This is a genomic window from Aquilutibacter rugosus (assembly GCF_036541335.1).
Lineage (GTDB): Bacteria > Pseudomonadota > Gammaproteobacteria > Xanthomonadales > Xanthomonadaceae > Aquilutibacter > Aquilutibacter rugosus.
In genome coordinates this window covers 113,445-205,000 of sequence record NZ_JAZHBO010000001.1, presented here as the reverse complement: position 1 = coordinate 205,000, position 91,556 = coordinate 113,445, and the positions used below count along the sequence as shown (strand labels likewise).

Sequence of the window (91,556 nt, the reverse complement as noted above, 5' to 3'; positions counted from 1 at the left end):
AACCCCGGAGAGGGGAGTGAAATAGATCCTGAAACCGTGTGCGTACAAGCAGTAGGAGCCGACTTGTTCGGTGACTGCGTACCTTTTGTATAATGGGTCAGCGACTTACAGTTCGTGGCAAGCTTAACCGTATAGGGGAGGCGAAGGGAAACCGAGTCTGAATAGGGCGCATAGTCGCGGGCTGTAGACCCGAAACCGGGTGATCTAGTCATGCCCAGGGTGAAGGTACCGTAACAGGTACTGGAGGCCCGAACCCACGCCCGTTGCAAAGGTCGGGGATGAGGTGTGATTAGGAGTGAAAAGCTAATCGAACCCGGAGATAGCTGGTTCTCCTCGAAAGCTATTTAGGTAGCGCCTCGTATGTATCCTCTTGGGGGTAGAGCACTGTTATGGCTAGGGGGTCATTGCGACTTACCAAACCATTGCAAACTCCGAATACCAAGACGGACTGTACGGGAGACACACGGCGGGTGCTAACGTCCGTCGTGAAAAGGGAAACAACCCAGACCCACAGCTAAGGTCCCAAATTCAGTGCTAAGTGGAAAACCATGTGGAAAGGCACAGACAGCCAGGAGGTTGGCTTAGAAGCAGCCACCCTTTAAAGAAAGCGTAATAGCTCACTGGTCGAGTCGGTCTGCGGGGAAGATTTAACGGGGCTAAGCATTGAACCGAAGCTTGGGGTGCATACTTTTAGTATGCGCGGTAGAGGAGCGTTCCGTAAGCCGATGAAGGTGAGTTGAGAAGCTTGCTGGAGGTATCGGAAGTGCGAATGCTGACATGAGTAACGATAATGCGGGTGAAAAGCCCGCACGCCGAAAGCCCAAGGTTTCCTTGCGCAACGTTAATCGACGCAGGGTGAGTCGGCCCCTAAGGCGAGGCAGAAATGCGTAGTCGATGGGAAGCTGGTTAATATTCCAGCACCTCGCGTAAGTGCGATGGAGGGACGGAGAAGGTTAGGTCTACCGGGCGTTGGTTGTCCCGGGGAAAGGCGGTAGGAGTGGAACTTAGGCAAATCCGGGTTCCTTTAACTCCGAGCACCGAGACGAGCTCTTATGAGCGAAGTGACTAATACCACGCTTCCAGGAAAAGCTCCTAAGCTTCAGCTTACGCAGACCGTACCGTAAACCGACACAGGTGGGCAGGATGAGAATTCTCAGGCGCTTGAGAGAACTCGGGTGAAGGAACTAGGCAAATTGGTACCGTAACTTCGGGAGAAGGTACACCCCTGAGCGTGGCCCATGCGGGTCATAGCGTTCGGGGGTCGCAGAAACTAGGCCGCTGCGACTGTTTATCAAAAACACAGCACTCTGCAAACACGAAAGTGGACGTATAGGGTGTGACGCCTGCCCGGTGCTGGAAGGTTAATTGATGGGGTTAGCGTAAGCGAAGCTCTTGATCGAAGCCCCAGTAAACGGCGGCCGTAACTATAACGGTCCTAAGGTAGCGAAATTCCTTGTCGGGTAAGTTCCGACCTGCACGAATGGCGTAACGACAGCGGCGCTGTCTCCACCCGAGACTCAGTGAAATTGAAATCGCTGTGAAGATGCAGCGTTCCCGTGGCAAGACGGAAAGACCCCGTGAACCTTTACTATAGCTTTACACTGAACGTTGAGTTCGTCTGTGTAGGATAGGTGGGAGGCTTTGAAGCATCGGCGCCAGCCGGTGTGGAGCCATCCTTGAAATACCACCCTGTCGTGCTTGACGTTCTAACCTAGGTCCGTAATCCGGATCAGGGACCGTGTATGGTGGGTAGTTTGACTGGGGCGGTCTCCTCCCAAAGAGTAACGGAGGAGCTCGAAGGTACGCTCAGCGCGGTCGGACATCGCGCACTGTGTGCAAAGGCATAAGCGTGCTTGACTGCAAGATCGACGGATCAAGCAGGTAGGAAACTAGGACTTAGTGATCCGGTGGTTCTGTATGGAAGGGCCATCGCTCAACGGATAAAAGGTACTCCGGGGATAACAGGCTGATACCGCCCAAGAGTTCATATCGACGGCGGTGTTTGGCACCTCGATGTCGGCTCATCACATCCTGGGGCTGAAGACGCTCCCAAGGGTATGGCTGTTCGCCATTTAAAGTGGTACGCGAGCTGGGTTCAGAACGTCGTGAGACAGTTCGGTCCCTATCTGCCATGGGCGTTGGAGATTTGAGAGGGGCTGCTCCTAGTACGAGAGGACCGGAGTGGACGAACCTCTGGTGTTCCGGTTGTCACGCCAGTGGCACTGCCGGGTAGCTATGTTCGGAAGCGATAACCGCTGAAAGCATCTAAGCGGGAAGCGCGCCTCAAGATGAGATCTCCCGGGAGCTTGACTCCCCTTAAGGAACCATCAAGACCAGGTGGTTGATAGGTCAGGTGTGTAAGTGCAGCAATGTATTGAGCTAACTGATACTAATGATCCGTGTGGCTTGACCATATAACCTCAAGTGGCCTTGGCTCGCGACGCGTGCGCAGCAAGGTCCAAAACGAACGCTACATTCCAACCCCTTTTGACGGGACGCAACACGGCACCGTGGGTGCGCAAGAGCGCAACCGGCTGCTCGCGTCCGTCAATCAAGCTTTGTCCAGTGACAATAGCAGAGTGGAACCACCCGATCCCATCCCGAACTCGGAAGTGAAACGCTCTTGCGCCGATGGTAGTGTGGCTTTGCCATGTGAGAGTAGGTCATCGCTGGACATTTATTCGGAAACCCCCGATCGCTAGTGCGATCGGGGGCTTTTTCGTTTTTAGCCCTGTAATCAGGCTCGGTTTACGTTATCCTCTTGGCATACAAATGGAACGTACGGAACGCAACACGGCAGTGAAAAGTGACAATCTCAGTACGTCCGTCGTGCTTGCTACATATAACGGCTCCCGTTTTCTGCGCGCGCAGCTCGACAGTCTGCTGAGTCAGACGCGTTTGCCGGATCAGTTGCTGGTGCGCGATGATGCCTCGACCGATGACGAAGCCACGTGGCGACTGCTTGAAGTGTACGAGTCCAGGTTCATATCGCGCGGCGTGCAGGTTGAAATGGAACGCGGTTTCGACAATGTCGGTTACCGTACCAACTTTGAGCGCCTGTTGCGTAAAGTCACCACCGATGTCGTCTTTCTCTGTGATCAGGACGATGTGTGGCAGCCCCATAAGATCGAGCGGATGATGCAGGAGTTCTCGGCACGTTCGCGTCTGGGACTGCTGTTTACCAATGCACGCTTAGTGGATGCGGCCGGTACCGAGCTCGGGTTTACGCTGTTCGATGGCGTCGGGGTCTCAGGCCAGGAGTTGAGGCGGATTCATCGCGGTGAGACGGCCGACCTGTTATTGCAGCGAACTTTGGTGACCGGCGCCACTATGGCGGTGCGACGTGAAGTATTGGCCGACGTGTTGCCGATCCCTTCGGGCTGGGTGCACGATGAGTGGCTGGCGTTTGTACTGGCCCTGGGTAATCGGTTTGAGATTGATGCCCTCGACGAAAAACTGATCGATTACCGGCAGCACGGCGAGAATGCGATCGGAATGGCGGCGCCTACGGCCGGTAATTTCTGGACAGCCAATGGCCTGCGTCGTGATTCTCAACGAAGCTTGGCATTGCGGCTGCAACGTCTGCTGCACAACAGCAATTTACTGCAGGGCGTGGAGCCGCGTTGGCGTCATGAACTGGAGCAACGTCGGATTCATGCGCATCATCGCGGCCATCTGTCGCGCAATCCGATTAAACGGATTGGTGCGGTCGCGCGTGAGGCCATGTCCGGCCGCTACTCGCGTTATGCGCTTGGACTGCGCTCGATTGTGTCCGACATTGCGCTACTGAAGTGAAGTAGCAAAACGCGGATCGGCCCGGGCGCTACCTACTTTTACTTACTTGCCGACGATCAGAATATCGGCAGGACGCAATGCAAACAGACCGACAGTGACGACACCCGGAATCTGATTGAGCTTGGTTTCCAACGCAGCGGGGTCGGCAATGCGCAGGCCATGCAAATCCAGAATGTGATTGCCGTTATCGGTCACCACCGCAGTGGCCTCATCTTTCATGCGCCAGACGGGTTGGCCGCCGGTGAGGCGAACCAGTTCGCGAGCCACGAGTGAGCGAGCCATGGGGATCACTTCGACAGGCAAGGGGAATGCGCCCAGGTGCTCAACTTGCTTGGAGGGGTCGACGATGCAGACAAATTTCTCGCTGGCTTGCGCAATGACTTTCTCGCGCGTCAGTGCGGCGCCACCACCCTTGATCAGATTGCGCTGCGGATCGCATTCGTCGGCGCCATCGACATATAGCGAGAGTTGACCGACGCTGTTCAAGTCGAACACTTCGATGCCGTGGGCCCGCAGTTTCTCAGTGCTCTGTTCCGATGAGGAGACCGTGCCCTTGATGCGGTCCTTGATACGTGCCAGTCCGTCAATGAAATAGGCAACAGTCGAGCCGGTGCCGACGCCAACGATCATTCCATCTTCGACATACTGCAGCGCGGATTCGGCGGCGAGACGTTTTGCTTCGGTCATGATCAGTTACCTTTTGGATTTGGCGAGTTGGACGGCGGTGCGGAAATCTTCGGCGCTGACCGGTGCCACCGACAGGCGGCTGCCTTTACGTACCGGTACGAAATCTGCGGAAAACAGGTGGGCGTGCGATTTGATTTCAGCAAGGCTTAGAATCTTTGAGAACTTGCTGACAAACTGCACATCGACCATGAACCAGCGCGGTGTCTCGCGTGTGGCCTTGGGGTCGTAATAATCAGACTCCGGATCAAACTGAGTCTCATCGGGATACGCAGTGCGCGCAATTCGGGCCAAGCCTGCGATGCCGGCCGGCTTGGCATTGGAGTGATAGAACAGGACCTCATCGCCGACACGCATATCGTCGCGCATCGAATTGCGCGCCTGATAATTACGCACGCCGCTCCAGGGCTCCTGCGCTACGGCCGCAAGATCATCAATGGAGAATGCATCGGGCTCGGATTTCATGAGCCAATATTGTTTCGGCATGGCAGCGTAGTGTCAGTGACTAAAAGAGTTGGCGGTGGACCGGACCAGCAGTTGGCGCGTGGGAGTGCAAATGGCGTCCGGGCGCACATCCCACGGTTCCACATTGAATGTGCCGACCGATACAGCTTGCACATCATAGCCGACGCCCACCAGCCATGGCGGGGGCGGGGCATTATCCGGTGCGGTGCGGAAGGCAAAGGTGCGGTCGTAGAATCCGCCACCCATGCCGAGGCGATTGCCTTCGTCATCAAAACCGACGAGCGGCATCACGACCAGTTGCATGTCCTGCGCGGTGAGCAGTGACGACTCGCTGTACACGGGCTCGGGAATGCCAAAGCGATTGTGCTGCAAGGGATCGCCCGCAAAATAGGGTGCAAAACGCAAGGTCTTGCCGGGGGCCAGCACCGGCAAGCAGGGGATCACGTTCGAAGGCAGCCCCAGCAGCCATGCATGCAGAGCCAGCTCACCATCGGTGGACCAATATCCCGCGACGTAACCGCTCTGCGGCGCAAACGGCAGCGACAGCAAAGACGCTGCCACATCGTTGGCGGCACGGATGCGCTCGGTAGGGGATAGCGAACGGCGGCGTTCGCGCAACTCGGCTCGTAGTTCCTGTCGCATGCGTGAGATCGGGACGTATGCCTTGGCTCAGGGCCGGAGCCGGTGAGAGAGAAAGAGTCCACCGCCACAGGCGATGTGAATGAAACGACCTTGAACCCAGGGTCCAAGTGGAAGCGCGCGGTGATCGTTGGGCTTCCCGCTCGAGGGCAGGCATGCACGCCGGATCACGTTGACAATTCCGGTGTCGTTTTTAAGGGACAAGGCATTTGTTTACATGCACTGTCGCTTAGGGCAGAGGACCAGTGGAGATTATACCGCCGGATCGGGCTGCAGCGTATCCAGTTTGTCGGCCAATGTGCGCACGACATCGGACAGTTCAGTTTCGCGGCGGCTTTGGGCCTTTTGCAGGGCGTGGAACTCCGACACGAAATTCAGCGCCGCCAGCAGCATCACGCGATCCATGGCAGCCATGCGGTTAACGCCGCGGATTGCGCGCATTTTGCTGTCGAGTGCTTCGGCGGCCTCCAGCAGAGCGGCTTTTTCGTCCGGCTCGCAGCCGACGGTGAATTCCTTGTCGAGAATGCGAATCTTGACGGGGATTGGGGCAGATTCTGCAGCCGCGGTCACGTATTTTGCTCCAGGGATTTCAGGCGGACGATCATCGCTTCGACACGTTGGCGGGCCTGCTCGTTCTTGGCCATTAGTGCCGAACGCTCGGCGTGCAACTGCTCCTGCTGCTGGCGCAGGCTGCGGTTTTCGTCAGTCAGTCGGCGCACACGGTCATGCATGCCATCGACACGGGTCAATAAAGCCTGCAGCTGGTCGTAAACGTTATCGGTGCTCATGAGACTAATGATAGTGACTTACGGGGCCGGGGGGGGAATTGTTAACTGCAATTAATTCCCTCCGTCCCCTTTTATAATGGGGGAAAGTTGCCGGAAGGGTTTGATGGGAAAGTTGCCCGAAGAGTTTCAAGTCGCGGCTGAAGTGGCCGAGATGGGTGCCGACGTCAGCGCGTCGGAGTTGCATGGCTTGCTGTCAGGATGGCTGGCGGCCGGTGGAGCGCTGAGCGCCGATTGGCCCGCGCAGCTGCTGGTGGATCCGGCTCTGCCGAAGCCGGCCGAGGATTCCGAGCTGCACAAACTGGCGCAGACCACCGCGCAGCAGTTCAAGGACACGGAGTTCGGGTTCCAGTTGCTGCTTCCGGACGATGACGATGACGCGACCGATGTCGCGCTGCGGGCCGCTCGCTTGCTCGAGTGGTGCGGTGGCTTTGTCGCCGGCTTTGGGCTGGGCGGTGCCAAGTCAGACAGTCTGTCCGAGGATGGCCAGGAGGCATTGCACGATCTGGTGGCAATGTCGCGCTCGGATCTCGAGGCCGAGGCGGACTCCGACGAAGACGCCCTGACCGAGATCGAAGAGTACGTCAAAGTCGCCGCGCTGCTGTTGCATAGCGAAGTGGCCATGGCGCGCGATTACCGTCGGCAGTTCAACTGAATATGAAACCGATTGCCAAGGTCGGCAAGGCCCGCTACCAATCGCGTCGTAAACGTCTGCTCGAATCCGTTGGCGAAGGCGGCATCGTCATCGTCGCTGCGGCAACCGAGAAAGTGCGCAGTCGCGATACGTATTACGCGTTCCGGCAGGATTCGGATCTGCTGTATCTGACGGGTTTTGAAGAGCCCGAAGCCATCTTGGTGCTGGTGCCCGGACGCAAGCATGGCGAGTGCATTCTGTTCTGCCGTGACCGCGATCCGCACCGTGAGGCTTGGGATGGCGCACGACTCGGACCCGATGGTGCCCCCGACGCACTCGGCATCGACGATGCGTATCCGATCACGGACATTGACGACATCCTGCCGGGCCTGATCGAAGGCCGTGGTCGCATCTTTGCGCATTTCGGCCGTGACAGCGAGTTCGATTCGCGGCTGATGTCCTGGCTCAACCGCACGCGCGCGATGATGCACATGGGCAATCCGCCACCGCGTGAGCTGCTGGACTTGAGCGTGTTGATCAACGAGCAGCGCCTGATCAAGGACAAGGACGAACTGTTGCTGATGCGTCGGGCGGCAGACATTGCCGTGCTCGGGCATGAGGCCGCGATGCGCGCGGTGCAGCCGGGGATGTACGAATACCAATTGCAGGCGGAACTGGAACGCGTATTCAAATGGCACGATGCCACGCCGGCCTATACCAGCATCGTCGGCGCCGGCAGCAATAGCTGCGTGCTGCATTACGTCACCAATCGCGATCGCATCGGCAAGAACGATCTGGTGCTGATTGACGCGGGTGCAGAGTATCGAGGATACGCATCGGACATTACGCGTACGTTCCCTGCAGGTGGACGTTTCAGCAAGGCGCAACGGCAACTGCACGATATCGTGGTGAAGGCCAACCGCGCTGCACTGGCGCAAGTGGAGCCGGGCGCTGTATACGAGCTGCAACATCTGGCCGCCGTCACAACCTTGACCGAAGGCCTGCTCGAGCTCGGACTGCTCAAGGGCAAACTCGAAACGCTGGTTCGGAACGGCGCATATAAGCGGTTTTACCCACATAAAACAGGCCATTGGCTGGGCTTGGACACCCACGATGTCGGCGACTATCGGATCGACGGCGAGTCGCGGATTCTGGAGCAGGGTATGGTGTTTACCATCGAGCCCGGGCTGTACATTCCGCACGATGCGACCGAGGTTGATGCCAAATGGCGCGGCATCGGGATTCGTATCGAGGATGACGTCCTGGTCACCGAGACCGGTTACGAAGTGCTGACCGATGCACTGGTCCGCGATGCGGACTCCATCGAACAGTTCATGGCTGCAAACAACGTCAATAACTGAACGGCCGATTACTTGCCTAGTCAACTTTTGTCGAGTTGATGCGTTTCCATGACAGATTGCACATGCCGCCGGCGAACGCGGGCCGTACGCTTTGCCACTACTGTTAAGGAACCCCCTCGAATGTCTGCTATTTCTGCGCCTGTACGCGCCCAACTGACTCTGGCGATTGCCATGGCTTTGGTCTCTCCGACCGCCATCGCTCAGGCGCAAAACACGACCACTGCAGACTCCGCAGCCACAGCCACAGCAACGGCCGATGCCGACAAGGCCGCCGCCGAAAAGACCACCAAGGTCGGCACCGTCAAGGTGCAGGGCGCCAGCGATACCGATGAGCGTCGCAACGAGTCCGTCTCTAAAATCATCTACAAGCGCGATGACCTGCTCAAGCAAGGCGACACCAGTATCTTTGACGTGCTCAAGCGTCTGCCGGGTGTGAGCCAGGGCGGTCGCGGTGGTGGCCCGCGTATGCGCGGCTTAGGTGGTGGCTACACGCAGATTCTGGTCGATGGCCAAGCGCAGGGTAGTGGCTTCAATCTTTCGCAGATTGCACCGGAGATGATTGAGCGCATCGAAGTGATCCCCAGCGCAACTGCCGAGAACAGCACGCGTGCCGTGGCGGGTACGATCAACGTCGTACTGCGCAAGAACCTGTCACGATCGCAACGCAAACTGAGTGCCTTTGGTGGCACCGGCGGCGGACGCGATATGGGCGGCGCCAACATTACGTTCTCCAATTCCACGCCGACGTTCGGTTACAACGTCATGCTCGGCACCATGGCAATGGATTCCGAGACGCAGTCGAGCAGCGAGGAACGTCGCTTCGATGACAACGGCAACCTGATTGCCCAGCGCCTCAACGCCAGCGATGTGGACTCCAGCAACCGCGGGCTGATGAGCATGACGCGGTTGAACTGGACGTTTCCGAGCGGTGACTCGATGGCGTTCCAGATGATGGCTAATGTCGGCAAGTCCGAAAGCGTCGCCGATGTGTCTTACCTCTCGCCGGTCGGTGCGCAGGCTGCAATTCCGTATTCCGTCACTGAAACCGAATCCAAGTCGCGCGGGGCACGGCCTTCGCTCGAATATACGCATCCCTTTGGCGATGCCGGTACGTTCTCCACGCGCGTGGGCCTGGAGTACGACAAGAGCAAGTCAACCTCGCCGCTGACCGGTTATGACGTCAATCACAACCTGCTGATCGACCGCTACTGGGTGTCCGAGAACACCTCGCGCGGCATCAAGAACAACGGCAAGATCGAGAACACGATCGCCAAGAAGCACAAGGTCAGTACGGGCTGGGAATTCGGCACCGATGACACTGAGCAGGTCCGTAACCAATGGGATACGCCGGTCGGTCAGGCCACCTCGTATTTCACCGACAAGGTCAATGTCAAAATCAACCGCGCCGCTGTGTTTGCGCAAGATGAGTTCCCGGTCAGCAAAGATGTGTCGGCCTACCTGGGTCTGCGCTGGGAGGGCTCCAAGACCTACGTCAATGGCCTGCAGTTCGGTTCGTTCACCAACAGCACCAGCGTCCTGAGCCCGATTGCCAACCTGCTGTGGCGCCTGCCCGGCAAGGAGCGCGATCAGATTCGTGTGGGCCTGGCACGCACTTATAACCAGCCGGGTTCGAGCCAACTGATCCCGCGGGCCACGCCTTCGATTGACGGTCAGAACTCGGTCAACTCGCCGTTGAGCACCGGTAATCCGCAACTGCGTCCGGAGCTGTCGATGGGTCTTGATGTCGCCTACGAACATTACTTCGGCAAGACCGGTTTTATGGGCCTGAGTGCTTATTACCGCGACATTGACGATGCGATCACCAACATTATCCAGTTCGACAACAGCATGAACCTGTGGGTCAGCCGTCCGGAAAATGCCGGCACCGCTAAAGCCTGGGGTGCAACCGCCGAAGCCAAGTTCCCGTTGCGCGCGTTGCTGCCAACCGGCCCCGACATGGACATTCGTTCCAATCTGTCCTGGAATCGTTCGCGCGTGAGCTACTGGTCCGCACCGTACAACGCACTGGCATCGCAAACGCCGCTGACGGGTAACTTCGGTTTCGACTGGCGTCCCAGCTCCAAGATGACGCTGGGTTCGGACCTGAGCTACAACCAAGGTCGCACCTCGCGCACCTCCGACAACTCGATCGCCCGAACCTGGTCGATCTGGAACCTGGATGCCTTCGTCACGTATAAGTTCACGCCCAAGCTGCTGCTGCGTGCCTCGGCCAACAACCTGTTGCCTAAGGATGAGCACAACTACGCGTACTCGGATCTGCCGGTCGGTTACAGCGAGCGCGATTCGTGGTCCAATAACTATCGCTCCTACCGCCTGATGTTTGAGTACAAATTCTAATGTCGCAATTGCTCGAAACCCACGTCGTCACCACCGGTCCCGCACCGCGCTATGTCGTCATCTGGCTGCATGGCCTGGGTGCCGACGGCTTTGATTTCGCACCGCTGGTTCCCGAACTGGTGGCGCCGGATTGGCCCGATCTGAAATTCGTGTTCCCGCATGCACCCGTGCGACCGATTACGATCAATAACGGCTATTCGATGCGGGCCTGGTACGACATCCGCGAAATGGACCTCGAGCAGCGCGCCGATCTCGAAGGCGTTTACGCGTCGGTGGCGCAGATTGATGCCCTGATCGATGCAGAGATCGCCGCCGGATTTGCACCCGAGAACGTGTTGCTGGCGGGCTTCTCGCAAGGTGGCGCCATTGCCCTGACGATGGCGCTGCAGTCCCGTCATGCAGTTCCGCACGTGATTGCCTTATCCACTTATCTGCCGGCACCGACGGCGACGACCGAGCAGTACCGCAACAGCGGTCGCAGTCCGGCCACCAAGATCTTCATGGCCCATGGCATGCAGGATCCGGTGGTGCCGGTGCAGGCAGGCATGCAGTCTTACCAACTGCTCGAGTCGGTCGGGTTCAATGTGCAGTGGCATGCCTACCCGGGTTTGCAGCACCAGTTAGCCCAGCAAGAGGTTACGGATCTTCAGCGCTGGTTAGGCGCGATTCTGACGGCGAGCTAATCCGATCGCCGATAGGCCCGCCCGCGCATCGGGCGCACCTTGGATTCCTCATCCATGACCAAAGGGGAATCCAAAATGAAAGTGCTGATTATCGAGTCCGATTTGCGGCTGTGCCGTCACTGGGTGTCGCGCCTGCGTTCAGAACGGGTGGATGCGGAGATTCACCAGACCTCGGAGTTACGGGGTGCCTTTGGTGCCTTCCAGCAGTTAAAGCCCGAGGTGGTGCTGCTCGATCTGCAGATCGGTCACGGCCGTGGTCTGGAGCTGTGCCGGCGCATTGGCGACTGGAGCGAACGTACGGCGGTGGTGGTGATCGGCAGTAAAGCGTCCGATGCCTGCGCCGCGCTTGATGCCGGTGCCGTCGATTTTCTGGTCCGCCCCTTGGAATACGAGCGCCTCGAGCAGGCCCTCGACAAGGCGGCACATCTGTCAGCGGGTCTGCGCACGGAGCGTCTGCGGGTCGCTGAAACCGAGAGTCCCTTCGAATTTGTCGCCTCGCGTCTGCATGGCGAGCTCAAGATCATTCCGATTCGGGAGATTCGCTGTTTCCGCGCCGAGGACAAGTACGTCACCGCAGTGCATCGGCACGGCGAGGATCTGATTGACGAACCCCTGTGGCGGCTCGAGGAGCGCTTTGGGGCGCATCATTTCGTCCGGGTGCATCGCAACGGTCTGGTCGCGCGGCAGGCGATTCGCTCCCTACGTTCCAGCGGAAGGCATCGCCACACCGTTATCTTGCACGACGGGCAGGAGATGCCGGTCAGCCGACGCCACGTGGCGCCGCTGCGTCGCCTTCTGCTCGACCGCCTAAATGGCGGATAATAAACGCATGACCGTGCTGAAAATTGCTACCCGAAAGAGTCCTCTGGCCCTCTGGCAAACCGAATACGTGGCCGCCCAACTTAAGGCGGCCCATCCCGGTGTCGAAATTGAACTGGTGCCGCTGAGCACCCGTGGCGATGAGGTTCTGGACCGCTCCCTGGCAGCAATCGGTGGCAAGGGTCTGTTCCTAAAAGAGCTGGAGCTGGCCATGGAGCGCGGTGAGGCCAATTTGGCTGTCCATTCGCTCAAAGATGTGCCGATGGAGCTGGAACCGGGCTTTACCCTGGCGGCCGTCCTGCCACGCGAGGACGAGTCCGATGCCCTGGTCAGCAATGTCGCGGCAGACCTGGAGTCACTGCCAACCGGTGCAATCGTCGGGACTTCGTCGCTGCGCCGGCAAGCGCAGTTACGTGCATTGCGCCCCGATCTCGAGATTCGCGATCTGCGCGGCAACGTCAATACGCGTCTGGCCAAGTTGGATGCGGGTGAGTACGACGCCATTATTCTGGCCGCGGCCGGCTTGAAGCGTCTGGGCTTTGACGCCCGAATCCGCACGCGCTTGCAGGCACCGCACTGGTTGCCCGCGCCGGCCCAGGGTGCCATCGCCATTGAATGCTTTGCTGCCGATGCCGAGAGCCTGCGACTGTGCCGCGCCTTGAACGATGCGGCAACCTGGACCCGCGTGAGCGCCGAGCGTGCCATGAACCGCGCATTGCACGGTAGCTGTCACGTCCCGGTCTCCGCCTTGGCCACACTCCATGGCGACCGTCTGCATCTGCAAGGCGCCGTGGGCGATGTGGTGACCGGCCGTCTGGTCCGCGCCGAGGCCGAAATGCTTCTGACTGACGATCACTCACCCGAGGATTTGGGCCGGTTTGTGGCCAATCAACTGCTCGAAGGCGGTGCGGCCGAGTTGCTCGGTGCCGCTTTGCTAGACTAGGCGAGGCGGCCAGTTCACGGCCGAGCGGAGGCCGATTTGGACAAGACAGAACGCGTCATCAAACTGCACAAGATCCTGGCGGGTCGTCGCACGCCGATTGGTGTGCAGGAACTGATGGATCGACTCGAGACCTCGCGCGCAACTGTCTATCGCGATATCAACTATCTGCGCGATTACCTGCAAGCCCCGGTCGAGACGGGTGATGATGGCGTCTGGTACGACCATCAGCAGGATGATCGGTTTGAATTGCCCGGCATGTGGCTGACGCCCGACGAGCTCAATGCGTTGCTGGCCGTGCAGGCCATGGCGGCCCGCACGCAAGGCGGTCTGCGCGATCTGCTGGCCCCGTTAGAAAAGCGCGTCAACACCATGTTCGAGAAAACGGTCGGCGGTAAACGGCGTCCCGCGCTCGAGCGCCTACGCATGTTGCCGCACCAGATCCGCAATATCCCTGACGAAGTCTTTCGCGTGATCGCCACGGCAGTGCTGCAGCGGACGCGCATCGAGTTCGATTACCGGGCACGCACCACCGGCGAACGGACCCATCGCGTGGTGTCACCGCAACTGCTGACCTATTACCGCGACACCTGGTATCTCGATGCAATCGACGAGACCAAGCGCCAGTTCCGTCGCTTCTCGCTCGATTGCATCAGCAAGCCCACGCTACGTGACGAACGCGCTGCCGACATGAGTGACGAGGAGCTCGCCCGCGAAACTGAGGGCGGCTACGGCATCTTCAGTGGCGATGGCCGCAACATTGCCACCATTGTCTTCTCGCAAAAGATGGCGCGCTGGGTTGCCGACCAGGTCTGGCACCCCGATCAGCAGGCCCGCTTTTTGCCCGACGGCCGTTTTGAACTGCGCGTTCCCTACAGCAACAGCAGCGAATTGCTGATGGACGTGCTGCAGTTCGGCGAGGGTGCCGAGGTCATCGCGCCCATCAAACTGCGCGAGCAGGCCCGTGCCACCTTGATGCTGGCGCTAAACAAGTACGAATCCTGACTGCTGCGTGCGGTCTCATCTTATTGACATTGAACAGAGTGAATCTACCGAATGACCGTATCGCGCTGGCAGACCCTAGGTACCTTGGCTCTCGCATCGTCGTTGCTGACTGCAACGGCCTTTGCCGCCAATCCTAAATCCGCATCCAAAGTGAAGACTTCTTCGACAAAATCCATGAACAGCAACGTACCCGCCGATCCGTATCTCTGGCTCGAAGATGTCGAAGGCGAACGCCAGCTGGCGTGGGTCCGTGAGCGCAACAAGTCGGTTGAGTCGCTGACATCCACCGCCGAATTCAAAAAGCTCGAGGCCGACATTCTGGCCCAGCTCGATTCCAAGGCCAAGATTCCGGGTGTCGGCAAGATCGGCGAGTTCTACTACAACCTGTGGAAGGATGAGACCAATCCGCGCGGTCTGTGGCGGCGAACCACGCTAGAGGAGTTCCGCAAGTCCGAACCCAAGTGGGAAACGGTGCTCGATCTCGATGCGCTGGGTAAGGCAGAAAACGTCAATTGGGTCTATAAGGGTGCCGATTGTCCGCCGCCTTATAACCGCTGCCTGGTGGAACTCTCGCGCGGCGGTGCCGATGCCGTCGAAATCCGTGAGTTCGATCTGAACACGCGCACCTTTATCAAGGATGGTTTCCGCTTGCCCGAGGCCAAGGGCAGCATGACCTATATGGACGCCGACACGGTCTTCGTCAGTACGGACTTTGGTCCGGGTTCGATGAGTCCGTCGGGTTATCCGCGCATCGTCAAAATCTGGAAGCGCGGCACGCCCCTGAACGCGGCCAAGACGGTGTACGAAGCCGGTGCCAAAGACATGACCGCAGGCGCCACGCACGATTTCACGCCGGGATATGAGCGTAATTTTGTGTACCGCGTGCCGGATTTCTACAGCATCGAACTGTTTGAGCTGACCAAGGCCGGCAAGTTGGTCAAGGTCGAGGCCCCCGACAGCGCTGAAAAATCAGTGGTGCGGGACTGGTTGCTGATCAAACCGCGCGAGGATTACAAGGTTGGCACGACGGTATATCCCGCCGGCTCGCTGATCGCTGCGAACTACGATCAGTTCAAGGCCGGCAAGCGCGAGTTCAAGGTGCTGTTCACGCCCGACGCGCAGACGGCGCTGCAGAGCTTTACGGCAACGCGCAACTATCTGGTGCTGGGTACGCTGCAAGATGTGAAATCGCGCCTGACGGTGCTGAAGATCCCGCCGGCAGGTCAAAGCGACTGGCAGCAAGTCGATCAGCCGGGTATCCCGGCCATCGGTGATGTCTCCGTCAGTGCTGTTGATGCATTGGAGTCCGATGCCCTGTGGATGACGAGCACCGATTTCCTGAGCCCGACCACCTTGTCGTGGCTGGATGTCGGCAGCTTGCCTATCGCACTGAAATCCAATCCGATGTTCTGGGATGGCAGCAACTACCAGGTCAAGCAGGAATTTGCCACCAGCAACGATGGCACCAAGATTCCGTACTTCATTGTGATGCACAAGGACACCAAGCTCGACAGCAAGAATCCGACGCTGCTGTACGGCTACGGCGGTTTCGAAGTGCCGATGCTGCCGGCATATTCCGGTACGCGCGGCATGGCCTGGCTGGATAAGGGCGGCGTGTTTGTGCTGGCCAATATCCGCGGCGGCGGCGAATACGGTCCGAACTGGCACCAGTCGGTCATCAAGCAAAATCGCCATAAGGTCTACGAGGATTTCTCCTCGGTCGCCAAGCATCTGGTGTTGACCGGTGTGACCTCGTCGGAGCACCTGGGTGCGATGGGCGGCTCCAATGGGGGCCTGCTGACCGGCAACATGCTGACGCAGTATCCGGAGCTGTTCGGCGCCATCGTGATTCAAGTGCCGCTGCTGGACATGTACCGCTACAGCCAACTGCTGGCAGGTAACAGCTGGATGGCCGAGTACGGCGATCCGCAGACCAAGGACTGGGAATTCATCAGGACCTTCTCGCCGTATCACCTGTTCGATGCCAAGCGCCAATACCCGCCGACTTTGTTCACGACCTCGACGCGTGACGACCGCGTGCATCCCGCACACGCACGTAAGATGATGGCCAAGATGCTGGAGGCAGGTAAGACAGCGTACTACTACGAGAACATCGAAGGCGGCCACGGCGGCGCAGCCAACAATGCGCAGGCCGCGCACATGTGGGCGTTGTCGTACACCTTCCTGTGGAACGAGTTGTCTAAGTAAGCCGCGCTTACTGTCCGATCAGTACGAAGGGTGCCCAGGCGGCTGGATTCGCGCCGCCGGGTACCGATGGGTCTGAAATCAGCTTGAGCTGCGATGCGCGCAGGGCTTGCGCTCGGTTCGTGCCACGGCGAGCGGCCTGCACGGTCTGCAGACTCAATCGTGATGCGATGTCATCGCGCACCGGCCATTGCGATAACAGCAGACTGCGCGCACCCGCATAAATAAAGGCACGCGCCAGTCCCGAATACATAGGTGCTCCGGTGGAATCACCAGCAGCGGTATTACAAGCCGACAGAATGACCCAATCGGCGTTGAGCCGCAGAGTGGCAACATCCGATGCTGTCAGCACGCCGCTATCAGCCTGACTGCTGACCGGCGTCATGACGAGGCCAGGTTCCGTCAAACCACGCAATTCACCGCTGACTAGACCATGCGTGGCAAACGCAAGGACATCGTAGGGACGCAGGTCGATTTGCAGCAGGCGCGAGCGGGTCGCATCCGCGCCCGTCAGCAGCAAGGAATGTTCGCTACCGAACGCTGCAGACAGGTTCTGCAGCTCCTGCTGTGCACCCGGCAAGGGCGGCAGGTCGGCTACTTCGATATCCGCCGCACCGCCTTGACCGACGCCACGTAGCGCCAAAGCGAAAGGCGTCTTGCCCTGCAGCGCGGGTGCGCCGATGCCGGCAAAGCGCATGCCGTCGCGAGCAGGCCGCTCATTGCCGATCAGGGCCAAGGAGGCCGGCGTCAGCACGGCCTGCCGCTTGATCAGCCAGGGGGCCTTCCGCAGCGCCACGGCACCTAGAGTATCGGTTGCGGGTTTGCGGGTCAGCAGGGCTGCAAACGGAATGGATGCCAGCGAACCGCCGGCTTGCACATGCAACGTGTCGGCGCGAGCGGCGATCTTGTCCAGCGCTGGCGGAAGCACCGCCTGAAAGATGCCATTCGCAGCGGCGGCATCAAACGGCGCCGTAAAGTCATCGCGCTCCAGTGCCGACTGGATGCTGCCGCGCATCCGCGCAACCCACTGATCGACGGTGCTGCGACCAATGGTGCCGATGGCATGATCCACGCGTTTTTTGCCGACCAGCATGGAGATATTGGAGGCGGTGCCGGCGTGTACGATCAGCAGCGATTCGCTGGCGTGCAGACGCGACTGCAGCTCGCGCAAGGACATGGGCGCCGGCCGAATCAGCTGTCCGTATTGCGGAAACTCGGCATTGATGGCCGCACTTGCACCGGCAATCTCGCGCTCCATGCGTTCGGCTTGCGTGTCGAGCGCTGCAACCTCGGTGAGTTTGGATGCAGCGAGGAGGGCTGAGCGCTCGCTACGCAGCTTGCCCAATGCCGCATTCTGATCCTGCAGCGAACGCAGGCGCGCCGCCAGCGACTCGTTGCCGGCCGTGGTGCGTGCCATCAGCGCCGCACCGGCATGATCCAGGTCGCTCAACTGAGCCAGCTGCAAGGCCTCAAATGCATCGTCATCGTGGCCGCTCAGGAGCGCAAGCTTGGCAAACTCCGTGAATGCACCGGCAAACTGTGCGGCATTGCGCAGCGTCTGGGTGGGCGTCGTCAGATCTTCGAGCACGGCATCGCGTGCAGTCTGCATCGCAGCTTTGGCGATGGCATAGCCGGTGGCATCACCGGTCTGCACGCGAGCGGCACCTTCGAGCACTTGCGTCTGAATGCGCAGTTTGGCCCGTGGTTTTTGCACCTTTTCGTTGATGGCGCTCGCCGTCTGCAACAGTGGCAGTGCAGCCTCGGCATCACCGGCGGCCAATAGCGAAGCGCCCAGATCACTACTGGCCCGTGCGTAGGTTGCATGCTGTTCGCCAAGCGATTTTCGCACCGAGTCGAGCACTTCACGACGTAGTGCCATCGTATCCGAAGTGCGGCCCATGCCTTCGTAGGCCATGGCCAGATTCAGTGCGACCTCGCCGTACAGATGCGGCGCAGCCGTGTACGGATAGTTCTTTACGTGCTGCACCGCCATTTCATAGAATGGCACGGCGGCGGCCGGGCCCTTGCTACCCAGTGCGGCGGCACCAAGACTGTTCAAGGTAAAGGTTAACGAAGGACTCTTCTCGCCCTCGGTTTTACGGGTGATTTCGAGCGTGCGCTGCAGAATGCCCTGCGCCTCGGTAAAGCGGCCGGCGTTGTTGAGTTCGGTGGCCAGGTTGCGCAGAGCGCCTACGGTAAACGGATGCTCGGTGCCCAGTTTTTCCTCGGAGTACCTGGAAACGGACTGTAATTCGCGAATACCGTCGGCGGTGCGACCACTGCCGGTCAGCAGCGTGGCCCAGTTGATCCACAGTCGCGTCACGGTGGTGTCGGCGAGTTTATTGCTGCGCGCCAGTGCAACGGCCTCAGCGGCAGCCGACTCGGCAGCGACCGGATCACCGGTGGCGTTCAGCAAAGCGGCGACCTCGGCGGTGGAGGTGATGTATTCCTCGCTTTGCTTGCCCTTATGTTCGGCAAACCAGGCACGGTTGGATTGCAGTTCGCTCAGTGCCTCGGCGGTGCGACCCATCTGACCGAGTAGGGCGGCACGGTTGGCCCGCATCTCCTGCATCAAGGCCGAATCGCGCTCCGACGTCTTGCCCAGATCGCTGATGATCGCATTCATCAGTTCCAGCGCCTTGGCCGCATTGCCGGCAAAGAACCAGGTGCTCGCCTCAATCCGTCGAATCGTATACAGGTCCGCCAGCGGCAGAGTACGGTCTTTACGCGCCAGAGCCATCAGTGCCTCGGTCTTGGCCAGTACCTGATCCTTGGGCGTGGCGCGCAGGTCAATGCCCTCGAGCGCTTTGATCTGCTGCTGCAGTGTCGAAGGCCCTGCGGCGGCCGTACCAGCAACAAGAAGTGCTGCAACGGCACACTGAATGGCAAAACGCTTCATCCACGACTCCCCAAATCCGGTTGATGGCGCGCAGATGACAAGCATTGTCATGCCCGCTCGGTCAGTCTGCACCCGATAATGGGTAGGATAATCTCATTGACCCCGTGTATGCCAATGGACGAGCTGAACATATTGCATGTGGATGACGATCCACAAACACTGACGGCGATCCGCGAGATTTTGCAGGGTCGGGGTATGCGTGTGAGCTCGGTTGAGTCCAGCGCCAAGGGCCTGGCAACGGCGGCGGCCCAATCATTCGATGTCATCGTGCTCGATCGCACCATGCCCCAGATGGATGGCATCACGGCCATTCAGCGCCTGCGCGAGGTCGGAGTCACCACGCCCGTGCTGATGCTCTCAGCCCTGGGGCTAAGCTCCAACCGCACCCAAGGCCTCGATGCCGGCGCCGATGACTATTTGGCCAAACCCTTCGAGCCCGAGGAATTGGTTGCGCGGATCAACGCCCTGTATCGTCGCAGCCGTGCGGCAGGTCATTCACCCACGCTCATTGCCGGCGCACTCGAGTGTCACCTCAAGGCACGGACTGCCTGGCGTCGCGGCAAACACATCGCGCTGAGTCCGCGGGAGTTTGATCTGTTCCGTTATTTTATGGAAAACGCGGGTGCCATCGTCACGCGCGAAATGCTGCTGCGAAATGTCTGGAAGCTCAATTTCGATCCGCAGACCAATGTGATCGATGTCAGCGTGGCGCGTTTGCGTCGCAAGCTGGAGGAAGATTTTCCGACACCCGTGCTCGAAACGGTGCGTGGTGCCGGCTACCGCCTCATGAGCGACGATATCTAAGCGCTCAATGACCACGGTCTCGCAACGCTCGGTCCCGTTCTTTCGCTCCATCGCCTGGCGATTGGCATTGGCCGCAATGGCGCTGGTCATGCTGTCGACGCTATCTTTATATGCACTGACCGCGTCGAGCGTGCGGAGGCAGGCCCTGCAGTCGGTCGAGTCGAACGTCAATACCGATATGGCCGGCCTGGCGGATCTGTATGCGGCGGGCGGCAAAGACGAGCTGGTTCGTCGCATCGCCGAGCGGCTGCAGTATGCCAACCCCAATGACCGTGCGGTCTATCGGCTGGATGAAAAAGGCAGGCAACTGGTCGGCAATCTGGAGCAATGGCCGCCGCTCGATGCCCGGCGTTCCGAGTTCGGCACCCTCGATGGCCGTCACGGACACGAAATCAGCGGGCGCGTTACTCAGCTTAGCCCGGAGCTTCGTCTATTTGTCGGCCGACAGATGCAGGATCTTCAGTCCACGCTCGGCGCTTTGCGCAGGACCTTTTTACTGGCCGGGATAGGCGTCGCGTGGATGGCACTGCTGCTCGGCTATTGGCGCAGCCGCCGTCTAGCCGACCGTCTGGATCGCATCGAGGAGCTGCACCTTCGCGCTGCACGCGGTGAGCCCGCAATTGCCAACGCCACGTCGGAACACGGTGACGAGTTGGATGTGCTTGGCCATCGCACGCAAACCATGCTGCAGAGGCAGGTGGATCTCGTGAATCGCTACCGCGAGTCGTCAGAACATGCGGCCCATGAAATCCGCTCCCCGCTTCTGCATCTAGACACCAAGCTGCACCGCGTGCTGGAACAGTCCGCCGATCCGCGCGTGCAGGAAACCTTGGCGCAGGGCCGCGCAGACATTCGATCGATTGTGCGCCTGCTCGAGTCCCTGCTGGATATTTCAGCGGCGCAGGCCCATCTGGGGGACATCAGTGACTTTGAGGCGGTGGATCTCTCGGCACTGGTCCTGCGCATGGTTGAAATCTACGCTGACAGCGCCGAGGATCAGGGCTACTCACTGCAGGCGCAGATTCAGCCGGATCTGGTTATCCAGGGCAATGTACTGCAGCTGGAGCGCATCGTGTCCAACTTGCTGGATAACGCCCTGAAATTCAGTCCCGCCGGCAGCCGCATCGAGATCAATCTGAGCCAGGGTCCGCGTTTGCTCGTTGCCGATGACGGTCCGGGCGTCCCCAAGGAGATGCGTCGTCGCATTTTCGAGCGCTTTGGCCGGTCCGACGATGTGGTAGCCAAAGGACACGGTCTGGGCTTGCCGCTGGCGCAGGCCTTTGCCGCGCGGCATGGTCTGCAAATTCGCCTGCTCGACACCGAGCATGGCGCCAGTTTTGAAATGGCCCCCGTAACGGAGTTGGCATGATGCGAAACAGGAATCTAATCGGCAGTACAGTGGTGCTGCTATCGGCAATCAGTTCGGCCTGTGCGCAGGCCCCGTCGACCGCGGAAAGCGCCCAGTGGCCACCTGGTCCCGAGGCCAAGATTGCAGCTGCCTTGGTGCAGGGTGAGCTGGCCAGTCAGGGTCATAGCAAACAGGATGCCGAGGCGCTTGCCGGGGCAGCACGTACGCTGGCTCGACTGGGAGCGCATCCTATCGACGGCCAGGAGGATCTTGTGACCACATGGGCGCGCCAGGCCATTGCGATGGGCGCCCCTCCCGGTGGCGCTGCGGTGTTCCGCGGTCGCGTATTGGGCCCCGCCTATCGCCGCGTGCAGCTCTCGCCGGCCCAGAAGGACGTCAGCAGCGCCAGCTTTCTTGCCGGCCAGCAGGCGTCAGTGACTGTGACACCGGTTGGCAATGGTCACGTGGATCTGCGCGTGCATGGCGCTAATCAGTCCGTAGCCTGTACGGTGCAACGGCGCCGCGATGGCCATCTTTGTGAGTGGCTGCCTTTGTACACGGAGCGTTACACGATCACGGTGAGTGCAGGTGCCCGCGCACCGGTCACCGCCTTCGTCGTACTCAACTAATAAAAATCCCGACGGGCATTAAAAAACCCACGACCCGAAGGTCGTGGGTTTTCCCCTAGCACTGAGGGGAGCCGTGCAGCGCACAGCGCCTTAGTGATTGAAGCGGATATCCAAGCCGAGCGTATCGAGCATGCGACGTTGAGCGTGTGCCGTGAGTGCGCCCGACGGTGCGCCTTGATTCACGAATTCCGCGCCCGGCATTGCATTGGCGCCGTTTGGCACCGGCACCGGGACCGGAATCGAACCGGGTGTCGGCGTGGGAAGAACCGGGCCGGTCCAGCGTCCCCAGCCGGCGGTTTCCGGCGAAGGCATCGCCGACGACGATGGGGCCGTAGCCTTGTCGAACACCACGATGCCGCCAAAGTTATTTCTGACATCGGTGTGATTATTCGCGACATAGGAGACGGCCAACTGATCCGCACTGGTGCCACCCAAGAGCACGGATCCGGTGGCCAGGCACTGGCTGCCTGAGCACAGCCCGCCGGCATTATCCGTGGCACGCATGGCATACGTGGCGGTATAGCCCCGATTGTCGCCGACATAGATTTGCTGCAATGTCACCGACGGTTTGGCAATGCCGCCGCTTGTGCTAAACGCATAGTTGGCGGAGTTCATCGCCAGATTGAGCTCCATGCCGAACAGCGCGCTGAAAGAGTTGGCGAACGAAACCGCGGCCTTGCCGGATGTCACACTTCCGTTCACGACGTTGCCGTTGGAGTCCTTGCGAGTTGGAGCCAGACCGGCTCCCGGTAACAGGTTGTAATTAACGGTAGTGCCTACCGCAGGAATCCGCGACGGGTCAATCGAACGCAACACGGTGAAGGAGGAGAAGTCGCCGGCTCCCCAAATACCGTCGCGCCAGGTGATCCAAGCGGCCTTGTCGCCATCGTGTCCCGCATTCGTTTCGGTTGATGCGCCTTGGACCCAGCCCGAGAGCGTGTTGGTCTGTGCGACCTCAAGCAGTTTGGAGCTGCCGTCAAAGCGGGTCCAATAGCCCGTCGAATTCACAGATGATGTGAAGCTGGTGCTCTTCTTAACCAGTTGCAGACCAACCAGGCCCTCGACCTTATTGCCTGCGAACTTGGTCAGTTCCACGGTCGGCAACGGTGGTGGCGTGTAGATGCCATCTTGCGTAAAGATCGCTGCGCCGACAATGCCATCTCCTGTTGCGCTGCTGCGTGTGCGATACGAAGTCGCAAGGAAATTGGCGGTGGAGCCGCCCAATTTCCACCACATGTCAATGGAGCACCTTTCTTTGGCGGGGCAACTCCGGCCCGTCCCGAACATAAACATGGAGAACATGCCGGAGCTGCTGCCATCGGAGTCGTATCCGTTGATTTCAACCGCTTTGAGTCCGCCGTCCGTCTGAAAGGTGTAGGTAGCATCTCCCGGCATCACCAACGAGCCCTCCATCCCAATTCGGTATTTGGCCTGAGTGAATGCGATCGCGGCCGTTGCGTCGAACGTGCCCGCTGGGTTGCTACCGCTATTGGTGGTCGGTTTGGTCGCGCCGGCAAGTTTGTACTTGAGAATGAGAGGTTGCGGCATCGAGGTCAGCTCGGGCACGTAGGCGTAGTGCAGCCCATGATTGGCGGTATAGGCGTAGTCCTTACCGTCAAATGAGAAGCGGCCCTGAGAGTCGCCGCTAACCAGGCGGCCATACCCCACGCCAGTGGTCAATTCGCCGTGTTCCAGCAACTTGGCATCAGTCGGAATCTTGATGACGCTCACCGCGCTTTGGTTGGGGATCTCGCCCGTGATTGCCTTGGTCGTCTCATTGGCAGTCAGGGTGGTTGCCGTTGCCGAACTGCCTGCCATGCCATTAAAAGCCCCCGGCATATTGGCGGCACTCACGACTTGGACCGAAGCAACGCTAAAGGCGCCGCCACCCGGCGTCGGCGTCTTCGGCAGATTGGGATAATCGTTTGCGATGCCACCCTTGGAGAGATAAGCATAGAAATCCGCCATGAACACGGACGGATCGCCAAAGGAGTTGATCCGGCCCGCTTCGGACAGCATCTGCATCATTTTATACAGGGATTCCTGGCTTGCTGCCGTGTACTCGGATGGCTTGCCACCTTTGATCAGATAGGTGTAGTACGCCTTCAGAGAATCAATGGACTGCTCGTACATCGGCAAGAAGTAAAACAGATCCGCAGGCTTATCCGTATTCGTCAGATAGGCAACATACAAGCGCCAGAATTCGCCCTTTGGATCCGGCATCGTGTTCAGTCGGCCGTTGCTTTCGAGCGCGACGAGGTACTCTTCCATCTGGGCCAGGCTTAGCTCGCCATAGGCACTTGGTGCGTGTCCCGCAGCGATCCACGCATACATGCGGTCGAGCGCTGTCTGATAACGGTCGAGCTTTTGGGTGAGGGATTCTGGCAGGCCGGGGAACGCGTCCGGGTTATTACTGCCGTTGACCCAGCTCAGGTATTGCCCCCAGAACGCGCCATTGGCATTAAAGAAGCTCGAGAACGATCCCGTCTGCTGCAGCATGGCCAGCATCGCTTTGATCTGGTCTGCAGTCAGAGCGCCGTATTGGCTGGGCACGCCACCGTTCATCAGATACTGACGCAGTGCGTCGAGCGCAGCGGTGTAGTTCTGATACAGCGGTAATTCGGGATAGGCATCAATGCTCTTGCCGCTCGCAAAATACGAGGCCAGTTGTTTCAGGAAATTGTCCAGGGCAACCGGAATGCCGCTGGCGCCGGTGCGTTTCGCCCAGTCACTGTAGGCAGCAAGAATGGCCTTGATGTCACCACCCTTCCAGTCGGAGGGAGTACCGCCCTTGGCCACAAAGGCCTGAAATTGCAGGAGCTTTTCGACAGCTGTTGCATCCATGGCCTGACCGAGTGCACCCGTACTGGCGGTCATTAGATACAGCGCCAGCCAGTTCGAATGATCGACGGAGGAAGGAACCGCCACACCGGAATTACCCAGCGTCTTGGCGGGTGTACCGCCGGCCAGTCCACTCCAGAATTCGCCGCTCTTAACTGTCAGTGAGCCTTTGTTGCCGCTGATGGTGACCTGACCGTTCAAGACGCCGCCGGTGACTCCAACGCCATTGACGGTGACATTGCCGGAATTCCCGCCTGCGCCCAGCTGCATGCTGCCACCTAGCGGCAAATGAATTCGAGTCGAGCTACTGCCGGCTACAGCCGTAACCGACCCCGTGATGAGTTCGAACGAGCCATCGGCGCGTATTTGGAAGGCGGCAGGGCCGACCACCGATACTATAGAACCGTCTGCAAGTCGGAGTTGGGTCACGCCCGTTTTCTGAGTGTGGACCTGACCCGGAGTGACGGCTTTGACGCCACCGGTCGAAGAAAACACGACAAGAGACTGCGCACTGGCACCCGAAGCCAAGCATGCCGCAATACCGAGCGTGAGAACACGCAGTCGAAGAGTCTTTGAAGGTTGCATGTCGATAGCTCCTTAAAATTCGTAACGGATGCCGGCGCTGATCATCGTGCGGCGGAAGTCATAGAGGTCGATGTTGCTGCTGTTGCGAGCCCAGCTCGCACGAGCCGTGAGTAACCAACGCGGAGTGAACTGATGCTTGTAGCCGACGCCCAGATCCACGCGTGAGTCTTTGCGTTCTTTAAGGAACATGAAGTTGTCGTCCAGATGGCGTCGGTTCTCCCATGCCGCGTCGGCATACAGCAGATCGCGTGCACCCAGCGGTACCTGCCAACCGGCGTTCAGGCCGTAAAACGTAAACGAATCGGCATCGGCGGAGCGATCTTTGGTGCGCTCGCGACCCAGTTGTCCGCCCAGATTCCATGTCGCGGTGCTGATGCCGCTGGCCAGTGCGTAACGCCTTGCATCGGGTACACCGGGGGTGATGTAGTTTAGATCCATATACTGCAGCGAAGTGCTCCAGGCCGACGTAGCCGACAGGACTTGCGTGAACTGACCGATTGCCCCGATTACGTTACGAACACTGTGTCCACCTAAGCCGAAATTCTGTCCTTGCAATGAAATCGAAACGACGTTGCGAGAGGGCAGGGTATGGGCATAGCCCCCCGTCAGCGTTAGGCTTTGCTGATCGAAGGCACGACTGTCCCGGTTGTCGCGCCAACTGGCCAACGCACTGCCATAAATTCGATTGCCGCGTGAAATACCATGCGATCCGCTAATGCCCGCCGTGAAATCAATCGTGGTGTCGCTGATGGCACGCGACTGCGGGCCCAGCTGCCCGGGGCCCAGCCAGCCGAACAACGGAATGGTGATGGAGTTCAGAGCCGTGGCCGAGTTGATGTTGCTGTCATGGCCTAGTTGCAGATCGACATAGCCGTTGACCGAATCGCCGCCGCCCCTAGTGGCATTGTCATACGCCTTGATTAGATTGTTAAAGCGCTGCCGCACCGGATCCGGAATTGTCGGATCACCGACGACAGTTTCGAATTGCTGCTTGGCCGTGTCCAGATCGCCGGTCATAGCGTACGCGCGTGCCAACTCTGCTCGCGCCGGTGCGTTATCGGGTTGCAGCGCCAGCACACGTTGCAGCGCAATGATCGCGTCAGAAGGTTTGCCTGCGTCAAGCGCCGCGGACGCATAAGCAAAATCAAATTGCGGGTCGCCAATCCGGCTATCGAGCTCTGCCTGCATCTGTTCGAATTTTTCAGCTTCCGGGGTTGGCGGTGCGGCGGCAACAGCTGGCGCTGACATCGCCAACAGGCACAGCAGTGCCAACGGGCGACGACGCAATTTGGTGTTCATTTCCCATCTCCGATTAATAGTGAAATCACGACGCCCAAGTACCCTAGGCTAGTCGTTCAGTCAATCTACTGCAGCAATGATTCGGATAGAGATGCATGACAGTGATCGTCATCATGACAATCATTGTCATGCTGGGCACGCGCGGATTGGTCTATATATCCTGTAGGTAGTTTAATTCAAGGGATTTTCATCATGCGTCGTTCTTTGCAATTGGCTGCAATAACTCTCGCTCTTTGTGCAGTGGTCAGCGCGCCTGCTCATGCGGGTCTGTTTGGTTCGTCCGGCCCGGCCACGATCAACGTGCAAGCCGGCACGCCGCAAAGTGCGTTGGCTACGGCGTGGAAGGTGGCGGGTTCGCGTGCCACAGTCGCACCGGGCAGCCGCGTGGTGGTCAGCGGTTACCGTGTGGTGATCATCAATGAGGCGTCGGGGCGAGGCAGTTCCCGACCGGGTCTTGGAAATCAAAATCAGAGCACCGCAGCGGTAAACGCGTATTACACACTGCATGGACTCGACAATGATGCCTTGTCGGCAATGGCCGAGCAGGCGCTGACACAACTCGAGAGCGAACTGCGCGCACGTGGCTATCAGGTACTGGACCGTAATCAGTTGCGTAGTGCCGGTGACGTGTCGCGCTTGACTGATCCCGGCATCGGTAATGTCCAACTGCTGACCGTGCAAAACGGCGATTCGGCGGGCTATATGTACACGCCGCGCGACATGCTGATCAAACTTCCTATGGGTGGTAAAGGCAAAGATCCCAACGGCAAGGACATTGCAGGCGCCATTGCCACCGGCGGACAGGTAACACAGGTTGCGGCAATGACTGGCAAGCTGGGACGCTTTGGCGGTTCATTGGGTCGGCTAGGTGGTCTGGCAGGACAAGCCAGCGGTCTGGCAAAACTAGCAAGCGGTATCACAAGCACCATGGATGCCGCCGGTGACAGCCAAGCGCAGACCGCACTGGCCAAGGCGCTCAATGCCACCTTGCTCGATGTGACTTTCACGCTGACCTTTGCCGAGATCGAAGGCAGTGGCGGAGGCTTCCTGAATAAGATCGCCGGTAGCGATACCGCCAAGGTGTCCGCTACGTTTGCGCCGGTCTTTGTGCCGACCGATACGCGCATCGAGGTACGGCGCCCCGATTCCGGCAACGCTATTTTGCTCAATAATCCGGTTGAGGCACAGGGCCCGGCCATTGCCGGCGTCCGGAATGTCACCACCGGTGGTGATATTGCAGCCAACGTGACCGGCGCCGTGGTCAGCGGCCTGATCGCATTGGGCACCGGCGGTGGCATGCATACCAGCATGACAGTGCGACGCGCGGTCGATACTGCGCCGCAGTACCCGCAGGTCGTCGGCGATGCAATTTCGGTCATGAACAAGTCCGTTGTGGACCAAATAGCACGCTAAAGAGCTGACGGGCTGGCGTCCTGCCGCGTGGCGAGCGGTGGGGCGCCGCATGCTTGTATCATGGAGACTCCCTGATTAAGCGGAGTTCTGCGTGAAACGATATGCATTCATTGCCATCGGAATGGTGAGCGTGTTGACGGCGTTTGGTGCACGAGCTGCGCAACCGGACTCAATGCCACCTATGAATACCGCAAAGCCGCCTGTAGTCGCATCCAAACCTTATGTCGTCAAGGCGCCGTTTGGCGCTGAACGCAACGATGAGTTCTACTGGCTGCGCGATGACACCCGCAAGAATCCCGAGATGCTGGCGTATCTGCAGGCCGAAAATGCCTACGCCGATCAGGTGCTGGAGCCGCTCAAACCGCTGCAGGACAAACTCTATAAAGAGATCGTCGATCGCATCAAGCAGGACGACTCCAGCGTGCCGTACCGTGAGCGCGGCTACTGGTATTACACGCGGTATGCGCAAGGCCAGGATTATCCGATTCATGCCCGCCGTGCCGGCACCATGGACGCCCCCGAAGAAATCCTGCTCGATGTCAACGAGTTGGCCAAAGACAAGGGCTATTACAACGTTGGCGATCTGCAAGTCTCACCGAACAATGAGATTCTGGCCTACGCCGATGACGAAGTCGGTCGCCGCCAGTACATCATTCGTTTTAAGAATCTTAAGACTGGCGAAATCTATCCCGATGTGATCAAGGGCGTCTCGCCGAATCTGGTATGGGCCGATGACAGCAAAACATTGGTCTATGTCGAGAACGACCCCAAGACACTGCTGACTACCCGCATTCGCAAACACCTGCTGGGTACCGACCCGGCGGCCGATCCGGTGCTGTATACCGAGACCGACGATAGCTTCTACATGGGCGTTGAGCGCACTCGCGATGACCGTTTCATCTGCATTGGCGTGTCGAGCACCGTGTCGAGCGAGTACCGCTGCGCTCCGGCCAATGACCCGAGCACCTTTACCGTGCTGGCCCAGCGCGAGCGCGATGTCGAATACGATGCCGACCATCTCGATGGCCGTTGGGTCATTCGCACCAATGCACCCGGTGCCGACGGCAAAAAGGCCACGAACTTTAAGATAGTGACGGCGCCATCGAACGCGACATCACGCAAAGAGTGGAAGGATTTGGTGCCCGAACGCGATGATGTATTCATTGAGGGCTTTGAGCTGTTCAATGACTCGGTAGCGATTGCCGAGCGCAGCAATGGGCTGGAGCGCCTGCGCCTGCTGTATAACGATGGTCGCGAACAGTATGTGCAGGCCGACGAAGATGCCTACAGCATGGGCCTGGCCACCAACTCGGAACCCGAGAGCGAATGGCTGCGTTACAGCTATACCTCGCTGACGACGCCGGCGACTACGTATGAACTCAACCGTCGCACAGGCGAGCGCAAGCTGCTCAAGCAACAGCCGGTGATCGGTTACGACAGCAGCAAGTACGAGACCCGTCGCCTGTGGGCCACCGCACGCGATGGCGTCAAAGTCCCCGTGACTGTGGTGTACCGCAAGGGCTTTAAGCCCGATGGCACCGCGGCCCTGCTGCAGTATGCCTACGGATCGTACGGTTCCTCGACCGATCCGAACTTTAACCTGACCGCCGTGAGCCTAGTAGATCGCGGCATGGTGTACGCACTCGCGCACATCCGCGGTGGCGAAGAGATGGGCCGCAGCTGGTACGAAACCGGCAAGCTGCTGCAGAAAAAGAACACCTTTACCGATTTCATTGATGTCACGGACATGCTGGTGAAAGAGGGCTATGCGGCCAAGGATCGCGTCGCGGCTTACGGCGGCAGTGCCGGCGGCCTGCTGATGGGCGCCGTGGCCAACATGGCGCCGGAAAAATACAACGTCATTCTGTCGCAGGTGCCGTTTGTCGATGTGGTCACCACCATGCTCGATCCCTCGATTCCGTTGACCACGAACGAATACGACGAGTGGGGCAATCCCGAGCAAAAGAAGTACTACGACTACATGCTCAGCTACTCGCCGTACGACAATCTGAAAAAGCAGGCTTATCCTTCGATGTTTGTGGGTACTGGACTGTGGGACTCGCAAGTGCAGTACTGGGAGCCTGCCAAATATGTGGCGCGCCTGCGCGGCGTGAATACCTCGGGCAAGCCGGTCGTGTTCCGCACCAATATGGAAGCCGGTCACGGCGGTAAATCCGGCCGCTTCCGTCGCTATCGCGAGCAGGCCGAAATGTACAGCTTTATGCTGAATCAACTGGGCATTTCGCAATGAGTTCGGACCTGGATCACGGGCACGGCCACGCTAAGACGGTTACACTTTGGCGCATGACTCGCAAAACGCCATTTTTGATCGTGATCGCCGCCGCACTGCTGACGGCCGGTCTGTCGGCCTGCGGTAACAAAGGCCCGCTGTTTCTGCCGGATCATCCGCCGGTATCGCAACTGCCGCCGGGTCCGCCGGAGTTCACCGGTGATGAGCCCCTGGTGACACCGCCCGCACCGGCCGATGCGCCGACCGAGACCAATGACACGCCGCCGGCCGAGGCCAGCGCGCCCAAGCCGCCTGCGGCGCGCTAAGGGTTATCGCCGTGGGTCTGCGCTTTGACAAGATGCATGGCGCGGGCAATGACTTTGTCATGCTCGATCTGCGTGGCGGTGCCGAACCGCCATCGCGCGCCGTAACGCAAAAGCTGGGCGACCGGCATTTTGGCGTTGGCTGCGATCAGATCATCAGCATCGAGGATCCGGTCGAGCCGGGTACTGTGGCCTCGTACCGCATCTGGAATAGCGATGGCAGCATTGCCGGCCAATGCGGCAACGGCGCCCGTTGTGTCGCGGCCTGGGTCGAGCGCGAGTTGCAGCTGCCTGCCGGGGAACCCTTCGTACTGTCCAGTCCCGCCGGCCTGCACGAGGTCCTGCCGCTGGGTAAGGGCTATTACCAAGTGGCGATGGGCGTGCCTTCGTTTGATCCGCGGCAGGTGCCGTTGGGCGCGCAGATTGAGCACGAGGCGCTGACGTACCCGTTCAGGGATTTTGAGTTTTCTGCGGTGTCTATGGGCAATCCGCACGCCGTGATTGTCGTGCCCGAAGCGTTTATGGCCGATGTGATGGAAGTGGGCGATGCGATGCAGATCTCGCCGCTGTTTCCGCAATCGGTCAATGTCGGTTTTGCCCAGGTGGTGAGCCGTAATGAACTGTATCTGCGCGTGTATGAGCGCGGCGCCGGTGAAACGTTGGCCTGCGGCAGTGGCGCTTGCGCTGCGGTGGCGGCCCTGGTGCGACGTGACATGCTGGATCGTAAGGTTTCGGTGGCGTTGCCCGGTGGCCGACTGCAGATTGAATGGCCCGCCGATGATCAGCCGATACGGATGAGCGGACCGACCGCATTTGTTTTTCAAGGTGAATTGATCGTATGAGTGACGTGCAGGAATTAGCCGGCCACGAAGTGGCTGCATGGATCCGACAACATCCGGAGTTCCTGCAGCAGTATCCCGATCTGGTGCAGTCCATAGTGATTCCGCGTAGCACCGGCACCACTTCGTCATTGGCGAGCTATCAGCTCGAAATCCTGCGCGAAAAGAACCGTGATCTGTCGCGTCGTCTGCAGGACCTCTACGGCGTGGCGCAGCAGAACGAACAGCTCACGCGCTTCATGCATCGCCTGACCCTGGCGCTGGTGCGAGCCGACTCGGCGGCGGATGTGTGGCGCACCTTGGCCGCTTCGCTGACTGAGGATTTCAATGCATCCGTTGTGCGTACGATCTCGTTCGAAGCGGTTGCCGGCCTCGAACAGGAACCCTGGCATCGGCATATTGCCCGTGACTCCGCGGCCTTGGCCTCGTTCCGCGATCTCATTGCGGGCGGCGACCCGATTTGCGGCCGCCTGAATCCCGACAAGCAGGAGCTGCTGTACGGGCCGGAATTGGCTTCGCAAGTGCAATCGTCGGCGCTGCTGTCGCTAGGCTCTGCGGGCCTGCTCGCCATTGGTAGCCATGATGCCAATCGCTTCTATCCGGGCATGGGAACGCTGTTCCTGGATCTGCTGGCCGAAGCGATTCCGGTCATTCTGTCGCGGCATGACACTTGATCCGACCGTTGCACGCTTTTTAGAGTTCCTGCGCGTGGAACGGCAGCTCTCTGCCCACACGCTCGATGCATACAGCCGTGATCTGCTGACCCTGACGCGATTTGTCGCCGGTGAGGATGCCGGTGACGATTCCGTTGAAGCGACTGCGGTCACGCCGGTCGATTGGCAACAAGTGGATGCCGCCGTGGTGCGCGCGTATCTAGCGCACGAAAATCGCCGCGGTTTATCGGCCAAGAGTATTCAACGCCATTTAAGCGCCAGTCGCAGTTTCTTTGATTGGCTACTGCGTCGCGGCGAGTTAAAGATCAATCCGGCCGCCGCCGTGCGTGCACCCAAAGCGGCGCGCAAGTTGCCGCAAGTACTCGATCCTGACGAGGCCAAAGCGCTAGTCGAAATCCCGGTCGAAGGCACCCTTGGCGTCCGCGACCGCGCCTTGCTCGAGTTGCTGTATTCATCGGGCTTGCGCGTTAGTGAGCTGTGCAACCTGACCTGGCCGCAGCTGGATCTCGAAGACCGTCTCGTCTCCGTCACCGGTAAAGGATCCAAGCAGCGCGTGGTGCCCTTGGGCTCGCACGCAACGGCCGCGTTGCTGGAATGGCGCAGCGAATTGCTGGCGACCCGCGGTGCCGATACGCAAGCGGCGACCGGGGCAGGGTATGTGTTTCCCGGGCGTGACCTGACACGCCCGATTACCTCGCGAGCGGTGCAGATTCGCCTGGCGCAGCTGGCACGCCGGCAGGGGCTGTTTAAGCGCGTGCATCCGCATTTGCTGCGGCATAGCTTTGCCAGTCACATTCTGGAATCATCCGGCGATCTGCGCGGCGTGCAGGAGCTGCTTGGCCATGCCGATATCGCCACCACGCAGATCTATACGCATCTCGACTTCCAGCATTTGGCCAAAGTCTATGACGAGGCCCATCCGCGCGCGCGTCGCAAACCGGACAAATCCTAAACGGAACGCAAGCGGTTGATAGCCGCCTGAACAGCGACGCTTGATTTGTTTCACGGCGAGCCCCAGTACTAGGGTTCAATCAATGCGAAAGTCATAGCGCCGTTATGGACCCTACTGTTTTTCACGCCACCACCATTGTCAGTGTTCGTCGCAACGGTCAAGTCGCCATTGCCGGCGACGGTCAGGTCACGCTTGGCCACACCGTGATGAAGGGCAATGCCCGCAAGATTCGCCGACTGGGCCGTGATGGCCAGGTGCTGGCCGGATTTGCCGGTGCAGCCGCCGATGCCTTCACCCTGTTCGAACTGTTCGAGGCCAAGCTCGAAAAGCACGGTCAGCTGACCCGCGCTGCTGTGGAGATGGCCAAAGACTGGCGCACCGAACGGCGCTTCGGCAAGTTAGAGGCGCTGCTGGCAGTGGCCGATCGCGAGACCTCGCTGGTGATCAGTGGCAACGGCGATGTGATTGAACCCGAGGACGGCATCATCGCCATCGGTTCGGGCGGCATGTATGCCCTGAGCGCAGCCCGTGCACTGATGAAGCATACCGATCTCGATGCCCGCGCCATGGCCGAGGAATCGATTCGTATTGCAGGCGAAGTCTGCATTTACACCAATACCAACGTGGTCATTGAAACGCTGTGAATTCTCTAACTCAAACCAACGCCATCATGACTCCGCGCGAAATCGTCGAGGAGCTCGATCGTCACATCATTGGCCAGAAGTCGGCCAAGCGTGCGGTAGCCATTGCCCTGCGTAATCGCTGGCGCCGTGCGCAGCTCGATGATGATCTGCGCAACGAAGTGATGCCCAAGAACATTCTGATGATCGGTCCGACCGGCGTCGGCAAGACCGAGATTGCGCGTCGCTTGGCTACCTTGGCCAATGCGCCCTTCGTCAAGGTTGAGGCCACACGCTTTACCGAGGTCGGTTATGTCGGCAAGGACGTGGAGCAGATCGTGCGGGATCTGGTGGATACGGCCGTCAAGCTGTATCGCGACCAGGCCAAGGTGCATGTGCGCACCAAGGCCGAAGACCGAGCCGAGGATCGCATCCTCGACGCGCTGTTGCCGCAGCCCAAATACGTGCAGCCCGGTGCGTTCGATGCGAATGCCGTCGACGTGGCGCCAGATGCCGACTCCAACCCCGACAGCACACGCAACAAACTGCGTCGTCAGCTGCGCACCGGTGCGCTGGACGAACGCGAGATCGAGATTGAGACCGCGATGGGTACGGGTGGCATGGACATCCTGACGCCGCCGGGCATGGAAGAGATGGGCCAGCAGCTGCGTCAGATGTTCTCGCAAATGGGCCAGAATCAGCAACGCAAGCGCAAGATGACCATCAAGGCCGCGCGCGCTCAACTGATCGAAGACGAAGCCGCCCGCCTGATCAACGAGGACGACATTCGCGCCGCTGCCATTGAGGCGACGGAGCAGCATGGCATTGTCTTTATTGACGAAATTGATAAGGTCGCCAAACGCGGCGAAAACGTCGGCGGTGGCGATGTCTCGCGCGAGGGTGTGCAACGGGATCTGCTGCCGCTGGTCGAGGGCTCGACCGTTTCGACCAAATACGGCCCGGTGAAAACCGACCACATCCTGTTCATTGCCAGCGGCGCCTTCCATTTGGCCAAGCCCAGCGATCTGATCCCCGAACTGCAAGGGCGATTCCCGATTCGTGTGGAGCTGGGTGCGCTGAGCAAGGATGACTTTGTGCGGATCCTGACCGAGCCCAAGGCCGCTCTGACCACGCAATATCAGGCACTCCTGCAGACCGAAGGCGTGACCTTGACGTTTACGACCGATGCCATTGACCGCATCGCCGAAATTGCGGCGCTGGTGAACGAACGCCAGGAGAATATCGGTGCGCGTCGTCTGCACACCGTACTGGAGCGGCTGCTCGATACCTTGAGCTTTGAGGCCTCGGATCGCGGGGGCTCGCAAGTCGAGTTTGACCGCGCCTATGTGGACCGCTATCTGGGTGAGCTGGTGCAGGATCCGGACCTGTCGAGATACATCCTGTAAGGCCCATGGTCACTCAGTCCGGCAGTTTATACGGCATAATTCACGCATGAGCGAGAATCCGTACGAACAGGGCAAGACCCACTTTGGCTTTAAAGATGTAGACGCCAAGGAAAAGCAAAAGTTAGTCGCCGGCGTGTTTTCCAGCGTTGCCGGCAACTATGACCTGATGAATGACCTGATGTCCCTGGGCATCCATCGCGTCTGGAAACGGTATTTCACCGCCACCGCGCAGGTCAAACCCGGCGACAAAGTTCTCGATCTGGCCGGCGGTACCGGTGATATTGCCTTGCTGCTGCGCGACCGCGTCGGTGATACCGGCACCATCGTGTTGGGCGATATCAACGGCGACATGCTCAAGGTCGGTCGTGATCGCATGATCAACAAGGGCAAAGTCGCCGGTTTTGAATACACGCAAGTCAATGCCGAGCATCTGCCGTTCCCGGATAACAGCTTTGAACTGGTGACCATCGCCTTCGGCCTGCGTAACGTGACGGATAAAGATCAGGCGCTGCGCGAGATGTTTCGCGTGCTCAAGCCCGGTGGTCAAGCCCGCGTGCTCGAATTTTCCGAGGTCACGCAAGAGTGGTTCAAGCCCATCTATGATTTCCATTCGTTCCAGGTGCTGCCGCGCCTTGGCGAACTGTTTGCCAAAGACTCGGACAGCTATCGTTATCTGGCCGAATCGATTCGCAAGCATCCGCCGCAAAAGGAACTGATGCAGATGATGGAACAGGCCGGCTTTGAGCGCTGCCATTACAAGAATCTGTCGGCCGGCATTGTAGCCATCCACTCGGGTTACAAACTCTAAATCGGATACGCGGCGGAGCAGTGCTCTGCCGCATTGCGGTGCAACAAAACGGTTAAACTGGAAAAATCAGTTTTTTCAGGTCCGCCGTAAATGAATCGCACCAACAAACGTCTTCTGATTGCATCGGCTGTGGTTGCCACCGCCTTGTTCACCGTGGCCTGCAAGCCGCAGCCCGCTACCAATGCCGACTCGCAAACGGCCGCAAGCGCCGACAAGTCCCAAGCCGGTCAGCAAGTGGTCGATGAGCACTCGTACTCGCAACCCAATGTGGTGCGCACCAAGCACATTGATCTGGATCTGGCCGTCAAGCCTGACCAAAAGATCATTAGCGGTACCGCCACACTGACGCTCGAATGGCTCAAGCAGGATGCGACGCAGCTGCTGCTCGACACCCGCGCTATCAAGATTGAAAAGATCGAGGGTGAGAATGTCCATGGTGCATGGACGCCGCTCAAGTTCGAAGTCGCCGCCGAGGACAAAATCCTTGGCAGCAAGCTGACGATTGAAACGCCGGACCGTCCTTCGAAGGTGCGGATTGTGTACAGCACAGTGCCCGAAGCCAGTGGTCTGCAATGGCTGACCAAGGAGATGACCGAAGGCAAGAAGTCGCCGTTTATGTTCTCGCAATCGCAGCAGATTCATGCCCGGTCGTGGGTGCCGCTGCAGGATACGCCGAGCGTTCGTTTCACCTATAACGCCCACGTGACCGCGCCGAAGGATCTGATGGTGCTGATGAGCGCCGACAACGATCCGAAGGCTGCGCGCGATGGCGACTACACCTTCAAGATGGAGCAGGCGATTCCTTCGTACCTGTTGGCGATTGCAGCAGGTGACCTGGTGTTCCAAACCACCGGTAACCGCAGCGGCGTCTGGGCGGAGCCGACCATGGTCGCTAAGGCCGCCAAGGAATTTGAAGACACCGAAAAGATGATGCAGACCGCTGAGCGTCTGTACGGTCCGTATCGCTGGGACCGTTACGACATTCTGGTGCTGCCGCCATCGTTCCCGTACGGCGGTATGGAAAACCCGCGCCTGACCTTTGCGACGCCGACCGTGATTACGGGCGACAAATCGCTGGTCTCGCTGGTGGCGCATGAACTGGCACACAGCTGGTCGGGCAATCTGGTAACGTTCTCGTCGCCTAAGGATGCCTGGTTAAACGAGGGCTTCACCACTTACGTCCAGTCGCGCATCACCGAAGATCTGTACGGCAAAGAGATGAAGGACATGGAAAACCTCATCGATCGCCAGGAGCTGGCTACGGAGTTCAAGGCCATCTCGCCGGGTATGCAGCGTCTGGCCATGAAGCCGCAGGATCTGCCCGATCCCGACGGCTCGTCCAGCTCCACTGTTTATGCCAAGGGTGCCTGGTTCCTGCAGTTCCTGGAAAACCGCTACGGTCGCGAAACGTTTGATGCCTATTTAAAGGCCTATTTCGATCATTTTGCGTTCCAGTCCATTTCGACGGCGCAAATGGTGGATTACCTCAAGACCAACCTGATCGATAAGTATCCGGGCAAGGTCACCATGGAAGAGGTCAATGAGTGGGTTTACGAGCCGGGCATTCCTAAAGATGCACCGACTACCGACTCGCCGCGTTTCGCCGGCGTCGATAAGGCACGCACCGACTTCATCAGCAACGGCACCGTGCCGGCTGCAGACGCGACCAAGACCTGGATCACTCAGGAATGGACGCACTTCCTGTCCGGTATGCCGCAAAAGCTGTCGCCCGAACAAATGACCAAGCTCGATCAGGCCTTCCATTTCACCGGCACCACCAATGGTGAAATTGCACGCATCTGGTATCCGCTGGCGGTGCGTTCCGGTTACACCGCAGCCAACGCCGAACTGCAGAAGTTCATTGAGCGCGTCGGTCGTCGCAAGCTGATCATGCCGATCTACTCGGAACTGGTGAAATCGCCCGAAGGCCTGGCTCTGGCCAAGCAAGCGTACGAGAAGTCCAAGGCCAGCATGCACCCGATCACCGCGGGTTCGGTCGCTGAGACGATTGACGGCGCTGCTAAGTAATCTGCCTTAAATCAAGCTGTAAAAACAGAACGGCCGGGTTGGATCACCAACCCGGCCGTTTTCTTATACCGCGTACTGCGCTTAGAGCGAGTAGCCGAACTGCTTGGTGAACTCGGCGTTGAACTCATCGTACGTAAACGACTGATTCTGCGTGCCGTGATAGGAAACCTTGATGGCGCCCATCAGGTTGCCGATACGGCCAATGGTTTCCCAATCGTAGCCCTTGGATAGACCGAACAGCAGACCCGCGCGGAACGCATCGCCGCAACCGGTCGGGTCTTTAATGGCTTTTTCCTGCGCCTGCGGAATCTGATAGCTGTTGCCATCGGCAAAGATCGTGACGCCCTGCGGGCCGCGCGTACAGATCAGTGCTTTGACGCGCTCGGCAATTTCCTGCTCGGTCCAGCCGGTTTGCTTTTGCAGCATGCTGGATTCGTAGTCGTTGACCGTGACGTAGTCGGCCAGCTCAATGAAATTGCGCAGATCATCGGGTGAGAACAGCGGCATCGCCTGACCCGGATCGAAGATAAACGGAATGCCCATCTCGTGGAACTCACGGGCATTCTGGATCATGCCCTCGCGGCTGTCGGGCGAGACCATGCCAATGGTGACGCCGGGGACATCCTTGACGTGGTTCTCATACGAACGCGACATTGCACCCGGGTGGAAGGCCGTGATCTGATTGTTGTCGTGATCGGTGGTGATAAAGGCCTGCGGGGTAAAGGTGCCCGGCAGCGTCTTGACGTAGTCGAGTGCGATATTCTGCTGCTCGAACCAGTTGCGGTAGGGGCCAAAGTCATCGCCCACGGTGGCCATGGGGATTGGCGAACCGCCCAGCAGCTTGAGGTTGTAGGCGATGTTGCCGGCACAGCCGCCGAACTCGCGGCGCATGTGGGGGACAAAGAAGGACACATTCAGAATGTGGACTTTATCCGGCAGGATGTGATTTTTGAATTGGTCTTCGAACACCATGATGGTGTCGTACGCCATGGAACCGCAGATGAGTGCTGACATTTCGGGCTCGAAAATGAACAGGAAAAGGGGGCAGGCGCTCGCGGGACCGACCTGGCCGTAGGGCGGTTGGGTGTGGACCAGCAAACTTGTTAAGTATAGCGGATATTGTGCTTGCCCCTGTGGAAATGCGGGCGCTAAAATAATGGGTTCACTGCCCCAACTCTCCCCGCCAGGTGGATCCCCAATGTTTAAGAATTTCCGTGGCATGTTCTCCAGCGATCTCTCGATCGATCTGGGAACCGCCAACACTCTGATTTATGTCCGCGGCCAAGGCATCGTGCTGAACGAGCCATCAGTGGTCGCCGTGCGACAAGATCGCCGTGGCGGGGGCACGCGGTCGGTCGCAGCAGTGGGCGCCGAGGCCAAGCAAATGCTGGGTCGTACGCCGGGTCACATCACCACCATCCGCCCCATGAAAGATGGCGTGATCGCCGACTTTACCTACACCGAGGAAATGCTCAAGTACTTCATCCGTAAAGTGCACAAGAGCCGCTTCCTGCGTCCGTCGCCGCGCGTGCTGGTGTGCGTGCCCTGCGGTTCGACCCAAGTGGAACGTCGCGCCATTAAAGAATCCGCGCTCGAGGCCGGTGCCCGCGATGTGTTCCTGATCGAAGAGCCCATGGCGGCTGCAATCGGTGCCGGCATGCCGGTGACTGAAGCGCGCGGTTCGATGGTGGTGGATATCGGCGGTGGTACTACTGAAGTGGCAGTGATTGCGTTGAACGGTATCGTGTATGCCGCTTCGGTGCGTATCGGCGGTGACCGCTTCGACGAGTCCATCATCAACTTCGTGCGCCGTCATTACGGCACTCTGATCGGCGAAGCCACGGCCGAACGCATCAAGATGCAACTGGGTTGCGCCTGGCCGCAAACCGAGAACCGCTCAATCGAAGTGACCGGCCGCAATCTGTCCGAAGGCGTACCTAAGGTCATCACCATCCACGAGAACGAAGTGCTCGAAGCACTGAAGGAACCGTTGGCCGGTATCGTGACAGCCATCAAGCTGGCGCTCGAACAGACCCCGCCGGAACTGGGCGCTGACGTCGCGGAGCGCGGCATCGTGCTGACTGGTGGTGGCGCCTTGCTGCGCGATCTCGACCGACTGATCTCCAACGAAACCGGCTTGCATGTTCAAGTCGCAGAGGATCCGTTGACCTGCGTGGCCCGCGGTGGCGGTCGTGCGCTCGAGCTGGTGGACATGCACGGCAACGAGTTCTTTGCCTACGAATAACGTGTCGTTGACGTGCCCGATCTGGCCGGCCCTAATGCAGTACCCCGTGACGGTGAGTTTTCAGACACGCTGAAATTGCTGGCGTTTGTCGCGCTGGCCGTCATGATGATGGCTGTCGACAAACAGACCCATTGGCTCGATAAAGTCCGTGAGCAACTGTCGACTGTCGTGCAGCCGGTGTGGGCAGTGGCCGGCTTGCCGTCGGCGGCGGCGCGCAAGATCTCGACCGATGCGGGCAGCTTTAGCTCACTGACGGCAGAGAACCAACGCCTGCGTCGCGAACTCATGCTCAATCGTGCACGACTTGATCGTGCCGAAGCCATTCTCGCTTCGACGACTGAAACCGCGAACTTGCAGCGTGCTGTGGCCGTGCGCCCCGGCATGTCGGTGATCATCGCCTCGGTGCTCGATGTGGACTTGGATCCCTCGCGTCAGCGCCTGGTGATCCGTGCCGGTGCGGGTGATGGCGTTCGCGTCGGTCAAACCGTAATGGACGAAGGCGGCTTGCTCGGCCAAGTCATCTCAGTGCAGCCGAACATCTCGACGGTGTTGCTGGTGACCGATCCCGAACACGCCGTGCCCGTCATGCTCAAACGCAATGGCGTGCGCATGATTGCCTCTGGCATGGGGCGCAACGATTTGCTCGATGTGATTAACGTACCGCTTTCGACCGACATCAAGCCCGGCGACGTGGTCGTGACCTCCGGTCTGGGTGGACGCTTTGCACCGGGCCTGCCGGTTGGTGTGGTGACGCGCGTGCGTGCCGATGATTCGCGTGCATTCTTGCTCGGCGATATTCGTCCGGCGGCGCGCCTGGATCGCGGCTCGCAGGTGATGATCGTGACCTCGACGTATCGCGCCACGGCGCCGGTGGCAGTGACGGCTGCAAGCGGCTCGGGCGCTGCTGCTACCGCGACGGCGCCGGCTGCAACCACCACGCCCGCCGCGACTACGCCAACCGACGCGAGCACCACACAACCGACTTTGCTGCGCGATCCGAGCGTACCGCCCGCGCCCAAGCCGCAACTCAAGGCGCCGGAAACTGAAAAGCCGGCGGTGCCTTCGCCATGAGTCGTGAACGTCAACCGTGGCTGATGCCGATCACCTTGCTGGTGGCGTTCCTGCTGAGCGTGGTTCCGGTGGCGCCGGAATTGCAGCCCTTACGTCCGGCGTGGGTCGCGCTGGTGCTGGCCTACTGGATTATTGAATCGCCCGGTCGCGTTGGCATGGCCTTGGCGTTTGCGCTCGGCATTTTGCAGGACCTGATCGTCGGCGGCATGCTCGGCGAAAATGCGCTGCGACTGGTGGTGGTGACCTTTATCCTGCTGCGCTTTCGTGCGCGGATTCGGTTTTTCCCGCTGACGCAACAGGCGGCCATCATTGCGCTGATTCTGCTCAACGACCGCATTATTTCCGTGGCGCTGCATGCGTTCTGGCGTTTGCCCGCCGCACCGTGGACCGCATGGCTGACACCGATGATCGGCTTTGCCCTGTGGCCCATTCTGTTTATCGCGATCGACTCGCTGCGTTTACGCGGCTGGGGCCGATGACGTGGCCGACCTCAAACGGCTACTGACCGGCAACGGTCGCCGTCACGTCAAAAGTACGACACGCGAAGGCGAACTGTTCCGCGAACGCGCCCTCATCGCGATGGGCGTCGTGGTGCTGCTCACCGTGTTTCTGGCGTTGTGGTATTTCCGCCTGCAGGTGCTCAATTACAGCCACTATCAGACGCAATCCACGCAGAACAGCATTCGACCCAAGCCGGTCGTGCCGGGTCGCGGCCTGATCCTGGATCGCAACGGCGTGATCCTGGCGCAGAACGTGCCGGCTTTCAGGCTCGATGTGACGCCGTTTCGTGCCGGCCCGCCGGACCAATGGTTGCCCGCCTTGCGTGCACGCGTCGCACTGACCGACGAAGAGGTTGAGAACTACCGCAAAGCCATCAAAGGCAGCCGCGGCTTCAAGATCGTCACGCTGAAAGAGCGCCTGACCGAAGATGAAATCGCGCGCATGTCGTCGGACCGTTGGCGCTTTCCGGGCATGGAACTGACGCCGTACATGCAGCGCTATTACCCCTACGGCAATTTGTTTGCGCATGTCATCGGCTATGTGGGTCGCATTGACGAAAAGGATAAAGAGAAACTCGGCAGCGAGAATTCCGCGCTGAGTCATATCGGCAAAGCAGGACTCGAGCGCTATTACGAGGATCTGCTGCGCGGCAAGATCGGCTTCGACAAGATCGAAACCAATGTCGATGGCCGACCGATCCGCAGCCTCGGCCGCGTGCCTGCACAACCCGGTGTCGACTTGCGCCTGAGCATTGATATCAATCTGCAGCAGGCCATGGTCAACGCGTTCGGTGATCACGATGGCTCGGCCGTCGCCATGGATCCGCGTACCGGTGAAATTCTGGCAATGGTCTCGCTGCCGGCCTACAACCCGAACCTGTTCGTCAATGGCATTCCCGGCTTGCTGTATCGCGAGCTGATGGACAATCCTTCGCGCCCGATGTTTAACCGCAACGTGCTGGGCGGTGGTCCGCCGGGTTCGACCATCAAACCGCTGGTGGCACTGGCCGGACTCGAAAGCGGCCAAATTGACCTGAATTACCGCGTGTTTTCGACGGGTGAGTTTTTTATCCCCGGCCAACGACGTGGCTATCGCGATGCGCATCGTGGCTCGGGTTGGACGGATATCAAGAAATCGATCTGGGATTCGGTCAATTTCTTCTATTACAAACTCGCCTATGACATGGGCATTGAAAAGCTCGATCGCTACATGCAGGAGTATGGCTTCGGTCAGGCTACGGGCGTGGACTTGAGCGGCGAGAACAAGGGTGTCGTGCCATCGCCTGCGTACAAGATGAAGCGCAGCAAAGAGCGCTGGTATCCCGGTGAAACCGTGATTTCCGGTATCGGTCAAGGTTACTGGGTGGCCACGATGCTGCAGTTGGTGCAGGGCATTGGTGCCATCGCCAACGACGGCGAGATGCATCGTCCGCATCTGGTGTGGCAAGTGCGCGCCGGCTATCAGAAGCCATGGGTCAGCGTTGCATCGCCGGCAAAGAAGCGGATCAGTTCCAACAAGGCATTCCTTGATGTGATTAAGGACGGTATGCATCTGACGATGGTGGTCGGCACCGGTGCCAGCTTGGCGCGTGGCGCGCCGTACAGCATGGCGGGCAAGACCGGTACCGCGCAAAAGGTGTCGCGTAAGGGTTCGGCTTCGATGAATCCGCATTCGCTGCCACTGCACTTGCGCCATCAGGCATTGTTTGTCGGCTTTGCGCCCGTCGAAGACCCGCAGATCGTGATTGCAGTGAATGTTGAACATGGTGGCTACGGCGCAAGTACGGCCGGCCCGATTGCGCGCAAGGTGTTTGATGCGTGGCTACTGCAGCGTCCGGCCGATCCGGCGCCGCGCCTGGAGCCCGCTCCCGATGAAATCATGGCGGCGGAGCTGGAACGCCTGGCACAATCCAAGCAACCCGCGCCTGTTACTACGGAGCCGGCTAAATCGACCGAGCCAACCAAGTCAACCAAGCAAGCCGCCGCCGCGGCGGCTAAACCGGAGGAACCGAAGCAATGAGCCTGTTTCGCTGGTTCTTGGGGCTGACGCGACACCTGCTGCGTAGCCTCGATCCGATTCTGCTCGGTGCCTTGGTGTGTCTGATGGGTGTCGGCCTGGTAACGCAATACGGTGCAGGCGACGGCACCATGCGACCGGTTGTGGCACAAGGTGCACGCTACGTGATCGGCTTTGCGGTGATGTGGCTACTGTCGCGCGCGCAACCCGCGCAACTGCGCAACGCCTCGCCGTATGTGTATCTGTTCTCGCTGCTGCCACTGATGCTGGTGCTGCTGATCGGGCAGGGCAGGCACGGCAACTTGTGGATCAACTTGGGCGTGTTTTATTTCCAACCATCGGAGCTGCTGAAAATCACCTTGCCGATGGCCGTGGCGTGGTACGTCAACGAACAGTCGCTGCCGCCGCGCTTGCGGACGATTCTGACCAGCGGCGTGATCATCGGCATTCCGGTGCTGCTGATTCTGAAACAGCCGGACTTCGGTACCGCGATGCTGGTGGGCATTAGTGGTGCCTTCGTGCTGTATTTGGCGGGATTGAGCTGGTGGTGGTTTGTCGGTGCGGCGGGAGCGGTGGCCTCGATTGCGCCGCTTGCGTGGTTCTTTTTACTGCGGCCGTATCAAAAGGATCGCGTGCTGACCTTCCTCAATCCGGAGAACGATCCGCAGGGCGCAGGCTGGAACATCATTCAATCCAAGATTGCGATCGGCTCCGGTGGGTTCTTCGGCAAGGGTTTGGGGCAGGGTACGCAATCGCATCTCAACTACATCCCTGAGCACACCACGGACTTTGCGTTCTCGGTGTTCTCCGAGGAGTGGGGATGGATCGGCGTGGTCGTCGTGTTCGCGCTGTATGCGGTGGTCGTGTTGCGTTGCCTATGGATTGCAATGCAGTCCAAGGATGGCTGGGGGCGATTAGTGGCCGGCGCATTGGGGTTGGCGTTTGGCGTGTACGTCATCGTCAACGGCGGCATGATCTCGAACCTGCTACCGGTGGTCGGCGTGCCGATGCCGCTGCTCAGCTACGGCGGCACCTCGGCGGTGTCGCTGCTGACCGGTATGGGTCTGGTGATGGCGGTGCGCTCCGGCGCCAAGCGGTAAATCTGACGACGCGCCGTGTCTACGCGCCTTAACAGTTTCCTTACATAATCCGCCACGAAAAGGGCGGAAATTCAATGGCTTACATGATATTCTCAATGTCATGACGAAGAAGACCCTGCTCCAGATCTCCGCCGTCGGTGGTGCCGCGCTCCTGTTGAGCGCCTGCGCCTCGATCTATTCCAACGAACTGGAGGGCGAAAAAGCCCCCGATGCAGCGGCGACCACCCCGCCGACGAACGCGGCCACCGCGCCGACGGCTGACAACGGTCTGCCCAAGCCCAAGACCAATCCGCTGCCCGATCCGCTGCCGCCGATGGCACTGGCCGAAGCCAAAGAGGACTTCGTCAAACGCACGAGTGCCAAGTTCGGCATTGATCCCAATTCGATTCGCACGGTACTGAATCAGGCCACCAAACTCGACAGCGTGATCGCGCTGATGTCCAAGCCGGCCGAAACCAGCAAGACCTGGGCGCAATACCGTCCGATCTTTATCACCGATGCGCGCATTAGCGGCGGCCGTAAATTCATCGCCGAGAATCGGGCCGATCTGGAAAAGGTCGAATCCGTTTACGGTGTGCCCAAAGAAATCATCGTGGCGATCATGGGCGTCGAGACGGGTTGGGGCGCCAACATGGGTAAGACCAATGTCGTCAATGCCCTTTACACGCTGGGCTTTTTTTATCCGCGCAGTGGCGATCCGACCAAGGCCGATCGTGAAGCACGCCGCGAGGCCTTCTTTCGCAATGAGCTGATGGAACTGTTTGCCATGGGCAAGCGCGAGCGCTTGGACATCACCACGCTGCAAGGTTCGTATGCCGGTGCGATGGGCTACGGTCAGTTCATGCCGTCGAGCTACATGGAACTCGCAGTGGATGGCGATGGTGACGGTCGAGCCGATCTCTTCCGCAGTAAGAAAGATGCGTTTGCATCCATCGCAAATTATTTTGTGCGACGTGGCGGATGGGTGCGTGGCGGCACCGTGACCTTAAAGGCAACCAAAGATGCAGCGGCTGCCGATCTCACGCCCGAATCGCTCGATCCGATCTATACCGTGCAGCAGCTGGCGGACAAGGGTTTTCGTCCGATGATTCCGGTGACTGCAAGTGCCAAGGCCAACGTGTTCCGTCTCGATGGCGTAAGTGGTCCTGAGTACTGGTACAGCTTCCAGAATTTCTATGCGATCACGCGTTACAACATCTCCAAGCATTACGGCATGGCGGTGTATGACTTGGCTCGTGAACTTTCCAAGTAGTAATTGGAAAACCGAATGGGACATAGATATATGCGCACACTCAAACTTGGTTCCCTTTCGTTGTTGGCGATGGCGCTGGCAGCGTGCCAGACCACCACGCCACTGCAGACTGCAACGAGCACGTCGCCGGATCCTTCTGCGATTCTTAGCGGTGAGCAGGTGGCGATGCCTTCGACAATGAACTCGGCACCGAAACCGGTCTCGCCGTATGCACCCGCGCAGGAAGATCTGAGCACGCGCGGTGATTATGTTGCGGGCGGTTTGTACAAGCCGGGTGTGAATGACAGCATCAAGGGCGTCACGGTCAATGCGGATCTGATTCCTGAACCCGATGTGATTGCATTGCCGCTGTCGCGTTACGGCAACAAGCCGGTTTATAGCGTGCTGGGCAAGAACTACAACGTGCTCGCCGACACGCGCGGCTATCGCGAGGAGGGCACGGCCTCGTACTACGGCAAAAAATTCCATGGTCGCAGAACGTCGGCGCAGGAGGTGTACGACATGTACGCGTTCAGCGCGGCGCACAAGACCTTGCCGATCCCGAGCTTTGCGCGCGTCACCAATCTCGACAACGGCAAGTCGGTCGTCGTTCGCGTCAACGATCGGGGTCCCTTTCACGAAGGCCGGGTCATCGATTTGAGTTTGGCCGCCGCCACCAAGATCGGCATTGTCGCCAGGGGCACGGGTCGCGTTCGCGTCGAGGCCTTGCAGCCCGATGGCTCGCCTGCGACGCAAGCTGTCGCAATGCCGGCCGACACCCGGCCCACATTCCGACCGGATGCCGCGCGCTTTGCGATGCGTCAGGACGGCCGCAACATGACGGCCGCCGAATTCGAGACTTGGTTGAAGTCGCGCAACATCACGATTGCCACCGGCGCTCCGCGTCCGGTGACGGCACCGCCGATCCCGGCTACCGCCGCTTCGGTGGTCGCACAGGCCGTGACGGCCGAGACCACAGTTGCCGCGACCGCCGCGGACCTCAAACCCGGCCCGGGCGAGATCGTGCTGCAAGTGGCCAGTTTCGCGAGCCCGAACAACGCCAACGACGCCATGACCCGCCTGCTGACGGCAGGGATCAACGGGGCCCGCGTGATCGAAGGCACCTCGGCCGCCGGCGCCCGCATCTGGCGCCTGCGGGTGGGGCCCGTGGCCCAGAACGAATCGCCGCGCGTGATCGAACGCATTGCTGCGCTGGGGCTCGGTCGTCCGGTGCGGGTGCTGTAAAAGCCGCAGATCAGGGCCGCGTCAATGCGTCCGCAACGCGTGCCATACGCAGGTCCTGACTTGAACGCGCCATTTCCTCTAAACTAGAGGATTCACCCCGCAAAACAGCCTGTTTCTCCGATGATCAAGAACCGCTTTACCTCGCGTCCCTGGCAAGTCACCCTTGCTGCCGCCGCGACTGTAGTCGTTGGTGCCGCCGTAGCCCAAAACGCCGCCCCGACCCAAGCCGCATCCGCTGCCCAACCGGCCGCTCAGGAAATCCCGGTTCCCGACACGCTGAAACCGCAAAACGCCACGCCGGGCGCCACGTCGCCGCAAGCCGGTGGTGCTGCAACGACCGCCGCCACTTCGACAGTGGCACCTGCTACTGCCGCCGCGCAGACGCAAGCCACGGCCCCCACCGCCCCCACGGCAATTGCCGCGCCGCCGGTTGTGACCGGTAAGGCATGGGTGATCCTGGATGCCGGCAGCGGTCGGATCCTGGCGGGTCAGAACTACAACGCGAAACTCGAACCGGCCAGCATCACCAAGGTCATGACCAGCTATGTGATCGCCGCCGAAATGGCAGCCGGTCGCGTTAAGGCCAACGACCAAGTGACCATGACCGAGGAAGCATGGCGCGAGGGCGGTGCCGGTACCGATGGCAGCTACAGCGGCTTCCCGGTGAACCAGAGCGCGCCGCTGGTCGAGATGGAGAAGGGCATGGTGGTGCAGTCGGGTAACGACGCGGCCATCGCGCTGGCGCAACATGTGGCGGGGACTACCGCTGCCTTCGCCGATCTGATGAATCACTATGCCGGCAAGATCGGCATGAAGAACTCGCATTTCGCCAACCCGACCGGCTTGCCCGATCCGAACCATTACTCCACGGCCTATGATCTGGCGCTGCTGGGGCGTGCGCTGGCTAAGGATTTCCCGACGGCGTATTCGTACAACTCCATCAAGGAGTTCACGGTCGGTCCGATCACGCAGCAAAACCGCAATCTGCTGCTGTGGCGTGACAGCACCGTTGACGGCATCAAGACCGGCCACACGGGCAGCGCGGGTTACTGCCTGATGGCATCGGCCAAGCGTGCTGACATGCGTCTGGTCTCGGTGATCCTAGGCTCCGACTCGATGGAACATCGTGCCTCGGATTCGCTGGCGCTGCTGAACTGGGGCTTCCGCTTCTTTGAAAGCAAGACGCTGTTCCCGGCCAACAAGCCGCTGCAAACCACGCGCGTCTGGAAGGGTTCGATCACCGATCTGCCGGTCGGCACGCTGCAACCGGTGAGCGTGGTCGTTCCGCGCGGTCAGGGCGCCGATCTCAAGGCCGTGATTGATGTCCAGAAGGCCATCGTCGCGCCGCTCAAGAAGGGTCAGGTCGTTGGTGCGGTCAAGGTGATGCAAGGCGACAAGCTGGTCTCCACCGAGCCGCTCGTCGCTCTGGCCGATGTCGCCGAGGGTGGTTTCTTCCGCCGCCTCTGGGACAGCCTCCTCATGCTGTTTAAGTAAGAAATGGGGACGGAGGCAATTAAATTTTCTTAACAAATTGATGGCCCGCTTGCCCAGCGCAGTGGCGCGCAGGGCAACACGTGGCCAAATGTTAAGAAATATTAATTGCCTCCGTCCCCATTAACTAGGACTGAAACGATGACAGACCAGAAAGAACACGGCTTCCAGTTTCCGGGTGAGTTTGAGCTCAGCGCGATGGGCCCGGCGGACAAGGATTTGCAGACCGTACTGCCCATGCTGCTCAAAGAGGCAAACGTCGATTTGATCAGTGAGTCGGTGCAGTGGAAAGCATCGTCGAACGGCAAGTACGTCTCGGTGCGGATCACGTTCCGCGCCGATACCCGCGAAGAATACGATCGCGCCCACGAACTGTTGCGTGGCCATCCAGAGGTCGTGTGGACGCTGTAGTCCGCGACTGGGGCCGCGCGGCGTATGAGCCGATCTGGAAGGCCATGTCGCAGTTCACCACCGACCGCACCGAGAACACTCCCGACGAACTGTGGCTGGTGGAGCACGACCCCGTGTTCACCCTCGGTCAGGCCGGCAAACCCGAACACGTCCTCGCACCCGGCGATATCCCGGTAATCCAAGTGGACCGCGGCGGCCAGGTCACTTACCACGGCCCCGGCCAGATCGTCCTGTACCCGCTGCTCGACCTCAAACGCCTGAAAATCGGCGTCAAAGAGTACGTCCACCGCGTCGAACAGGCCATGATCGACACCTGCGCCGACTGGAACATCGAGGCCACCCGCAAGGAAGGCGCCCCCGGCGTCTACGTCAACGGTGCCAAGATCGGCGCCCTCGGGATCCGCGTCCGCAACGGCCGCACCTTCCATGGGCTCGCGTTCAATATCGCCATGGATCTCGAGCCGTTCCAACGCATCAACCCCTGCGGCTACGAGGGGCTGGCCGTGACCTCCATGTTAGACTTGGGAGGTCCCTCGGGCATCGAAGGCGTCAAACCCGCTTTGCTTGAGCATGTGGCCCGACTGTTCGGGCTGAACCTGCAATTGGCCGCCTTACTGCCACAGCAAACGCAGCCAGCGGCCGCCCAAGGTTAATCCAAAATAGTGTCCACCACCGAACCGCGCAAAGTCATCCCGCTGGACCTGACGCCAGGCAATAAACAACTGGCAGGCGACAAGATCGCCCGCAGCCCCGTGCAGTTCCAGCACGTCGAGACCCTGCGCAAACCGAGCTGGATCCGCGTCAGAATCCCGACCGGCAACGCCGTCCAGAAACTCAAGGAAAAACTCCGCGAGAACGCCCTGGTCACCGTGTGCGAAGAGGCCAGCTGCCCGAACATCCACGAATGCTTCGGCCATGGCACCGCCACGTTCATGATCCTAGGCGAGGTCTGCACCCGCCGCTGCTCCTTCTGCGATGTGGCCCACGGCCGCCCCAAGCCCCCCGATGCCGCCGAGCCCCTGAAACTGGCGCTCACCATCAAGGACATGGGCCTGAAATACGTCGTGGTCACCAGCGTCGACCGCGATGACCTGCGCGATGGCGGTGCCGGCCACTTTGCCACCTGCATCCACGAGATCCGCACCCACGCCCCGAACACCAAGATCGAGATCCTGACCCCCGACTTCCGCGGCAAAGGACGCATGGAGCGCGCCCTGGAGATCTTCCGCGACGCCCCGCCCGACGTGTTCAACCACAACATCGAGACCGTGCCCGAGCTGTACCGCAACGTCCGCCCCGGCGCCGACTACCAGTGGTCCCTGACCCTGCTGCAGCAGTTCAAGGCCCAGCACCCTGATGTCACCACCAAATCCGGCATCATGCTCGGCCTGGGCGAGACCATGGAACAGGTCGAAGGCACTCTCCGCGACCTCCGCGCCCACGACGTGGACATGATCACCATCGGCCAGTACCTCCAGCCGTCGGCCCATCACCACCCCGTGTTGCGCTACTGGACCCCCGAAGAGTTCAAACAACTCGAGGAGTTCGGCTACGCACTGGGCTTTACCCACGTGGCCTCGGGTCCGCTGGTCCGCAGCTCGTATCACGCCGACCGCTCCGCCGCCGAAGCCGGCGTTAACGGCTAAACCGGCACCTCGGCGTTGACCTTGTTCGCCACCGCGCCCGGCGATTTCAGCGACGTGGTCATCGTGACCATCCAGTACTAAACTAGTGGACTTTGTCCCGGCGCCCTGAATTCATGAGTTTTATCGGCAGTTTTGCATTGCGCGACCCGCGCTGGTGGGCCGGGCTCGGCCTGGCCGCCGGGATTGCGGCGTTGGCGGTGTGGCTGGGCGCGATGCCGTGGTTCGCCGAGCATGGTTTCTCGGCCCTCACGGTGGCCATCGTACTCGGGCTGCTGCTGGGCAATACCATGTTTCCTTTCGTGGCCACGCGTACCGCGCCGGGCGTGGACTTTGCCAAGGGCTCGCTACTGCGCATCGGCATTGTGCTGTATGGCCTGCGCCTGAGCTTTCAGGACATTGCCCAGGTCGGCTGGAGCGGCGTGCTGATCGCCGGCGTGATGCTGACGGCTACCTACCTGTTGGCGGTGCGGCTGGGCACGCGGGTGTTCGGTCTGGACCGCGAGACCTCGGTGCTGATCGGCGCGGGCGCCTCGATCTGCGGCGCCGCGGCGGTGCTGGCCACCGAGCCGGTGGTGAAGGCGCAGGCGCACAAGGTGTCGGTGGCCGTGGCCACGGTGGTGGTGTTCGGCACGCTGGCGATGTTCGTCTATCCGCTGCTGCAGTCGTGGCTGCAGCTAAGCGAACACGCCTACGGCATCTATGTCGGCTCGTCGGTGCACGAGGTGGCGCAAGTGGTTGCCGCCGGGCGTGCCGTGAGCGAGCAGGCGGCATCGACCGCGGTGATCGAAAAAATGCTGCGGGTGATGATGCTCGCGCCGTTCCTGTTGCTGCTGTCGCGCTCCGAAGGGCAGGGCAGCGGCCGGTTGATGATTCCGTGGTTTGCCGTGCTGTTCCTGGTGGTGTGCGGCATCAACTCGCTCGGCGTGTTGCCGCCGGCCCTGATGTCGTCACTGGTGTGGTTGGACACCCTAATTCTGGCCACGGCGATGGCGGCGCTGGGCCTGCGAACCCACGTCGGCGCCGTCAAGCAGGCGGGTATCAAGCCCCTGCTGCTGGCCGCGAGTCTGTTCGTGTTCCTGGTGCTGGGCGGCTACGGCTTGAACCGGTTGGTGCTGGGGTAAGCGAGTTATGCCGCTTGCATGACCTTGTGAGCGTTCCACGATTCATCGGATTCGATCGTTAAGCACAAGGTGGCATCGACGTCCTCATCCATGCTGTCGAGAAACTCGATCAACGATTCCATTTTTTGCGCCTCGTTCTCGCGCTGAATAAACAGCATCCGCAGCACATGGGTTCCCGCGTCATTTTCCACGATGTCGGACTTCTCGCGCCGCGCGATGGTCTGGGAATCGACCCCCAGCAGGCGACCGAGCGCCGATTGCGTCAAATCGAGATTCTTGCGGATGAACCGGAACTCCTTGCCGGTCAAGGTTTTCTTGGTGTGAACGAGATGCCTGGCGATTTCCTTGTGCAATTCATCGACGTGCAACACGGCCACAGCCGATCCGAACTTGGTGTCACGAATCTTGTAGCCGTTCGTCAGGTAGATATTGTCCAGGCCGCAGCGGGTGTAGTGGTACTGTCCACTGCATTCACTTTCATCTACTTGATGCTTGAAACATACGGTATTTTCAGAGTTCATGGTTTTCACGTTTTTGGCAGTTCGCCATCTCAAATTTGAACAACTGACATCACAGTCACTACCACAACGTCCGTCGGCAGTGGTTCCATGGCGACAACCACGCCAAGAGTAATGCCGCTTTTCAGGCGAAGCTCCATGACGTAGGTCCAATCTTGGTGCTCTTTGCTAAATTTGGGACGTTTCGGAATGGAACCGTATCTGAGTACTCGAAAGACGTCGGTATCAAATAATCCACGCTCTTTCATTCGCTGCTCAGCATGGCCGGTAAAGTACACGTTGGCAGAGTCTTTGGATGCGGTTTGAATTATCTGTTCAACTTCCTCCTCCGGTCTCGCAAGGGGAATCGGGACATCCGATGTCATCGTTTTCTCCGATGTCCGTATCTATCAAAATGATAGATACAGTGCTAACAATCCGCAAGTGCCATTCGTCGGAAAATTTGTTCATGTTTGGACTTCTTTCAGAGAGTGCCGAACTTCTGTTACATTCCGCTCATAGTCCTATTGCTCTGATTGCCACGATGACTACTCAATCTGCTTCTTTGTTGCACCGCAACGCCGCGTTCGGCTGGTCTGCCTGGGCGCGTTCCTGCTGGTGTGGGCCGAACTGGCGGTCGGGGTGTTTACGAATCTCGGTAGCTGACCGCTCGGGTAGTCCGCCGGAGGTACAAACCGCTTTAGTTTTTCCCCGGACCCAGGCGCGCTAAAGCCAAATCATAGATCGCATTTTTGTTGCGCTTTCCGATGGCAACAACGCACACGGTGACGGTTTCATCGTTTACCTGATAAACCAGGCGATAGCCGGCGGCGCGAAGTTTGGTCTTGTAGACATCTTTGGTGCCCCGCAATGCGGCGGAAGGTACTCTTGGCGCCTGCAGTCGTTCCGCCAACTTCGCCTTAAGTTGCAATCGGACCGTTTCGCCGAGTTTTCGCCATTCCTTTAGCGCCGACTCCTTGAACTCCAGCTTATAGGTCATCGATCGAGACCGCGATCGACTTTTCCTTCTGGCGTGCTTTTACGATCTTGGCCAGATCGAGATCATCGAGCATCTCGATTAAGGCCTCATATGCATCTGCCGGGACGCAATAGAAAGCCGGCGCATTGCGATTCAAGACTGCAACCGGCATGCCGCCACCACTGGCAACGACTTTCATCGGATTTGTTTTCAGTTCCGAAATACTAGCGGCAATTTCAGAAAGAACAGGGTGAGGCATGATGATGCTCTAGCTTTAAGTGACCTTATTATCGACCTATTAACAGGTCCTTTCAATACCCGGGTAACTTCCGTTTATGTCTGAGAAATGCCGCGGTAAGAGACCTGCTAGGTATATGACAGACGCCAAGCTAGAAGCTAGAGTCTCGACGCTAGACGCTAAGATGTCCCTATGGACTCCTTCATCAACGAATTCTGGGCCGGATGGCCCGACGCGGCTGAGATCGGCCGAGTGCTGTTCCGCCTGCTGGCGGCCATGGTGCTGGGTGGCGCTATCGGGCTGCAGCGCGAGCACACGGGCAAGCCGGCGGGATTGCGGACCCACATGCTGGTATCCATGGGCGCCTGCCTGTTCGTGCTGGCCTGCATCACCCACGACTTTGACAATGCCGACCTCTCGCGCGTGATTCAGGGCCTGGCCACCGGCTTCGGCTTTATCGGTGGAGGCGCAATCCTTAAGCTGGCAGCCGACCACGAGATCAAGGGCCTGACCACAGCGGCCGGCATCTGGACCACGGCCGCCATCGGCGTGGTGGTGGGGCTAGGGCATTGGGGCTTGGCCGCCATGGCGGTGGTGATGACGCTGTTTACGCTGGCGGTGTTGGCGAGGTTTGAGGTGCGGCGCAACGGCTGAGACCCAGTCACAAATCACTGTATGCATGAGAATTGTTAGGTGCCAGTATTGAAATATCGAATTGAACTAAAGGAAATCACCGAGCGGGATATCGGTCCGTCATGTCTGTTTGTGCCCGATCACGATGCCTTTGAGATGCACGTGTCGGCGTTCTTTGAGGACATCTCGGAATTGGATGGGGTGGCAGACGCGCAGCGTGAGGGGTTAACCGCATTGGCGTTTGAGTCAACACTGACGCTGGCGGAACTGCGTGATCAAATAAAGGTGTTCGTGATAAGAGACTGGAACTATTTGCGTATTCACTCGTTCGTTAAGCAATAAAATTCGGCCCGCGCACTCGCCACGAGCCACACTGTCCAAAGGTCCTCTTCGGCTGTAGGGAGACATGGGCGTTACGCGACACTTTCTCAGCTCAAGACTTATGGAAGTCTCGCACAAACCCCGATAATGGTGGGTTATTCAGCTGTCAAACCAGGGACTGAGTGATTAATCGATGAAAGTACTTGTAACGGGCGGGGCCGGTTTCATCGGCAGCCATACATGCGTCCTGCTACTTGAGGCCGGGCACCAGGTCACCGTGATCGATAACTTCTGCAACAGTTCTCGGGACGTGTTGGACCGGGTGAAGCAGCTTGCTGGGCGCGATTTGACCGTTGTCGAGGGCGATATCCGCAACCCAGCCGATCTAGATCGGGCCCTTGAGGGTGTCGCCGACGCGGTGGTTCACTTTGCGGCGCTAAAGGCGGTGGGGGAGAGCTGCGAGCAGCCCCTAATGTACTTTGACAACAATATTGGCGGCACCATTGCCCTGATGCAGGCGATGGAGCGTCACGGGGTGCAAAGACTGGTGTTCTCCTCGTCGGCCACCGTCTATGGCGATGCTAAACAGGTGCCGGTGGCTGAAGATGCGCCGCTGCAGGCGACCAATCCATACGGGCAGACCAAATTGGTCATGGAGCAGCTGATTCGAGATTGGACGGCGTCAAAGGCGGAGCTCTCTGCGGTGTTGCTGCGCTATTTCAACCCGGTCGGCGCCCACCCCAGCGGCCTGATTGGCGAGGCACCGCGTGGCGAGCCCAATAATCTGATGCCTTATGTGGCCCAAGTGGCTAAGGGTCAGCGGGAATTCCTGCGAGTATTTGGTGATGACTATCCGACGCCGGATGGCACGGGCGTCCGCGACTACTTGCATGTGATGGACCTGGCGCGCGCCCACCTCAAGGCGCTTGAGTACTCCGTAGAACATCAGGGTTGCGAGGTGTTTAACCTCGGCACCGGCAGGGGCTACTCCGTGCTGGAGATGGTGACCTCCTTTGAGACGGCCTCCGGCAAGTCCATACCCTATCGGATCCTGCCTAGGCGGGCTGGTGATGTCGCTGAAATGACCGCCAATACGGCGAAGGCGAATGCGGTGCTGGGCTGGGAGACAGAGCTCGGGCTATCTGAGATGTGTGCGGATACGTGGCGCTGGCAGCAGTCGATCAGGTATTAACGGCAGCGCCAGGCCGTGACCGGTGGGTCGGGACTTTTTCTCTGGTGAAGTCCGCGTGAAAGTCGGATAATGAACCCTTGTTCAGCTACGGCTATATCCGCGGGGCGGATGGCTGTGGCTTTCCGTTTGATTTGTGGGGCGTCATTTAGTGGATTTGCAGCAAACCAAGATCGCCATCATCGGCCAGGGCTATGTCGGCCTGCCGCTGGCGGTGGAATTCGGCAAGAAATACCCCACGGTCGGTTTTGACATCAATCAAGCCCGAATTGCTGAGCTGCGTGAGGGCAAGGACAGCACGCTGGAGGTGGAGCCGGAGCTGCTGGCAAGGGCCACGCAACTGAGCTTCACCCACGAACTGCAGGACATTGCCGATAGCACGGTCTATATCGTCACCGTGCCGACGCCGATCGACTCGGCCAAGCGCCCGGACCTAACCCCGCTGGAGAAGGCCAGCGCCGCCATTGGTAGCGTGCTTAAGAAAGGCGACACCGTGGTGTACGAAAGCACCGTGTACCCGGGCTGCACCGAGGAAGTCTGCATCCCGATTCTGGAAAAGACCTCGGGCCTGACGTTCAACCAGGATTTCTACGCCGGTTACAGCCCCGAGCGGATCAACCCGGGCGACAAGGAACACCGACTGCCCAGCATTCTCAAAGTGACGAGCGGCAGTACGCCGGAAGTTGCCGACTACGTGGACGCACTATACAGCAGCATCATCACCGCCGGCACGCACAAGGCGCCGAGCATCAAGGTGGCGGAAGCGTCGAAGGTCATCGAGAATACCCAGCGCGACGCAAACATTGCACTGGTCAATGAATTTGCAATGATTTTTCACCGGCTTGGGATTGATACCAACGACGTGTTGGAAGCTGCAGGCACCAAGTGGAATTTCCTGAAATTCAAACCGGGTTTGGTCGGCGGTCACTGCATCGGGGTTGATCCATATTACCTGATTCAGAAGGCACAAAGTGTTGGGTATTACCCTGACGTTTTGATGGCGGCGCGGCGAATTAATGATTCGATGGACTCCTATGTGGCCGATCAGGTCATCAAGCTCATGGTGCGAAAGGGTATCAATCCAGTTCAGGCGCATGTCCTAATCCTGGGTCTTACGTTCAAGGAAAATTGCCGGGATCTGCGCAATACCCGAGTGGTAAATATCGTCCATGCGTTGCAGTCCTACAATGCGAATGTAGACGTGTTCGATCCATGGGTGGACGTCGCCGAAGTACAGCACGAATACGGTCTGACGCCAATCGAAGCGCCGGAACAGGGCGCCTATGACGCCATCATTCTGGCCGTCGGCCACGATGAGTTTAAACAGCTGGGTAGCCGCGGAGTGCGTGCGTATGGTAAACCTGCAGCCAACATCGTCTACGACGTGAAACAAGTCCTGCCGCGCGCCGCCATCGACGGTCGCCTGTAACCCGGTATGTATTTCACCCTCGCCACTGTAGTAGCGGACTCTGTTCGCGAACACTCTTTTCCCACTTCCGCAACGGCCATATGCGCGGATGAGTGGAGTTGGCGGAGCATGAAACACCAAGGCCGCGGCACCGACGCAGCGGCAGAAGTCTCGGCTCGGGGTTCAATATGGACCTAAGCAAGTTGTTACCCGCGCTCGTGCAGCACAAGATTGCCGCCCGCCCGGGGCTCGCTCGCATTATCGACAACCTCGGCTGGCTGTTGCTGGACAAGTTACTGCGCATGGTGGGTGGCCTGTTGGTAGGGGTGTGGGTGGCGCGCTATCTGGGGCCGGAGCAGTTCGGCCTGTTCAACTACGCCAGTGCCTTCGTCGTCCTGTTCACCGCGATCGCGGTGCTGGGACTGAACCCGATCATCGTGCGCGAGCTGGTTCAGCACCCGGAACACGAAGGTGCCGTGCTCGGAACGGGGTTCGTACTGCAGTTGATTGGCAGTTTGGTGGCTCTCACGTTGATGACGGTGCTCATCTGGCTGTTGCGCGAGAATGATGAGGTCGTGCGCTACATCGTGGTGATCATGGGCATCGGCATGGTGATCAAGTCGGCCGACGTCATCCGCTACTGGTTTGAGGCACATGTCATTTCGCGGTATACGGTGTGGACGGACAACGCGGCTTTCGTCCTTGCATCGGTTGCCAAGGTTTACCTGATATTGAATGGAGGGCGCCTTGTCGATTTCGCTTGGGTGGCCTTGGGCGAGATCGTTGTGGCGACCGTCCTGCTCGTATTCGTGTTCTTGAAGATAAACCGCCAGCGCGCCGGCTGGCGGGTAGTGAAGACACACGCGAGTGCGCTACTTGGGCGCAGTTGGCCGCTCTTGTTGTCCGGCTTGACCATCACGATCTACATGAAGATCGACCAGATCATGCTGGGACAGCTTGCCGATGATCGTGAGGTTGGAATCTTCAGTGCAGCCTTGCGCATCAGCGAGATCTGGTACTTCTTGCCGATGATCGTGGTCACCTCGGTTTATCCGTCGCTGCTGCGTTCAGATCAAGCGGACGGCGCCCGGTTCGATCGGGACATGCTGCGCTTGCTGCGTGCCCTTGTAGTCATGGCCTTGATGGTTGCGCTGCCAATCTGGCTGCTGGCCGATCAAATCATCGAATTACTCTACGGTGAATCATTCCGGGGGGCGGCTCCTGTGCTGGCCATCCATATCTGGACCAGTGTTTTTGTGTTCCTCGGGGTTGCAGGTGGACGCTGGTACGTCGTGAAAGGCCTGGAGCGACTCACGTTCGCGCGCACCCTGCTGGCTGCGTGCCTCAATGTCGCGCTCAACCTGAAGCTGATTCCATTGTGGGGTGCGGTGGGTGCTGCTGTTGCTTCGCTGGTCGCGCAGGCTATGTCCGGTGTTCTGTTCAATGCCTTCACTGCAAGGACAAGGCCGTTATTTTTTCTGCAATGCAGGTCACTTATTTCTCGCCTAAATTAATGATGCATTCCAAACATCTCACTCGCGGAGCCGATGACCCTGATTTTGCCCCGGTCGTTCTTTTTGCGTTCAATCGGCCAGCCCATACTAAGCAAACATTGGACGCTCTCGCTGAGAACAGCCTAGCAGCCCGTACGAGGCTAATTGTCTACTGTGACGGTCCTAGGGATCAACGTGATTCGAGTGCTATTGCAGCGGTTTGCGAAATCGTCCGCGAAGCGAGGGGCTTTCTCTCGGTAGAGCTCCGGGTGTCGCCGCAGAACAAGGGGCTTGCTGGTTCGATCATCGAGGGCGTGTCCAACGTTTGCGAAGAATATGGTCGCGTCATCGTGATGGAAGATGACTTGGTGACCAGTCGCGAGTTCCTGTCATTCATGAATAAGGCTTTGGACCGATATGAAACCGAGCCTGGCGTGTGGCATATCAGCGGATGGAACTATCCGATTCCGGACGATGGCTTGGGCGACGCATTCTTTTTGCGCGTAATGAACTGCTGGGGATGGGCGACTTGGCAGGACCGTTGGCACCATTACCGAAAAGACACTGACGCATTGATCAATACATTCACGCCAAGTGACATCAAGAGATTTTCCTTGAACGGCGCTGGCGATTTCTGGAAACAGGTCCAATTGAATGAGTCGGGTCAGATCAATACATGGGCAATCTACTGGTACGCGACGATCTTCAAAAACAACGGTCTGTGTCTGAATCCAGCAGTCAGTTATGTCTTGAATATTGGCCATGATGGGTCGGGAACCCACGGCAGTAAGAGCAAGGGGACCTACGATAGTCGATTGTGTGAGAAGCCTGAAGTAATACTGCCCAACTCGATCATCGAAAGTACAATGGCGATTCAGCGGATTGCAACATTTCTAAATGGACTCAAGCCGACATTTATACAACGTTTGCGTGGAAAGATCGTGCGTACGTTAAAGGGCATGATTGTGCTATGAGAGTGCTTTGGGTCTCGAACACGCTCTTCCCTGATATTGCGAAGCGGCACGGTTTGCCTGAGCCAGTCTTCGGCGGCTGGATGTACGGCGCCGCGAAGGCGCTATCCGCGGTTCCTGGTGTCGAACTTTCGGTTGCGGCGCTGCACGATGGCCCGACGATGATTGGAGAGACAATCGATGGCATCGAGTATCACCTGATCTCCAGGCGGGTGGGACTCGACCAGCAATGGCGACGCATTGTGGACGCTTCTCGGCCCGATCTGGTCCACGTCCACGGAACGGAGTTCGTTCATGGTTTGGCGTTGATAAAGCTGTTCCCCGAAATTCCGAGTGTCGTCTCGATTCAGGGATTGGTTTCCGTCTGCGCACGTTATTACTTGGCGGGCATGTCATTCTGGGAAGTGGTACGCAACATCACGCTTCGGGATCTTCTGCGGATGGATACGTTATTCCAGCAGCAGCAAAAGATGGCTAAACGCGGAAAGGCCGAACGTGAGTATATTGCGCGGGCAACTGCGATCATGGGCAGGACCGATTGGGACAGGGCACATGTCGAAGCCCTTCGGCCCAATGCGCCGTATGTGCACTGCGATGAAATGCTTCGCGACGAGTTCTACGGCGATAGGCGTTGGTCTTACAAGGACTGCAATCCACGTTCGATTTTTGTGAGTCAGGCAGGCTATCCCATCAAAGGGCTACACCTGCTTATCAAGGCTGCGGTGATTGCCAGGCGAACTTACCCGGATCTCGAGATCCGGGTGGCTGGGCCTGACATTACTTCCGTGTCGTCGCTGAGGTTACGGATTCGCCGCGGCGGTTACGGGAAGTACCTGAGCAGATTGATTAAACGGTCGGGCATGCAGGACGCCGTGAAGTTCTTGGGGGCCCTCGATGCCACCCAAATGAGGAATGAATTCCTACGCTGCAATGTTTCCGTTTCTCCATCAGCCATCGAGAACAGTTCTAACTCGATTGCAGAAGCGCAGATGCTTGGCGTTCCGGTGATTGCCAGCCAGGTGGGCGGCATTCGCACCATGACATTGAATGGAGCGCTAGCCGAAACCTATCGGTTCGATGAAATGGAAGTACTCGCGAGTCGCATTGTAGAAAGTTTCGCACGAGTAGATGTTGAGCGCGTTGAAGCTGCACGTCAGGAAGCCATGAGGCGGCATGAAAGGGGGGCAATTGTTAGAGTTATGACGTCGACGTATCTGGAATTGGTCGGTCGAGATAATGCTTGAATATTTTTTTGTATGTCTGCTTGTTTTGGCTTGCTCGGTTGCTCAATCCGCGTCTCGTCGGGGATCTGTGCGTGTGTTTTGCGTGGCGTCATCGTTTCTCGTATTGCTCCTCTTTTTGGGGCCTAGATACTCATACGGAAATGATTATTGGTCATATTTCGACGTATACCATGATTCCTATCGCTTACTCAGCTCCCCTTACAATCAAATTGAAAAAGGATGGTTGTGGCTAAACATTTTAATGCAGCCATTTGGGTATCGTGGACTCATCATTGGAACCTCCGTAGTCTATTTGGCAGCAATCTTTTTCTTTATTCTTCGCGAGGCTCCACAGCGTTACGTGTGGCTTTCATTTTTTCTCTTGCTGGTGGAGCCATCAAACTTTTTGGTTCATTTGTCAGCAATGAGGCAGGCGTTTGCAATTATGATCTTCGTAGTTGCAGTTCAATTTCTCGCGAGTAAGAAGTTAGTTCTATTTTTACTATGTGTTTTTCTTGCCTCGCTATTTCATCGGTCGGCTTTGGCAATGCTCCCACTTGCTATCATTGCGTTGCCGGAATTAAATAATCGTTTAAGCAGATTGTTGTCGGGGCGACGGTGGATTTATGTCTACCTAGCTCTGTACCTGATTTTTGCATGGCTAATAAGTAAATACGGGGCACATTGGGTCGATTCTTTACAAGCTGAGGTTGATCGATATCGTGGATACACTGAATCGGGGACCATCGGGACCGGACTAGGCGTGCTGGCTCAAGCTGGATTTTTTGTCCTATTCATGTATTACGGACTGCGGCATCGGGGCCGTGAAAGGATCCTTCTTTTTGTTTGCGCCACCACCTATCTAGTTGTTCCATTGACTTTCGTGAATGCATTGGCAGCAAGATTGATGATGTATCCACAGATAACGATGCTCGTGGCTTTGCCATTGATCCTAACTCATGAAAAGCGCAAGCACATTAGATGGGGGATAGGTGCTGTCTTTATAGCCTGGACATTATTGGCATCTTATAGGTTCTGGACGAGTGAGGTCTATGCTCCAAACTTTAAGATGTATGAATCTGTCTTATCAAACTAACATTCGAGAAAACGGTGGGAGCAGTTCATTGAGAGTTTTGGTAGTAACGAAGACATTGATCAGCGAGCGCGACGGAGCGAGTCTGTCGATTCGAAACTGGTTTCATGACGCCTTCCCATCCAACATCGCGCAGATTTATTCCGGTGGTGCAGTCACCGAAACGCCTGCTTTCCCAACACACCGACTAGGGGCTGCGGATCGACGGTTTGGCCGCGTTTTTTCACTGCTGAAGGGGCAAGCGCAAAAGGCTGAAGAGTTGCACGAGAGCGTATGTGTCGGCGAGGCTCAAAAAACCAAGCTGAATGGTTTAATTATGGAGATCCCGCGTCGGCTCGGGAAGTTAATTCTTTCCATGGGGATTTGGGAGATTGTGTTCAAGCCGAGGATTTCACCGGAATTGGATAAGTTTATCCAGGATTTCGCGCCTGATGTTGTCGTCGCACAGGGTTTCGACCTTGGCTTCACTTGGCTTCCGGTTCAGATCCATGAGCAGTTCGGCGTGCCGATAACTACAATCATTGTAGATGATTGGGAGCCTTATCTTTATCGAGATGCGCCGCGCTTCCTCGGTATGCGGGGTGTCGTGCGCCGAGCGTTTGTGAGGCTATTGAGGAAGAGCGATCGGCGTTACTGCATTTCCGCTCAGATGGCTCGAGAGTACGGTGAGCGTTACGGTTTGCCGTTCGAGGTCTTGATGCAGACCGATCACCGTCGGCTACTTAACAGCGGGCGCGCCAAAACATTCGATCCCTGCCGCTTTGTTGTGGCGTATTCGGGCTCACTCGGTCTCAAGCGCTGGGAAGGTCTGCGCGACCTTGCGGACGCGCTCGCCACTCTAAGCAAGCAAGGCGTATCTGGCGAATTGCGCGTATATGCACCGTCATTGCCAGCGGAAGCAGTCTCACTGCAACGTCATCATATGGTCAAGCTGTTCCCACATCTGCCGGATGCGCAGGTGCTGCCAGTGCTTTCCGAGGCAGATGTCGTATTCCTACCCGAATCCTTCGACAATGCGATTTGCAAATACATCCGTCTATCTGTGTCGACAAAGGCGCACCTTTACATGATGACTGGCGCAGTGCCACTGGTATATGGGCCTGCCGGTATCGGGACGGTGGAGTACGCCCGATACGAGAAATGGGGCATGGTGGTCAGTGAGCAAGGGGCGGAAGGGCTAATAGGCGCATTGCGTTCGATCGTGGATGACCGCGCCATGGCCGATCGTATCGTCGGCACTGCCTTGAAGGTATTCGAGGCCAATCATGCGCCGGCCTCATGCGCAAAGATCTGACTACAATGAAAAAAGTACTTCTCGTGTTCGGAACGCGGCCAGAGGCCATCAAGATGGCGCCACTGATCCAGGCGTTCAGGGCGAACAGTGCTTTCGACGCACGCGTATGCGTGACAGCGCAGCATCGACAGATGCTCGATCAGGTGCTGGATTTGTTCCACATCAAACCTGAGTTTGACTTGGATCTAATGAGGCCGGGCCAGGATCTGACGGACATTACCGTAGGCGTGCTACACGGCCTGAAATCAGTATTTTCCGAATGGCGGCCGGATTTGGTGCTGGTGCATGGCGACACATCCACCACGTTTGCGGCTTCACTAGCTGCCTACTACCAGCGCATCACCGTGGGGCATGTGGAGGCTGGGCTGCGCACGGGAAATTTATACTCGCCTTGGCCTGAGGAGGCTAATCGTAAACTTGCTGGAGCACTGGTGCGGTGGCATTTCGCGCCTACTACTTCGGCACGGGACAATCTCTTGCGGGAAGGTGTTTGTCGGGACGCTATCCATGTTACGGGTAATACGGTGATTGATGCGTTGCTCCAAGTGCGTGAAATGATTCATTCGAACGCCGAGTTGCAGAAGCGGCTTGCTGCGCAGTTTTCGTTCCTTGATGCTCGAAAGCGCCTGGTCTTGGTAACGGGACATCGCCGGGAGAATTTCGGCGGCGGCTTTGAGCGAATTTGCGAAGCATTGGCACGAATTGCGCGGGAGAACGTCGATGTGCAAGTTGTCTACCCGGTACACCTCAACCCGAATGTCCAAGAACCAGTGAAACGCCTTCTGGGGGGCATTGGCAACATTCATCTGATCGATCCGCAGGATTACCTGCCATTCGTATATTTGATGAACGTGAGCACGATTATTCTTACCGATTCCGGTGGCATCCAAGAAGAAGCACCATCCCTTGGCAAGGCAATACTGGTGATGCGTGACGACACGGAGCGCCCTGAGGCCGTTGCAGCGGGGGTAGTCAGGCTGGTGGGGACTAGTGTTACTCGGATCTGTGAGGAGGTGGCAGCGTTGCTGAATGACCCTGAGCATTACCAGAAGATGGCGAGTGCACACAATCCATATGGGGACGGGAACGCAAGTCAGAGAATAGTAGAGATTCTGTCAGAAAGTGTCGGGGCCGAACTACGGTGCACACGGGGGCTCGAATGACCCGGAGCGTGTGCATCCTTGCAGGCTCAAGTCTTCGTTATTTGCCCTACTTGAGCCTCTATGCCCGCATTCTGGAGGAGGCGGGAGTCGAGTACGAAGTTATCTACTGGGATCGCCATGAAGAAGATGAGGATAGGCCCGGCTTCCACAGGTATGCGCGGAGAGCAAAGGGACGCGGCAGTGCGCTTCTGCCGCAATACTATGGGTTTCGCCGCCATATCCTGGCACGATTGAAACAGCGGGATTTTGACTTGTTCGTCGTGCTCGGCATGCAGATTGGCGTATTTTTAGCGGATTTCCTCAAGGACAAGGCTTACTTGGTTGATATCAGGGATCGCAGCCACGAGGATAATCCCGTCTATCGCTTCATCGCGAACCGAGTACTTGCAGGCGCTAAGTTGACTTGCGTGTCTTCGCGAGCATTCAAACAATGGCTTCCAGAAGCAAGTCCTGTGGTGGTATCCCACAACATGGCAATGACCGCATCGCCCCCTAGGGCCCCACTGAAATTGCCCGGCCATTGCCTGATTTCGTATATCGGTGAAGTCAAGTTCTTTCAGCCTAACCGTGAGTTCATGGAATTCATATCGCGTACCCCACGATGGAAGCTTGCCTATCACGGAGCCGGGCCCGATCTGAGGAAATTTGTCGGATTTGCGGAATCAGTTGCGGCTGAAAACATCGAATTTTCGGGTCGCTTTGATCCTTCGCAGAAGGAGCAATTTTACCTTGAAACGGATTTTGTCCTCTGCCTGTATGGCAGTGATCATATCAACGTCAGAACGGCGCTGCCAAATCGGCTTTACGAGGCATGCATACATGCTCGCCCCCTGATTGTCAGTGCTGATACATATTTGGCGGACGTCGTTGCGGAGTATGGACTCGGTATCGTCCTCGGGGCTGGAGAGACAGTTGGACTAGATAGAAAGCTCGAAGCATTCTTCGATGCCGATCGATATGCCGCCTTCGTTGAAGGTTGCAGAAGTTTCTTGAACAAGGTTATGCAAGAGAACGAAGAGTTCAGGACGCATGTTATTGACTTTGTTCAGTCAGGCAATTAATTTTTAGAAGGAGTCTCATGTGTTTCGTGGCAATGTATTATTGATTACTGGCGGTACCGGCTCCTTTGGTAACGCCGTCCTCCGCCGCTTCCTGCAGACGGACATTGGCGAAATCCGACTTCTCAGCCGAGATGAGAAGAAGCAGGACGACATGCGGAAGCGCTACTCCTCCGACAAGATCAAGTTCTATATCGGCGACGTGCGCGACCCGGCCAGCGTGATGAACGCCATGCGCGGAGTGGACTACGTGTTCCATGCCGCGGCGCTGAAGCAGGTGCCGTCCTGCGAGTTCCATCCGATGGAAGCAGTGAAGACAAACGTCATCGGCACCGAGAACGCAACCGAAGCGGCTATTCAATGCGGCGTTAAGCGTATGATCTGCCTGAGTACCGACAAGGCGGTTTATCCCATTAACGCAATGGGCATCTCCAAGGCGATGATGGAAAAGGTTTTTGTGGCCAAGTCGCGTAATGTCGATCCGGCCAAGACCACGATTTGCGGCACGCGCTACGGCAATGTAATGGCTTCCCGTGGCTCGGTCATTCCGCTGTTCGTCAACCAAATCAATGCCGGGCAGCCCATTACCATCACCGACCCGTCCATGACCCGTTTCATGATGACTTTGGATGATGCAGTAGATCTGGTGTTGTATGCGTTCGAGCATGGCAATAGCGGCGATATTTTTGTACAGAAGGCACCGGCCGCGACAATGGAAACCCTAGCGAGGGCCCTTACTGAGCTGTTAAATAAGCCGGATCATCCAATTCACATCATTGGCACACGTCACGGTGAGAAGAAGCACGAAGCGCTGATGAGCCGTGAAGAAATGGCGCATGCCCAAGACTTGCCTGGCTATTTTCGAGTGCCACCGGATCTTCGGGACTTGAACTACGGAAAATTTGTTGAGCAGGGTGAGCGCAAGATCACCGAGGCACAGGACTATACCTCCGGCAATACGGTCCAACTCGATGTAGAGGGCATGAAGCAGCTGTTGCTGAAGCTCGATTTCATTCGCGACCTGGTCGCTGGTCGTCCTTCCATTCCCTTGGATTGACATGAAAGTATTAGTTACCGGAGCCGATGGCTTTATCGGCAGAAATCTACGTGTCGCGCTCGCAGAACGGGATTGGGAAGTGTTACCTATCACGCGTCAAAGTACGGACAGTGAATTGGTTGCCAGCATTGCCGAGGCAGACGCGGTTATTCATCTCGCTGGAGTGAATCGTCCGCAAGACCCGTCTGAATTTGCAATTGGCAACTCGGATTTTACGGGGCGGTTGAGTGCGGCGTTGACAGCCTCAGGACGGGCGCTTCCTGTCGCGTTTGCGTCGTCCATTCAGGCGGATCGCAATAATCCTTATGGATTAAGCAAGCGCGATGCCGAAATGCACCTCGATACATACGGTCAGGTCAGCGGCGCTCCGGTGGCTATCTATCGACTGGCCAATGTCTTCGGCAAATGGAGCCGTCCGAACTACAATTCGGCCGTCGCGACGTTTTGCCATAACATCGCAAGAGACTTGCCGATTCGAATCGATAATCCGGACGCGCAAGTGCAGTTGGTCTATATCGACGACGTCGTTGCCGAACTCGTACAGTTTCTGCAGGAGCCTGGCCAGGGGGTTCGCCAGACGAAGGCGGGTCCTGTTTACACAACAACCGTTGGTGAGCTGGCACAGCAGATCGAGGCCTTCAAAGACGTTCGGAAGAGTCTTGTAACTGAGCGAGTCGGTACCGGTCTGGTCCGAGCACTGTATTCCACGTATGTCAGTTTTCTGCCAAACGAATCCTTCAGCTACGAGGTGCCGAAGTATGGCGATGCTCGTGGTGTGTTTGTCGAAATGCTAAAGACGCCCGATTGCGGCCAGTTCTCGTTCTTTACGGCGCATCCGGGCATCACGCGAGGCGGCCACTACCACCACACGAAAACGGAAAAGTTCCTTGTCATTAAGGGGCGCGCCCGATACCGGTTCCGCCATCTGATCACGGATGAGACTTTTGAGGTGGATAGCCAAGGCAATACGCCCTTAATCGTTGAGACGATTCCCGGGTGGGCGCACGATATCACCAATATCGGTGACGACGAACTGGTGGTGATGCTTTGGGCGAATGAAATTTTTGATCGGGACAAACCCGACACAGTGGCGAGCGCAGTATGAACGTACGGAAATTGAAAGTTGCCACGATAGTTGGCACGCGACCGGAAATCATCCGTTTGTCACGGGTGATGGCTGCATTGGATGCGCATTGCGAGCATGTGCTCGTCCACACCGGCCAGAACTACGACTACGAGCTCAACGGCATCTTCTTCGACGATCTTGGCATTCGTAAGCCAGATGTGTTTCTGGAGGCAGCCGGGGCAACCGGAGCTGAAACCATCGGCAAGGTGATCATTGCCGCCGATGCCGCGCTGGAATCCATCAAGCCCGATGCCGTACTCGTACTCGGCGATACCAATAGCTGTCTTGCCGTCATTCCGGCCAAGCGTCGAAAGATTCCGACTTTCCACATGGAAGCAGGTAACCGCTGCTTCGACATGCGGGTGCCCGAAGAAATCAATCGCCGCATCGTCGACCATACAGCGGATATCAACCTGACCTACAGCGATATCGCACGGGAATATTTGTTGGCGGAAGGCCTGCCAGCGGATCGCATCATTAAGACTGGCAGTCCAATGTGCGAAGTTCTGGCACATTACGAGCCGAATATTGAAAGTTCGGACGTCATAACTCGCCTAGGTCTCGAGCCGGACCATTACTTTGTTGTCAGTGCGCACCGTGAAGAAAATATCGATTCGGATTCGAATTTTCGTGGATTGATAGAAACCTTGAATGCAGTTTCCGCAACGTATGACCTGCCAGTCATTGTCTCCACGCATCCGCGTACCCGAAAAAGGATCGAGGCGATGGGGATTAAGCTTGATTCTAGGGTCCAGTTGCTCAAACCGCTCGGGTTCAGTGATTACGTACGCCTGCAGAAGGATGCAAAGGCCGTCCTTTCGGATAGCGGCACGATCAACGAAGAGTCCTCAATCTTGAATTTCAGAGCCCTCAACCTGCGGGATGCCCACGAGCGGCCTGAAGGAATGGAAGAGGGGGCGGTCATGATGGTGGGGACCAATCCGGAGCGTGTACTACAGGCGTTGGCGGTTCTCGAGTCACAACCGGTCGGTTCGGAGCGTCTGTTGCGACAAGTGGCAGATTACTCCATGCCCAACGTGTCCGAGAAAGTTGTACGGATCATCCATAGCTACGTGGATTATGTAAAGCGAGTTGTTTGGAGGCAATATTGAGTTCGTCTTCGACTGGAGCCAATGCGCGCGGAACCAGAAAGGGCACGATAGTTGTTGTTAGCGAATTCGTGACTTCCGTTAATTCAACTGGATACTATTGGTCCCAGATTGTAGAAAAGTTGCGGACCTCGTTTGGAGGCGTACGAGTTTGGACATCACAGTCGATTGACGAAGTCAACAAACGATGGGGTTCAGAAAAAACCGTTCGAACCGCAACGGTGTTGAATCCGTGGCATGGCGAAAAAGCACTTCTGCCGCGCATTCTCGGCGAAATGTACTTAGCCGCATCCTTTTTCGTTCGACTCATGTTGTCCGTAGGGAAGCACGATGTGGTGGTGTCTGGAACGAATCCTGCACTTTTGATACCTGTCATCGCATTGCTTCAGAAGCTTCGTCGTTTCAAGTGGCTTTTAGTTGTATATGACGTATTTCCAGAGAATCTCGGTTCTGCGGGTCTCAGTCGAATGCCAAAAACGGCCGGTCGGTTGTTGAAACTTGTGTTTGATTGGGCGTATCGATCGGCGACAAGAGTAATTGTCATTGGCCGGGACATGGAAGCACTTGTAAAGCAGAAAGGGGTATCGCCGGGTGCGCTAGTAGTTCGACCAAATTGGGCCGCACCAAGCGACTCAAGATGCGGCGATGATAACGCGAATCCAGCACGGAGCATCTCTAGGAATGATCAAACGGTAAACTTTCAGTTCTTTGGCAACATGGGGAGAGTTCAAGGAATTGAAACTTTGTTGGCGGCAATAGATTTGGTGAGAGCTCCAAATGCATCCTTCGAGTTCATCGGTGCAGGTGCAATGGCTCACCTTGTTAAGGAGAGAGCGGCCCGTGCGGAAGTTCATCCGATAACGTACCTCGGTCCTCGACCGATGTCTGAAAGCTCAAGCATTCTATCGTCGTGTGACGTGTCCATCGTGTCACTTGCTGACGGAATGTATGGCTTAGGGGTTCCGAGCAAGGCATACTTCGCACTTGCGGAAAACAAACCGCTTTTGGTTATTGCGCATCCTGACTCCGAAATCGCGCTGATGGTCAAGGAGCACAATATAGGATGGGTATGTTCACCAGGCGACTTGCAAGATATCGCGACAACGATTGACAAGATCTGCGCCGGTGGATTGGATGACTTAGAAGGCGGCCCGTTGGATGTCCTAAATAGACACTACTCGCCTGAAGTGGCGTTGAGTTCTTACGTTGAAACTATTAACGCATTAAAGATTGACTGAACAGGTAGAAATTGTGAAACGAAGCGACTCGAGTCTCATTACTGTTGTCGGAGGGTCAGGATTCATTGGTACTCGTCTGTGTGAAATTTTCGAAAAGAATTTAATTCCATTTCGCATCGTTGATAAAAATGTGTCAGCTGCGTTTCCCGACAGCACAACAGTTGCTGATGTAACAAACTACAGTCAGCTACGAGCTGCGCTTGTGGGTTGTGATGTCATAATTAATCTTGCGGCAGAGCACAGAGATGATGTAAAACCTGTCAGTCGTTACGATGCAGTAAACGTCGATGGCGCAAGAAACGTTTGCCGTGCTGCGAGTGAATTGGATATCAGGCAAATACTTTTCACCAGTACGGTTGCGGTATATGGGTTTGCGCCATCAAATACGGGCGAATCGGGGGAAATTTTGCCATTTAATGATTATGGTCGAACGAAGGCAAAGGCTGAGGAGGTCTTTAGGTCATGGCAGCTTGAGTCGCCGAGCGATCGGTCGGTAGTGATTGTCCGTCCGACTGTCGTATTTGGGGAAAGAAATCGGGGCAATGTATTTAATTTGCTGAAGCAAGTTGCCTGCGGAGCATTTGCCATGATTGGAGACGGGAAAAACAGAAAGTCCATGGCCTATGTAGGAAATGTCGCAGCGTTCTTGCAGCACATGTTAGGCGCAGGACCGGGGGTTCATGTCAGCAACTATGTGGATAAACCGGATTTCGACATGAACGCGCTTGTTGACCTGGCGAGAGCGTCTTTGGGACGTCGAAAGAGGATGCTGCCAAGAATTCCTTACTCCGTTGGCTACGCACTTGGTGGTTTATTTGATGTTACTGCCGTTGTTATTAGGAGGCCGCTGCCGATAAGTCGCATAAGAGTCAAAAAGTTTTGCGCAACTACTCAGTTTGATTCGGCCTATGCGACCTTTGGATTTACGCCACCGTATACCCTTGAAGAGGGACTTACTCGCACATTGCAGTTTGAGTTTGGATCAGCGCCAGTAGGCGGCCCGCTGTTTTATTCGGAATAAAGTGATTTCCTAGAACTCTTTTTCTATCTCCATTTTTCCATCTGCTGAAAATGGGGATTTTGCCGAGGTACACTCCGTCGAAAGTTCTACCATTTACCTAAATCGGATCGGCCCATATTCATGAAAGTCCTCGTCACCGGCACCGCCGGCTTTATCGGTTCCCACGTGGCCCAAGTGCTGCTTGCCCGCGGAGACGAAGTCATTGGTGTGGATAACCTCAATGACTACTACGACGTCTCGCTCAAGCAAGCACGACTGGATCGGCTCATCGACCAGCCGGGCTATACCCATGTGAATGCAGATATTGCCGACCGTGCGGCCGTCGAAAAGGTCTTTGCCGATCACATACCCAATCGCGTCATCAACCTGGCCGCTCAAGCCGGCGTCCGTTACGCCGCTGAGAATCCCCACGTTTATGTGTCCAGCAACGTCACGGGTTTCCTCCACATCTTGGAGGGCTGCCGCCGCCACGGGGTGGAGCACTTGGTCTATGCATCCACCAGTTCGGTGTACGGCGCCAACACCAACATGCCGTTCTCCGAGCACGGCTCTACCGAGCACCCGCTGACGCTCTACGCGGCCACCAAAAAGGCCAACGAGCAAATGGCGCACAGCTACAGCCATCTGTACGGCATTCCGACCACCGGTCTGCGCTTCTTCACCGTGTTCGGCCCTTGGGCCCGCCCGGATATGGCGCCGATGTTGTTTGCCAAGGCTATCTCAGAAGGCTCGCCTGTCAAACTATTTAACAATGGCCACCATTCCCGAAGTTTTACCTACATCGATGACATCGTTGAGGGCGTGGTCCGCACTTTGGATCGCGTTCCCGGCAAGGATCCGGATTGGTCCGGCAACAAACCCGACCCGGCCACCAGCGGCGTGGCGCCGTACCGTATCTACAACATCGGCCATCAACAACCGGTCCAGCTCTTGCATTTTATTGAGGTGTTGGAGGATTGCTTCGGCAAGAAAGCGGTTAAGGAACTTTTGCCGTTGCAGGCCGGCGATGTTCCGGACACCGAGGCCGACGTGTCTCACCTGATCGCCAACGTCGGCTACCGCCCCAAAGTCTCGGTCGAGGAGGGCGTTGCCAACTTCGTCCTCTGGTATCGGGATTATTACAAAGTCTAATTCCTATTTAGCCTGGTAGGGAGTCATGGACAATCCGGAATATGCACCACAACAGAGCGTTCCCTATGCTCACTTGGATGAGCTGATTCATTCCGCGCAGGCTTCGGACCGCAAACGCCTCAATCTCAACCTCCACGTCAGCCCGGACGAGCCCTGCCAAAGGTTCTTCAACGCCATGGAGCCGGAGAGTTACTTGCGGCCCCACCGCCAGCCCAAGCGCAAGCTTTTGGTGGGTATCCGCGGCCACTTTGCTGCTATCGTCTTTGATGACGCCGGCCATGTCGTGGCCACGCACCATTTTGGCGCTGCAGACCGCAGCCCCAACTGCGCCGTCGAAATCCCCGCCGGAGTTTGGAACACCGTCATTTCCCTCGAGTCCGGTTCGGTACTGCTTGAGGTCAAATCCGGCCCATTTCACCCTCAAAACCCGCCTGAGCTTGCCTCGTGGTCACCCGAAGCAGGAACGCGTGAGGCGGAAGCATATCTGGCGAACCTAAGACGGGCAACGACAGATCGTTCATGAGTGGAACCATACAATAGCTCCATGTACGATCTCCACTGCCACATGCTCCCCGCCATCGACGACGGACCGGTCGATCTCGAAACCTCGCTGGAGATGGCCCGCATGGCGGCGGCCGACGGCATTACCACCGTGGCCTGCACCCCGCACATTTACCCCGGCATGTACGACAACAACCGCCTGGGCATTCTCGCGGCCATTTCGGCGTTCCAGGCCCAGCTGGACGAACGTGACATCCAGCTCAAACTGGTAGAGGGTGCCGATGTCCATGTGGATCCGAACCTGATCGCCGGCTTGCACTCGGGCGCGGTGCCGACGCTGGCCGGCTCCCGCTACTTGTTGCTGGAACCGCCGCACCACGTGGCTCCGCCCAATTTTGAGCACAACGTGTTTGAGCTGATGACCGCCGGCTACATTCCCGTCATTACCCATCCCGAGCGCCTAAGCTGGGTCGAGACGCATTACGATCTGTTTACTCGTCTTACGCAGCGCGGTGCCTGGATGCAGATTACCGCCGGCGTCCTGACGGGGCGCTACGGTCGCAGGGTCCAGTATTGGGGCGACAAGTTCGTGGCCGAGGGCCAGTGCATGATTCTGGCCACCGATGCCCACCATCCGCAGCGTCGTCCGCCCTTATTGGCCGAAGCCCGCGATGCCGCCGCCAAACTGGTCGGCGAGACTGAGGCGCAGCATATGGTCCTAACCCGTCCGCGAGGCATTGTGCAAAATGTGCCGCCCGAACAGCTGCCACCCCCGTTGTGCCTGCAACCGGGCTGGACGCCGGACCCCAAGGCCGCCGCGCGCCGCGAGTCGGTCCGACCCGGTCGTCCGGCCGGATTTATTGCTAGGCTGATGGGCAAGTCCCGTCATTAACTCCTAGAAAATTTCTCCCGCATCCGGTCTTTACCCTGTTCAGATTCATCCGACTGCAATAGGGCACTGGGCTATAATACCCGGCTGGGGATTATAAAGAGGCATTCCATCTTGTTGCACGTGTTTCGACTGGCCATCCTGGCCTGCGCACTGGCGCTATCCGCCTGCGCATCTGCCCCATCCTTCATGCGTTCTGAAGTGGCCCCGGCCAATGCGGAGCTGCCCGTAGTAGATGCCTCAATGGCGGCACTTGGCCAGCCCGACTACCGCATAGGACCTTACGACTTGCTCAGTGTCACCGTGTTCCAGATCAAAGATCTGGATCGCGAAGTCCGCGTCGACAATTCGGGCCGCATCTCGCTGCCGCTGATCGGTACCGTACAGGCGGCCGGCAAAAGCACCCACGAACTCCAAGATGAAATCGCCACGCGCTATGCCCGCAGCTACCTGCAGAACCCGCAGGTCACCCTGTTCGTCAAGGAATTTGCCAGCCAGCGCGTGACCTTGAACGGCGCCGTCAAAAAGTCGGGCATGTTCCCCATGAGCGCCACGCGCATCAGTCTGCTGCAGGCCGTCTCCTTGGGCGAGGGCCTGACCGAAACGGCGAACCCGCGCAATGTCGCCGTGGTCCGCAACGTCAATGGCCAGAACATGGTCGCGCGGTTTGACTTGCTCGCTATACGCGACGGGCAAATGGCTGACCCGGTCATTGTGGGCAATGACGTGATTTACATCGATGAAGCCAAGGGCGCTCTGTACTTTAAGCGCTTTACCCAGATGGCCCCGATTCTCTCCACCTGGATCCTGTACTCGAACCGATGAGCAACGAACCCGCCATGGCCGCCCCTGTAGCCGGCCCCGCCGCACCTGATCGCGACGACGACGAGATCGATCTGCTCCAGTACTGGAACATCGTCCGCCGGAATAGATTCCTGATTGCGGCCATTGCCGGTATTTGTTTGGCCTTGGCGCTGGTGTTGACCTTGCTGGCCACGCCCATCTTCCGCGCTGCATCCATGCTGCAGATCGAGCGCGAGGCCATGCAGGTCCTTAACGTCGAGGGCCTGGTCCCGACCGAGGCCGGTGGCGCCATCGCCAATGAGTTTTATCAGACCCAATACACCTTGCTCGCCAGCCAGTCGCAGGCCCAGCGCGTTGCCCAGGACTTGAACCTGATTGCCGATCCTCACTTTAAAGAGGCAGTGGACGCGGTCGATGACAAGCTCCCCGCAGTCGAGCGTGCCGTGGCGCAACGCCGCGAAGTCGCCGATGCGCTTTTGAAAATGGTTACGGTCGAGCCGGTACGCAACTCGCGCTTGGTCAAGGTCAATGTCGACTCGCCCGATGCCGGCTTTGCTGCGCGCATTGCCAACGCCTGGGGCGATGCCTTTATTGCCGCCAACCTCGAACGCCGTTTCGATGCCTCGTCCTACGCACGCAAGTACCTCGAAGAACGGCTGGCCCAACTCAAAGCCCGTCTGGCCGACTCCGAGGCCGAGCTGGTTAATTTTGCCTCGCAGCAGCAGATCATTTCGGTAGGCGAGGACAAGCCCTCGCTCGCTGCGCAAAACCTGGGCGACCTCAACGGCGCCTTGGCCACCGCCCAGCAGGAACGCATCAAGGCGCAGGCCGAATGGAACCAGGCCGCCAGCGGTAATGGGTTGGGCCTGCAGCAAACGCTAGACAATCCGGTCATCCAGAACCTGCGCACCGAACGGGCCAAAATCTCGGGTGAGTACCAGGAACAACTGCGCACCTACAAGCCGGGCTACCCCGACATGCAGCGTCTGGCCGGTCAGATCGCCGAACTCGATCGTCAGATCGCCGCCGAAATCGGCAACGTCCGCGCGTCCGTCAAAGCGAAATACGATGCCGCACAGCAGCAGGAAAACCTGCTCAAGTCGCGTATTACGGGTCTCAAGGGAGATGTGCTGGATCTGCAGAACCGCAGCATTCAGTACAACATCCTTAAGCGCGAGGCCGAGACCAACCGCCAGCTCTACGATGGCTTGTTGCAGCGTTACAAGGAAATCGGTGTGGCCGGCGGTATCGGTGCCAACAACATCTTTGTGGTCGATCGTGCCGAAGTGCCGGAAAACCCCTATAAGCCGCGTCTGCCGCTGAACTTGGCCATCGGTCTGTTGCTGGGCCTGATGCTGGGTGTGCTGGCCGCGTTTGCTCGTCACTTTATGGACCGTACCGTCCATAGTGGACCGCAACTTGAACAGCTCACGGGTCGTCCGGTGCTGGGTGTCATCCCGCGTCTCGACGACGGCGTCACCCCTGCCGAGGCCGCACTGGATCTGCGCTCGCCGTTCTCCGAGTCCTATCGTTCGGTCCGCACCGCGCTGCAGTTCGCTACCACTCACGGTTTGCCGGCTAGCCTGCTGATCACCAGCCCGAACGCGTCCGAGGGCAAGTCCACTACTGCTATGGAACTGGCGCATAACATCGCGCAGCTGCAAAAGCGCGTGGTCTTGATCGACGCCGACTTGCGCAACCCGTCGGTCCACAAGCTGATGAGTCTGCCCAATGGTGTGGGTCTGTCCAGCGTGCTGTCGGGCGCTGCCGATATTGCCGCCGCTATGCAGCGCACGGCCGGTGGCCTGCCGGTGATTACCTCGGGTCCGATTCCGCCGAACCCGCCGGAACTGCTGGCCGGCGAGGGCCTGACCGATCTGCTGTCAGCCTTGTCGTCGCAGTTCGACGTCATCGTGCTCGACGGTCCGCCGGTCTTGGGTCTGGCCGACGCCCCGTTGCTGGGCAACAAGGCCGAAGCCACCATCCTGGTCGCCTCTGCCGACTCCACCCGCAACGAGGCCGTCACCGGTGCGTTGGCCCGCCTCACCGCAGCCCGCGCCAACGTGCTGGGTTCGATCCTGTTGGGTTACGACCTCAAGAAGGGCGACTCCTACGGCTACGGCGGTTACACGTACTACAACTACGGCAACAACAAGTAACAGCTAACACCTGAATTAAGCCGTGCCGCGAAGCGGCATCGGCTTGAATGATCTGTTAGGTAGCGCTCGCGCAATACGTTCTAGATACATCAATCACGTCCGACACCTTAACCTCGATGTACCTTAGAAAAATTAGGATTTCTTCTGGCTCTAAGTTCTTTTGATTGGTCGTGATGCTTGCGGGCGTTGCGTGCAACAACTTGCTAGAGAATGCATAAATGTAGTCATATTCGTCTTGCAGCCCTACTTCCCTAGCCTTCTCATTCCATTTCCAACGCTTCGTTTTCCCATTCTTGTCAAGAGCCAAGTCAGATATCCGCGAAAGGATCTCGCTGTCGAAGGTGATTCGCTCATTCTCAATCTCATGCAGAGCCGCCTCGGCTGGCGGTATGGCTTTATGCTCGACCAAGTAGGCCTGAAAGCCGTAGCCGTTATGTTTCGCCTGCTCTGAATAGATAGAGAACTTTCGGGCTGCCTCCGTGTCGATTGAAACGCCCACAGATCTGATTATTTTTGCGCGATCCTCCGACGACCCTGCTTTCGCCAAAAGTACTTCTTGCTCCTCGTCATCTCTCCGCTCAAACTCACGAAGAAGTTCGACTTCACGATGAAGTTGCCTGAGGGTACTCTGGTAGTAGCTCTTTTGGGTCTCAATCAGTTGGCCGTAGTACACCAATCCATAACGCTCATCTTTCTCGAACAATTTTAACCAGACACTTAGCTCGAATAAGTATCGCGAGACAGCGACGACACCCAGCGTCTCGACGAAGTTGAAGTTCTGGTCAATTAATATGCGTAGACGAACGAGACTATCCCCGACCACTGACAAACACCATTGATGCGCGTTTTGATTGTCGAACGCAAGAGCGAATTCTGGCGCACGCAGACGTATTGCCTCCGCATCCACCGCGACGCGATGAGCCTTAATTCTCTCTACCGAAGCTGTGAGCTGTGCTAGGACGTGAGCTGTCATGTGCTACCTAACTCTAAATTAATTGCCTCCGTCCCCATTAAATAATGGGGCGGAGGCAATTATCGTACCGCGAGTATTTTTCTTAGCCAAAGTGTCATCACTATCCGTTAACCTAAACACTGAGTAAACGGGGTGTAGGACAAAGTGTCTAACGGATTGAGCATCGAGCGCGGGCTACTGGCGGTCGCGGTAACTGTCATCGTCCTGCTGATTCTGCAGCCGGTGGCGCGCAAGCTGAATCTGCTCGATTATCCCGCGGGCCGTAAAGATCATGCGCATCCCACGCCCATTACCGGCGGGCTGGCCGTAGCCATCGGCATCGCCACTACCCAAACCTTCTCTCTAGCCGCGTTCGATCGCGAGCTGTGGTCGTTCTTCGCGGCCTCGGGGCTGCTGATCGTCACCGGTATTGTCGACGACAAGTACGATCTGCGCTGGTACTGGCGCATTGGCATCCAAGTCGTGGCTGCACTGATCATGGTCTACGGTGCCCATGTGCGGGTTGAGCAGTTGGGTCCGGCCTTCGGCATTGAGCAGTTCTCGCTGGGTATTGTGGCGGTGCCGTTTACCGTTTTTGCAACAGTCGGGCTGATCAACGCCATCAACATGATCGACGGGGCCGACGGTCTGTCCGGCCTGCTGGTCACCGCTGCGCTGCTGATGATCGCTGCCGCCGCTCACTACGCCGGTAATACCGTGATCGCCGAACGGCAGCTGATCCTGATCGGCGCGATGCTGGCCTTCTTGCTGTTTAATATGCGGTTCCGCTGGCAACCCAAGGCCAAGGTGTTTCTGGGTAATGCGGGTAGTGCATTTTTGGGGTTTGTGATCGCCTGGCAGGTGTTCCGCCTGTCGCAGAATCCGGGGCATCCGGTCAGCCCGGCGCTGGCGTTGTGGTTCCTGCCGATTCCGGTCATGGATACGCTGGTGCTGATGTTGCGCCGTCTGCGTGTGGGCAAGTCGCCGTTTGCCGCCGACCGCAATCACATCCACCACCTTATGATGGAGGCCGGTTTCGGTCCCACCCAGACGGGTCTGGTGCTGGCGGGTTTCAGTCTGGTCTGCGGGTTGATTGCCGCGCAGGCCATGCGCCTTGATGTGCCCACGCCGCTGCTGCTGGTCGCGTTCGGTCTGCTGTGTGCAGCCTGGTTCTGGCTGACTCGCGTGCGCGATCGGGCCATCGGTTTCTTCCGCGCTCTGTACAATACGGGTCTCCTCGGGCACCGCAAAATGCCCGCGCCACCGGTACCCTGAAAATGCCTGCTGCTGCCTCTGGTTCTCTTTTTAGTAAGCCGTTGCCCTTGGTGGCCGGTCTGGTTGGCGCCGTAGCGATGACCGTGCTGGCCTATTACACCGCCCGCGCCGATCTAGATTTCGATGCGCCCCTGGGCGCCGATCACGCCGTCGCCGCGATGGAGTCGGGGGCGTTGGCCGGTGCCGCGCTGATGCCGCTGGCCACCCAAGCGCTCGCCGATCGCCCCGTCGATGGCCGCGCCTACCGTGTTATGGCCGTTGCCACCGCCGATCAGGGCAATATCGAAGGCTACCGCGCACTCATCAATGCCGCCGTGCGTTGGGCCCCGCGCGATCGCCTGACCCGCGTCTACCTGTTCGAGGACGCCTTAGCCCAGGGCAGTGCGCCGCTGGCCGTGGAACATCTCGATGCCCTGCTGCGCGATGTCCCGCAAATCGCCGCCGAGGCCGCCCGCCAAATCGCCCCGCTGATGTCGCTGCCGGTCATGCAGGACGCCATGCGTCAGCGCCTGACTTCGAAGCCCAACTGGGGTCCCGCCTTTGTCGCCGAGCTGGCCAAGCAGCCCACGCTGCGTTCGGTCGCCCGCTCCTACTGGCTCGACTCCGTCGCGCACACCGATTCTGATGCGCTGCTGTACGACCCCGGTTTCGAGCGTGGCCCCGTCGATGGCGCGTTCGGCTGGCGTTTGCCCTCCATGCCCGGTGCCGATGCCGGTTTCTCCACCGAGCAACCTCTGGCGGGCAAGCAGTCCGTGGCGATGGATTTTCTGGGCCGATCGGTCACCGTCAACGGTCCGTATCAGGATCTGTCGCTGTCGCCCGGCCGCTACCAGGTCTCACTGCTAACCCGCGATGAGACCGGCGCCGAGCGCCCCTTCGCCTGGACGGTCTCCTGCACCGCCGGCGGCCCCCGTGAGCTCGCCCGCCTCGAGGTCGGCGGCCCACTGCGCCGCGGCCTGCAACGCGCGGTCCTGAATTTCACAGTCCCCGCCGGATGTGTCGGCCAACGCCTGGCCTTCCGTGATGGGGGCCGCAACCTGGTCGAACGCCAGTACAGCGGCCGCCTAACGGTGGATATCGCCGATTTCCGGCGGCTGTAATCCCTGCGGCCAATGGAAATCTTTCTCATCCAAGTGAAGTTTTTCTTAGCTGTGACACGTTCCTCAATTTTCTGCTAGACTGGCACGGTAGTATTAGTACTCAGACGTCTATACAAGCTCCTGTAGCTGGGTAGTATGTTGTTGATTTTTCGTATTTTTAAGGGGTTTTGTACATGAAGCTTGTAGTTTCCATTGCTGTCGCAGCGCTTGCCGTTGGCATGTTCGCCGCCAACGCGAACACAGCTGCTGTCACCAAGCTCCCGGCCAAGGCTGTCGTCAGCAAGTCGGCCTGTGTGCCGGCCAACGTGCAACGCACTTTCGCCACCCGTAATCTGGTCACCTGCGGCCAAAACAGCAACCAACTGGTCGCTCAAGCACAACCGCAAACCGGTGCCGGCTCCACCTCGGGCACCACCGGTACTGCAACCACCGGCACCAGCACCACCACTGGCACCGCCACCGGTACCGCCGGTAGCACCACTTCGGCCGGTGCAGGCGCTGGTTCTAGCGCAGGTGCAGGTGCAGGTGCTGGCGCAGGTGCTTCCGGCGCAGCCGCTGGTGCAGGTGCTGGCGCTGCAGGTGCTGGCGCCGCTGCTGCCGGTGCAGGCGTTGGCGCAGGTGTGGCTGGCGGTCTCGCTGGTGTGGCCGGCGCACTGGGCGTTTCGGTCGCTACGGTCGCCGTAGTCGGCGGTATCGCCGTCGCTGCTGCTGTCGCCGCTGCCACGACCTCATCCAGCCCGTAATATCGGCTGAGATTGGCGGGCTTGTTCGGTCCTACCGTCCGCACGCCATGCACGCAATCGCAAGTCCAACGGCGCCGATCCTTCGGCGCCGTTTTCATTTCCGGGGTGTCGTCTTTCCATGTTGAACCTGCAATCGGTTTCGGTTCCGTCTGAATCGCCGCGCCTGCGCTGGCTCCCGCAATCCGCCGCCGAGTGGACGTCGGTCGTCCTGACGCTCGCCGCTCTCTTCCTCGGAGGAGGCGCCAAAGGCACCGGCGACGCCATCATCCACACGCTCTCGGCGCTGGCCTTCGGCATGGCCGCCTGGCAGATGGGCGTCAACACGTCCACCCCGAAATCCCATTCCACCCTCTGGTCGCGCCTGGTCTGCGGTCTGTTCGTGCTGGCCGCACTGGTCATGGCCGCTCAGCTGATCCCGCTCCCGTCCGCCCTTGCCGAAGCCAACCCCCAACGCACCCAAGTCTTCCGCGATCTGGCCCTGGCCGGCATCACTCGCGACTCGTGGCCGCTCTCCCTCGACCGATGGGGCACCGTCCGCTCTCTCGCCGCTCTCATGAGCACCTTCGCGGTCTACTTGTTATTGCGCTCTCTCCCCCTCGAAGGCCGTCTCCGCACGCTCCGCATTCTCGGCGTTGTCACATTGCTGTGCGCCTTGCTGGGCTTCTCGCAGGCCGCCGCAGGCGTCCACGCCTGGCGCGCATGGGAGCAGGGCAACAACTCCGGCGCCACCGGCTTCTTTGCCAACCGCAATCACTACGCCACGCTAATGGCCATGTGGGTCCCGCTCTCGCTGGCCCTCGGCATCGGCGCTCGCCAAGCGCGACGCACCTCCGAAGCCGGCTTCTGGTTCGCCGCCTTCGTGATCTTTATCCTGTCTGGCGCCCTGAGTTTCTCGCGCACCGGCTTCGCCTTGTTGCTGCTCACCGTCGCCGTCTCGCTCCCATTGCTGACGCTTGCGTTCGGCCGCCGCGGCTCGCTGCTGTCCCGCCTGGTGCCGCTGTTCGCCGTCCTGGTCGCCGCCCTCGGCATCTACGTCTACGCAGCCCCGGGTCTGCTGGCCCGCCTTGAGCGCGACCCTCTCGAAGACCTGCGCTGGCAGTACCTCCACTTCGGTCTCGACACCGCACGCGCCTACTGGCCCTGGGGCTCCGGCCTCGGCTCGTTCCCGTACGTCTACGCCCCGTTCGAGCCCGTCACCGCAATGGTCAACTCATTCGCGGCCCGCGCCCATAATGATCTCTTGCAAACCGGCATCGAGGCCGGCCTCCCCGGGCTCGTCGTGTTGGCCCTGTGGTTCGTCACTGTTTTGGTTCTGGTGTTCCGCAACGCATTCCCCGGCAAGTCAACCGCCGCCGCTGCTGACAACCACCACGAAGGCACGGCAAGCTTGGTCCTGCGGGTCAGCGGCCTGGTCTTGCTGGTTCCGTTCGTCCACTCGCTGGTTGACTATCCGCTGCGCACTCTCGCCGTCGCCGGCCTTTTTGGCTTGGTGCTCGCCATCGCCGTTTCGCCCCGCGGCTCACCCTAACCGCTTGCGGCTCACAACCGCCGGGCTGCAGATACCCCTTCTATCCTAGATTCCCGATCTTCTATCCTTAATTTACCGATCCCCTAACACCGCGCGGCGTAGGGTAGCCGTTGAGGGGTGCCATACAGGCAATGCACCATGAATACGCTCAAATTCCAAACCCAAATCAACGCGCCCAAAGACCGCGTGTGGAATGCGCTGTGGGATCCGGCCAACTACCGCGAATGGACGCGCGCCTTCAGCGACAGTTCGCACTTCGACGGGGAACTGAAGCAATGCAAGGAAATTGATTTTCTGGACGGCGACAACAACGGCATGTACGCCCGCGTCGAAACGTTTAAACCCAACGAGCAGATGGCCTTCCGTCACGTCGGCGAAATCCGCGCCGGCCAGCGCCAGGACCCCAGCACGGAGTGGGGCAACAACCTGGAGTCGTACTCACTCTCCGAAGTCAACGGCCGCACCACGCTCGACGTCTCGGTCGATGCGCCCGACGAATATGCCGCGCAAATGAACGACATCTTCCCCAAGGCGTTCGCCAATCTCAAAGCACTGGCTGAAAAGCATTGAGGAGCAGCAACTAGACTCTAGCGTCTAGCGCCGCGAACTGACAGCTCGCCGCGCTTTGCTAGAGTCTAGAGTCTAGATGCTCCGTTTCAGAACTTTCCGCTATTGAAATCATTAACGGCCCTGATGATCTCCGCCTGCGAGTTCATCACGAACGGACCGTAACCGACTACCGGCTCGTCGATGGGCTCGCCCGCCAGGATCAGGATCTTGGCGTCGCCGTTGGCCTCAATGTGCAAGCCCGTGCCATCCGTGCTCAGCGTGGCCATTTCGGCCGCGCGCAACACCGTGTCGCCGTTCACCTGCACCGTGCCGTCCAGCACCAACACCAAGGTCGTCCAACCCTCGGGCTGCGCAAAGTCGTACGACTGCCCGCCCTTGAGCCGGATATCCAGCACGTTCATCGGCGTAAAGGTAGTGCCCGGTCCCTTGCCGACTTCGGCGTCCACCGCGAACTCGCCCGCAATGACCCGGACCGTGCCGCGGCCCCCCGGCAGTGCAATGGCCGGAATGTCCTTATCCAGCAAGGGCTGATACGCGGCCGGCGCCATTTTGTCCTTCGCAGGAAGATTGACCCACAGCTGCACCATCTCGAACGGGCCACCGCTTTTGCTGAAGCCTTCCGAATGGTATTCCTCGTGCAGGATGCCGCCGCCGGCGGTCATCCACTGCACATCGCCGGGGCCTATCACGCCGCCGCCGCCCTTGTTGTCCTTGTGCTCGACCTCACCCGCATACACGATGGTCACGGTCTCGAACCCACGGTGCGGATGCTGTCCAACCCCGCGCCGATACCCGACGTTCGGCGTGAACTCCATCGGCGCCGCGTAATCCAGCATCAGGAAGGGACTGCGTTCCGCCACGCCCTCGCCGTTGTAGCCAAACATGCCATGCACCGGAAACCCATCGCCCACCCAATGGCGGCCCGGGGCCTTTGTCACGTCAATGATGCGCTTGTTGCTCACGATAAATCTCCTTTTGCGTGGTGCGCTCCCACAGCGGCCCAGAGCCGCCGCGGCCACCCGCGTTCGCGGGCCGTTCGCGCCAATGAACCCACTCTACGCCCGCAACTTTGCAATGCCAACACCGCCGCAGGGTTGCAGTGTTGCATTTCCGGGACAACCGCGCCGCGCCGGTAAGCGAAAACGAAAAACCCGCAGGTCGTGAAACCTGCGGGTTGCGTTGGAGTGGTGGAGCCAGGGAGGATCGAACTCCCGACCTCGTCATTGCGAACGACGCGCTCTCCCGGCTGAGCTATGGCCCCGCTCCGTCAATTTACCAAGTTTTGGCCACGCGGGCCCAGTAGAACGCGCCGTTAAAGCCGAACGGCGAGGAGCCCGAGTAGGGCAGCTGGCCGCCGGTCGAGTTGGCGAAGATCACTTCGTCCGGGTACTCGTCCAGGATGTTGTCCGCGCCGACCGACAGGTCCCAGGTGCCGAGCTTGTAGCCCAGGCTGAGATCGCCGACCCACTTAGGCGAAAAGGTCTGGTCCAGGGCGGGCGTGGCGCCGCGCACGGTGAACTCGCCGTAGCGCGAGGCCGCCGCGTTCAAGGTCCAGGCGCCGATGCGGTAGATCGCGTTGGCCGAGATCTTGTCGCGCGGGGAGCCGACCACCAGACGGCCGGTTTCCGTGCGGCCAAAGCGCAGCGCCGTCGGATCAATCGCCATCAACGAGGCCGGGTTCGGCGCGATGCGGTCGATCTCGGTCTTGTTGCGGTTGTAGCCCAGGGTCCAATCCACCGCGCCGGCACCGAGCGTCATCTTGTAGGTACCGACCACGTCAACGCCCTGCGTGGTGGTGTCGATGGCGTTGGTAAAGTAACGGCCGCCACCAATGTCCGGGAAGCCACTGCTGTTGAGGAAGTTTCGCACCGCGGTGGAGGTCAGATTCTCCGACAGCACCACGCGGTCCTTGACTTGAATGCGATACGCATCGACCGTCACGTACAGATTGTTGGCCGGTTGCAGCACCGCGCCCAGCGAGACGTTGGTGGACTCTTCCGGGCGCAAGGGTTCGGCGCCCAAGGCGATCGCGGCCGGATCGTTGACGCGGAAGGTGCGGATATCGAACGGTACCGTGCCGACGCCCGGCACCGAGATGAAGTTGGTCGAGGTCGATTGGAAATACTGCTGCTGCAGCGAGGGCGCGCGGAAGCCCGTCGAGTACGTGCCGCGCAAGGCGAACGCCGGCGAGAACTCATAGCGCAAGGCCACCTTGTGCGAACTGGTCGAACCGAAATCGCTGTACTTTTCCCAGCGACCCGCCACGCCGACCGTGAGGGCCTCGACCGGATTGGTTTCGAGATCGATATAGGCCGAATGCGAATGGCGGTCAAACTGACCGGCATCCGAGGGGCGGTAGCCCGGGTACACCTGCGCACCGCCCGGAGCCGGCGAGCCGTTCGGCAGCAGGACGCCGCCGTTGATCCACGACGCGCGGTCACCGGCACCTTGCGCAAAGGTCTCGGTGCGATACTCGAGGCCATAGGCCACCGAAATCGGCGCGAAGGAGGCCGGCGCGAATTCCGTGCTGAGGTCGAGATTCCACACGGCTTGGGTGAGGTCGAGATCACCGGCGTAAAACTGCGTCGGCGAGGTCGGGCCCAGCGAGCGGTTCAGCGTATTTTCGACGCCAAAGCTGATGAACGAATGGCCGTGGTTGTAGCTCAGGTCGTAACGCGTGTTGTCGAAGACCTTGCCGCGCAGGCCGAACACCAGGGTCTGGTCCTTGGCGCGATTGCGGATCTGCGGCAGAAAGCCGTTCGGGTAGATGGCGGGGATGTTGCGCGTGTCGCCGGCCGGACGGAAGAAGCCGTTGGACAGCGCATTGCGGTACGAGAAGGTGCCAAACGAATAGCCGGTCATGTTCTCGCTGATCGTGATCTTGCCGTTGTAGCCCAGCGCATGCTGGCGGATTTCCGGATCGCCGAAACGCTGCACCACGCGGTCGGTCGGTGCCGAGGTCGGCGTGGCCGGTCCGACAAACGCGCGGGCGCGGTCGGTCTGGTCGGCACGCACCACCTGCGCCGACAGGTGCAATGCGCCGGCGCCATCGGCAAAACCCATGCCTTCGTCAGCGGTCACTTGCCAAGTCGTGCCATCGCCTTCCTTGTACTGACCCGCGCGTACGGCCATGCCGCCGGTCTTGGCGGAGCCTTTCAGCACGATGTTGATCACGCCGGCAATGGCGTCGGAGCCGTACTGCGCCGAGGCGCCGTCGCGCAGCACTTCGACGCGCTCAATGGCGGCGATCGGAATGGTGTTCATGTCGGCCGGCGAACTGCCGCGGCCTTGCGAGCCGTTGAGGTTCAGCATGGCGGTGGTGTGCATGCGCTTGCCGTTGATCAGCACCAGCACCTGGTCGGGTGCCAGTCCGCGCAGTTGCGCGGGGCGCACGGCGTCGGTGCCGTCGGTGATGGCCGGCCGCGGAAAGTTCAGCGAGGGCAAGGCGCGCGAAAGCGCCGTGGCCAGCTCGGTGGTGCCGGTCGCTTCCAGCATCGCCGGCGTCAGCACGTCGATCGGTGCGGTGGATTCCGCCACGGTGCGGTTGGCCACCCGGGTGCCGGTGACGATCACTTGGCCAACCTTGGTCGAGGCTGCCGCGGGTGGGGTGGGGCTGGTGGTCTGGGCCGCTGCAGTCATTGCTGTCGCTGCAGGAAGGGCCAGCACCAGAGCCATAAACAGTCGGTTACGGTTCACGGTCGCGCTCTCCTCGGTGATTTGTTTGCTTTCAGCGGCCTTCTTGGCCGGCCGCCGCGGAAACGGGGGTTCCCTTTTGACCAATAGCGAGGAAACGAAATCTTGTCAAGATTTTTGCGAATATTTTACGCGGGACCTGTATTAGGTCGCCCCGCGCGTCATGGAGCCCGCACCCCTTATAATGTCCGCACCTTTGGTGATTGATGACGCGCTGCGGCATCGATTGAAACGGGAATTTGGTGCGCGAACGGCCGCTAACGGCCGACGAACTCGCAATGCCAAAGCTGCCCCCGCAACGGTAAACACGGAAGTCGGATCCGCAATTCATGTCACTGCGCCCCTCGCGGCGTGGGAAGACCCGGACCGGCGCGCCGCAAGGCACACGTGTGAGCCCGGAGACCGGCCAAAGCGTAACCCTAACCGCGGCGGGCGGTGATGCGGGTGCGCACGGCCAACCACGGCCCGTGTCGCCTTCGTCACGGCTCCCGCATTCACCGAATCACAGTCCGCGGGAAGGCGGACGCACAAGGAGCACCCATGACCCCTCGAATCACCCTGCTGGCGCTGGCGCTGTTGGCCGCCCTGCCGCTGACCGCGCACGCCCACGGCGGCGACCAAATGGCAGCCGCCGACGACACCACCGTCCTCAATCTCGATCGCGTGCTGGTCACCGGCACGCGCGCACTCGAGGGCCAGAACCCGCGCCTGGTTGCCAACACGATCATCACGCGTGAGGACATTGAACGTCTGCAACCGTCATCGCTCGGCGACTTGCTGCAGTCGCAGACCGGCATGCAAACGACGCGTCTTGGCGGCATCGGTAAAGAGAGTTCGCTGTTTTTGCGCGGCTCCGAATCCGATCACGTGCTGTTCCTGATCGATGGCGTGCGCGTCGGCTCCGCCACTGCCGGCAAAGAGGCATTCCAGGATCTTCCGCTCGATCAGATTGATCGCATTGAAATCGTGCGCGGTCCGTACTCGAGTCTGTACGGTTCCGATGCGATCGGTGGCGTCGTGCAGATCTTTACCCGCAAGGGCGAGAACGGCGTGCGCCCGTCGCTGACCGTCAAGGCCGGGTCCAACAACCTGGTGGGCCTGAGCGCGGGCATCCGCGGCGGCAACGACAAGGGCCAGTACGCCCTGACCGCCGCCCACGAAGAAACCACCGGCTACAACACCTGCCGCGGCAGTGGCACGTTGTTCCAAGGTTGCTTCACCGACGAGCCCGATCGCGACGGTTACGAGAACCGTTCGATCAGCGGTTCGGCGTCGTATGCGTGGACGCCTTCGCTGCGTTCGCAAGTCACCGCTCTCCATATCGAAGGCAGCAACGACTACGACGGCAGCTTTGCTAATCACTCCGAGATCAAGCAGCAGGTCGCGGGTTTCTCGACCGAGTGGCAGGCCACGCGTGCTCTGCGTCTGCGCGCCAACGTCGGCGAGAGCTTCGATGAGAGTGTCGACTCCGTCAACGGCAGCTACGTCGGCACGGTCTCGTCGCGTCGCTTGAGCGGCGGTCTGCAGGCCGATGTTGCGCTCGGTGGCAGCAACGATCTGGTCCTCGGATGGGATGGCCTTCGCGACCGCATCGGCGGCGACACGGGCTACGCGGTACAGCAGCGCTACAATCGGGCGGTCTACGCGCAGTGGGCCTCGCGCTTCAGCGATGCGCACGTTCTGCAGTTGAACGTCCGCCGCGACGACAACTCGCAATTCGGCGGCAAGACCACGGGTTCGGTGCTCTACGGCGTGCGCTTGGCCTCGGGCTATCGTCTGACGTTCTCGGGCGGCACAGCGTTTAAGGCGCCGTCGTTCAACGAGCTGTACTATCCGTACTACGGAAATCCGTTGTTGCGTCCCGAAACGGCCCGCAATCTCGAAATCGGCCTGAACTACAGCATCCCGATGCTCTCGTGGTCCGTCCACGCGTTCCGCAATCGGGTCTCGGACCTCATCGCGCACGACGCCTCGATCCTCCCGTTCGGCGCGCCCAACAACATCGACAAGGCCGTCCTCTCCGGTCTCGAGGCCCAGTTCCGCGTCCGCGTCGCCTCCGTCGCAATCAACGGCAACGTCACAGCCCTCTCTCCCCGTCAGGAAGGCGGCACCTTCGACGGCAATCTCCTGCCGCGCCGTGCCCAACGGACCGCTCGCCTCGACTTTGACTGGCCGCTGCACGACTCGCTGCGCCTGGGTCTCACGCAAATGGGCTCCAGCCACCGCTTCGACGACCTCGCCAACACGGTCCGTCTGGCCGGCTACGGTCGCACCGACATCCGCGCCACGCTCGCGGTCACCCCGTCCTGGCAGTTGACCGGCTCCGTCGAAAACGTCTTTGACCGCGCCTACGAAACCGCCGCCTGGTACCCGCAACCCGGCCGCACCTGGCTCCTCTCGCTCCGCTACGCCAAGTAGCCCCTGGGCGCCCCCCGGCGCCCCCCCCGGGCGCCGCGCGCCGCGCCATCAACCTCAAAGAGGGGAAGAGGCGGACCACCAACCGGCCCCCAGGGCCGCGCGGCGGCCCGCCTCTTTTTTTGCCCGTCACCCAGCGTTGCCACCTTTTGCCGCGTCGCATTGCCCCAGTTTTTTTGTGTGGAAATCGGTATTGTCCGTCCGCGCACTTTTTATGCCCTGTAACTACTTTTTATCCACTCGGGGCTCAGAAAGTGCAATAAGCGTGCGCGAGCTCTTTGTAAGTGCCGCCGGCCGCGCTCACGTCAAACTCTGGCGTCTCCAGCACGCGTCATTGACGCCTGGGAGTTCCACGCAATTGGCCTTCGCCACCTCGGGCGGCCCTATTTACGCACTTCATCCGCACTGCAGTAGTGCATGCATTGTTCAAGCACTGCTTTTGCCGACGACTACGTCGCGCACTAAATGCGCACATCTTGTGCCCGCACTGGCGAGAAATTAGCCTTGGGGCATAGAAAGTGCGCATCCAAACACCCCCATTTGGACATCGCGAAAGTGGACATGTATGTGCCGACAGGCCGCACTAGGCCGCCCGACCGGCGGGCCGCACTAGGCCGGCCGGCAGGCGGGGCCTTAGTGGGGCGTGAGGCGACGGTCGCCGCGGTAGATCGGGAGGGCGAGGACCATTTCGGCGAGGCTTTGGCCCAGTTCGCGCTCGGCCAGGACGGCGGCGTCGGCGCCGTGGGAGAGATAGTGCTTGAGCGCGGACTCGCTGTGGGCGCGGGCGACGATGCTGAGACCGGGGTTGAGCGAGCGGAGCGTTTCGATGATCTCGGCGGTTTCGAGGGCGGCGGGAAGGGCGACGATGGCCGCGATGGCCGAAGAGGGGTTCATGGCCTCGAGGACGCGGGGGTTCACGGCGTTGCCGAGGATCGCGGGCAGGTCGAGGGAGCGAGCGCGGGCGATGTGGGTCTCCTCGACGTCGGCGATGGCCATCGAGACACCGCGGGGCGCGAGCGCGCGGGCGATTTCCTGTCCGACGCGGCCAAAGCCGATGACCAGAGTGTGGCCTTCGAGAGGGGTAGATGGGGCGGGAAGGAGTGGGAAGGAGGCATCGCCATCGGCGGGGACGACGCCGAGGGACTGCTTGGCGGCCCAGCGATCGTAGATGGTCATCATGAACGGGTTGGCGATGATCGACAGAATCGCGCCGGCGAGGATCAGATCGTGGCCGTCTTTGGGCAGCATTTTCAGCGACAGCCCGAGCGAGGCTAGGATGAACGAGAACTCGCCGATCTGCGATAGCGTGCTCGAGACCAGCCAACCGGTGCCGCGGCTTCGCGTGATGCGATTGACGATGTGGAAGCCGAAAAACGACTTGATGCCGACAATGATCAGGAAGGTGATGAAGACTTCGAGCGGGCGTTCGAGCAGGATGCGCGGATCGAACAGCATGCCGACCGAGACGAAGAACAGCACGGCGAATGCATCGCGGAGCGGGAGCGTCTGGTCGGCGGCCTCGTGAGAGAACTCCGAGCGGTTGAGGATCGTGCCGGCAAAGAAAGCGCCCAGCGCGAACGACACCCCGAACATGCTGGCGGAACCGAATGCGACGCCCATCGCGATTGCCAGCACGCACAGCGTGACCAGCTCGCGCGAACCGGTCTCGACCGTGCGCCGCAGAATCCACGGAATCAACCGCTGACCGACCGTCAACATCAACGCTACGAACGCGCTGACTTTCAGCAGCGTGATGCCGATCGTCTTGGCCAACTCGACCGGCGTGGCGGCCTGAGCGCCCGTGAAAAAGCCCGCGATGGCCGGCAACAGGACCAAAGCCAGGACCATGACCAGGTCTTCGACAATGAGCAAACCGATGGCGACCCGACCCTTGTCCGTATCCACCAGCCCGCGCGTTTCTAGCGCCCGCAACAGCACGACCGTGGAAGCGACCGACAAGGCCAGACCATAGACCAGGCCGGCGCCGTGGCTCCATCCGAACAGCCAGACCGCGACCGCCCAACCGATCGCAGTGAACAACGGGATCTGCAGCAAAGCGCTGGGCAGAGCCGTCTTGCGGACCGCCAACAGGTCCTCAATCGAGAAGTGCAGACCGACACCGAACATCAGCAGGATCACGCCGATTTCGGCCAATTGCGGGGCCAACGATGCATCGCCGACGAAGCCGGGAGTGAACGGACCGACGATTACGCCGGCGAGCACGTAGCCAACCAGCGGCGATAACCTGAGCCGATTAGCCAGCGCGCCAAAAACAAAAGCGAGCACAAAGCCAGCCGTCAGAATCAGAATCAATGAGGTGTGATGGGGCATCCTTTTAGAGTAACAGCCAGTGGAGCGGTAAATGGTGAGTGGGAAATGGAAAGTGGTAGCGGGTGCTCACACGGTATAGGCTCCGGCGCCTAGAACTTCTCACCAGTTTCCAACTCCCATTTTCCATTTCCCAGTCTCCATTTCCCATTCACCAGTTACGGCGCGGTGGCTCCTTACCAGCCACTGCGGCCGGCGCTGATGGTCG

Annotated in this window: 78 protein-coding genes, 1 tRNA gene, 2 rRNA genes, 1 other RNA gene and 1 riboswitch (1 of these 83 only partly in view); of the genes, 63 read left to right on the top strand and 19 right to left on the bottom strand. The window is 59.0% G+C overall.

Annotated elements, in window-relative coordinates:
* The 3 genes from V3390_RS00995 to V3390_RS00985 form a co-directional block, all read left to right on the top strand.
* Positions 1–2,414 (top strand): 23S ribosomal RNA (locus V3390_RS00995) (it extends 467 nt beyond the left edge of the window).
* 147 nt (positions 2,415–2,561) lie between these two features.
* Positions 2,562–2,675, top strand: a 5S ribosomal RNA gene (gene rrf, locus V3390_RS00990).
* A 97-nt stretch (positions 2,676–2,772) separates the two neighbouring features.
* Entirely contained in the window at positions 2,773–3,795 is a 1,023-nt protein-coding gene (locus V3390_RS00985; RefSeq protein WP_331702976.1) for a glycosyltransferase family 2 protein, read from the top strand.
* A gap of 42 nt (positions 3,796–3,837) precedes the next feature.
* On the opposite strand, the gene rpiA is transcribed toward V3390_RS00985, so the two are convergent.
* The 6 genes from rpiA to V3390_RS00955 form a co-directional block, all read right to left on the bottom strand.
* On the bottom strand, positions 3,838–4,482 hold the full coding sequence (gene rpiA / locus V3390_RS00980) for a ribose-5-phosphate isomerase RpiA (RefSeq protein WP_331702975.1): 645 nt from the start codon (positions 4,480–4,482) through the stop codon (positions 3,838–3,840).
* 6 nt (positions 4,483–4,488) lie between these two features.
* Positions 4,489–4,965 carry an EVE domain-containing protein gene (locus V3390_RS00975; RefSeq protein ID WP_331689655.1) on the bottom strand — a complete coding sequence of 159 codons (477 nt, stop codon included), beginning with the start codon at positions 4,963–4,965 and terminating at the stop codon, positions 4,489–4,491.
* 12 nt (positions 4,966–4,977) lie between these two features.
* Complete coding sequence (locus tag V3390_RS00970; protein ID WP_425493003.1) at positions 4,978–5,595, bottom strand: 5-formyltetrahydrofolate cyclo-ligase; 618 nt, start codon at positions 5,593–5,595, stop codon at positions 4,978–4,980.
* A gap of 45 nt (positions 5,596–5,640) precedes the next feature.
* Positions 5,641–5,827, bottom strand: a non-coding RNA gene (gene ssrS / locus V3390_RS00965) — 6S RNA.
* 8 nt (positions 5,828–5,835) lie between these two features.
* Positions 5,836–6,153, bottom strand: coding sequence for a cell division protein ZapA (locus tag V3390_RS00960; protein WP_331702972.1), 318 nt, complete (start codon positions 6,151–6,153; stop codon positions 5,836–5,838).
* A complete protein-coding gene (locus V3390_RS00955; protein ID WP_331689652.1) occupies positions 6,150–6,371 on the bottom strand; it encodes a TIGR02449 family protein in 222 nt (73 codons plus the stop codon). Before V3390_RS00955 ends, V3390_RS00960 begins: the two co-directional genes overlap by 4 nt.
* A gap of 103 nt (positions 6,372–6,474) precedes the next feature.
* Here V3390_RS00955 and V3390_RS00950 point away from each other — a divergent pair, with 103 nt between their 5' ends.
* The 8 genes from V3390_RS00950 to V3390_RS00915 all read left to right on the top strand — a co-directional run bounded on the left by V3390_RS00950 (position 6,475) and on the right by V3390_RS00915 (position 16,376).
* Entirely contained in the window at positions 6,475–7,023 is a 549-nt protein-coding gene (locus V3390_RS00950; protein WP_331702971.1) for a UPF0149 family protein, read from the top strand.
* Between the two features lie 2 nt (positions 7,024–7,025).
* The gene (locus V3390_RS00945) at positions 7,026–8,363 is read left to right on the top strand and encodes an aminopeptidase P N-terminal domain-containing protein (protein ID WP_331702970.1); all 1,338 of its coding nucleotides are present in this window, start codon (positions 7,026–7,028) and stop codon (positions 8,361–8,363) included.
* Positions 8,364–8,483: 120 nt separating this feature from the next.
* On the top strand, positions 8,484–10,721 hold the full coding sequence (locus V3390_RS00940; RefSeq protein ID WP_331702969.1) for a TonB-dependent receptor plug domain-containing protein: 2,238 nt from the start codon (positions 8,484–8,486) through the stop codon (positions 10,719–10,721).
* Positions 10,721–11,404: an alpha/beta hydrolase gene (locus V3390_RS00935; protein ID WP_331702968.1), complete on the top strand. Its 684-nt coding sequence runs from the start codon at positions 10,721–10,723 to the stop codon at positions 11,402–11,404. The genes V3390_RS00940 and V3390_RS00935 overlap by 1 nt, the downstream gene beginning before the upstream one ends.
* Before the next feature lie 75 nt (positions 11,405–11,479).
* Positions 11,480–12,226 (top strand): LytR/AlgR family response regulator transcription factor, encoded by a 747-nt coding sequence (locus V3390_RS00930; RefSeq protein ID WP_331702966.1) that lies wholly within the window; start codon positions 11,480–11,482, stop codon positions 12,224–12,226.
* Between the two features lie 7 nt (positions 12,227–12,233).
* On the top strand, positions 12,234–13,166 hold the full coding sequence (gene hemC, locus V3390_RS00925) for a hydroxymethylbilane synthase (RefSeq protein ID WP_331702965.1): 933 nt from the start codon (positions 12,234–12,236) through the stop codon (positions 13,164–13,166).
* 36 nt (positions 13,167–13,202) lie between these two features.
* On the top strand, positions 13,203–14,168 hold the full coding sequence (locus V3390_RS00920; RefSeq protein ID WP_331689645.1) for a helix-turn-helix transcriptional regulator: 966 nt from the start codon (positions 13,203–13,205) through the stop codon (positions 14,166–14,168).
* Positions 14,169–14,219: 51 nt separating this feature from the next.
* A complete protein-coding gene (locus tag V3390_RS00915) occupies positions 14,220–16,376 on the top strand; it encodes a prolyl oligopeptidase family serine peptidase (protein WP_331702964.1) in 2,157 nt (718 codons plus the stop codon).
* Between the two features lie 7 nt (positions 16,377–16,383).
* On the opposite strand, the gene V3390_RS00910 is transcribed toward V3390_RS00915, so the two are convergent.
* The gene (locus V3390_RS00910; RefSeq protein WP_331702963.1) at positions 16,384–19,272 is read right to left on the bottom strand and encodes a CHAT domain-containing tetratricopeptide repeat protein; all 2,889 of its coding nucleotides are present in this window, start codon (positions 19,270–19,272) and stop codon (positions 16,384–16,386) included.
* A gap of 114 nt (positions 19,273–19,386) precedes the next feature.
* On the opposite strand from V3390_RS00910, the gene V3390_RS00905 reads away from it, so the two are divergent.
* From V3390_RS00905 to V3390_RS00895, 3 genes are read left to right on the top strand one after another with little or no spacing between them, the layout of a single operon-like run.
* A complete protein-coding gene (locus V3390_RS00905; RefSeq protein ID WP_331702962.1) occupies positions 19,387–20,076 on the top strand; it encodes a response regulator transcription factor in 690 nt (229 codons plus the stop codon).
* Positions 20,077–20,083: 7 nt separating this feature from the next.
* Entirely contained in the window at positions 20,084–21,445 is a 1,362-nt protein-coding gene (locus tag V3390_RS00900; RefSeq protein ID WP_331702961.1) for a sensor histidine kinase, read from the top strand.
* On the top strand, positions 21,442–22,053 hold the full coding sequence (locus tag V3390_RS00895; protein ID WP_331702960.1) for a hypothetical protein: 612 nt from the start codon (positions 21,442–21,444) through the stop codon (positions 22,051–22,053). The genes V3390_RS00900 and V3390_RS00895 overlap by 4 nt, the downstream gene beginning before the upstream one ends.
* 90 nt (positions 22,054–22,143) lie before the next feature.
* Here the strand turns inward: V3390_RS00895 and V3390_RS00890 are convergent, their stop codons facing one another.
* Positions 22,144–25,479, bottom strand: coding sequence for a hypothetical protein (locus V3390_RS00890; protein ID WP_331702959.1), 3,336 nt, complete (start codon positions 25,477–25,479; stop codon positions 22,144–22,146).
* A gap of 12 nt (positions 25,480–25,491) precedes the next feature.
* Complete coding sequence (locus V3390_RS00885) at positions 25,492–26,778, bottom strand: porin family protein (protein ID WP_331702958.1); 1,287 nt, start codon at positions 26,776–26,778, stop codon at positions 25,492–25,494.
* A 192-nt stretch (positions 26,779–26,970) separates the two neighbouring features.
* Between V3390_RS00885 and V3390_RS00880 the strand changes: the two genes are divergently transcribed.
* The 10 genes from V3390_RS00880 to V3390_RS00835 all read left to right on the top strand — a co-directional run bounded on the left by V3390_RS00880 (position 26,971) and on the right by V3390_RS00835 (position 38,071).
* Positions 26,971–28,191, top strand: a complete 1,221-nt coding sequence (locus V3390_RS00880; RefSeq protein ID WP_331702957.1) for a hypothetical protein — start codon at positions 26,971–26,973, stop codon at positions 28,189–28,191.
* 172 nt (positions 28,192–28,363) lie between these two features.
* Positions 28,364–30,442, top strand: a complete 2,079-nt coding sequence (locus V3390_RS00875; protein WP_331703620.1) for a S9 family peptidase — start codon at positions 28,364–28,366, stop codon at positions 30,440–30,442.
* Positions 30,443–30,495: 53 nt separating this feature from the next.
* Positions 30,496–30,747: an LPS translocon maturation chaperone LptM gene (lptM, locus tag V3390_RS00870; protein WP_331689635.1), complete on the top strand. Its 252-nt coding sequence runs from the start codon at positions 30,496–30,498 to the stop codon at positions 30,745–30,747.
* Positions 30,748–30,779: 32 nt separating this feature from the next.
* Positions 30,780–31,586 carry a diaminopimelate epimerase gene (gene dapF, locus V3390_RS00865; protein ID WP_331703619.1) on the top strand — a complete coding sequence of 269 codons (807 nt, stop codon included), beginning with the start codon at positions 30,780–30,782 and terminating at the stop codon, positions 31,584–31,586.
* Positions 31,583–32,257, top strand: coding sequence for a DUF484 family protein (locus tag V3390_RS00860; protein ID WP_331702956.1), 675 nt, complete (start codon positions 31,583–31,585; stop codon positions 32,255–32,257). The genes dapF and V3390_RS00860 overlap by 4 nt, the downstream gene beginning before the upstream one ends.
* The gene (gene xerC / locus V3390_RS00855) at positions 32,247–33,209 is read left to right on the top strand and encodes a tyrosine recombinase XerC (RefSeq protein WP_331702955.1); all 963 of its coding nucleotides are present in this window, start codon (positions 32,247–32,249) and stop codon (positions 33,207–33,209) included. The genes V3390_RS00860 and xerC overlap by 11 nt, the downstream gene beginning before the upstream one ends.
* A 104-nt stretch (positions 33,210–33,313) precedes the next feature.
* Positions 33,314–33,853 (top strand): ATP-dependent protease subunit HslV, encoded by a 540-nt coding sequence (gene hslV / locus V3390_RS00850; protein WP_331689632.1) that lies wholly within the window; start codon positions 33,314–33,316, stop codon positions 33,851–33,853.
* A 26-nt stretch (positions 33,854–33,879) separates the two neighbouring features.
* Entirely contained in the window at positions 33,880–35,235 is a 1,356-nt protein-coding gene (hslU, locus tag V3390_RS00845) for an ATP-dependent protease ATPase subunit HslU (RefSeq protein WP_331703618.1), read from the top strand.
* 46 nt (positions 35,236–35,281) lie between these two features.
* The gene (gene ubiE, locus V3390_RS00840) at positions 35,282–36,043 is read left to right on the top strand and encodes a bifunctional demethylmenaquinone methyltransferase/2-methoxy-6-polyprenyl-1,4-benzoquinol methylase UbiE (RefSeq protein WP_331689631.1); all 762 of its coding nucleotides are present in this window, start codon (positions 35,282–35,284) and stop codon (positions 36,041–36,043) included.
* Positions 36,044–36,133: 90 nt separating this feature from the next.
* On the top strand, positions 36,134–38,071 hold the full coding sequence (locus V3390_RS00835; RefSeq protein WP_331702954.1) for a M1 family metallopeptidase: 1,938 nt from the start codon (positions 36,134–36,136) through the stop codon (positions 38,069–38,071).
* Between the two features lie 81 nt (positions 38,072–38,152).
* On the opposite strand, the gene V3390_RS00830 is transcribed toward V3390_RS00835, so the two are convergent.
* Positions 38,153–39,085, bottom strand: a complete 933-nt coding sequence (locus tag V3390_RS00830) for a carbohydrate kinase family protein (protein WP_331702953.1) — start codon at positions 39,083–39,085, stop codon at positions 38,153–38,155.
* A gap of 184 nt (positions 39,086–39,269) precedes the next feature.
* Between V3390_RS00830 and V3390_RS00825 the strand changes: the two genes are divergently transcribed.
* From V3390_RS00825 to V3390_RS00770, 12 genes are all read left to right on the top strand, one after another.
* A complete protein-coding gene (locus V3390_RS00825; protein WP_331689626.1) occupies positions 39,270–40,316 on the top strand; it encodes a rod shape-determining protein in 1,047 nt (348 codons plus the stop codon).
* 12 nt (positions 40,317–40,328) lie between these two features.
* On the top strand, positions 40,329–41,387 hold the full coding sequence (mreC, locus tag V3390_RS00820) for a rod shape-determining protein MreC (protein ID WP_331702952.1): 1,059 nt from the start codon (positions 40,329–40,331) through the stop codon (positions 41,385–41,387).
* Entirely contained in the window at positions 41,384–41,866 is a 483-nt protein-coding gene (gene mreD, locus V3390_RS00815; protein WP_331702950.1) for a rod shape-determining protein MreD, read from the top strand. Before mreC ends, mreD begins: the two co-directional genes overlap by 4 nt.
* A 1-nt stretch (position 41,867) precedes the next feature.
* A complete protein-coding gene (gene mrdA, locus V3390_RS00810; protein WP_331702948.1) occupies positions 41,868–43,907 on the top strand; it encodes a penicillin-binding protein 2 in 2,040 nt (679 codons plus the stop codon).
* A complete protein-coding gene (rodA, locus tag V3390_RS00805) occupies positions 43,904–45,004 on the top strand; it encodes a rod shape-determining protein RodA (protein ID WP_331689622.1) in 1,101 nt (366 codons plus the stop codon). Before mrdA ends, rodA begins: the two co-directional genes overlap by 4 nt.
* A 100-nt stretch (positions 45,005–45,104) precedes the next feature.
* Positions 45,105–46,256, top strand: coding sequence for a lytic murein transglycosylase B (gene mltB, locus V3390_RS00800; RefSeq protein ID WP_331702947.1), 1,152 nt, complete (start codon positions 45,105–45,107; stop codon positions 46,254–46,256).
* 30 nt (positions 46,257–46,286) lie between these two features.
* Entirely contained in the window at positions 46,287–47,480 is a 1,194-nt protein-coding gene (locus V3390_RS00795; RefSeq protein WP_331702945.1) for a septal ring lytic transglycosylase RlpA family protein, read from the top strand.
* A gap of 120 nt (positions 47,481–47,600) precedes the next feature.
* On the top strand, positions 47,601–48,974 hold the full coding sequence (locus tag V3390_RS00790; RefSeq protein WP_331702943.1) for a D-alanyl-D-alanine carboxypeptidase family protein: 1,374 nt from the start codon (positions 47,601–47,603) through the stop codon (positions 48,972–48,974).
* Positions 48,975–49,112: 138 nt separating this feature from the next.
* On the top strand, positions 49,113–49,382 hold the full coding sequence (locus V3390_RS00785) for a DUF493 family protein (protein WP_331689618.1): 270 nt from the start codon (positions 49,113–49,115) through the stop codon (positions 49,380–49,382).
* Positions 49,325–50,035 (top strand): lipoyl(octanoyl) transferase LipB, encoded by a 711-nt coding sequence (lipB, locus tag V3390_RS00780; protein ID WP_425493002.1) that lies wholly within the window; start codon positions 49,325–49,327, stop codon positions 50,033–50,035. Before V3390_RS00785 ends, lipB begins: the two co-directional genes overlap by 58 nt.
* 9 nt (positions 50,036–50,044) lie before the next feature.
* Positions 50,045–51,028, top strand: coding sequence for a lipoyl synthase (gene lipA / locus V3390_RS00775; RefSeq protein ID WP_331702941.1), 984 nt, complete (start codon positions 50,045–50,047; stop codon positions 51,026–51,028).
* Positions 51,029–51,141: 113 nt separating this feature from the next.
* Positions 51,142–52,149 (top strand): YeiH family protein, encoded by a 1,008-nt coding sequence (locus tag V3390_RS00770; protein WP_331702940.1) that lies wholly within the window; start codon positions 51,142–51,144, stop codon positions 52,147–52,149.
* 5 nt (positions 52,150–52,154) lie between these two features.
* Here V3390_RS00770 and V3390_RS00765 read toward each other — a convergent pair whose 3' ends face one another.
* The 4 genes from V3390_RS00765 to V3390_RS00750 form a co-directional block, all read right to left on the bottom strand.
* Positions 52,155–52,670, bottom strand: coding sequence for a helix-turn-helix domain-containing protein (locus V3390_RS00765; protein WP_331702939.1), 516 nt, complete (start codon positions 52,668–52,670; stop codon positions 52,155–52,157).
* Positions 52,671–52,699: 29 nt separating this feature from the next.
* Complete coding sequence (locus V3390_RS00760; RefSeq protein ID WP_331702938.1) at positions 52,700–53,032, bottom strand: DUF4258 domain-containing protein; 333 nt, start codon at positions 53,030–53,032, stop codon at positions 52,700–52,702.
* 314 nt (positions 53,033–53,346) lie between these two features.
* Entirely contained in the window at positions 53,347–53,646 is a 300-nt protein-coding gene (locus tag V3390_RS00755; protein WP_331702936.1) for a type II toxin-antitoxin system RelE family toxin, read from the bottom strand.
* A complete protein-coding gene (locus tag V3390_RS00750; protein WP_331702935.1) occupies positions 53,636–53,884 on the bottom strand; it encodes a type II toxin-antitoxin system Phd/YefM family antitoxin in 249 nt (82 codons plus the stop codon). Before V3390_RS00750 ends, V3390_RS00755 begins: the two co-directional genes overlap by 11 nt.
* A gap of 171 nt (positions 53,885–54,055) precedes the next feature.
* Between V3390_RS00750 and V3390_RS00745 the strand changes: the two genes are divergently transcribed.
* From V3390_RS00745 to V3390_RS00645, 21 genes are all read left to right on the top strand, one after another.
* Complete coding sequence (locus V3390_RS00745) at positions 54,056–54,517, top strand: MgtC/SapB family protein (RefSeq protein ID WP_331702934.1); 462 nt, start codon at positions 54,056–54,058, stop codon at positions 54,515–54,517.
* A 48-nt stretch (positions 54,518–54,565) separates the two neighbouring features.
* Positions 54,566–54,838 (top strand): hypothetical protein, encoded by a 273-nt coding sequence (locus V3390_RS00740; protein WP_331702933.1) that lies wholly within the window; start codon positions 54,566–54,568, stop codon positions 54,836–54,838.
* A gap of 172 nt (positions 54,839–55,010) precedes the next feature.
* The gene (galE, locus tag V3390_RS00735; protein WP_331702932.1) at positions 55,011–56,009 is read left to right on the top strand and encodes a UDP-glucose 4-epimerase GalE; all 999 of its coding nucleotides are present in this window, start codon (positions 55,011–55,013) and stop codon (positions 56,007–56,009) included.
* A gap of 154 nt (positions 56,010–56,163) precedes the next feature.
* Positions 56,164–57,435, top strand: coding sequence for a Vi polysaccharide biosynthesis UDP-N-acetylglucosamine C-6 dehydrogenase TviB (gene tviB, locus V3390_RS00730; protein ID WP_331703617.1), 1,272 nt, complete (start codon positions 56,164–56,166; stop codon positions 57,433–57,435).
* Positions 57,436–57,602: 167 nt separating this feature from the next.
* A complete protein-coding gene (locus V3390_RS00725; RefSeq protein WP_331702930.1) occupies positions 57,603–58,928 on the top strand; it encodes a flippase in 1,326 nt (441 codons plus the stop codon).
* Positions 58,928–59,881, top strand: a complete 954-nt coding sequence (locus V3390_RS00720; RefSeq protein ID WP_331702929.1) for a glycosyltransferase family 2 protein — start codon at positions 58,928–58,930, stop codon at positions 59,879–59,881. The genes V3390_RS00725 and V3390_RS00720 overlap by 1 nt, the downstream gene beginning before the upstream one ends.
* A complete protein-coding gene (locus V3390_RS00715; RefSeq protein WP_331702928.1) occupies positions 59,878–61,122 on the top strand; it encodes a glycosyltransferase family 4 protein in 1,245 nt (414 codons plus the stop codon). Before V3390_RS00720 ends, V3390_RS00715 begins: the two co-directional genes overlap by 4 nt.
* Complete coding sequence (locus V3390_RS00710) at positions 61,115–62,197, top strand: EpsG family protein (protein WP_331702927.1); 1,083 nt, start codon at positions 61,115–61,117, stop codon at positions 62,195–62,197. The genes V3390_RS00715 and V3390_RS00710 overlap by 8 nt, the downstream gene beginning before the upstream one ends.
* Positions 62,175–63,488: a glycosyltransferase family protein gene (locus V3390_RS00705; protein WP_331702926.1), complete on the top strand. Its 1,314-nt coding sequence runs from the start codon at positions 62,175–62,177 to the stop codon at positions 63,486–63,488. The genes V3390_RS00710 and V3390_RS00705 overlap by 23 nt, the downstream gene beginning before the upstream one ends.
* Before the next feature lie 5 nt (positions 63,489–63,493).
* Positions 63,494–64,651 (top strand): non-hydrolyzing UDP-N-acetylglucosamine 2-epimerase, encoded by a 1,158-nt coding sequence (gene wecB, locus V3390_RS00700; RefSeq protein WP_331702925.1) that lies wholly within the window; start codon positions 63,494–63,496, stop codon positions 64,649–64,651.
* Positions 64,648–65,712, top strand: coding sequence for a glycosyltransferase family protein (locus tag V3390_RS00695; RefSeq protein ID WP_331702924.1), 1,065 nt, complete (start codon positions 64,648–64,650; stop codon positions 65,710–65,712). The genes wecB (V3390_RS00700) and V3390_RS00695 overlap by 4 nt, the downstream gene beginning before the upstream one ends.
* A gap of 19 nt (positions 65,713–65,731) precedes the next feature.
* Positions 65,732–66,766 (top strand): polysaccharide biosynthesis protein, encoded by a 1,035-nt coding sequence (locus V3390_RS00690; RefSeq protein ID WP_331702923.1) that lies wholly within the window; start codon positions 65,732–65,734, stop codon positions 66,764–66,766.
* A 1-nt stretch (position 66,767) separates the two neighbouring features.
* Positions 66,768–67,871: a UDP-2-acetamido-2,6-beta-L-arabino-hexul-4-ose reductase gene (wbjC, locus tag V3390_RS00685; RefSeq protein WP_331702922.1), complete on the top strand. Its 1,104-nt coding sequence runs from the start codon at positions 66,768–66,770 to the stop codon at positions 67,869–67,871.
* Positions 67,868–69,004: a non-hydrolyzing UDP-N-acetylglucosamine 2-epimerase gene (gene wecB, locus V3390_RS00680; RefSeq protein WP_331702921.1), complete on the top strand. Its 1,137-nt coding sequence runs from the start codon at positions 67,868–67,870 to the stop codon at positions 69,002–69,004. The genes wbjC and wecB (V3390_RS00680) overlap by 4 nt, the downstream gene beginning before the upstream one ends.
* The gene (locus V3390_RS00675) at positions 69,001–70,239 is read left to right on the top strand and encodes a glycosyltransferase family 4 protein (protein ID WP_331702920.1); all 1,239 of its coding nucleotides are present in this window, start codon (positions 69,001–69,003) and stop codon (positions 70,237–70,239) included. Before wecB (V3390_RS00680) ends, V3390_RS00675 begins: the two co-directional genes overlap by 4 nt.
* A complete protein-coding gene (locus V3390_RS00670; RefSeq protein WP_331702918.1) occupies positions 70,232–71,260 on the top strand; it encodes an NAD-dependent epimerase/dehydratase family protein in 1,029 nt (342 codons plus the stop codon). Before V3390_RS00675 ends, V3390_RS00670 begins: the two co-directional genes overlap by 8 nt.
* Positions 71,261–71,380: 120 nt before the next feature.
* Positions 71,381–72,391, top strand: a complete 1,011-nt coding sequence (locus tag V3390_RS00665; protein ID WP_331702917.1) for an NAD-dependent epimerase — start codon at positions 71,381–71,383, stop codon at positions 72,389–72,391.
* A 25-nt stretch (positions 72,392–72,416) separates the two neighbouring features.
* Positions 72,417–72,914 carry a WbuC family cupin fold metalloprotein gene (locus tag V3390_RS00660; RefSeq protein WP_331702916.1) on the top strand — a complete coding sequence of 166 codons (498 nt, stop codon included), beginning with the start codon at positions 72,417–72,419 and terminating at the stop codon, positions 72,912–72,914.
* Positions 72,915–73,784: a tyrosine-protein phosphatase gene (locus V3390_RS00655; protein ID WP_331702914.1), complete on the top strand. Its 870-nt coding sequence runs from the start codon at positions 72,915–72,917 to the stop codon at positions 73,782–73,784.
* A 186-nt stretch (positions 73,785–73,970) separates the two neighbouring features.
* Entirely contained in the window at positions 73,971–74,606 is a 636-nt protein-coding gene (locus V3390_RS00650; RefSeq protein WP_331702913.1) for a polysaccharide biosynthesis/export family protein, read from the top strand.
* Positions 74,603–76,744, top strand: coding sequence for a GumC family protein (locus tag V3390_RS00645; protein ID WP_331702912.1), 2,142 nt, complete (start codon positions 74,603–74,605; stop codon positions 76,742–76,744). The genes V3390_RS00650 and V3390_RS00645 overlap by 4 nt, the downstream gene beginning before the upstream one ends.
* A 55-nt stretch (positions 76,745–76,799) precedes the next feature.
* Here V3390_RS00645 and V3390_RS00640 read toward each other — a convergent pair whose 3' ends face one another.
* Positions 76,800–77,717, bottom strand: a complete 918-nt coding sequence (locus V3390_RS00640; protein WP_331702911.1) for a DUF5677 domain-containing protein — start codon at positions 77,715–77,717, stop codon at positions 76,800–76,802.
* A gap of 156 nt (positions 77,718–77,873) precedes the next feature.
* Between V3390_RS00640 and V3390_RS00635 the strand changes: the two genes are divergently transcribed.
* The 5 genes from V3390_RS00635 to V3390_RS00615 all read left to right on the top strand — a co-directional run bounded on the left by V3390_RS00635 (position 77,874) and on the right by V3390_RS00615 (position 82,912).
* Positions 77,874–78,971, top strand: coding sequence for an MraY family glycosyltransferase (locus V3390_RS00635; protein WP_331702910.1), 1,098 nt, complete (start codon positions 77,874–77,876; stop codon positions 78,969–78,971).
* A gap of 2 nt (positions 78,972–78,973) precedes the next feature.
* Positions 78,974–80,071 (top strand): hypothetical protein, encoded by a 1,098-nt coding sequence (locus V3390_RS00630; protein WP_331702909.1) that lies wholly within the window; start codon positions 78,974–78,976, stop codon positions 80,069–80,071.
* Between the two features lie 173 nt (positions 80,072–80,244).
* Positions 80,245–80,814, top strand: coding sequence for a hypothetical protein (locus V3390_RS00625; RefSeq protein WP_331702908.1), 570 nt, complete (start codon positions 80,245–80,247; stop codon positions 80,812–80,814).
* Between the two features lie 118 nt (positions 80,815–80,932).
* Positions 80,933–82,342 (top strand): O-antigen ligase family protein, encoded by a 1,410-nt coding sequence (locus V3390_RS00620; protein WP_331702907.1) that lies wholly within the window; start codon positions 80,933–80,935, stop codon positions 82,340–82,342.
* A gap of 138 nt (positions 82,343–82,480) precedes the next feature.
* Positions 82,481–82,912 (top strand): SRPBCC family protein, encoded by a 432-nt coding sequence (locus V3390_RS00615; RefSeq protein ID WP_331702906.1) that lies wholly within the window; start codon positions 82,481–82,483, stop codon positions 82,910–82,912.
* Between the two features lie 86 nt (positions 82,913–82,998).
* Here V3390_RS00615 and V3390_RS00610 read toward each other — a convergent pair whose 3' ends face one another.
* The 3 genes from V3390_RS00610 to V3390_RS00600 all read right to left on the bottom strand — a co-directional run bounded on the left by V3390_RS00610 (position 82,999) and on the right by V3390_RS00600 (position 86,587).
* Positions 82,999–83,874, bottom strand: a complete 876-nt coding sequence (locus V3390_RS00610) for a pirin family protein (protein WP_331702905.1) — start codon at positions 83,872–83,874, stop codon at positions 82,999–83,001.
* 223 nt (positions 83,875–84,097) lie between these two features.
* Positions 84,098–84,173: transfer RNA gene (locus tag V3390_RS00605), tRNA-Ala, on the bottom strand.
* 11 nt (positions 84,174–84,184) lie between these two features.
* A complete protein-coding gene (locus tag V3390_RS00600; protein ID WP_331703616.1) occupies positions 84,185–86,587 on the bottom strand; it encodes a TonB-dependent receptor plug domain-containing protein in 2,403 nt (800 codons plus the stop codon).
* Positions 86,588–86,785: 198 nt separating this feature from the next.
* Positions 86,786–87,030, top strand: a riboswitch (cobalamin riboswitch).
* 115 nt (positions 87,031–87,145) lie between these two features.
* Between V3390_RS00600 and V3390_RS00595 the strand changes: the two genes are divergently transcribed.
* Positions 87,146–89,023: a TonB-dependent receptor domain-containing protein gene (locus V3390_RS00595; protein WP_331702904.1), complete on the top strand. Its 1,878-nt coding sequence runs from the start codon at positions 87,146–87,148 to the stop codon at positions 89,021–89,023.
* 630 nt (positions 89,024–89,653) lie between these two features.
* Here the strand turns inward: V3390_RS00595 and V3390_RS00590 are convergent.
* The gene (locus tag V3390_RS00590) at positions 89,654–91,351 is read right to left on the bottom strand and encodes a cation:proton antiporter domain-containing protein (protein ID WP_331689606.1); all 1,698 of its coding nucleotides are present in this window, start codon (positions 91,349–91,351) and stop codon (positions 89,654–89,656) included.
* Positions 91,352–91,556 lie beyond the last annotated feature (205 nt).

What these genes read in the sequence shown, in the direction of transcription:
- V3390_RS00595 (WP_331702904.1), top strand. Translation starts at nt 87,146, where the DNA reads ATGACCCCTCGAATCACCCTGCTGGCGCTGGCGCTGTTGGCCGCCCTG.
- V3390_RS00935 (WP_331702968.1), top strand. Translation starts at nt 10,721, where the DNA reads ATGTCGCAATTGCTCGAAACCCACGTCGTCACCACCGGTCCCGCACCG.
- wecB (WP_331702925.1), top strand. Translation starts at nt 63,494, where the DNA reads ATGAAAAAAGTACTTCTCGTGTTCGGAACGCGGCCAGAGGCCATCAAG.
- V3390_RS00875 (WP_331703620.1), top strand. Translation starts at nt 28,364, where the DNA reads ATGCCACCTATGAATACCGCAAAGCCGCCTGTAGTCGCATCCAAACCT.
- V3390_RS00940 (WP_331702969.1), top strand. Translation starts at nt 8,484, where the DNA reads ATGTCTGCTATTTCTGCGCCTGTACGCGCCCAACTGACTCTGGCGATT.
- V3390_RS00615 (WP_331702906.1), top strand. Translation starts at nt 82,481, where the DNA reads ATGAATACGCTCAAATTCCAAACCCAAATCAACGCGCCCAAAGACCGC.
- V3390_RS00620 (WP_331702907.1), top strand. Translation starts at nt 80,933, where the DNA reads ATGTTGAACCTGCAATCGGTTTCGGTTCCGTCTGAATCGCCGCGCCTG.
- V3390_RS00770 (WP_331702940.1), top strand. Translation starts at nt 51,142, where the DNA reads ATGAGTTTTATCGGCAGTTTTGCATTGCGCGACCCGCGCTGGTGGGCC.
- mltB (WP_331702947.1), top strand. Translation starts at nt 45,105, where the DNA reads ATGACGAAGAAGACCCTGCTCCAGATCTCCGCCGTCGGTGGTGCCGCG.
- V3390_RS00930 (WP_331702966.1), top strand. Translation starts at nt 11,480, where the DNA reads ATGAAAGTGCTGATTATCGAGTCCGATTTGCGGCTGTGCCGTCACTGG.
- V3390_RS00785 (WP_331689618.1), top strand. Translation starts at nt 49,113, where the DNA reads ATGACAGACCAGAAAGAACACGGCTTCCAGTTTCCGGGTGAGTTTGAG.
- ubiE (WP_331689631.1), top strand. Translation starts at nt 35,282, where the DNA reads ATGAGCGAGAATCCGTACGAACAGGGCAAGACCCACTTTGGCTTTAAA.
- galE (WP_331702932.1), top strand. Translation starts at nt 55,011, where the DNA reads ATGAAAGTACTTGTAACGGGCGGGGCCGGTTTCATCGGCAGCCATACA.
- V3390_RS00915 (WP_331702964.1), top strand. Translation starts at nt 14,220, where the DNA reads ATGACCGTATCGCGCTGGCAGACCCTAGGTACCTTGGCTCTCGCATCG.
- V3390_RS00600 (WP_331703616.1), bottom strand. Translation starts at nt 86,587, where the DNA reads ATGGCTCTGGTGCTGGCCCTTCCTGCAGCGACAGCAATGACTGCAGCG.
- V3390_RS00790 (WP_331702943.1), top strand. Translation starts at nt 47,601, where the DNA reads ATGATCAAGAACCGCTTTACCTCGCGTCCCTGGCAAGTCACCCTTGCT.
- wecB (WP_331702921.1), top strand. Translation starts at nt 67,868, where the DNA reads ATGAACGTACGGAAATTGAAAGTTGCCACGATAGTTGGCACGCGACCG.
- V3390_RS00955 (WP_331689652.1), bottom strand. Translation starts at nt 6,371, where the DNA reads ATGAGCACCGATAACGTTTACGACCAGCTGCAGGCTTTATTGACCCGT.
- V3390_RS00665 (WP_331702917.1), top strand. Translation starts at nt 71,381, where the DNA reads ATGAAAGTCCTCGTCACCGGCACCGCCGGCTTTATCGGTTCCCACGTG.
- V3390_RS00695 (WP_331702924.1), top strand. Translation starts at nt 64,648, where the DNA reads ATGACCCGGAGCGTGTGCATCCTTGCAGGCTCAAGTCTTCGTTATTTG.
- V3390_RS00625 (WP_331702908.1), top strand. Translation starts at nt 80,245, where the DNA reads ATGAAGCTTGTAGTTTCCATTGCTGTCGCAGCGCTTGCCGTTGGCATG.
- hemC (WP_331702965.1), top strand. Translation starts at nt 12,234, where the DNA reads ATGACCGTGCTGAAAATTGCTACCCGAAAGAGTCCTCTGGCCCTCTGG.
- V3390_RS00795 (WP_331702945.1), top strand. Translation starts at nt 46,287, where the DNA reads ATGCGCACACTCAAACTTGGTTCCCTTTCGTTGTTGGCGATGGCGCTG.
- V3390_RS00650 (WP_331702913.1), top strand. Translation starts at nt 73,971, where the DNA reads ATGCGTTCTGAAGTGGCCCCGGCCAATGCGGAGCTGCCCGTAGTAGAT.
- V3390_RS00835 (WP_331702954.1), top strand. Translation starts at nt 36,134, where the DNA reads ATGAATCGCACCAACAAACGTCTTCTGATTGCATCGGCTGTGGTTGCC.
- V3390_RS00885 (WP_331702958.1), bottom strand. Translation starts at nt 26,778, where the DNA reads ATGAACACCAAATTGCGTCGTCGCCCGTTGGCACTGCTGTGCCTGTTG.
- V3390_RS00755 (WP_331702936.1), bottom strand. Translation starts at nt 53,646, where the DNA reads ATGACCTATAAGCTGGAGTTCAAGGAGTCGGCGCTAAAGGAATGGCGA.
- V3390_RS00760 (WP_331702938.1), bottom strand. Translation starts at nt 53,032, where the DNA reads ATGACATCGGATGTCCCGATTCCCCTTGCGAGACCGGAGGAGGAAGTT.
- V3390_RS00640 (WP_331702911.1), bottom strand. Translation starts at nt 77,717, where the DNA reads ATGACAGCTCACGTCCTAGCACAGCTCACAGCTTCGGTAGAGAGAATT.
- rodA (WP_331689622.1), top strand. Translation starts at nt 43,904, where the DNA reads ATGAGCCTGTTTCGCTGGTTCTTGGGGCTGACGCGACACCTGCTGCGT.
- V3390_RS00705 (WP_331702926.1), top strand. Translation starts at nt 62,175, where the DNA reads ATGAATCTGTCTTATCAAACTAACATTCGAGAAAACGGTGGGAGCAGT.
- dapF (WP_331703619.1), top strand. Translation starts at nt 30,780, where the DNA reads ATGCATGGCGCGGGCAATGACTTTGTCATGCTCGATCTGCGTGGCGGT.
- V3390_RS00590 (WP_331689606.1), bottom strand. Translation starts at nt 91,351, where the DNA reads ATGCCCCATCACACCTCATTGATTCTGATTCTGACGGCTGGCTTTGTG.
- rpiA (WP_331702975.1), bottom strand. Translation starts at nt 4,482, where the DNA reads ATGACCGAAGCAAAACGTCTCGCCGCCGAATCCGCGCTGCAGTATGTC.
- xerC (WP_331702955.1), top strand. Translation starts at nt 32,247, where the DNA reads ATGACACTTGATCCGACCGTTGCACGCTTTTTAGAGTTCCTGCGCGTG.
- V3390_RS00765 (WP_331702939.1), bottom strand. Translation starts at nt 52,670, where the DNA reads ATGAACTCTGAAAATACCGTATGTTTCAAGCATCAAGTAGATGAAAGT.
- V3390_RS00720 (WP_331702929.1), top strand. Translation starts at nt 58,928, where the DNA reads ATGATGCATTCCAAACATCTCACTCGCGGAGCCGATGACCCTGATTTT.
- V3390_RS00880 (WP_331702957.1), top strand. Translation starts at nt 26,971, where the DNA reads ATGCGTCGTTCTTTGCAATTGGCTGCAATAACTCTCGCTCTTTGTGCA.
- V3390_RS00725 (WP_331702930.1), top strand. Translation starts at nt 57,603, where the DNA reads ATGGACCTAAGCAAGTTGTTACCCGCGCTCGTGCAGCACAAGATTGCC.
- V3390_RS00860 (WP_331702956.1), top strand. Translation starts at nt 31,583, where the DNA reads ATGAGTGACGTGCAGGAATTAGCCGGCCACGAAGTGGCTGCATGGATC.
- mreD (WP_331702950.1), top strand. Translation starts at nt 41,384, where the DNA reads ATGAGTCGTGAACGTCAACCGTGGCTGATGCCGATCACCTTGCTGGTG.
- V3390_RS00910 (WP_331702963.1), bottom strand. Translation starts at nt 19,272, where the DNA reads ATGAAGCGTTTTGCCATTCAGTGTGCCGTTGCAGCACTTCTTGTTGCT.
- V3390_RS00900 (WP_331702961.1), top strand. Translation starts at nt 20,084, where the DNA reads ATGACCACGGTCTCGCAACGCTCGGTCCCGTTCTTTCGCTCCATCGCC.
- V3390_RS00905 (WP_331702962.1), top strand. Translation starts at nt 19,387, where the DNA reads ATGGACGAGCTGAACATATTGCATGTGGATGACGATCCACAAACACTG.
- V3390_RS00895 (WP_331702960.1), top strand. Translation starts at nt 21,442, where the DNA reads ATGATGCGAAACAGGAATCTAATCGGCAGTACAGTGGTGCTGCTATCG.
- wbjC (WP_331702922.1), top strand. Translation starts at nt 66,768, where the DNA reads ATGAAAGTATTAGTTACCGGAGCCGATGGCTTTATCGGCAGAAATCTA.
- hslU (WP_331703618.1), top strand. Translation starts at nt 33,880, where the DNA reads ATGACTCCGCGCGAAATCGTCGAGGAGCTCGATCGTCACATCATTGGC.
- V3390_RS00715 (WP_331702928.1), top strand. Translation starts at nt 59,878, where the DNA reads ATGAGAGTGCTTTGGGTCTCGAACACGCTCTTCCCTGATATTGCGAAG.
- V3390_RS00825 (WP_331689626.1), top strand. Translation starts at nt 39,270, where the DNA reads ATGTTTAAGAATTTCCGTGGCATGTTCTCCAGCGATCTCTCGATCGAT.
- V3390_RS00660 (WP_331702916.1), top strand. Translation starts at nt 72,417, where the DNA reads ATGGACAATCCGGAATATGCACCACAACAGAGCGTTCCCTATGCTCAC.
- V3390_RS00890 (WP_331702959.1), bottom strand. Translation starts at nt 25,479, where the DNA reads ATGCAACCTTCAAAGACTCTTCGACTGCGTGTTCTCACGCTCGGTATT.
- V3390_RS00710 (WP_331702927.1), top strand. Translation starts at nt 61,115, where the DNA reads ATGCTTGAATATTTTTTTGTATGTCTGCTTGTTTTGGCTTGCTCGGTT.
- V3390_RS00830 (WP_331702953.1), bottom strand. Translation starts at nt 39,085, where the DNA reads ATGTCAGCACTCATCTGCGGTTCCATGGCGTACGACACCATCATGGTG.
- V3390_RS00750 (WP_331702935.1), bottom strand. Translation starts at nt 53,884, where the DNA reads ATGCCTCACCCTGTTCTTTCTGAAATTGCCGCTAGTATTTCGGAACTG.
- V3390_RS00645 (WP_331702912.1), top strand. Translation starts at nt 74,603, where the DNA reads ATGAGCAACGAACCCGCCATGGCCGCCCCTGTAGCCGGCCCCGCCGCA.
- V3390_RS00985 (WP_331702976.1), top strand. Translation starts at nt 2,773, where the DNA reads ATGGAACGTACGGAACGCAACACGGCAGTGAAAAGTGACAATCTCAGT.
- hslV (WP_331689632.1), top strand. Translation starts at nt 33,314, where the DNA reads ATGGACCCTACTGTTTTTCACGCCACCACCATTGTCAGTGTTCGTCGC.
- V3390_RS00630 (WP_331702909.1), top strand. Translation starts at nt 78,974, where the DNA reads ATGCCTGCTGCTGCCTCTGGTTCTCTTTTTAGTAAGCCGTTGCCCTTG.
- V3390_RS00745 (WP_331702934.1), top strand. Translation starts at nt 54,056, where the DNA reads ATGGACTCCTTCATCAACGAATTCTGGGCCGGATGGCCCGACGCGGCT.
- V3390_RS00950 (WP_331702971.1), top strand. Translation starts at nt 6,475, where the DNA reads ATGGGAAAGTTGCCCGAAGAGTTTCAAGTCGCGGCTGAAGTGGCCGAG.
- V3390_RS00975 (WP_331689655.1), bottom strand. Translation starts at nt 4,965, where the DNA reads ATGCCGAAACAATATTGGCTCATGAAATCCGAGCCCGATGCATTCTCC.
- V3390_RS00945 (WP_331702970.1), top strand. Translation starts at nt 7,026, where the DNA reads ATGAAACCGATTGCCAAGGTCGGCAAGGCCCGCTACCAATCGCGTCGT.
- lptM (WP_331689635.1), top strand. Translation starts at nt 30,496, where the DNA reads ATGACTCGCAAAACGCCATTTTTGATCGTGATCGCCGCCGCACTGCTG.